Source organism: Ktedonobacter sp. SOSP1-85, assembly GCF_016587415.1.
GTDB lineage: Bacteria > Chloroflexota > Ktedonobacteria > Ktedonobacterales > Ktedonobacteraceae > Ktedonobacter.
Genome location: NZ_BNJI01000003.1, coordinates 800,479 through 915,821, shown reverse-complemented (window position 1 = coordinate 915,821; position 115,343 = coordinate 800,479). Strand labels below are relative to the sequence as shown.

Annotated in this window: 95 protein-coding genes and 5 pseudogenes (1 of these 100 running past the window's edge); 56 read left to right on the top strand and 44 right to left on the bottom strand. The window is 53.0% G+C overall.

The genetic code is table 11. The features are described 5' to 3' along the window. Nucleotides 1-478: 478 nt before the first annotated feature. The gene (locus KTE_RS42150; RefSeq protein WP_201392748.1) at nt 479-1,666 is read right to left on the bottom strand and encodes a class I SAM-dependent methyltransferase; all 1,188 of its coding nucleotides are present in this window, start codon (nt 1,664-1,666) and stop codon (nt 479-481) included. Nucleotides 1,667-2,264: 598 nt separating this feature from the next. Between KTE_RS42150 and KTE_RS42145 the strand changes: the two genes are divergently transcribed. Then, nucleotides 2,265-3,047 carry a HAMP domain-containing histidine kinase gene (locus tag KTE_RS42145; RefSeq protein ID WP_201392746.1) on the top strand — a complete coding sequence of 261 codons (783 nt, stop codon included), beginning with the start codon at nt 2,265-2,267 and terminating at the stop codon, nt 3,045-3,047. 260 nt (nt 3,048-3,307) lie between these two features. Here KTE_RS42145 and KTE_RS42140 read toward each other — a convergent pair whose 3' ends face one another. Further along, on the bottom strand, nt 3,308-6,115 hold the full coding sequence (locus KTE_RS42140) for a helix-turn-helix domain-containing protein (RefSeq protein WP_201392744.1): 2,808 nt from the start codon (nt 6,113-6,115) through the stop codon (nt 3,308-3,310). A 254-nt stretch (nt 6,116-6,369) separates the two neighbouring features. Here KTE_RS42140 and KTE_RS42135 point away from each other — a divergent pair, with 254 nt between their 5' ends. The 3 genes from KTE_RS42135 (at nt 6,370) to KTE_RS50325 (ending at nt 8,040) form a co-directional block, all read left to right on the top strand. Further along, a complete protein-coding gene (locus KTE_RS42135) occupies nt 6,370-7,119 on the top strand; it encodes an SDR family NAD(P)-dependent oxidoreductase (protein WP_201392742.1) in 750 nt (249 codons plus the stop codon). A 129-nt stretch (nt 7,120-7,248) separates the two neighbouring features. Further along, nucleotides 7,249-7,746 carry a cupin domain-containing protein gene (locus tag KTE_RS42130; protein WP_201392740.1) on the top strand — a complete coding sequence of 166 codons (498 nt, stop codon included), beginning with the start codon at nt 7,249-7,251 and terminating at the stop codon, nt 7,744-7,746. A gap of 159 nt (nt 7,747-7,905) precedes the next feature. Continuing rightward, nucleotides 7,906-8,040, top strand: coding sequence for a cupin domain-containing protein (locus KTE_RS50325; RefSeq protein ID WP_201392738.1), 135 nt, complete (start codon nt 7,906-7,908; stop codon nt 8,038-8,040). 315 nt (nt 8,041-8,355) lie between these two features. Here KTE_RS50325 and KTE_RS42120 read toward each other — a convergent pair whose 3' ends face one another. Continuing rightward, nucleotides 8,356-8,523, bottom strand: a complete 168-nt coding sequence (locus KTE_RS42120) for a hypothetical protein (protein ID WP_157506785.1) — start codon at nt 8,521-8,523, stop codon at nt 8,356-8,358. Nucleotides 8,524-8,807: 284 nt separating this feature from the next. On the opposite strand from KTE_RS42120, the gene KTE_RS42115 reads away from it, so the two are divergent. Beyond that, nucleotides 8,808-10,049, top strand: a complete 1,242-nt coding sequence (locus KTE_RS42115) for an MFS transporter (protein ID WP_201392735.1) — start codon at nt 8,808-8,810, stop codon at nt 10,047-10,049. A gap of 151 nt (nt 10,050-10,200) precedes the next feature. On the opposite strand, the gene KTE_RS42110 is transcribed toward KTE_RS42115, so the two are convergent. From KTE_RS42110 to KTE_RS48495, 3 genes and pseudogenes are all read right to left on the bottom strand, one after another. Beyond that, nucleotides 10,201-11,547 carry a TniB family NTP-binding protein gene (locus KTE_RS42110; RefSeq protein WP_201392733.1) on the bottom strand — a complete coding sequence of 449 codons (1,347 nt, stop codon included), beginning with the start codon at nt 11,545-11,547 and terminating at the stop codon, nt 10,201-10,203. A gap of 232 nt (nt 11,548-11,779) precedes the next feature. Further along, complete coding sequence (locus KTE_RS42105; RefSeq protein WP_201392731.1) at nt 11,780-13,348, bottom strand: acyl-CoA synthetase; 1,569 nt, start codon at nt 13,346-13,348, stop codon at nt 11,780-11,782. Between the two features lie 427 nt (nt 13,349-13,775). Then, nucleotides 13,776-14,033, bottom strand: a pseudogene (locus tag KTE_RS48495) (Tn3 family transposase); the annotation flags it as partial. A 456-nt stretch (nt 14,034-14,489) separates the two neighbouring features. On the opposite strand from KTE_RS48495, the gene KTE_RS42095 reads away from it, so the two are divergent. Beyond that, the gene (locus KTE_RS42095; protein ID WP_201392727.1) at nt 14,490-17,678 is read left to right on the top strand and encodes a LuxR C-terminal-related transcriptional regulator; all 3,189 of its coding nucleotides are present in this window, start codon (nt 14,490-14,492) and stop codon (nt 17,676-17,678) included. Nucleotides 17,679-17,715: 37 nt separating this feature from the next. On the opposite strand, the gene KTE_RS50320 is transcribed toward KTE_RS42095, so the two are convergent. The 4 genes and pseudogenes from KTE_RS50320 to KTE_RS42080 all read right to left on the bottom strand — a co-directional run bounded on the left by KTE_RS50320 (nt 17,716) and on the right by KTE_RS42080 (nt 19,679). After that, entirely contained in the window at nt 17,716-18,192 is a 477-nt protein-coding gene (locus tag KTE_RS50320) for a DUF4158 domain-containing protein (protein ID WP_374226874.1), read from the bottom strand. After that, nucleotides 18,159-18,428: pseudogene (locus KTE_RS50315) on the bottom strand (integrase); the annotation flags it as partial. The gene KTE_RS50320 and the pseudogene KTE_RS50315, both read right to left, overlap by 34 nt. Further along, a complete protein-coding gene (locus KTE_RS42085) occupies nt 18,424-18,804 on the bottom strand; it encodes a site-specific integrase (protein ID WP_201392723.1) in 381 nt (126 codons plus the stop codon). The gene KTE_RS42085 and the pseudogene KTE_RS50315, both read right to left, overlap by 5 nt. After that, nucleotides 18,801-19,679 (bottom strand): ABC transporter ATP-binding protein, encoded by an 879-nt coding sequence (locus tag KTE_RS42080; protein WP_201392721.1) that lies wholly within the window; start codon nt 19,677-19,679, stop codon nt 18,801-18,803. Before KTE_RS42080 ends, KTE_RS42085 begins: the two co-directional genes overlap by 4 nt. Before the next feature lie 460 nt (nt 19,680-20,139). On the opposite strand from KTE_RS42080, the gene KTE_RS42075 reads away from it, so the two are divergent. Continuing rightward, complete coding sequence (locus KTE_RS42075; RefSeq protein WP_201392719.1) at nt 20,140-22,263, top strand: protein kinase; 2,124 nt, start codon at nt 20,140-20,142, stop codon at nt 22,261-22,263. A gap of 120 nt (nt 22,264-22,383) precedes the next feature. Here KTE_RS42075 and KTE_RS42070 read toward each other — a convergent pair whose 3' ends face one another. Further along, the gene (locus tag KTE_RS42070; protein ID WP_201392717.1) at nt 22,384-22,626 is read right to left on the bottom strand and encodes an SHOCT domain-containing protein; all 243 of its coding nucleotides are present in this window, start codon (nt 22,624-22,626) and stop codon (nt 22,384-22,386) included. Between the two features lie 368 nt (nt 22,627-22,994). Between KTE_RS42070 and KTE_RS42065 the strand changes: the two genes are divergently transcribed. Then, the gene (locus KTE_RS42065; protein ID WP_201392715.1) at nt 22,995-23,345 is read left to right on the top strand and encodes an ester cyclase; all 351 of its coding nucleotides are present in this window, start codon (nt 22,995-22,997) and stop codon (nt 23,343-23,345) included. A gap of 104 nt (nt 23,346-23,449) precedes the next feature. Further along, a complete protein-coding gene (locus tag KTE_RS42060; protein WP_201392713.1) occupies nt 23,450-24,559 on the top strand; it encodes a Zn-dependent alcohol dehydrogenase in 1,110 nt (369 codons plus the stop codon). A 91-nt stretch (nt 24,560-24,650) separates the two neighbouring features. Here the strand turns inward: KTE_RS42060 and KTE_RS42055 are convergent, their stop codons facing one another. Both KTE_RS42055 and KTE_RS42050 read right to left on the bottom strand, forming a co-directional pair. Next, nucleotides 24,651-25,097 (bottom strand): pyridoxamine 5'-phosphate oxidase family protein, encoded by a 447-nt coding sequence (locus tag KTE_RS42055; RefSeq protein ID WP_201392711.1) that lies wholly within the window; start codon nt 25,095-25,097, stop codon nt 24,651-24,653. Between the two features lie 106 nt (nt 25,098-25,203). After that, on the bottom strand, nt 25,204-25,812 hold the full coding sequence (locus tag KTE_RS42050) for a hypothetical protein (protein ID WP_201392709.1): 609 nt from the start codon (nt 25,810-25,812) through the stop codon (nt 25,204-25,206). A 232-nt stretch (nt 25,813-26,044) separates the two neighbouring features. Between KTE_RS42050 and KTE_RS42045 the strand changes: the two genes are divergently transcribed. Continuing rightward, nucleotides 26,045-26,317, top strand: a complete 273-nt coding sequence (locus KTE_RS42045; RefSeq protein WP_201392707.1) for a hypothetical protein — start codon at nt 26,045-26,047, stop codon at nt 26,315-26,317. Nucleotides 26,318-26,321: 4 nt separating this feature from the next. Here the strand turns inward: KTE_RS42045 and KTE_RS42040 are convergent, their stop codons facing one another. Further along, complete coding sequence (locus tag KTE_RS42040) at nt 26,322-26,774, bottom strand: NADAR family protein (RefSeq protein ID WP_201392705.1); 453 nt, start codon at nt 26,772-26,774, stop codon at nt 26,322-26,324. A 238-nt stretch (nt 26,775-27,012) separates the two neighbouring features. On the opposite strand from KTE_RS42040, the gene KTE_RS42035 reads away from it, so the two are divergent. The 6 genes from KTE_RS42035 to KTE_RS42010 all read left to right on the top strand — a co-directional run bounded on the left by KTE_RS42035 (nt 27,013) and on the right by KTE_RS42010 (nt 33,354). Further along, the gene (locus tag KTE_RS42035; RefSeq protein ID WP_201392703.1) at nt 27,013-28,203 is read left to right on the top strand and encodes a sigma-70 family RNA polymerase sigma factor; all 1,191 of its coding nucleotides are present in this window, start codon (nt 27,013-27,015) and stop codon (nt 28,201-28,203) included. 444 nt (nt 28,204-28,647) lie between these two features. Further along, nucleotides 28,648-29,490: an ABC transporter ATP-binding protein gene (locus tag KTE_RS42030; protein ID WP_201392701.1), complete on the top strand. Its 843-nt coding sequence runs from the start codon at nt 28,648-28,650 to the stop codon at nt 29,488-29,490. Between the two features lies 1 nt (nt 29,491). Next, entirely contained in the window at nt 29,492-30,337 is an 846-nt protein-coding gene (locus KTE_RS42025) for an ABC transporter permease (protein ID WP_236600974.1), read from the top strand. Nucleotides 30,338-30,499: 162 nt separating this feature from the next. Continuing rightward, on the top strand, nt 30,500-31,540 hold the full coding sequence (locus KTE_RS42020; RefSeq protein WP_201392697.1) for an ABC transporter substrate-binding protein: 1,041 nt from the start codon (nt 30,500-30,502) through the stop codon (nt 31,538-31,540). A gap of 271 nt (nt 31,541-31,811) precedes the next feature. After that, nucleotides 31,812-32,099, top strand: coding sequence for a WYL domain-containing protein (locus tag KTE_RS50310; protein WP_374226873.1), 288 nt, complete (start codon nt 31,812-31,814; stop codon nt 32,097-32,099). A 28-nt stretch (nt 32,100-32,127) separates the two neighbouring features. Next, on the top strand, nt 32,128-33,354 hold the full coding sequence (locus KTE_RS42010; RefSeq protein WP_201392694.1) for an FAD-binding oxidoreductase: 1,227 nt from the start codon (nt 32,128-32,130) through the stop codon (nt 33,352-33,354). Between the two features lie 80 nt (nt 33,355-33,434). On the opposite strand, the gene KTE_RS42005 is transcribed toward KTE_RS42010, so the two are convergent. Next, nucleotides 33,435-34,151, bottom strand: coding sequence for a response regulator transcription factor (locus KTE_RS42005; RefSeq protein WP_201392692.1), 717 nt, complete (start codon nt 34,149-34,151; stop codon nt 33,435-33,437). A 46-nt stretch (nt 34,152-34,197) separates the two neighbouring features. Continuing rightward, nucleotides 34,198-36,888 carry an ATP-binding protein gene (locus KTE_RS42000; RefSeq protein ID WP_201392690.1) on the bottom strand — a complete coding sequence of 897 codons (2,691 nt, stop codon included), beginning with the start codon at nt 36,886-36,888 and terminating at the stop codon, nt 34,198-34,200. A 579-nt stretch (nt 36,889-37,467) separates the two neighbouring features. On the opposite strand from KTE_RS42000, the gene KTE_RS41995 reads away from it, so the two are divergent. From KTE_RS41995 to KTE_RS41985, 3 genes are all read left to right on the top strand, one after another. Continuing rightward, nucleotides 37,468-39,225: an ABC transporter substrate-binding protein gene (locus tag KTE_RS41995; protein WP_201392688.1), complete on the top strand. Its 1,758-nt coding sequence runs from the start codon at nt 37,468-37,470 to the stop codon at nt 39,223-39,225. Nucleotides 39,226-39,873: 648 nt separating this feature from the next. Further along, nucleotides 39,874-41,625, top strand: a complete 1,752-nt coding sequence (locus tag KTE_RS41990) for an ABC transporter substrate-binding protein (protein WP_201392686.1) — start codon at nt 39,874-39,876, stop codon at nt 41,623-41,625. A gap of 653 nt (nt 41,626-42,278) precedes the next feature. After that, on the top strand, nt 42,279-44,030 hold the full coding sequence (locus KTE_RS41985; RefSeq protein WP_201392684.1) for an ABC transporter substrate-binding protein: 1,752 nt from the start codon (nt 42,279-42,281) through the stop codon (nt 44,028-44,030). A 267-nt stretch (nt 44,031-44,297) separates the two neighbouring features. Here KTE_RS41985 and KTE_RS41980 read toward each other — a convergent pair whose 3' ends face one another. Then, nucleotides 44,298-44,465: a lmo0937 family membrane protein gene (locus tag KTE_RS41980; RefSeq protein WP_201392682.1), complete on the bottom strand. Its 168-nt coding sequence runs from the start codon at nt 44,463-44,465 to the stop codon at nt 44,298-44,300. Between the two features lie 368 nt (nt 44,466-44,833). Here KTE_RS41980 and KTE_RS50305 point away from each other — a divergent pair. Together KTE_RS50305 and KTE_RS41970 are read left to right on the top strand one after the other, a co-directional pair. Next, nucleotides 44,834-45,061 (top strand): annotated as a pseudogene (locus KTE_RS50305) (metalloregulator ArsR/SmtB family transcription factor); the annotation flags it as partial. Between the two features lie 112 nt (nt 45,062-45,173). After that, the gene (locus KTE_RS41970) at nt 45,174-45,644 is read left to right on the top strand and encodes a DUF1648 domain-containing protein (protein WP_201392678.1); all 471 of its coding nucleotides are present in this window, start codon (nt 45,174-45,176) and stop codon (nt 45,642-45,644) included. 22 nt (nt 45,645-45,666) lie between these two features. On the opposite strand, the pseudogene KTE_RS41965 reads toward KTE_RS41970, so the two are convergent. Then, a pseudogene (locus KTE_RS41965) lies at nt 45,667-46,961 on the bottom strand (RNA-guided endonuclease InsQ/TnpB family protein). Then, a complete protein-coding gene (locus tag KTE_RS41960) occupies nt 46,921-47,550 on the bottom strand; it encodes an IS607 family transposase (protein WP_201378212.1) in 630 nt (209 codons plus the stop codon). Before KTE_RS41960 ends, KTE_RS41965 begins: the two are co-directional and overlap by 41 nt. Before the next feature lie 59 nt (nt 47,551-47,609). Here KTE_RS41960 and KTE_RS41955 point away from each other — a divergent pair, with 59 nt between their 5' ends. The 4 genes from KTE_RS41955 (at nt 47,610) to KTE_RS41940 (ending at nt 52,425) form a co-directional block, all read left to right on the top strand. Then, nucleotides 47,610-48,023, top strand: coding sequence for an SdpI family protein (locus tag KTE_RS41955; protein WP_201392676.1), 414 nt, complete (start codon nt 47,610-47,612; stop codon nt 48,021-48,023). Nucleotides 48,024-48,082: 59 nt separating this feature from the next. Further along, nucleotides 48,083-49,021: a CPBP family intramembrane glutamic endopeptidase gene (locus KTE_RS41950; protein WP_201392674.1), complete on the top strand. Its 939-nt coding sequence runs from the start codon at nt 48,083-48,085 to the stop codon at nt 49,019-49,021. Between the two features lie 226 nt (nt 49,022-49,247). Continuing rightward, nucleotides 49,248-51,344 carry an amino acid permease gene (locus KTE_RS41945; RefSeq protein ID WP_201392673.1) on the top strand — a complete coding sequence of 699 codons (2,097 nt, stop codon included), beginning with the start codon at nt 49,248-49,250 and terminating at the stop codon, nt 51,342-51,344. 250 nt (nt 51,345-51,594) lie between these two features. Continuing rightward, complete coding sequence (locus KTE_RS41940) at nt 51,595-52,425, top strand: sugar phosphate isomerase/epimerase (RefSeq protein WP_201392672.1); 831 nt, start codon at nt 51,595-51,597, stop codon at nt 52,423-52,425. 71 nt (nt 52,426-52,496) lie between these two features. Here KTE_RS41940 and KTE_RS41935 read toward each other — a convergent pair whose 3' ends face one another. Both KTE_RS41935 and KTE_RS41930 read right to left on the bottom strand, forming a co-directional pair. After that, the gene (locus KTE_RS41935) at nt 52,497-53,414 is read right to left on the bottom strand and encodes a cation diffusion facilitator family transporter (protein ID WP_201392671.1); all 918 of its coding nucleotides are present in this window, start codon (nt 53,412-53,414) and stop codon (nt 52,497-52,499) included. A 35-nt stretch (nt 53,415-53,449) separates the two neighbouring features. Continuing rightward, nucleotides 53,450-54,499 carry a sodium:calcium antiporter gene (locus tag KTE_RS41930; protein WP_201394569.1) on the bottom strand — a complete coding sequence of 350 codons (1,050 nt, stop codon included), beginning with the start codon at nt 54,497-54,499 and terminating at the stop codon, nt 53,450-53,452. Nucleotides 54,500-54,776: 277 nt separating this feature from the next. On the opposite strand from KTE_RS41930, the gene KTE_RS41925 reads away from it, so the two are divergent. The 6 genes from KTE_RS41925 to KTE_RS41900 all read left to right on the top strand — a co-directional run bounded on the left by KTE_RS41925 (nt 54,777) and on the right by KTE_RS41900 (nt 60,692). Next, nucleotides 54,777-55,703: a helix-turn-helix domain-containing GNAT family N-acetyltransferase gene (locus KTE_RS41925; RefSeq protein ID WP_201392670.1), complete on the top strand. Its 927-nt coding sequence runs from the start codon at nt 54,777-54,779 to the stop codon at nt 55,701-55,703. Between the two features lie 214 nt (nt 55,704-55,917). Continuing rightward, on the top strand, nt 55,918-57,612 hold the full coding sequence (gene murJ, locus KTE_RS41920) for a murein biosynthesis integral membrane protein MurJ (RefSeq protein WP_201392669.1): 1,695 nt from the start codon (nt 55,918-55,920) through the stop codon (nt 57,610-57,612). Between the two features lie 33 nt (nt 57,613-57,645). Continuing rightward, complete coding sequence (locus KTE_RS41915) at nt 57,646-58,203, top strand: hypothetical protein (protein ID WP_201392668.1); 558 nt, start codon at nt 57,646-57,648, stop codon at nt 58,201-58,203. Nucleotides 58,204-58,426: 223 nt separating this feature from the next. Next, the gene (locus tag KTE_RS41910; protein ID WP_201392666.1) at nt 58,427-58,885 is read left to right on the top strand and encodes a hypothetical protein; all 459 of its coding nucleotides are present in this window, start codon (nt 58,427-58,429) and stop codon (nt 58,883-58,885) included. A gap of 256 nt (nt 58,886-59,141) precedes the next feature. Further along, nucleotides 59,142-60,263 (top strand): hypothetical protein, encoded by a 1,122-nt coding sequence (locus tag KTE_RS41905; RefSeq protein ID WP_201392664.1) that lies wholly within the window; start codon nt 59,142-59,144, stop codon nt 60,261-60,263. A 72-nt stretch (nt 60,264-60,335) separates the two neighbouring features. Further along, the gene (locus KTE_RS41900; RefSeq protein ID WP_007918901.1) at nt 60,336-60,692 is read left to right on the top strand and encodes a peptide chain release factor-like protein; all 357 of its coding nucleotides are present in this window, start codon (nt 60,336-60,338) and stop codon (nt 60,690-60,692) included. 28 nt (nt 60,693-60,720) lie between these two features. Here KTE_RS41900 and KTE_RS41895 read toward each other — a convergent pair whose 3' ends face one another. The 5 genes from KTE_RS41895 to KTE_RS41875 all read right to left on the bottom strand — a co-directional run bounded on the left by KTE_RS41895 (nt 60,721) and on the right by KTE_RS41875 (nt 64,259). Further along, complete coding sequence (locus KTE_RS41895) at nt 60,721-61,164, bottom strand: SRPBCC domain-containing protein (RefSeq protein WP_201392662.1); 444 nt, start codon at nt 61,162-61,164, stop codon at nt 60,721-60,723. After that, complete coding sequence (locus tag KTE_RS41890) at nt 61,157-61,483, bottom strand: helix-turn-helix transcriptional regulator (RefSeq protein ID WP_201375174.1); 327 nt, start codon at nt 61,481-61,483, stop codon at nt 61,157-61,159. The genes KTE_RS41895 and KTE_RS41890 overlap by 8 nt, the downstream gene beginning before the upstream one ends. Nucleotides 61,484-61,581: 98 nt before the next feature. Continuing rightward, nucleotides 61,582-62,472, bottom strand: coding sequence for a DMT family transporter (locus KTE_RS41885; protein WP_201392660.1), 891 nt, complete (start codon nt 62,470-62,472; stop codon nt 61,582-61,584). 270 nt (nt 62,473-62,742) lie between these two features. After that, nucleotides 62,743-62,994, bottom strand: a complete 252-nt coding sequence (locus KTE_RS41880) for a hypothetical protein (protein ID WP_201392658.1) — start codon at nt 62,992-62,994, stop codon at nt 62,743-62,745. Nucleotides 62,995-63,095: 101 nt separating this feature from the next. Then, complete coding sequence (locus KTE_RS41875) at nt 63,096-64,259, bottom strand: CaiB/BaiF CoA-transferase family protein (protein ID WP_201392656.1); 1,164 nt, start codon at nt 64,257-64,259, stop codon at nt 63,096-63,098. Between the two features lie 374 nt (nt 64,260-64,633). Between KTE_RS41875 and KTE_RS41870 the strand changes: the two genes are divergently transcribed. Continuing rightward, nucleotides 64,634-64,783, top strand: coding sequence for a hypothetical protein (locus KTE_RS41870; RefSeq protein WP_201392654.1), 150 nt, complete (start codon nt 64,634-64,636; stop codon nt 64,781-64,783). A gap of 120 nt (nt 64,784-64,903) precedes the next feature. After that, nucleotides 64,904-66,265, top strand: a complete 1,362-nt coding sequence (locus KTE_RS41865) for a GNAT family N-acetyltransferase (protein ID WP_201392653.1) — start codon at nt 64,904-64,906, stop codon at nt 66,263-66,265. An 87-nt stretch (nt 66,266-66,352) separates the two neighbouring features. On the opposite strand, the gene KTE_RS41860 is transcribed toward KTE_RS41865, so the two are convergent. From KTE_RS41860 to KTE_RS41840, 5 genes are all read right to left on the bottom strand, one after another. Continuing rightward, nucleotides 66,353-67,636, bottom strand: coding sequence for a glycoside hydrolase family 125 protein (locus tag KTE_RS41860; protein ID WP_201392651.1), 1,284 nt, complete (start codon nt 67,634-67,636; stop codon nt 66,353-66,355). Nucleotides 67,637-67,810: 174 nt separating this feature from the next. Further along, entirely contained in the window at nt 67,811-69,769 is a 1,959-nt protein-coding gene (locus tag KTE_RS41855; RefSeq protein WP_201392649.1) for a glycoside hydrolase family 76 protein, read from the bottom strand. A gap of 251 nt (nt 69,770-70,020) precedes the next feature. Continuing rightward, nucleotides 70,021-71,328: an ABC transporter substrate-binding protein gene (locus KTE_RS41850; protein ID WP_201392647.1), complete on the bottom strand. Its 1,308-nt coding sequence runs from the start codon at nt 71,326-71,328 to the stop codon at nt 70,021-70,023. Nucleotides 71,329-71,457: 129 nt separating this feature from the next. After that, on the bottom strand, nt 71,458-72,363 hold the full coding sequence (locus KTE_RS41845) for a carbohydrate ABC transporter permease (protein ID WP_201392645.1): 906 nt from the start codon (nt 72,361-72,363) through the stop codon (nt 71,458-71,460). Between the two features lie 200 nt (nt 72,364-72,563). Continuing rightward, nucleotides 72,564-73,568: a carbohydrate ABC transporter permease gene (locus KTE_RS41840; protein ID WP_201392643.1), complete on the bottom strand. Its 1,005-nt coding sequence runs from the start codon at nt 73,566-73,568 to the stop codon at nt 72,564-72,566. A 274-nt stretch (nt 73,569-73,842) separates the two neighbouring features. Here KTE_RS41840 and KTE_RS41835 point away from each other — a divergent pair, with 274 nt between their 5' ends. Further along, complete coding sequence (locus KTE_RS41835; protein ID WP_201392641.1) at nt 73,843-74,955, top strand: LacI family DNA-binding transcriptional regulator; 1,113 nt, start codon at nt 73,843-73,845, stop codon at nt 74,953-74,955. A gap of 10 nt (nt 74,956-74,965) precedes the next feature. On the opposite strand, the gene KTE_RS41830 is transcribed toward KTE_RS41835, so the two are convergent. Next, entirely contained in the window at nt 74,966-75,571 is a 606-nt protein-coding gene (locus KTE_RS41830; protein ID WP_201392639.1) for a TetR/AcrR family transcriptional regulator, read from the bottom strand. A gap of 25 nt (nt 75,572-75,596) precedes the next feature. Then, nucleotides 75,597-76,235, bottom strand: a complete 639-nt coding sequence (locus tag KTE_RS41825; RefSeq protein ID WP_201392637.1) for a GNAT family N-acetyltransferase — start codon at nt 76,233-76,235, stop codon at nt 75,597-75,599. A 234-nt stretch (nt 76,236-76,469) separates the two neighbouring features. On the opposite strand from KTE_RS41825, the gene KTE_RS41820 reads away from it, so the two are divergent. Continuing rightward, on the top strand, nt 76,470-76,967 hold the full coding sequence (locus KTE_RS41820; RefSeq protein ID WP_201392635.1) for a ClbS/DfsB family four-helix bundle protein: 498 nt from the start codon (nt 76,470-76,472) through the stop codon (nt 76,965-76,967). A gap of 116 nt (nt 76,968-77,083) precedes the next feature. Here KTE_RS41820 and KTE_RS41815 read toward each other — a convergent pair whose 3' ends face one another. Further along, complete coding sequence (locus KTE_RS41815) at nt 77,084-77,770, bottom strand: hypothetical protein (RefSeq protein ID WP_201392634.1); 687 nt, start codon at nt 77,768-77,770, stop codon at nt 77,084-77,086. Between the two features lie 305 nt (nt 77,771-78,075). Between KTE_RS41815 and KTE_RS41810 the strand changes: the two genes are divergently transcribed. The 3 genes from KTE_RS41810 (at nt 78,076) to KTE_RS41800 (ending at nt 80,048) form a co-directional block, all read left to right on the top strand. Continuing rightward, the gene (locus tag KTE_RS41810; RefSeq protein ID WP_201392632.1) at nt 78,076-79,014 is read left to right on the top strand and encodes a hypothetical protein; all 939 of its coding nucleotides are present in this window, start codon (nt 78,076-78,078) and stop codon (nt 79,012-79,014) included. Between the two features lie 36 nt (nt 79,015-79,050). Then, a complete protein-coding gene (locus KTE_RS41805; RefSeq protein ID WP_201392630.1) occupies nt 79,051-79,677 on the top strand; it encodes a hypothetical protein in 627 nt (208 codons plus the stop codon). 116 nt (nt 79,678-79,793) lie between these two features. Beyond that, nucleotides 79,794-80,048: a DUF2277 domain-containing protein gene (locus KTE_RS41800; protein ID WP_201392628.1), complete on the top strand. Its 255-nt coding sequence runs from the start codon at nt 79,794-79,796 to the stop codon at nt 80,046-80,048. Between the two features lie 127 nt (nt 80,049-80,175). Here the strand turns inward: KTE_RS41800 and KTE_RS41795 are convergent, their stop codons facing one another. The 4 genes from KTE_RS41795 to KTE_RS41780 form a co-directional block, all read right to left on the bottom strand. Then, entirely contained in the window at nt 80,176-82,131 is a 1,956-nt protein-coding gene (locus tag KTE_RS41795; RefSeq protein WP_201392626.1) for a serine/threonine-protein kinase, read from the bottom strand. 401 nt (nt 82,132-82,532) lie between these two features. Further along, nucleotides 82,533-83,399 (bottom strand): alpha/beta fold hydrolase, encoded by an 867-nt coding sequence (locus KTE_RS41790; protein WP_201392624.1) that lies wholly within the window; start codon nt 83,397-83,399, stop codon nt 82,533-82,535. A gap of 507 nt (nt 83,400-83,906) precedes the next feature. Next, nucleotides 83,907-85,859, bottom strand: coding sequence for a glycoside hydrolase family 30 beta sandwich domain-containing protein (locus KTE_RS41785; protein WP_201392623.1), 1,953 nt, complete (start codon nt 85,857-85,859; stop codon nt 83,907-83,909). Nucleotides 85,860-86,221: 362 nt separating this feature from the next. Next, nucleotides 86,222-87,295 (bottom strand): LLM class flavin-dependent oxidoreductase, encoded by a 1,074-nt coding sequence (locus KTE_RS41780; protein WP_201392621.1) that lies wholly within the window; start codon nt 87,293-87,295, stop codon nt 86,222-86,224. 311 nt (nt 87,296-87,606) lie between these two features. On the opposite strand from KTE_RS41780, the gene KTE_RS41775 reads away from it, so the two are divergent. The 7 genes and pseudogenes from KTE_RS41775 (at nt 87,607) to KTE_RS50300 (ending at nt 96,591) form a co-directional block, all read left to right on the top strand. Next, nucleotides 87,607-88,770, top strand: coding sequence for a glycoside hydrolase family 172 protein (locus KTE_RS41775; RefSeq protein WP_201392619.1), 1,164 nt, complete (start codon nt 87,607-87,609; stop codon nt 88,768-88,770). A gap of 387 nt (nt 88,771-89,157) precedes the next feature. Further along, the gene (locus KTE_RS41770) at nt 89,158-90,279 is read left to right on the top strand and encodes a Rieske 2Fe-2S domain-containing protein (protein WP_201392616.1); all 1,122 of its coding nucleotides are present in this window, start codon (nt 89,158-89,160) and stop codon (nt 90,277-90,279) included. 321 nt (nt 90,280-90,600) lie between these two features. Next, complete coding sequence (locus KTE_RS41765; protein WP_201392607.1) at nt 90,601-91,884, top strand: HAMP domain-containing sensor histidine kinase; 1,284 nt, start codon at nt 90,601-90,603, stop codon at nt 91,882-91,884. Between the two features lie 91 nt (nt 91,885-91,975). Next, nucleotides 91,976-92,296, top strand: a complete 321-nt coding sequence (locus KTE_RS41760) for a MazG nucleotide pyrophosphohydrolase domain-containing protein (protein ID WP_201392605.1) — start codon at nt 91,976-91,978, stop codon at nt 92,294-92,296. 164 nt (nt 92,297-92,460) lie between these two features. Then, complete coding sequence (locus tag KTE_RS48485; RefSeq protein ID WP_236600972.1) at nt 92,461-92,955, top strand: hypothetical protein; 495 nt, start codon at nt 92,461-92,463, stop codon at nt 92,953-92,955. Nucleotides 92,956-92,957: 2 nt separating this feature from the next. Next, nucleotides 92,958-93,776, top strand: a complete 819-nt coding sequence (gene hflX / locus KTE_RS48480) for a GTPase HflX (RefSeq protein ID WP_236600971.1) — start codon at nt 92,958-92,960, stop codon at nt 93,774-93,776. Nucleotides 93,777-94,318: 542 nt separating this feature from the next. After that, nucleotides 94,319-96,591 (top strand): annotated as a pseudogene (locus KTE_RS50300) (ATP-dependent RecD-like DNA helicase). 88 nt (nt 96,592-96,679) lie between these two features. Here the strand turns inward: KTE_RS50300 and KTE_RS41745 are convergent. After that, nucleotides 96,680-97,075 carry a hypothetical protein gene (locus KTE_RS41745; protein WP_201392603.1) on the bottom strand — a complete coding sequence of 132 codons (396 nt, stop codon included), beginning with the start codon at nt 97,073-97,075 and terminating at the stop codon, nt 96,680-96,682. 171 nt (nt 97,076-97,246) lie between these two features. On the opposite strand from KTE_RS41745, the gene KTE_RS49160 reads away from it, so the two are divergent. Then, the gene (locus tag KTE_RS49160; protein ID WP_255553068.1) at nt 97,247-97,372 is read left to right on the top strand and encodes a hypothetical protein; all 126 of its coding nucleotides are present in this window, start codon (nt 97,247-97,249) and stop codon (nt 97,370-97,372) included. 109 nt (nt 97,373-97,481) lie between these two features. Here KTE_RS49160 and KTE_RS41740 read toward each other — a convergent pair whose 3' ends face one another. Next, a complete protein-coding gene (locus KTE_RS41740; protein ID WP_201392601.1) occupies nt 97,482-97,982 on the bottom strand; it encodes a hypothetical protein in 501 nt (166 codons plus the stop codon). A 194-nt stretch (nt 97,983-98,176) separates the two neighbouring features. Between KTE_RS41740 and KTE_RS41735 the strand changes: the two genes are divergently transcribed. Next, nucleotides 98,177-98,812 carry a TetR/AcrR family transcriptional regulator gene (locus tag KTE_RS41735; protein ID WP_201392599.1) on the top strand — a complete coding sequence of 212 codons (636 nt, stop codon included), beginning with the start codon at nt 98,177-98,179 and terminating at the stop codon, nt 98,810-98,812. 102 nt (nt 98,813-98,914) lie between these two features. Continuing rightward, nucleotides 98,915-100,435, top strand: coding sequence for an MDR family MFS transporter (locus KTE_RS41730; protein WP_201392597.1), 1,521 nt, complete (start codon nt 98,915-98,917; stop codon nt 100,433-100,435). A gap of 159 nt (nt 100,436-100,594) precedes the next feature. Here KTE_RS41730 and KTE_RS41725 read toward each other — a convergent pair whose 3' ends face one another. Next, nucleotides 100,595-101,371: a DUF4352 domain-containing protein gene (locus tag KTE_RS41725; protein WP_201392595.1), complete on the bottom strand. Its 777-nt coding sequence runs from the start codon at nt 101,369-101,371 to the stop codon at nt 100,595-100,597. A gap of 85 nt (nt 101,372-101,456) precedes the next feature. On the opposite strand from KTE_RS41725, the gene KTE_RS41720 reads away from it, so the two are divergent. Together KTE_RS41720 and KTE_RS41715 are read left to right on the top strand one after the other, a co-directional pair. After that, on the top strand, nt 101,457-102,167 hold the full coding sequence (locus KTE_RS41720; RefSeq protein ID WP_201392593.1) for an O-methyltransferase: 711 nt from the start codon (nt 101,457-101,459) through the stop codon (nt 102,165-102,167). Nucleotides 102,168-102,278: 111 nt separating this feature from the next. Beyond that, nucleotides 102,279-102,758, top strand: a complete 480-nt coding sequence (locus tag KTE_RS41715) for an aminoacyl-tRNA deacylase (protein ID WP_201392591.1) — start codon at nt 102,279-102,281, stop codon at nt 102,756-102,758. An 87-nt stretch (nt 102,759-102,845) separates the two neighbouring features. Here the strand turns inward: KTE_RS41715 and KTE_RS41710 are convergent, their stop codons facing one another. Beyond that, entirely contained in the window at nt 102,846-104,795 is a 1,950-nt protein-coding gene (locus tag KTE_RS41710; RefSeq protein WP_236600969.1) for a protease pro-enzyme activation domain-containing protein, read from the bottom strand. 360 nt (nt 104,796-105,155) lie between these two features. On the opposite strand from KTE_RS41710, the gene KTE_RS41705 reads away from it, so the two are divergent. Then, nucleotides 105,156-105,431: a hypothetical protein gene (locus KTE_RS41705; protein ID WP_201392589.1), complete on the top strand. Its 276-nt coding sequence runs from the start codon at nt 105,156-105,158 to the stop codon at nt 105,429-105,431. 80 nt (nt 105,432-105,511) lie between these two features. Here the strand turns inward: KTE_RS41705 and KTE_RS41700 are convergent, their stop codons facing one another. Both KTE_RS41700 and uxaC read right to left on the bottom strand, forming a co-directional pair. Then, entirely contained in the window at nt 105,512-105,823 is a 312-nt protein-coding gene (locus KTE_RS41700; protein ID WP_201392587.1) for a YtxH domain-containing protein, read from the bottom strand. 286 nt (nt 105,824-106,109) lie between these two features. Beyond that, nucleotides 106,110-107,531: a glucuronate isomerase gene (uxaC, locus tag KTE_RS41695; protein ID WP_201392585.1), complete on the bottom strand. Its 1,422-nt coding sequence runs from the start codon at nt 107,529-107,531 to the stop codon at nt 106,110-106,112. Nucleotides 107,532-107,756: 225 nt separating this feature from the next. Here uxaC and KTE_RS41690 point away from each other — a divergent pair, with 225 nt between their 5' ends. The 5 genes from KTE_RS41690 to KTE_RS41670 form a co-directional block, all read left to right on the top strand. Next, nucleotides 107,757-109,562: a M3 family oligoendopeptidase gene (locus KTE_RS41690; RefSeq protein WP_201392583.1), complete on the top strand. Its 1,806-nt coding sequence runs from the start codon at nt 107,757-107,759 to the stop codon at nt 109,560-109,562. A gap of 168 nt (nt 109,563-109,730) precedes the next feature. Next, on the top strand, nt 109,731-111,536 hold the full coding sequence (locus tag KTE_RS41685) for a M3 family oligoendopeptidase (protein WP_201392581.1): 1,806 nt from the start codon (nt 109,731-109,733) through the stop codon (nt 111,534-111,536). 210 nt (nt 111,537-111,746) lie between these two features. Next, a complete protein-coding gene (locus tag KTE_RS41680) occupies nt 111,747-113,225 on the top strand; it encodes a PQQ-binding-like beta-propeller repeat protein (protein ID WP_201392579.1) in 1,479 nt (492 codons plus the stop codon). Nucleotides 113,226-113,441: 216 nt separating this feature from the next. Further along, entirely contained in the window at nt 113,442-113,780 is a 339-nt protein-coding gene (locus KTE_RS41675) for a cupin domain-containing protein (RefSeq protein ID WP_236600968.1), read from the top strand. A 201-nt stretch (nt 113,781-113,981) separates the two neighbouring features. After that, a protein-coding gene (locus KTE_RS41670; RefSeq protein WP_201392577.1) for an L-lactate permease crosses the window boundary here: on the top strand, nt 113,982-115,343 show its 5' portion. It continues 435 nt past the right edge of the window; 1,362 of the gene's 1,797 nt are visible here — the first part of the coding sequence; its start codon is at nt 113,982-113,984; its stop codon lies off the right edge, out of view.

Here is a 115,343-nt window from a genome sequence, read left to right as displayed (position 1 = left end):
CAGTACGACTCTCTTGTACGTCAGGCACATATTCTGGAAAGAGAGAGAAGGCGCCAATGGCTACTAAGCGCTTGCTACATCAATGGAGAAGGCGCTTTGGCCAGAGCTAGCGAGGATAAAGTAGAGAACTCATCCATCAGCTTCTCCAGCGAAAACTTTGGGATAGTAACAGATACTACGTCAGCAGCGGCAGAAATATCACACATATGCAAGAAATTGTTTTTCTTACCAGTCGTATTCTGCAAACATAGAGCATCTATTTTTCTTAAAATAAATATAAACATGAAATACAGGTTAAAGTATTACACTCTATTGCAGGGGTTCTATTATGTATTTTTGCCCTCAAGGTGGTGGGTCGGTTGCTATCCGTTAAACTTAAAATTTTGCCACTGCGTGGCTCATGTGTAAAGGAGTGTGGGGTGGCTTCACTAATCCACCCACACTCCTTTACACAGTTTTTTCTTCATGGGCGCCCTGTTTACGGCGTGGCGTTGCGGGCGGTGAGGGTGAAGAGTTTGGGGATGCCGATATCGTCGATTTTGGGATTGGGTTCCTCGTCCAGGGAGGAGATGATGAGACCAGAGGCGGCGACGGCGGTAACGACCTCGCCGAGGGTCCATTGACGCTGGTACACAATGGGAGCACTTTCCTGTCCGCCTGTGGGGAGATGCTTGCTCAGGGCCACGGGTTTGGTGATAAGCGCTTTGTCGAAGTAGTTGCCCTTGACTTTATGTTTAGCGCCTTTGGAGATAATCAGCTTGGCCGAGATGGGGTGGAAGTCCTGGAGCAGGAGCAGACCATCGGGGCGGAGCAGACGCTTGATAATGCTGAAGAGGGGTTCCAGGTCCACGAAGTAGTGGAGCACACCCAGTTCCAGGAGCACCAGGTCATAGCTGGCATCTAACTCGCTCTCTGGCAGGCTTAACACATCGGAGATAATATAACGCAAATCGACTCCAGCGGCCTGGGCCACGTCGAGGGCATAGCGCGCATTCCCCTCGGAGATATCGACGACGGTAGCCCAGGCGCCGAGATGGGCCAGGGCGATGGCCTTGGTTCCATGCGAACCTAGCAGGTTGATAATCTTCTTTCCCTGCACCTCTGGCAGATGGTGTACGAGTGAGCCCAGGCGTCCACGAGGATCTTTCAGAATGCGTTGCGCGGCCTCCTGGGGCGAGCCAAAGCGCGCCAGCCAGGCGTCGTAGGTGTCCTGGTTCCAGGCCTGCATGTTTAACCGATTGTTTTGCTCTTGTAAGCGCTGCCAGTAGGCCTTGATGGCACGTACTAACTCATCCTTGGAGGAAAGGGTGCGCACGTAGTAGTCTGGTGCCTTGACCCAGAAGTGGCGTCCGGCATGTTCGATGTGCAGGCGGTCAGGATCAGTCGCCACGACTGTATTGTACTGGCAGGAGAGCGTCACACGGAAGGGCAGTCTGCGGAAGGAGAAGCGAGCCGTATTCCCTTCGTGGGTTATGGAGCCTGAGGGCAGAAGCTCGTGCGCGAGCGCGAAGAGATCCCATTGGATAGATATTTCTATGGCATGGGGAGCCTCTTCGAGGGCGCCCTGAGCATAGAGGGCGGCGCGGTTCAGGATGGTATAGTCAATATGCTTTTGTTCAAGTGTTGTTACTAGCTCGGTGAGTGTCTCCCACCAGTTCGCGGCCATAAAGTATCGGCATCTCCCTTCGCTATGTTTGTGTGTTCATTACTATAGCAGCCCCGGCCCCAGAAGGCAAACATCATTTGGAGCTCAGGAATACTGCATAAAAGCAGATGTTGTGTACAAAATGAGCAAAGCCCATTTTGTACACAACATCTTACCCATGAGCGCTGTAGGCGCGAAAGATCACACTATGGGAAGCTGAGTTACAAACAGGTGCTTCTGCACCGTTTTACTTTTATTTTCGGCTTGCGATCGCTAGTTATGGCCTTCGCTTCCCTTAACGTGGTTAAAACGCGAGTTTAGTACAATAGAGGAAACAATAGCGCTTCTTTGCGTCTTCGCTTCGTGACCAGCCTTCCCAGTCTAGAGGAATGGAAGAAGTAGCGGGCCATTGCGACTCGAGTATATATTGAAAATGGGTATAGATGCAGCCATGGGAAGGAGAAAAAACGACGCCGGAGCCCGTTCTCTGGATATCTGAGCCTATGTGTTTAAGGTACCATTTGTTCTCTCTCCATTGCTATTCTGAGGAGGAGCTTCCTCCGCTTGCACTATTCTGACCAAGATCGACGAAAATATCAACATAAGATGGAGGAATGCGATGTCGCAGTCTGAGAATAAAGTATGTCCATTAATGAGTGGGCGCCTCATCGACTATTCGCTGCTTGAAATCATCCACCATATTATGGGAAATGGACTTGCTGCCGTTTCGGAGTACACACAACTTTTAGAACGCGCGCTGCTTGCGCAGACGCAAGAAGAGCATCTTCAGTTAGAGAGAGGGAAACAGGAGATAAACAAGTGGTTGCGTTACCTGCAAGCGATGCGCATTCAGGAAACACAACTGGGTGAATTCCTTGCTCAGCTTCGTGAATCACCGATCACGTCTGTCGAGGAAAAATTTAGTAGAGATTTTGTCAAAACCGACCTTCTGTTAGTATTAGCGCAAGTAATTGAACACCTCGTGCCATTCCACAAAGATCGGGTAGTGCAAACCCACTTGCCTGAGCAGCCTCTCTACATTCTGTGCGATCTTGCATGGCTGAAACTTGCCCTAGAACACCTCATGAGTTACATGATTGCTGCTCATACTTCCTCAACTCCAGTAGGTATATGGGGATCTCTGGAGGAAGATCAGGCAGGTACTCTTCATGAAGTAAAAATATGCATTCGTGCTCGTAGAAGCGCTTCTGCACAAAAATCAAGTTTGGAAGGCATGTTTGCCATTGAGCCGCACACGATTCATGGAAGAGAGTGCGAGCTTTGTATAGCCATGTGTAATAAGATTATTAAGGAGCATGGGGGATGTATCTGGTTTGAGCAAGGAGCGGAGCAGGAAGAGATGGCAACTATCGTCTTGCCATTGGTGATACAGCCCACGTGATGTGCAACGCGCTTGTGCAAGCGCAAACCAGAGAGAGTGAGCGAGTGAGCGTATACCGCCCACACGGGACTTTATGCTCAAGCAAGCGATCAGTGAAACAACCAAGTCAGCACGATCTGCCTAGACGTAGCATGAGATAGGGATAGAGAGATCAGCGAATGCTTAGGTCCAGCCCTTGCGGCCTATTCAATATTTCATATATTATCTTCTTCTTTCTACTTCTCTTCCGATTTACTATGATGCCTGACGATGCGTTCACATTAATATGAAGGGTTGGTACAGTCGCGAGTGGCAGAAAATGTCTCCAGGAGTGCCTCTATAGAGGTTTGATGCTCTGGTTGCCGCTGCTTGAGTTTCAGGAGTAGTCCCGCTAGGGGCTGGCCTTCATCCACAAAGACGCGTTTGTAGCCCTGTGCCTGTGCCAGTTCTACTGCTTCAGCTAGGCTTGTACAGCCAGCTTGTTCCTGGTTTGCGGCTTGGTAGGCTAGAGCTTGCAAGACAAGTAGCTCGATAATATGGGCTTTACGTTGCGCAGCTCGCGCCTGTTGCAGGGCTTGCTCAATCTTTTCCAGTGCCCTAGTGTATTGAGCATCAGCGATCAGGACACGGATCGAGGCTATATCCAGGGAGACACGCGCAATCGCCGTAGGCTCCTCTTCCTGGTCATGATAGCGCTGAAGCCAGCGTTTCGCCGCTTCCAGGTCCCCACGCGCTAGCCAGAGACGCACACGTTCCACCGTAATGGAGAAGCCAAGTCGCCTGGGGTTATGCAACGTTTCGTTAAGCTGTTCTCCAGATTGGAGGGCCTGCTCCATGCCTATCAGGTCTCCCTTAGAGAACAGGCAGCGCGCGTAGATGGCATACCAGTGAGGTAACAGGATCAGCTTTTCGGACGCTCTTCCACGTTCGACCGCCTGTTCTGCGAGAGAGGCGGCAGCCTCAAGCTCGTTCCATTCACGCAGGAGCGCAGCCTCGTAGATACAGGAGGCCGAGGCAAACAAGCGAAGTTCTTGGATATTGGATTTACATGCTCTCAGGCTCCATGCTTCCCTGGGTTGACCAAGCAGCGACAATTGCAGCATGAGATGTCCCAGGATCATATTCTTGAGCGCCTGATTGCCTGCTGTGTCGGCTAACTGCATTGCCTCTTGCAACACCTGGACCCCTTGAACGGGCTGATCGCATAGATAATGGGCTTGCCCAAGATAAAAGGCCGTATGAGCCCGCAGGGAGCAATCAGGCGGTTCAAAGTACTGTTCGGCTTGCAGGCCTAGAGCCACAGCCTTTTCTCCCTTCCCACGCATCACGGCAGCAAGGGTACGCAAGCTCAGATATTTACCAAAGAGTTTTTGCTGCCCCTGCGCCGGGATACACAGACCATCGACCTCCGTGGTATGGGCCATCAGTGTCTTCTCAGTCTCAGCCAGCCAGTATTCACACTCACTCAGACGGGCATGCCAGAGCAAGAGAAAAGCGTATCTCAGGCAGAGACAGGGATACTGGCGAAGAAGGTCAGCAGGCAGACTCTCAAGCCATTGCTGAAGCTGTATATGCTGGCTACTCCACACCTGCTCAAAGGGAATACGCTCGATCTCTTTTGCGGCCAGTTCCCATTCTTGGGCGCACAACGCGTGCGCAATCGTTTCATGGGGAGAACCAAATTGAGCAAACCAGATACTCGCACGTTGATGTAAGGCCCGCATTCTATCACGATCATACATACGCTCCAGGCGAGAGCGCAATGCCTGCGCAAAGAGGTGATGGTAGCGGTACCAATGGCGCTGCTTATCGAGTGGAACGACAAAGAGGTTAGCGCGATCCAAAAACTCCAGTATAGCCTGACTTCCCTGCTTTCCCCGTACCGCGTCGCAAGCAGAAGCATTCAGGGAGCCAAGAATCGAGGTATCGAGCAGGAATTCCTGCACCTGAGGCGATTGACATATGATTACCTCTTCCATCAGGTAATCAAAGATTGTCCGCTGATTGCCCTGTACAAGCTCAAGAATCCCAGGCACATCGATACTCTCACGGAGGGAGAGGGCTAGGAGTTGAATACCAGCCATCCAGCCCTCAGTACGCCTTGTTATCTCCTCAATAATGGCAGGAGCAAGCTCTATCTGCATTACCTGGTCGAAAAAGGTCGCGACCTCTTCAGACGTTCCGCTCAGTTGATCCATGTGTATCTCTTGAATTTGCCCCTGCAAACGCAGGCGAGAGAGAGGCCAGGGCGGGTCACTACGGGTCGCCACAATCAGATGAACACGACGGGGAAGATGCTCAAGCAGATATGTCATCGCCTGGTGAATTACCGGGTTGGTCACGGCATGGTAATCGTCCAACACCAGGAATAGAGATTGCTCGCTCTGTAGGAAGGCATTGAGTACATGCTTCAAAAAAGCGGGCCAGGACGAGATCCGTTGCGTACGTAGGGCATGAATCAAGGGGAGACAGAGACCAGGCCGACTAGATTCAATGGCGATGAGAACATACAGCCAGAAGCGTTGGGGATCATTATCCTCTTCATCCAATGAAACCCAGGCAGCAAAGCCAGGGGATGAAAAGGTTCTCAGCCATTCCGCAATCGCAGTTGTCTTGCCCGAGCCAGCGGGAGCCGAAATCAGCGTCAGCGCACACTTCATTCCTGCCATTAGCAGATCAGTCAGGCGTGGACGCGTGATCAATCCGTGCGTCAGCATGGGGACAAGCAACTTGGTAGAAAGCAATGGGTCCTGCTCAAGGGATGCGGTTAGGGCTTGAGCCTGCTCAGGTAAAAGTGTTTTCTCATTTGACGGGGACGAGGCAACCATTGTGTCGGAAAGGAATGCACGCGGCTGAACAGGAAGAGGCTCCTCGAAGAGAACAGATTCCTCCAATGGTGGTTGTAAGCTCAGTTCCAGCGCGTTCTTGCCGAAGAGGGCACAGAGGCGCTCACGATAATATGGTTGCGGAAGGACCTCTCCTTGCTCCCAACGCACGATAGAACGGGTACTTGTGCCTACATCCTCGGCAACCCTTGCCTGCGACCAGCCACGTAGTTCACGTTCCACACGCAATGGATGTCGTCTCACAGGAACCACTTAACCCTTTCTCACATAAAACAATAACCTGGCATCTTTGCATAATTGATAGAAGAGGTATATGTCATAGATAATAACCGGGCACTATTTTCTGTCACCTCTCTGTCAGCTTGCTGTCGTTGTAACACGTCAACAGCTACAGTAATCTAGGTATGCAAGGCCCAAGCCAATATGGCGAGAGCCGTTTTGATACATCTAGAACGAACACTCCTGTCTCAATAATTTATTCCCAAGGAGCAAACCATATGACAAAGCTAGCAGGAAAAGTTGCCCTTATTACTGGCGGGACCAGCGGGATTGGTTTTGCTACGGCCCGGCGCTTCATCGCAGAAGGCGCCTATGTCTATATCACTGGTCGTCGTCAAAACGAACTGGATGCAGCAGTCAGCAAGCTCGGACCGCATGTTACTGGCATTCAAGGTGATGTCGCCAACCTGGCGGACCTGGATAGCCTCTATGAGGTAATTAGACTGCAACACGGACATCTTGATGTCCTGTTTGCCAATGCTGGATTAGGGGAATTTGTCTTCCTGAAAGACATTTCTGAAGAGCACTTCGACAAAACCTTTGATGTCAACGTAAAAGGACTGCTCTTCACCGTACAAAAGGCTCTCCCGCTTCTGCGAAAAGGGGGTTCGCTTATTCTCACTGCCTCCATCAGTAGCGTCAAAGGTATGAAAGGCTTCAGCGTTTACAGTGCATCTAATGCCGCCATACGCTCGTTCGCGCGCAGTTGGATTATAGACCTCCAGGACCGCAAGCTCCGTGTTAACGCCATTAGCCCTGGACCAACCGAGACTGAAGGGTGGAGAGCCTTAACAAAGACCGAAGAAGAGTATAGACGATTTAAGGAGCAATCAGCAGCAGCTGTTCCGCTAGGACGCGTGGCTGATCCTGACGAAATAGCCAAAGCCGTCCTGTTTCTTGCCTCCGATGACAGCAGCTTTGTGAATGGGATCGAGCTCTTTGTCGATGGAGGAATGGCTCAGATTTAAGGGTTCCTCACGGGAGGGAGGCAAAATCTTCTTTCAAAATACTGCTTCAACCAGCCTGAACGAAGCAATCCAGCGCAGAGAAGAGTTACAAAACGCTTGTCAACAGTAGTTAGTAAAGAAGGAGCACATATGAGCATACAGAAGAATCCCACGACCGGCATCATACTTGACATATTAGGACCCACAGTTGAGTTTTTGACCTCCCCAGATGACCCCGAAAGTGACTTCTGTGCTCTGAAGGGTATCATGCCTGCCGGGGTTGTCGTCCCTTTGCACACGCACGTCGATACTGAGGACTTCCTTGTTGTTTCTGGCCAGTTAGAAATACTTAGGAAGGATGAGAATGGTTATGAGTGGTATGTGGGGAAACCTGGTGATTTCCTGCATATACCAAACTACGCCCCTCACGCTTTGCGCAATCCCTTCACTGAACCGGCGACTATCCATATGATCACAACCAAGCAAATGGGTCAATTTTTTCGGGAAATCGGTGCGCCAACCAATGGCACCCATCGGGCAGCGACACCCGAAGTACTGGCCCACTTCCAGGCTGTGTCCGCCAAATACGGATATTGGAACGCCACGCTTGAAGAGAACGCCGCCATTGGACTACATCTGGGCTTCTAGGATCACGATTTAGCGATTACCACTCATCTAGTAAGGAGCACAATATGACACAAGCACACAGGCTATGCACTGACCGACGAGGAGGGACAGGCCATCTGGTTCTTAGGCGCGCTCTCGACCCTGAAGGCAACAAGCGAACAGACACGCGATGCCGATGGAATGAATGTCGAGGTCGTTCCATCGGGCGCTGAGCCACCTCCCCATCTCCATCGCCACCAGGGCGAAGCTTTTTTTGTGCTGGAAGGAAAGGTCAGTGTTCGCTGTGGGGCATGCTACCTCTTCCGTGTTGACTGAACCGTAAATCTTTGTTTTTCAGAACCATATCTTTTCGTCAGATTCAAGTAAATGGGCCTGGGAAGCCAGGATAGAGGATATGAAGAAGAAGAGACTCCGCACCATAAATTTTCCAGTCCCTCAAAAGAAAGGAATACTTTTCTGCCTTGCCACGCCAGAAGAAAAAGCGCAGCATAACCTTTCGTGGGCTCTTGTGGTGAGTGTGCTCTGTAAATCCCAAATTTGGTGAAGCAATTTCAGCACAAGTATCTGAGGCAATAACCTTCAAATTGCCTCAGATACTTGTGCCCATTTCCTTTCACAGAATGCTGGGATTTACAAGTAGAAGGCAGACACACCTCTCGCTTGCCCCCAATCCGCGTTGCCAGAATACCCATGAGCTGTGGCGTTGTCAGCACGCGCACCGAGCCAGCCGAGTCTTCCCATCCCCTTGCGCATGGATGGGAAGAGCGGATGGGTGGGGTGAGCAGTATTCATTGACACCGATGCGGTCTCCATGCTATCATCTGGCTGATGAGTAAAAGATATCTGTTCCCCTCAGGCGGTGTGAAACCGCTTTTGACCGCGTAAGCCCGGCAATTTTGGCTTACGTGGCTGTTTGTGAATAGCGCCCTCCTCACGCGCAGCGCTGATCGCGTTGGTGCGAGGATATGCGTTGTCTTCATCCTGCGATGTATCTCAGCCCCGTGTTGATTGGACCGCGCCTCGGTTGCCGGGCTCCTTTTGCTTCCCTTCTTGCAGAAACAAGTCGAACGAAAGGATGTTTCATGACCAACACGGAAGTCATTCCACCACAGCCCGTTTCCCTTTGGCGCAATCGTGACTATCTTTTGCTTTGGCTCGGCAACGCCGTCTCCTCGCTCGGCACTTCATGCACACAGTTCGCGTTTCCACTGCTCATTGTGGGACTGACGCGTTCGATCGCTGCTGCCTCCCTCGCGTATAGTCTGGGACAGCTTCCCTACGTCCTCCTGAGCCTCCCCGCCGGGTCGCTGGTGGATCGCTGGCCGCGCAAACGCGTGATGCTGCTCTCTACCTTCTGCTTGATGGTGTGCGTGGCGAGCATTCCCCTGGTACTGAGCCTTTCCAGCGGACCGCTGCGGCTGCTTCTCCTCTACGCCATCGCCTTTGGCCTGGGAGCCATTTCGCTTTTTTACGAGCTGGCCCAATTTGCAGCACTGGCATGGATCGTGCCAAAGAGCCAGCTCACCACAGCAGTCGCACAGAACGAGGTGATTGTTGGCTCCAGCGCGCTTGTCGGACCCGCCCTGGGTAGCTGGCTCTTTAGCATCAGCAGGCTGCTCCCGTTCGTCACCGACGCGCTTTCCTCTCTGATCTTGCTCGGCTCACTCTTCTCCATACGCTCGCCCATGCAAGATGAACGGAGGACGCAGCGTCACCACCTGCTCCAAGAAGTGCGCGAGGGGCTCACCTGGCTGCGGGAGCATATGGTCATACGCTCGATCTTCCTAATTTCCAGCTATGTCAACCTCACCATCACAGCCAGTATGCTTCTCGTCCTGGACATTGTGCAACAGCAGCATATCCCGTCGGTGCTCTACGGCCTGATCGGAGCATGTGGCGGCGTCGGGAACCTGCTTGGCGCGGCGCTCTGCCCGCCGTTGCAGCGGCGCATACGCATAGGTCTCGCGTTGGGCTGTGCCCTGATCGTGTTCGTGGTGCTCTTCCCTCTCTATGGCTTCATCACGACGCCACTGCTGTTGGGAGCCGTCTTCGCTGCCATCGCTCTCTCCGACTCGATCCGTGCTATCTTCATGGACAGTTATCGCTTCGCTGTCGTCCCAGGTGCCCTGCAAGGCCGCGTCAATGGCGTCTATCGCCTGATCTTGTTCAGCGTCCAAACCCTCGGCTCCTTTGCACTCGGGCTGAGCCTGGAGCATCTGGGCGTGTTGCCGACCGTGGGCATCGTGTGGAGTGGCCTGCTTCTGATCACCGGATGGTTGTTTCTCTCTCGGCACATGCGGCAAGCGACATTCCCACACGAGTAAATCCCACCATGCTGCTGCTGATACTCATGTATAAATCGCAGCATTCTGTGAAAGGAAATGGGCACAAGTATCTGAGGCAATTTGAAGGCTATTGCCTCAGATACTTGTGCTGAAATTGCTTCACCGAATTTGGGATTTACAGGTGCTCCAATCACTCTTTTCGCCTTGCACCCGAAATAATTTCCCACCTGGTTTCGCCTTGCACCCACCGTCGCTCTGTCTGAAGCGTCTGTGTCTTTCGCCTCTCATGAGCAGGATAACGGGGAATCCCATTGCGGAGTTGAAGTTGACGCAATGCCGCACATTCAGGGCATTCTCCACGCGCCACTCCGCTGTCCTGAAAGCGTCCTGGATCGATATCTAGCACATCAGAAAAGATGCATCTTAGCGTGTTTGCCGACGGTGCCTGATTACCCACTGGATCACGGACAGCCGCTCGCTCGACCGGGTTTCCTTTACGTTCCCGCCCTCCTCCATTTGCGGCAGGATTGACTGTCTGAGCTGACTTCCTCTCGTTGGCATGAGTATCTACTAATTGCTGGAGTTCTTGTTCACTTTGCACTTTGGCTCGTGCCACTCGATGCTCTCCTGTTCGAGCTTCCATCTCTAAACGAGCCCGTTGGTCGGGCTGTAAGGCAGAGCTAGTGAGCGCATCCACCGTCAGAACCGTCTTGTTCTCGCTCCAAAGCGCATCCACGGTCTCGACGATCCAATCGCCTAACACTCCTACACATCCCATACTCCATTCCCCAAACCAACGCCAGTGAGAGAGCAGTGCTGGCACATCGACCGTCAGAGGCACGTTTTCGAGCAAGCTTTGGAGAGTACCGACAAATTCTTCACACTCTTTCTGATTATCCAGATGATAGCGAGGAAAATGATGATCGCGCATTCTCCGTGTTGTTTGGCCGTTGAGATGGCAGTACTCGTACAAATCAAAGTTGCCCACCAGGACGTGCAGCACATTGGTACGATTCGCGAGCGCCTTGAGCCAATCTAACTGCGCCGTCGGCTTGCGCAGAGGATCTGGGGCCAGCAAGTGCTGACCTTCATCCACAAAGACCACTTTTACCTGAAACAACCTCAGAGCATACTCGACCACATTGCGGACCTCCAGCCATTCAGCAGGATCATTGCTCTTTTTTCCTCGATTGATATAGAGCGGCAGATTTTTCGTCCGATCTCGGATGGCCGGATGGTGCTGAAACTGGTCAAGCACTTGCTGGTAATAATCCAGGCGCGCCGCCGATCCCACATCTTCTGGTGATGCCTGCACGATCACCGCCGGGACCACAGCGGGATCTGTTTCCGCATCGCGTAACTGACGCACGATCTGCTCCACAACGGTCGATTTGCCCACTCCCCCTGCTCCATAGAGATCCAGCAGGGTGTAGCTTCGGTGTCCAGAAATAGCTCGGAGCAGGAACCGCTCTACTTCTTCGAGACGCGGGTGTTTCACCTTCAAGGTTCTAAAGCTCTCAATGAAGGGCTTCCTCATGAACTCTTTTCAAGCTGAGTATACCCAAGATTCAGCAAAGAAACAAGCTTCTGCTCCATAACTTTTCGTTTTTGCCGAATATCTTTTCGCAAGAGAGCGTTGCTGAAAGATTTGTTTGCGAGAGGCAAAGGGGACAAGGGGAAAGAAAAGATATGGTGCAGAATGCGAGCGTTTTCTCCCGTTCTCTACTGAAATGCCAAGACCGATTTATGGTTCAGGGAGGAAAAGATATTCAACAATTAACATTCCGCTGCTCGTGTTCATCCAGGTGAGCGACGAGCAGGTGCTTCTGCACCTTGCCCAGGGCGTTGCGTGGGAGCGTATCGACAAATACCACGCGGCGTGGTTTCTTATAGCTGGCGAGACGCTCGCGACAGTAGGCGATAAGCTCAGCAGCCTGGAGTGCCTGCCCCTTCTGTGGAACAACTACCGCGACGACCTGCTCGCCCATGTCACTATCGGGCAGGCCTATCACCGCGACCTCTGCGACGCCTGGGTGGGTCGCTAGGACGTCTTCGACCTCGCGTGGATAGATATTGTAGCCCCCGCTAATAATCAGCTCGCGGGCACGACCGGTAATGGTGAAATAGCCGTCCTCGCTGCGCCAGCCCAGGTCGCCCGTCTTGAACCAGCCATCCTCGGTAAAAGCCTCGGCGGTCGCGTCGGGACGGTTCCAATACCCTGCGAAGACGTGAGGGCCACGCACCTCGATCTCCCCAATCTCGCCCGCAGGAAGCACCTGGCGCGTGTGCGTGTCCACGATGCGCGCCTCCTGGCCTGGAAAGGGCAGGCCAACCGTCCCCGCGCGCCTCTCGCCATCATGGGGGACGGAAAGATTCATTCCCGTTTCCGTCATGCCGTACCGCTCAAGAATGAATTGTCCAAATATACGCGCGAAATCGTTGAAGAGATGTGGGCTGAGCGGTGCGGAACCGGAGACGAAGAGGCGTGGATGGGGCACGGGTCCCTCCTGACGTTCGGCCTCAGCCAGCAGGCGTGAGTACATGGTGGGAACACCGAAGAACAGGCTGATGCTTGGGTCATCGCGCAGGCTCGCCAGCACACTGGAGGCATCGAACTTCCGCCGCAAGGTCACGCGCCCCCCGGTGTAGAGCGTGCCGTGCATGCCTACCATCAGGCCATGGGTATGAAAGAGAGGTAGAACGAGCAGGAGATGGTCTTCGCTGGTCCAGTGCCAGGCCTCAGTGAGCGAGGCGATATTGGCGAGCAGATTGCGCTGAAGCATAAGCGCGCCCTTGGCCCGCCCAGTCGTGCCAGAGGTGTAGCCAATGACTGCGGGAGCATCCGGTGATGGCATGGTCAACTCTCTCGTGCCACCCCGCTCGTCGTCCGCATCCAGAAAATCGTTCAAAGAAAGTGAAGCGCTGTCCCCTTGCGTCCCCTCATGAGCTTCCTCATCGACGATGATCAGCGTTTCGAGGTTCGGCAGATCCAGGCGCGACAACTCTGCCAGCCCGGCTGATCCGGTGACACAAAAGCGCACCCCGGCATCGCTCATGATATGGCTGAGCTCAACTTGTCTGTACTGGGTATTGACCAGGACCACGATCCCCCCAGCGAGGTGCGTTCCCAGGTACGCGACAACAAAGTCCGGACAGTTCTCCAGAAAGAGCGCCACCCGGTCACTGGAGCGCAACCCATGTACCAGCAGCGCTTGGGCGAAGGATTGTACCTGAGAAGCAAGTTGCCCGTAGGAGATGGTTTGCCCTTCAAAGAAAATAACAGGCCGCTCCGCCCCTCTTTCCGCGTGCTGAAATACCGTCTCAACGATCGAATCCATGTCGTACCTCACTTATCATTGACCTTGCTTGCGTGATGATCAACGCCTCGTTCTGACTTCTCACTCCCGATCCTCCCCCTGTTATATCACGTCTCGCGTCAAAACGTCATCATGAAGTGGGCCCATTGTTTCTCATCCGCGGTTTGATGGTATTTTTGGAGAAATAGGAAATATTTCCCCAACCGTTGCGAGTGGAATGGGAGAAAGAGGCGGTTAGGGGCGCCTTTTTCTCTTCTCTAACCCAATATTTCAGAAAGAAAGCGCATATAGCCTTTCAACTACACTGACAAGGCGTCAGGGAGTGAAGTCGTGTGAGCAATGAGTTGCCTTCTTGCATCCTCCCCTAACTTACCCCTGTCGCCCTAACTCCCTGGCGGCAAATTGGCAATCCCGAAGAGTTTCTGGCAGAGCAGAACTGCTTCCCACCATTCGCTAGCACAACCATATTCACAACCAGTCCGAGTACGCCTAACTGATCTTCTTGTCCCTGATGATAGCGCTGACGCAGTTCTCCACGTTGACCATGAAAAACATGACGCGCTACCCCGTGTCGTCCTTCCCCACGATTGAGTTGGATTTGAATGCGCCGACGATAGTGTTGATCGTCAATGTAAGAGAGCACATGCAGTGATTTGGCCACACGCCCGACTTCGGCGATGGCTCGTGCCAGCGTGGTTGGTCGCCCTCCAAATTGAGGACCGCTTCCCCGTCCCGCAGTTCGATCTGCAAAGCGGTGTTGGTCGGAAGATGGGCGGCGACTTGCCGGTAGGCGCTGTCCAGTTGCTGTTTCAGGTGTGCGAGAGCAGCCTGAGGAGAAGAAGCTCGCCCCAAGGTTTGGCAGATCTGCGCACGTATACCCTCCCATTGCTCTGGTTGCAGAAGCCTGGCACGTGGGTCCCCCCAGCGCTCACTTGGCTCGACAAAAATATCGTGATGGCGAAGCGCTTCGTGGAGCTGCTCGACCACACAGACGGTATAGGCTGGGCGATCCACCTCCGTTTCTCGCTGCCTGGAACTGTCTGGACAGATGAAGCTGGAGCGGATGCGCACGCTTGCAGGCTCGTCTCCCCTTTGCTATACTCACCCTGTTGGGGAGTTGAGGAAGACGTTCATTGTGGAGTTGTGGAGAAGAAAGGACGCCATGCCAAAGCCAGCCGCTCATGCCCTACACTGGTCTCCCGAGAACCAGTGCTATTTTTTACATACCCTCAACCAGCCACCACTGCCTCTGTTTCCAGAAGACAAAGGAGCGTGGCGGGCCTGGTTGGCGACGCATGCCTCCTTTTCCTTTCAGGGACAACATGGTCACTTGAATGCCCTCAAAGAGGTTCGTTCTCGTGGGAATGGCTACTGGTATGCCTATCACACCCATTCCGGCCAGACCAGGAAGCGCTATCTGGGAACCGATGCGACCGTGACCCTGGTTCTTTTAGAGGAGATGGCACAGGATCTCCTGGAGGGCCAGCAGAAGCCGTCATTGTTCCCCTCGGGTGTGCTGGAGGCGAGGCCGGTTTCCTTGCATTTCTTCCCTGCTGGCAACGAGACCCCTTCTCGCCTCGTCGAGCCTGGTGACTCCTTCGATGATCCCGGCATGCTGATGGTGCTGACCAGGCTGGTTCCTCCCCCTCTTCCTGCCGCCCTCGTGGGACGGGAGCGTCTGCTCTTGGCACTGGAGACCGCGCTGTCCTGCCCACTGACCTTGCTCTCTGCCTCCGCTGGCTGGGGCAAAACCACCCTGCTCTCCGCGTGGGCGCAGCGGCATCAGGGAGCCGTTGCCTGGCTGTCTCTGGAGCCCCTGGACAATGACCCGACGCGCTTCTGGATCTCGGTGATCGCGGCTCTGCGGACGTGCTGGCCAGAAATGGGAACGCGTGCCCTTGCCCTGTTGCACACCTCTGCGCCGCTTTCGACCAGTTTGACCACCCTGCTCAATGAGTTCGCAGGTCAACACGCAGAGGGCTCCCCTCTGGTGCTGATCCTGGATGACTATCATGTGATCGACGAACCGAGCATTCATGCCTCGCTGACCTTCTGGCTGGAGCATGTGCCCCCGCATGTGCACCTGGTGGTGGGCAGTCGCGTCGACCCGGATCTGCCTCTCTCTCGCTTGCGGGTGCGCGGGCACCTGGTCGAGATCCGCGATACCGATCTGCGCTTTACACGGGAAGAAACGCAGCGCTTTCTCACGCAGCGCATGGGACTTGCCCTTTCGGAGGCCGACGTAACGCTGTTGGAAGCGCGCACCGAGGGCTGGATTGCCAGCCTCCAACTGGCCGCCCTCTTCCTCCAGAAACAGACGGACCCCTCGGCTTCGGTGCACATGCTCAGTGACAGCCAGCGCTTCGTGCTCGATTACCTGCGTGAAGAAATCCTCACCAATCTGCCGGAAGACCTGCAAGACTTCTTGTTGCAGACCAGTTGGCTCAATCCTTTGAGTGCCTCCCTCTGCGATGCCATCAGAGGCAGAGAGGATAGTGCTCACCTGCTCGAACAGGTAGAGCGAGCGAATTTGTTTCTCCAACCCCTCTCCGAGAGTCGGCAGTGGTATCGCTATCATGCCCTGTGGGCACAGGCCATGCAGCATGAAGCACAGCTTCGCCTGGGGACAGCCACGCTCCGTTCCCTCAAGAGCAAAGCCAGTCAGTGGTATGAGCAGCAGCGGATGTTCCCAGAAGCAATTGAAACGGCACTGGCGTGTGAGGAGTTTTCCCGCGCGGCTGTGCTCATTGGACGGTTTCTGGTCCCTCACAGCTTTCACAATGAGTATCATCTGCTCTGCTCCTGGCTCAAACGTATGCCAGAGAAGCCGCTGCAAGCGCAACCGGACCTCTGTCTTCAGTATGTGCTCGCGTTGACATTTACGACTGATCGACGTTCGCCTGGGACCTGGGAACAGGTCGAGCGGCTTCTTCAGTGGGCAAAGCAGGGCTTTGAGGCAACACAACAGTGGGAGCAACTGGGAGAAGCACTGCAACTGCACGCCGAACTGGCCTTTTTTCAAGATGATCAAGCTCGCGCGTTGGCGTTGATTCGTCAAGCCAGATCACTCCTTTCCGAACAGAGTCTGATGTATTTGGACAACGTTGTGATGAGCGGATTCGAAGCTTTCCTGGCAGGCGAGATGGAAGTGGCTTACCAGCACCTCCTTGAAGGGTATTGGGGGTTAAAAAACCTCGGCAATCTTTCCGCTGCCTTCGCGACATCCCTCATGTTAGGAGAAGTCTGCCTGGAAAAAGGCGAGCTGCACAGGGCCTCACACTACTACCATCAGGCTCTTGCCCATATGGATGAAGATCAGGAGATTGCTCGACAGCAATTGCTGCTCTCTACAGGAAGCACAGAACCTTTCTTCGTCTCTTGGGCCTATCATAATCTTGCTCAACTTTCTTATGAGCGCAATGAACTCTCCGACGCTCAGCGCCATCTCTCTGGAGCGCAGACACTGAGAGCAACGCCGGAGAAAGGGATTCATGTTCTGGCATCGGGCGCTCTCGTCCAAGCTCGCCTGCTACACGCTTGTGGGGAAACTGCACGCGCTCAGGAGGTGCTCGTGCGATGGGAGAGAAACGCTCGTTTTTCCTGGCCGCTGAGCGCCATACGTGTCTGGCGGGCGCGACTCCAACTGGCCGATGGAGATCTGTCAGCGGTCGAACAATGGGCGCAGGAAAAGCAACAGGCCGACCAGTCCCAGGCATCCGAACAGGAGGAAGCGCTCCCACTCCTGCTCCAACAGGAAGAAGCCCTGCTCCAGGCGCGCTTGTACATTGCGCAACAGAAGGGGGAGACCGCTTTGAAAGCGCTGGTCCCCTGGAAAGAGAAAGCCCAGGCTCAGGGACGCAGGCGCAGCATGCTGGAAATCCAGATTCTCTGCTCCCTGGCCCACGTTGTCTCTCAAGAACTCGCTCAGGCCAAATCCTCTCTGCGAGAGGCGTTACAACTGGCGCAACCGGGAAACTTTCAACGCCTCTTTCTGGATGAAGGGGCAACGATGGAAGCTCTGCTGAGAATGCTGTTGCCAGAACTACGCGAGGCGCCTTTGATCTCCCATGCGCGAACCCTGCTGAGCGCATTTGCTCAGGAATCAGGCGCTCAGCCCACAGAAGAGGCGGCGCCTCTCAGGAAGGATGCGTTGCTCCTGGGGCCACTCAGCGAGCAGGAGCAACGGGTTCTCCGCCTGCTGGTCGCCGGGCGTTCCAACCCAGAGATAGCCAATGCCCTGGTGATCTCGCTCAATACTGTGAAAACCCACGTCCAAAGCCTCTATCGCAAACTGGACGTCCACAATCGCGTTGAAGCCAGTGAGGTGGCGCGGCGCTTGTCTTTGCTCTAATCCATGCTGTTTTCCTCACCCACTCACAACCATCCGATCAGGTGTCGGAACATCTCTTGTACCCAGATGAGTCGAGGCTGGATAGACCGTTTCGGCGATGAGCCGCACTCAGGAGAACGATGAGTGCCTGAGACGGGGTCCCGACATAAAAACCCCTCAAAATTCCGCTAAGGATCTGATGGACAAGGATGAAATCAGAGTTTTCCGCTAAGCTTGCGATCCTGGTGTTTTCTTGGTCCCCTGTCGAAAGCGCTGGGGCAATGATGCGCCGAGTTCGTAGTTCTTCAATAAGTGCTTCAACCAGCACGATCCCCTCGTCTGTCCCCAGAGCAATGGGCATAAGCCAGTGGGAGAGATCTCGATAAAAGCGCAACGAAAACGAGCGAAAGCCAAAACGCCGTTGCAATTCCCCCAGATGCTCTCTCCGAGCTCGGAGAGATGATTTGGTCGTCCTTGTAGGCGCAGCCAGGCAGCGCGTTGGCTCGTAAAGACATAGATGCTCTCGTGATCCCATTCTTGATCGTGTGGATGTTCTGGGAAGAGATAGTCATACAATGCTCGGCAGGCCATATTGTGCAAATCCAGCGTCCTGGTTTTGCCGCCTTTGGCATCAACCAGGGTGATACTTCCGGCCCGCTGATTGACCTGGCACTGATCTATCCACAAGGTGGCAATTTCGTTGATACGCAATCCTGCCCAGTAGCCAAGCGCAAAGATCGCCGCAAAACGGCGGCTGCCATGCTGTTCAATGAGTTGCTTGGGTACAAAGCGTTGCTTCTCGGAGAGAGCGGCGCGGAGCTACCGCTACAACCGTTGGGCGTTCCATCGCGCATGCTGGATTGCGACGAAGATAGCCCTCATCCATCGCCCACTGGCAAAAACGGCGTCGTCCGGAAAGCGCCTTGCTCCGGGTACGGGGAGCACGGCCTGCTATCTGGACTCGCTCCAGATAACCCCGCACCGCCGTTTCCGTCAGCAGACCCAGATGGAATGGCGTTCCTCCTGGTTGTTCGGCGTGCCAGCTGACAAAGTCACGCATTGTCGCCAGATAGGTTGCGACCGTTTTCGGATCACGCGTCCCCAGCGCATCTCGGAACTCCTCAAAGATGGCCAGGTCATTGCTCACGTCTGGCATCTCTTTTCCCAAAACTTTCTCTCCAAAAGATTCTCCGACAAGATTTTTGGAGCTAACTTTGGCCTTTTCTCTATTGTGTACAATGAAGCGGAGCATCGGTGTTGGAGAACAATTGACCGAGAATAGCCATTCTCGGTCAATTGTTCTCCAACAAGTCGATTGTGGTTGTGAATTGTCAAAAGACCATGCACAGTGGAGATGACACTTTTTCTAGATTGATCTCGCTTTCCTTGCCCAGGCTGACAGGCTGGTTTGCGGGTCAGCCCGCCCAGTGTGATATGGCCCAGGATGGCCTGCAAAGCCACGTAACAATAAATGCCTGTATTAACAATAATGCTAAACCCTGCCCAGAGTAGATTGATGCCATTGCGGCATATGGCCTCCTTCTGCCCCTCGCGGTAAAGCATTTCTGCCAGCTGGCGGTAGCGCTCAACAAAGAATTCACCCAGGCTAAAGAGTTTGAGTTCCTTGTTAAAGAGATCGACGGTCAGGATCTGGTTGTAATAGTTCATCTTGCGCTTCTCTGGCGACTGGCGAATCATGCGCCGGTAATCATACCAGCCATATTTTGCGCTCGCCAGGAAGGAGGGAATGGGTACAACCAGGGCGATGATGGTCAGCCACCAGGCCAGTTGAATCAGCAGGAAGAGCATCGAGATGAGTGTGATCGTTGTGCGTAGCGTCTCAAAGACCAGCGCCACCATCAGTACCGGCTTATAGGAGGACTCGCTGGAGGCGGTGCGTAGCTTATCATAGAACTCTGGCTGCTCAAAGAAGGCCAGGTCGAGGGTATTGGCCTTCTCGAATATAAGCAGTTGAATATGATTGGAGGTGCGATCCTGTAAGAGTTGCTGTCTGTTGCTCATGATTCTTCTTATTCGGCGCACTCCTGGTCTGACGAGGCTTAAATGTGGGTAGTGAGAGACGCATGCAGGCACTTTCCCTTTCCCTGATTTAGGTGAAATAGAAACACGTAGTGCAGCTAATAGTATATCCAATTATTTCAAAGAATTTAATACCCTAATTTGTCTTACCTGTTCGCGCCTGCGGCGCTTATGGTTAAGGTGTGGAGGTGTATGCCGTCGGCATTCGCCGACGGCATACACCTCCACACCTTAACCACGGTGAGTTTGCGAGCCGAAATAGGTCATATGACCCACACACATTTCGTTAATTTTGTTTTAGAATATATAGATATGAATATTTGCTGCGAGGAATGGAAATACTTCTGGTCCGAAGACCCTGAGCGCGCTTGTCCCCGAATGGGGGAAGCGCTAGGCACGCAAGTGACATTGGGTTTCGGAATAAGATCATAGGATTATATGCATGAAAACGGATGTTCTTTACTGTCTTCAATGCGGAGCCGCGAATGATGTAGACCAGGCTGCCTGCTTCGCCTGTGATCAACCTCTGACTGATACTGTGGAGAATGAGCAGCCCTTCTTAATTCAGGGGCGCTATCGCCTGCTTTCTCAACTTGGAACCGGCGGCTTTGGTGCTGTGTATAAAGTTGCTGACACTCATTCTAATGACGCAATTCTAGCCCTGAAACAAATTAATCTACGTGGCCTCTCTTCTCAGCAGGTCATTGAGGCAACGGATGCCTTTAACCGTGAAGTCGCGCTCCTCTCTACTCTCAAGCATTCCAATCTTCCTCGCGTCTACCACCATTTCACCGATCCCGAGCACTGGTATCTCACCATGGATTTTATCGATGGCGAGACGCTGGAAGCCTACCTCGAACGCAAGTCTGCAACGCGCTCACCTACTTCCACTGAGCCTCTTCTGCCGCTGCCTGAGCTGCTCGATATCGCGCTTCAGCTCTGTAAAGTTCTTCGTTATCTGCATACGCGCTCGCCAGCGATTATCTTTCGCGACCTCAAGCCCGCCAATATCATGCTGACGACGCGGCGCAAGCTCTATCTCATCGATTTCGGCATCGCCCGGCATTTTAAGCCCGGCCAGACCAGAGATACCATTCCATTTGGCTCGCCAGGCTATGCCGCCCCTGAGCAGTACGGGAAGGCGCAGACCTCGCCATGCTCAGATGTATACAGTCTGGGCGCGCTCCTGCATTATCTCCTCTCCAGCATAGATCCCGCTGAGAACCCCTTCAACTTCTCCCCTCTGCGTCTCACCGCTCTGCCTGGCGCGACCCAGCTTGAAGACCTGGTCATGTCTATGATCTCGCTTCATACTGAGCGGCGCCCCGCATCGATCACACTTGTCGAAGGCATATTGCGTGAGATCGCCAATCTTCAACCTACAATGCAGTCACCCCGGCAACCTATCTTTACTCCTCCTATGGCTCCTCCGCCGGGTTCGTTTCCAATGCCCGGCATGGGACAGGTGCAGATGCAGGCACCTCAATTACAGCCGCAACCGAAACCAGCTAAGCGTCTTACACGCCGTTCTATCCTTGGTGTTGCCGTCGCAGGTACGGCGGTCGTTGTTCTGGGGGCCAACCTTTCCAGGGGATTACTTCCGCACAAGCCGCAGCCACAGAGTGTTGTGCCTGATATGCCACAACCTGCATCTAAAGATACCCAAGTGCGCTTCGCGAACTTTGCCTCCAATGGAAAAAGCGCGGTTTTTGTCTATAATGATAGCTTTGACGTTCTCGCGATTAACAAAGCTTCCAGTACCATAAATCACTCTTATTCATTGCTGCATCCGCCCTATGACTTCTCTATTTCGCCTGATGGGTCACGTATGCTCGTTTCCGATAGAAGTGGCTATATCAGCGCCTGGAATGTTTCATCAAACACGCAGCTCTTCTCCTTCCAGGACCTGACCGCGAAAGGCTGGGTTATCAACACTCTCCTGGCCTGGTCGCCTGATAACCGGTATTTCGCCAGCGTGGGTAGTGATACTGATGGCGGCTTTGAAAAAGAGATCGATATCAGGGATGCAGATTCATTCAATCGTGGCCAGGTTGTACGCTCTTACTCCGGTGTGCAGAATCAGATAACTTCTCTAACCTGGTCTCCCAATAGAGCATATATCGCTGCGATTGGTGGGGATCAGTTGTATGTCTGGGATGCACAGAAGGCGGGCGCCCCACTGATGAGCACACCAGGGTCTGTGTCTGCATCGGGCTATCTTAAAGCCTGGTCGCCCGATAGCACCAAACTTGCCTGCTATGATTCCGGGGGAAACATACAGATCTGGTCGCTGCAAGATGGCAAGCTACAGCAACAGGGTGGTATGTCGACACAGGGAAGGATTGAGGACCTGGCCTGGTCCCCTGATGGGAAGTATCTTGTCTCCGCTAATCCATCCCTACTTACACTTTGGGATACGGAGAGGGGAGTAATGCTTGACCAGAAAGCAATGGGGCAATTTACTGTCGCCCTCTACTGGCCTAAGGATTCTCAGGAGATTGTCATCCTGAACTCCGCAAAGGTGGCTTCGCCTATTGATATCATTGAAGGGCCGCGTTTTGGTTAAAGCTCTCGCCCATGCATGAAAGATGTCAACATCATCTTTATAGAGAGGATCGACCTCGTCAAAGCGTGACGAGGTCGAGAAATGGGGAATAGGGAAGGCCGTAGAAATTCCTCCCTGAATCTAGTAGCGAGGTTGGGCCGAACTCTCCAGGCGCTCGCGCATCTGGTCGAAGGTAGTGGCATCAATCTCACCACGAGCATAACGCCGGCGCAAGATCTCCATCGCATTTGGCTCCCCAGGCATCTCGAAATGTCTGTGCCTGGTCCTCCAGCCGAACCAGCGGGAAGCTCCCCAACAGAAGAACGCCACGATTCCTATCCACAACAACGGAAACATAGGCCAGAAGCCAGAACCCCAGTGCATATACAATCTCCTTTATCTCTTTCCCAATTTACCAATGCTTATGTGGAAACCAGCGGCGCAGCCATGGCTATAGCTCTCGCGCTCAGTTTCCCCAAAGACAGTAATTTATAGTTCTTGTAGATAGAGAAAGTATAGTGTAGGAAGATGACTGGGATGTGAATTCTGACGCCCTCTTTTGTCATTGATTTGTCATAAAAAGCCTTGCTTCTTTGCTTTAGGTGCAATCATGCTTCTTTCTGATGAGATTCAGCACGAGAATGGACGTAGTATACAACAGATAGCGTAGTGTTTTTTAATAAATAGAGCCTCTCTGAGCATGTGGAGCACATTCATAAGTAAGGGACAAATATTTTTTTAAGGGATGAAAAATGAATACAGACAGAAATAAAGACCTTGTGAGACGCTACCTGGAGATGTGGAATACTGGAAATGTGGAGTTGGCAGACGAAGTGCTTGCCTCTAACTGGGTAGATCATGCACATCCGGAGGTGACTGGCCCTGAAAGCGTCAAGCAATCGTTGTCTCAGGTGCGAGCCGCCTTCCCTGATTTTCGGATTACGATCAAGAGCATAGTGAGCGAGGGTGACATGGTGGCGATTCGTGCCACTATCCAGAGAACCCATCAAGGCAAAGAGAGTACCTCAGATGTGATGTGGTTTGTGCGTATTGCCGATGGCAAGATGACAGAGATGTGGACCGGCTCCGTGACCTCAAGTTAAGCGTTTATGCGGTATAATGCCTGTAAGCCTGGCACGAGGAGATGGACAGGCTTGCTGATTTATGTATGGATACATATTTGCGAGCAGTAACGAAGGAGTGTGCAATGATGCAAACACGAGCGGCTGTCTTGTATGAGGCGGGGAAGCCTGTCGTTATTGAGGAGATTACGCTGGATGCGCCACGCCAGGGCGAGATCCTGGTGCGTATGGAGGCGGCGGGCGTCTGCCATAGCGATCTACATGTGCGCGATGGCAGTCTGCCTGAGCCGATGCCGATTGTATTGGGACATGAGGGTGCGGGCGTCATCGCCGAAGTTGGGCCTGGTGTAACGGGCTTCGAGGTTGGGGATCGCGTAGTCCTGACCTGGGTGCCTTCCTGTGGACAGTGCTATTTTTGCCAGCGTGGTCAGACGCATCTCTGCACGACAGCTGGTGCGATGGGGGTGCAGGGGACCTTGCGCGATGGCACCAGTCGTATGCACCTTGGCGATAAGAACTTGCACCACTTCCTCGCGGTCTCGTGCTTTAGTGAGTATGTGGTTGTTCCCCAGGAGGGCGCGGCAAAGATTCCCGCCGACGTGCCTACGGAGGTCGCGGCAGTCCTGGGTTGCGCCGTGCTGACCGGCGTAGGGGCCGTTGAGCGCACGGCTGGCGTGCGTCCAGGTGAGAGCGTAACCGTGATCGGTTGTGGCGGCGTGGGCTTAAACGTGATCCAGGCGGCCAGCCTCTCGGGCGCCTATCCCATCATCGCCATCGACATCAATCCCGAGAAGTTGAAGTTGGCGCAGAGTTTTGGGGCTTCACACACTATTAACTCGCGTGAGCAGGAAGCCCTGCGCGAGGTCCGGCGCATCACACAGCTTGGCGTGGATTGGGCCTTCGAGGTCCTGGGAAATCCACGCACGATAGAGCAGGCCTGGAGTCTAATTCGCGCGGGTGGTACAGCGGTCGTGGTTGGCCTCGCACCGCGAACGTCAACGATCACACTTCCCGCCTTTGAGTTTATTATTGAGAAGAGCATTCGTGGCTGCTTTTATGGTTCCTCACGCTTCCATGCCGACGTCCCCGTGCTGCTCAAGCGCATCCAGGCTGGACGTATGCGCGTGGAGGGTATGGTCAGCCATACTGTTCCCCTCGATGAGCTGGAGACGGCGTTTGAGCGCATGCGTCGTGGAGATGGCGCACGTACGATTATTCGTTTCCCCAGCGTGTAATCTACGCATTATTCAGAGCGCTACTGGCGTACGGGCCTAGGCAGGGTGCTACATCTGGCCCAGAGGCGTAGGCCCGTACGCCAGTAGCGCTCTAATCATCCTCGATCTCAAAGCGTCCATTTTTTTTGGCCAGGCGGATACGGTAGATTGCGCTGACGAATGAGGTGGCTTGTGAATCGACCTTACGCATCTGGTGAACCGATTGGCCACTGGCTATGAGGGTCATTTCACGTTGCATTAGCAGATTAGCAGCCTGTGCCGCCTCTTCTCCCTCAAGTTCTTCAAAGGTGCCCCAGGCCATGACGCTGCGCCAGTTGGCAAGGTTCTGCACATGGTCTATTTCAAAGCAGACTTCAGGATGGGCTCTCAGCACCTGAAGCTTCACTCCTTCGAGCGAGCAACCATAAATACACTCGCCGTCATAGACATAATTGATGGGGTAGACATAGGTCTTGCCCTCCGCATGACAGCCAAGGCGCCCAATCATCTCCGTGTATAGCATTTCCTCGATTTGCGTGTTACTGAGCTTGCCAAGCATATCTTCGCTCCCCTCCCTCAAGAGAACGCTTACTTTACTTTTAGTGTTGCGCTTCACCACAAACAGAGGAGTAACAATTGGGTATTGAAGGCGATATCTGTATTATTTAATATCTTGTCTGGACCACTGTGACCTGGGCATAACGGCGCTTCAAGGCTCCGTTCAGGAGTACGGCATTCAAGATGACTGCGCCGATAACGAGCGGGATATCGCAGAAGAGGCCAATCCCTAAAGTGAATACGGCGAGGCCGATCAACACAGGCCAGTAAACGACGAAGCTACAGACGAGCAGGACGATGCCGGTAGTGGTTTCGCCCGCCATGAGCCAGCCGACCCCATAGATGCCAAGAAAAAAATTGAGCAGGATCTCTACGATGACGGGCGTATTACTCGTTTGTGCATTATTGACCACGGTAACGTTCGTCATTTGCTGGTAGGGTGGAGGATATTGAGGCTGGCCGTAGGCGTAGCTCTGCTGCTGACCCATGTAGCCTGCTTGCACTGAATTGTAGCCGGGTGCGGCATAGCCTTGCTGGGGCGCGGCATAGCCTTGCTGCGGATATGAATATCCTGTTGCAGGAGGAGCATTATTGGGTTGTTGTGGTGCATAATCAGGAACCTGGGGATATGAGTTTGGCATGGGGAAGGGGGCACCGCAGTTGGGGCATATTGTTGCATTATAGGGGGCAACCACGCCACAGCTTGCACAATTCATCAGAGATTCTCTCTTTCATTATCAGAAGTTATTAAGAATAATTGAGCTTATTAAAGTGGCCTGCGAATTGTAGCATATAAACGCATCTATTGCAATAAATTTGGAACAAATTTATTGTTACTTGCATCCAGAACCTTTTCGAGTCCTCAAAAGAACTTATTAAGGGGAGCGCAACGATTTCATCGCGATGGCGCATAACATGGCGCAGTGTCTCATACCTCAAGGTGAGGAGATGATAGATGAGCTGATCTTCTTTGAGGACAAAGGCCTCTCTCTGGTGGCGCTGGTGAGGAGCGAGAATAGTTGCGGGAAGCACCGAGTAATACTCGTATATGTTGAGGGAAAAGAAAAAGAGCCACAAATTTGTGGCTCTTCGCAAGTGACGTATTATACGTATAACATATTTGTGGCTAAAAGTCAAGATCATTTTTGCCAATTCGCCAATTTGGTAATAGCTGGTTTGCGCAAAAGCCAGCTTTGCTCATCTCCTGAAGCTTATAGTTAATAGCCTATGTTAAGGAGGGTAAGGAGCTTAGCTCCATCCGTACCTGCATCAGAATTTGTCCCAGCTTGTTCTGTCCGCTGCCATCGCTGCCACACCCCCAATAATAATCGCTGGGAGCGTTCTCGATCAATTCTTCTGCCCCAGTTGCGAGGAGAAGTTTGCGCAGATGAGCGTGTAACTCGAACTTGCGACGAACCGCTTTAAGCATAATTTCATCCTTCACCTGTTCCCAATCGGGGCGCAGGGGATGTTGGCGACTGCGCCCCAGGTCGGCGGCCTGCTTGGGTGTAAAGGCGGTGCGAATTTTATTAGCGTAGGGCGTACCTGCGAACTTCTGAGCCTGGAAGTAGTGCTCTACGGTTGGCCACCAGGCACCATCCAGGTCGATGCCGTGCCGAGAGAAATTGGAGAAGCAGCCATGTGGTTCTTCGCGAGCCGTATAAAAATAAATAGGCATAAACGTAGGGCCTCCTGTCCCTGAATCTGCCGCCAGAATAGCAGCCTTTGCCAGGAATAAGATAATTGCCATTTGCGGCTTGAGAGTATTCTCTATAAATATAAATCGCATAGAGCGCCAAAACGTAGCACTGTTTTTTGAAATTGTTCACACTTGCTCGATTAAACGCTCCCAATACTCAGGTGTAACGCTCACCTGTATATCACAATGGAAAACTGAAAGCCTTCAGAAAGGAATTATGGCAAGCGTTATGCAGCCCTCAAACTACGCGCGTCGCCAGGAGTGCTTGAACCGTTTGGCAGAAATTTACCGTTTGTATGCTGCCGATCTGCAACGCTCCATCTACAGTAAAGTCGGCGATCATGCCCTGGCCGAGGACCTGGCTAGCACGGTCTTTCTCAAAGCACTACGCTGGCTCAAGGAGGATCAGAGCCTTGAAAGTGCTCGCGGCTGGCTCTATGCAACGGCCCGAACAACAATTGTTGATTATTGGCAGACGCAGAGTCCATACGAAATGCGTTCTTTGAGTGATCTGGAGGCGCAGTCTCTTTTTCACGAGAACACGAATTTTATCGACCAGCAGACCGAGATGCGCGTGCAGCACCTCCTCAGCTTGTTGTCAGAACGTGATCGCAGTATTTTGACCTTGCACTATCTTCAGGGGTATAGCGCCGCTGAGATCGCCGAGGCACTGGGAACCAACGCGGGCCATATTCGTGTGTTGCAACTGCGAGCGCTGAGGCGTGCGGCACAGGTCGAGACAAGGGAAAGGACCAGGGATACTATGCAAGAACAAGAATCGCCATTTGATGCATTCGCCAGATCCATGACAGCGGAGAGCAAGCGCGTGCTTGATCTCGCCCGCGAAGAGATGCTTACTCTCTCTCACTGGTGGATTGGCACAGAACATCTGCTGTGGGGCCTGGCGAGCGAGGGCAGCCTGGCTTCATTTCTTACACCGCTGGGTATCACACCTCAACGTATTCATGCCGGTATCGTTTTTATTTTTGATCGCCAGGCACAACACGGTCAGCTGGTTCCTGGAGAACCACCCGCTACGAATGTATCCGCGGACGCGCTCACATTGCTGACTCCTCGTGCCAAACAGGTCATTATTCTGGCAGGGGAAGAGATGAAGAGTCAGGGCGAGAAGAGCATCCGCCCGACCCATCTTCTACTGGGCTTGATGAACGAAGGTGAGGGGATTGGTGCCGGCCTGCTTCGCTCGTTAGGCATCAGTCTCTTGCAGGCGCGCACCGCGCTCACATTACCTACCGCTCAGCAGACCTGCTCCTTCTGTGGGCGTAGCGGTTCCCAGATTGCTCATCTCTTCCCATCTGAGATCGGTATTGCTGAAGGCAGTTCGCCCAATACTTTTATCTGCGATCAATGCGTGCAGCGTTTCCACGCCATGCTTGGGACAGTCTAGAAGGGTCATCACCAGGGAAGGCTATTTATAGAACACGTAGAACGCGGTCTCCATCGGCGGCAGTGTGTTTATACATTGTTTATGCCGGTGGGGGTCGCGTTTATGCGTTGTTTATGCCTTCCTGGCTATACTTACCAGCACAGGCGTAGAGGATAGCTTAACGGCAATTGCAGGATCCTCAGACGGATCGAAGAAATGGTCCGATAGCTCAGCAGTTGCTTTCCGCCTCTAGCCTAGTTTAGCAAGAAGAGTATAACAAGGAAAAATCGAATATGTCAGGTGTTTTTGCATAAGGAAGGCAGGCGCGCCTGTACGCTGTGTACACAACCACAACCCATTAGCTCAAAAGCAATTGTGCTCATATAAAAGAACGACTTGAACTGGTAGCACGAGGTGGTGCCAGCAGACCATTCAAGAAAGGGGTTGGGTAAAATTACTCTCTCTATGACAAACACATCAACTACTCTGCAATCTGAGTCGGGCCTGGGGACGCCTGCCATTGAATTGCGCAACGTAACCAAGCGCTTTCAGACGCCAAATGGCCAGGCATATACCGCTTTACGCGACCTCTCCCTCAGTGTAAAGCCCGGCGAGTTCTGTGCCGTTGTTGGTCCCACTGGTTGCGGTAAATCGACGACCCTGGGTCTGATCTCTGGCCTGGAGAAGCCAAGCATTGGCGAGGTCGAGGTGATGGGCAATCCCGTCCAGGGCATCGACCCTCGTATCGGCTATGTCTTCCAGTCGGACGCGGTCTTCCCATGGAAAAACGTGTTGCGCAATGTCGCGACCGGCCCTCTCTTCCGTGGTGTTCCCAAGGCCGAGGCCTTTGAACGTGCGCGCGACTGGATCGCCCGCGTCGGCCTCTCTGGTTTTGAGGACCGCTATCCCCATCAGCTTTCAGGCGGTATGCGTAAACGTGTGGCCCTGGCCCAGACCCTTATTAACGAGCCACAGATTATTTTGATGGACGAGCCATTCAGCGCCCTGGATGTGCAGACGCGCATCCTGATGGAGGATGAGCTACTAAACCTCTGGTCTGCCACCTCGGCCTCTGTCGTTTTTGTTACTCACGACCTGGAAGAGGCCATCTCCCTGGCCGACAAGGTCTGTGTGCTGACCGCCGGCCCTGCAACCGTCAAAGGTATCTATAACATAGACCTGCCGCGCCCGCGCAACCTGACGGAGATCCGTTTTGATCCGCATTTTGTCCATCTGTATCAAGAAATCTGGGAAGCTCTTCGCAACGAGGTGGTCATTAGCTATGAAAGAAATAAGCAGAACGCCTGAGATGGCAGTAAATGAGGCTGAGGCCAGCATTGTGACGAAAGCACGCCAGGCCAGAACTCGTCAGCGCATCATCGTTAACATCCTGCGCATTGGCTTGTTGGTTGTGCTCGTCGGTGGCTGGGAGCTGCTCTCGCGCCTGAATATTATCGACCCCTTCTTCTGGGGACAGCCCTCGGGTATCTGGGTGCAGCTCGTCACCTGGGTAACCCAGGGGACCGCGCAGGGGCCATTGTGGGTCCAGATCGGCGTCACGCTTGAGGAAACCTTCATTGGCTTCGTGATTGGTGTCGTCCTGGGCGTTATCTCCGGTGTCGTCCTGGGGCGCAACCACTTTCTGGCCGATATTCTCAGCCCCTATATTAAGGCCGCCAACGCCATTCCGCGTGTTGTGCTTGGCTCAATCTTTGCCATTGGTCTGGGCCTGGGCATCCAATCCAAGATTGCCCTTGCCGTCGTGCTCGTCTTCTTTATTGTCTTCTTCAATGCCTTCCAGGGCGTTCGTGAGGTAGATCGTAACCTGATCGCCAACGCTCGTCTGCTTGGTGCGAGCAGCCGAAAGGTCTCGACTGAAGTTATCATTCCCTCAGCGCTGACCTGGATTATTGCCAGCTTACATACCAGTTTCAGCTTCGCGTTGGTAGGTGCCGTAGTTGGTGAGTTTATCGGTTCGACCGAGGGCCTGGGCCTGATGATCGAGTCCGCGCAGGCGAACTTTAACGCTAACGGTGTCTTCGCGGCAATGGCGATTCTCGCGGCCGTAGCCCTGATCATGGAGTTCCTGGTGACCGCGCTAGAGAATCGCTTGATTACCTGGCGACCAAACACGGTGAAGGATGTCACCATCTAAGATCTTATTCCGAAACCTAACGTCACTGGCGTGACTAGCGCTTTGCGCTCAGGGTTTTCGGAGAAGAAGTAAGCCGTGATGTATGAGGTGCATACGTTAAGATGCGCAAAGGAGCGCTATCTTTGCACGTATATTTATCAAAGATGAAAGAGGAGAAACCCTATGAAAACATGGAAGCGCAGCGTCTGGGTCAGCTTAATGCTGGGCATGACCCTGGCTCTCGTTCTCAGCGCCTGTGGCGGTGATAGCGGTAGTAGCAGCGGCGGGGGCAAGACGCATATCTCAATCATGGTTGGTGGCCTGAGTAAGCAGATTTATTTGCCAAACATGCTTGCCAAGCGCCTGGGGTATTTTGATCAGGCCGGCTTGGATGTGACCCTGATCGACGAGGCGTCCGGTCAGTCTTCCGAGAACCAGGTGCTCGCGGGCCAGGTAGACGCTGGTTCGGGTTCGTATGATCATACCATTGATCTCCAGGCCGCCGGCAAGGGCATGGAGAGCGTAGTACAGCTCGATGTTGCTCCTGGCGAGGCCGAGGTTGTCTCTGCTAAAGAAGCGGGTCAGATCAAGTCCATCGCCGATCTCAAAGGCAAGAACCTGGGCGTGACCGAGCTAGGTTCGGGTACACAGAACCTGACGATTGCGCTGCTGGCCAAGGCTGGTATCTCGCAGGACCAGGTCCATTTTATTCCTGTGGGCGCTGGCGATACCTTTATCGCGGCGATGCAGCAGGGGCGTATCGATGCTGGTATGACCACCGAGCCGACCATCTCACGCCTGACTACCAAGGGCATTGGTAACGTCCTGGTGGACCTGCGCACACCTGAGTCGACCTCGGCTGCCCTGGGTGGCCCTTACCCCTTCATCTGTGTCTTCATGAAGAATGAGTATGTCAACAGCCACAAGGACACCGTCCAGAAGCTGGTCAACGCATATGTGAAGACCATGAAGTGGATTCATACCCATAGCGCGGAAGAGATTGCTGCGCAGATGCCTGCCGATTACTATGCTGGCGACAAGGACCTCTACATTACGGCACTGAAGAATCAGTACGCGATTTATAGCCCCGATGGCAAAATGCCTCAGGGTGGTCCTGAAGCGGTGCTCAACGTAGCGAATCAGACCAAGCCTGCTGTTAAAAGCAAGACGATTGATCTGAGCAAGACCTACACCAACGAGTTCACCGACAAAGCCAACAGCTAAACGTCATTTCCCCTGTATATGTATCAATATACGTAAACCTTATCCTCCGACGAGCAGGGAGCCAACCGCGTGGTTGGCTCCCTGCTCGTGAATTTTTTTGGATCATACTCCACTGGATGTACGTCTCTTGAATGAAGAAGACAAACCAGCCAAATTGTACTTGACAACCATCGAAGATGATCGGTCCTTGACACTTTTTGTCAGGGATTGTTGCTATACTAAGCGCAGGTTTCACGTTCTGGCAGCAAAGGAGAACCGCTCTGAAATTTGATTGCTTACTTGCTCTTGTTTTTCTGTTGCAACGTTACCTAGCCTTCTCCAGCTTTTTGGGGAAGCTCTCAGCGACCGCCTTTTGCGCTCAGAACCAGATGTCTCTGGATGGAAAACGGTTTCCCTGGTCTTTGAAACGATGGAGACAGCCCGCACGGCTTTACTGGGTCTGGGTCCCATGGCTGAAGTAGTGGAACCGAGAGAACTGCGGGCGAGCGTTATAGAATGGGCATCTGGCCTACTGGCCTGCTACAGAAACAAGGCGCAGAACCAGATTGATCTCAATTGATCTTGTAAAGAGTGAAAGGATATATATAATGGTCCCAGAATCCGTCTCCTATTGGCAACATACTGCTCCACGTTTCTCTCTCCCCACTGATCTGCCGCCAGTGGCAGATGTCGCCATCGTTGGTGGAGGACTCTTAGGCGCTGCAACCTGTTATTGGTTAGCACGAGCGGGTGTTCATGCTGTCTTGCTCGAACGCACAGCACTTGCGGATGGCGCGACAGGGCGCAATGGTGGGTTTGTTCGAGCAGGTACCGCCGGGTCTTATCCTGAAGCCATTGCTCGCCTTGGACATCAAACCGCTCGTGCCGTGATGGACATCACGTATGAAAATCGCGTCTTGCTTCGCCAGGTGCTACAGGAGGAAGAGATCGCGTGTGACTACCGGGAGCCGGGTGCGCTCCAGTTGGCTCTAACTGAAGCCCAGAGTGAGGAACAACGCCAGGAAGTGGACCTATTACGAGCAGAAGGATTTTCCGCAGAGTGGCTTGAGCGAGCACAGGTGCAAGCGATGATCAACACACTACTTGCTCCCGAGATCCTTGGTGGGCGTTTTCTGCCAGAACAGGGCCTCCTCCACTCTGCGCGGCTCGTGCAGGGCCTGGTCCAGGCAGCGTTGCGCCATGGCGCAAAAACCTATCAGGCAGAAGTTCATAAGATCGAACAGGATGGAGCACATATCCGCCTGCGAACTTCGCAGGGGAGCCTGGTTGTACAAAGGGTTATTGTTGCAATCAATGCCTGGACGAGTGCCTTATTGCCAGAACTAGCGAATGTTATTGTCCCGGTTCTGGAGCAGATGCAAGCCTATGAGGCGCTTGATCCCATTTTTCCGATGGCACTCAGTGTCCACATGAACACGGGCGAATATATGCAGCAAACTCCTTCTGGCAATATTCTGATTGGAGGCTGCGGGTCTGTTGCCCCAAACGCAGGGGTTGGTATTTGGGAAAGTGTGCCAACAATCCCGGTACAAAAGGCGATTGAGCAGGTGTTGCCACGGATCTTCCCATTGCTTGCCCCTCAACTGCGCGTGGTACAGCGTTGGGCAGGAATCCTGGGATGTACGCAGGATATGCATCCGATTGTTGATGTCGCGCCAACATTTCCACAGATCTTCTTTGTTGGCGGTTTTACTGGTCATGGGATGCCGTTCGGTCTCCGCTTCGGGCAACTCTTAGCCACAGCGGCAATGGACGGGTTCCTTCCCTCTGCTCTTCAGCCATTTCGGCTGGATCGTCCTTCGCTGGGCAGGTGAGTCATGCAAACATGGCCCCTACAAATTATTGGTGCTCGCCAGGTTGTAGGGGCCATGCTTGCTGGCGGTCACCGCGCTCTTTATTTGCTGGTAGAAGTGACGAAGCGATAGCCGACGCCAGGCTCGGTGAGGAGATAGCGCGGATTGGCTGAGTCAGCCTCCAGCTTGTGGCGTAAGCGGTTGATATAGACACGAAGATATTCGGCCTCATCGCCATATTCTGGCCCCCAGATACTCTGGAGGAGCATGCGATGCGTAAGTACTTTGCCCGCGTTGGTGATCAGTTGCTTCAGCAGCGCGAACTCGGTTGGCGAGAGGCGAACCTCTTCACCCCGCAAGCGTACGACATGTCCCGCCAGGTCGACCTCGAGCTCACCAAAGTGTTTGGCGCTGCTGACGGCTGGCAGTGATCCTGTCTCTTCCCAATTTGTGCGGCGCAAGGCAGCACGTACGCGGGCTAGAAGCTCCTCCACTCCAAAGGGCTTGGTCAGGTAGTCGTCCGCGCCCAGGTCGAGCGTCGCCACTTTGTCGCGCTCTGAATCAAGCGCAGTGAGAATAATGATAGGTACGGTAGAGCTTTGGCGCACGCGCTGGCAGACCTCGAGTCCATCCATACGCGGCATCATGACATCCAGAATAAGCAGGTGGGGAGCTTCCTGTTGCCACAAGGCCATAGCTTCAAGACCATTGCTGGCTTCCAGGACCTCAAAGCCACGCGCGCGCAGATTGCGGCTCACAAAGTCTCGTAGCGCCTCCTCATCCTCGGCAAGCAGAATACGTTTTAGGGTTGCTGGCATAGGTTTTCCCCTTTGTTTAGATACGTTAATAATTGTAGATCCCGTGCTACTTATGTGGGCCTTCTCCCGCCGGAAGGGGGAGTGGAAGGGTGAACGAGATCGTTGTTCCCTGTTCAGCGCTTTCGGCCCAGATAGATGTTCCATGAGCTTCGATAAAGGCTTTGCAGATAGCCAGGCCGAGCCCGGTACCTCCTGAATGGCGTTGCCGACCATGTTGGGCGCGGTAGAAACGTTCAAATACATGTGGTAACTCGGTCGGCGCGATGCCTGGGCCGTTGTCTGTGACTGCAACAATGACCGCCTTTTCCTGTAGCTTTGCTGAGATATGTATCTCGCCCTCACCATAGGCCAGGGCATTCATGACGAGGTTGCGCAACACAACCTCTATGCGTCCACTATCGATATCTACGAGAGGCAGGTCGTCAGGGATACGCGTGGTTACCGTCACACCCGGATGCTCGGCTTCCGCGATAGTGTGCGTGACTATTTCCTGTAGCCTTGCCGGGGCGCGATTGAGTAGTAGGAGTCCTGCCTCCTGACGGGAGAGGTCCAGCAGGTTGCTGACAAGTTGTGCCATGTAGTCGGCCCTGGTACTGATGGTTTGCAGGAAGTGGCGCTGGTCTTCAATGGGCCAGATAACGTCTTCCTGTAGGAGGGTAGAGGCGTAGCCTTTGATGGCTGCCAGAGGCGTGCGCAATTCATGCCCTACCGCGCCCAGGAGTGTTGTCTTAAACTCATCTATCTCACGCTCGCGAGTTACATCACGTAACAGCAGGCCCCGTCCGATAGTTCGCCCCGCCTCGTCACCCACATCAAAGAAACGCAGGTGGATGACCTGGCGTTGTGCGTGTCGCTCAAGCTCAATGAGGAGTTCAGGCTTTTCGGCGGAAGTGGCCTGGAGCATCTTTCGCGCACACTCCTCTGGCTCCATAGTCGATCGGGAAAGCGCCTCGTAGAGGACCTGTATAGGATGACGTTCAAGTTCTGTAATGGGCAGGCTGGTGATAGAGCTGGCGCCCGGGTTGGCGTAGAGCACGGTTCCATCGATACCTGTCAACACCAGGCCATCGCTCATGCTCTCCATAATTGCCTCTAGCTTCTGTTTCTCCTCCGAAGCCTGCTGATAGAGCTGGGCGTTCTCACGCGCTACCTCACGTAGCCGTTCGTCACTGCGCTCATAGAGAACGGCGTGCTCCCAGGCCAGGGTGGCGTAGTTGGCGAATGTCAGGAGGAGATCGATCTCATTCTGGTTAAAGGGCTGGGGTTGAGTGCGATGGACCAGCAGGACCACGCCACCTGCATGGTGGCTGATAATGGGGACCGCCAGCACCGAGCGGAAGCCCTCGTCATATGAGAGCGAAGGCGCTGGCTCTGCGCTGAGCAACTTTTGCACAGGTCGGCCAGAGTGGAGGGCCAGGACGGCTGAGGAGCTCACATTTTCGGGTGCCAGGGAGAGGATATCATTATAGCGCCGGTTATGCCCATCGCTTACCAGTACATGTAAGACTCCTTGCTCGTCTGGCAGCAGTACCGCAGCGGCCTGTACATCTACCAGGCGGCGAACCTCGCGAATAATTTTCCCTACCACCGCCTGCGGTTCTAAGGAGCCCACGACGACGCTTGAGGTCTCAAGCAGTGTCTGGAGTTCGCCCAGCTTGGCCAGGCCATCGCGCTCCAGGCGGATGAGTGAGCGTGCCAGGTAGCCAACTTCGTCCGCGCGCCTGGCGAGTTGGGTGGCATGGGACGGGATAGATTGTTCCGAGGAGGGTAGAGCCTGGTGTTGTATCGCCAGGGTATGTAGAGGACGAATAACGCGCCCATGTAACAGGAGCCAGAAGAGCAGGCCGCCGATAGTGAAGATGAGCGCGACTGTAAGAAGCCAGAGATGCAGTTGAGTCACGACATAGAGCGCTTCAGAGGCTGGACGCTGAACGACCACTGCCCAGCCAATATCAGAAACTGGAACCGAGCTAAAGAGCCAGCTCTGTCCATCAAGCCCGGTTCCAAGTTGTGAGTTCCCTTGATGCTGTAGGGCCAGGTCCGCACCTGGCAGTTCATCAAGGACAGTTTGCAGGAGACGCGGGTGATCGGGAGTCCCCACCAATTCACCACGGGCGTCAATAATGCTAATCTGGAGTTGATGTTGCTGGAGCTGTTGCGCTTTAACGACAGCTTGCAAAGGTTCGCTCAACTCGAAGAGTGAGAGGCTGGCGGCAATGATGCCTACAAGCGTGCCATGGTTATCGTGTATGGGGGCAGCAATGATGACGCCCGCGTTAAAGGTTGTTTCGACGGCGATGCCTACCTCTATGACAGGATTGGCTGTATTACGTACGCGTGGAACTACATCTGGTGGCGAAAATTCGACCGCCATACTGGATTTCAATTGTGGATAGGAAGTTTGAATGAGGCCAAGTGGATCAAGCCAGTATACATGGTCTACATCGTTACGCGCCGTCTGGTAAGTCTGAAAGAGTTGCATAATAGCCTGGGATGTTCTGGCCTGCATAGCCAGGTGTCCAAGCGTGCTCAGTGAAACTTCAGAATCGCGTAAATGAAGATTTGTCTCAAGCGCAATCTCTTGAGCCAGGGCCTGGTCAGAAGCCTGAACGGCTTCACGCTGTTGTTGCTCAATAACAGTGTTTATTCCTGCTCCCCCGACGAGAACTACAATGACAAAAAGTAAATAGACGCTTACTAATTGGTAGAGCAGCGAATGACGTAAAAGTGGAGGCATACCTGGCACTCCTCACCGAGTTTTGGCTGAAACCCCGCATAGTAGCGAGTCATCAGTGTACAACACACCACTACTTTGAGACATTTAAATGTATTATAGCCTACAAATGGGAAAAGCTAACAAGCAATGCATAGAAATAGTAGCAAATATGTCTGTTTGCTTATATCGCTACTAGATAATAGAGCATCTTTCTGGTGCTTATTGTAGACAATATAATGAAAAAATGCGATAGGATATTCTATTAAAGTGTATGGGTTTTATTTTTTATATTTTTTATGTGAGAGATTATGCAAACCCATGGCGTATATATACTATACTATGTTACTAGAGTATCCCCTTTTTAAGGATATGAAAAAGGTGTGGACTAGAACGCTTGGTTTTCCCCGCCTTTCTTGGTCTAATATCGAAACAGTTGCATTTGCAAACAAGCAAACAAAGAAATAGAGAGAGGTACCAGGTTTTTCCTGGTATATGGCTGACGTAAGGTCGTAAAAGCTAATTTAAGCGATGATATGCAGCAATCTTTGCTATTTCAACACAAAATGGTCATTGCATACTGTCTCAAGGAGAATGTACTCAATGCGATCTGGCAAAAAACGTGTGACACTCTTTTTGCCATTGCTCCTGACCCTGCTCGCCGTGCTTGTCGCGGCATGTGGTGGCAATTCAGGAGGCAGTGGCTCAACTGGTAGCAAGCTATCCGATGACAAGCAGGTCTATGTGAATGCTTCACAGACGGCAGGTCTATCAGATCTCGCGACGCTTGATCCCGCGCTCTCGACCGACGCCCCCTCGATTAGCGCGATTGACATGATGTTTACAGGCCTCGTCCAGCTCGATGACAACCTGAAGGTGTATGGAGAACTGGCTCAGTCCTGGACCACCTCCAAGGATGGCCGGACCTGGACCTTCAAACTGCGTCCTGGTATTAAATTCAGTGATGGCAACCCCATCACCGCTGATGACGTGATCTTCAGCATTGATCGCGCCCTCAAGCCTGAGTTGAAGTCAACGGTGGCCCCCTCCTACCTGGGCCTGGTGAAAGACTCGGATAAGCGCTTTGCGGGCAAGGTTCCCACGCTGATCAACGATAGCCTCTTCGCCCCCGATCCCTCGACGGTCAAGATCATTACCAACCAGAATGCGCAGTATTTCCTTGATGCGCTCACCTACTCGACCTCGTATGTCGTAGAGAAGAGCTTTGTCCAGAAATATGGCGACACCGCTTTCCTGAAACACCTGGGTGAGGGTGGTTGCTCTGGCCCCTTCAAACTGGACCAGTATAACTCTGGCAAATATGCCAGCTTTGTACCCAACTCCAACTACTGGGGTAGCAAACCACAGCTAAAGAAAGTTGTCCTCCCGTTCTACAAAGATCCACAGACGGCCTACAAAGCCTTCCAGACCAACCAGCTGGATCTGGCCAACGTACCACCCGCCAACCTGGATCAGGCGCGTGCTCTGCCTAGCAAGCAGTACCGCCAGGTTCCTCAGCTAACCATCGACTACTTCGCGATGAATTACCTGGCCAAGCCCTTCAACAATATTAAGATCCGCCAGGCCTTTGCTCTCGCCGTTGATAAGAGCGCTATCGAAAAGAGCATCTACAAGGGTGCGCGCCTGGCGACCAACCATATCGTACCTCAGGGTATGCCTGGCTACAACCCCGACCTGAAGGGTCCGGCAGGCGTGACCAGTGTCAAGGGCGACAAGACCCTGGCTAAGCAGCTCTTCCAGGAGGGTATGCAGGAGGCGGGCTACACCACCTCTAACTTCCCCGCTGTCACGCTGACGCTTGCCACCAGTGGCTCATCCGCTGGTAAGAACCTCGCCGAGTTCGTGCAGCAGCAGTGGAAAGATGCCCTGGGTATCACGGTCACCATCAACGATGAGGACTTCAACAAGCGCCTGGATGATGTCTCCAATACCGTAGGCAATGGCAAACTGCAGATGTGGTTTGCGGCCTGGGGTGCGGACTATCCCGATCCCGAGGACTGGACGACCCTGCTCTTTGGTGCTGGTTCGGCTAGTAACTCACCCAACTACGGTCTGGGGACTTCCAAGACCGTCGCGATTCAGAAGCAGATGCAGGACCTGATGCTGAAAGCTGACGTTAACCAGAATGCCACTCAGCGTATTGCTCAGTATAATCAGGTTGAGCAGCAGATGGTTGATGATGTCGCCTGGATGCCTGTCGATCAGCGTACCCTGAGCTATGTCCTGAAGCCCTGTGTTCAGGGTGTCGTGGACAACGCGCAGGACCTGATTCCTCCTGGTGACTGGGCCAACATCTACAAGACCAGCGATTCCTCCTGCGCCAACACGAGCGCTTACTAATCTCGTGTAGCGAAGAAGGTATGTGACAACTAGTCACGTGCGCACGACAAAAGAGAAGAGGAGAGGATGCAACTTGCATCCTCTCCTCTTCTCTTTTGTCGTGAAATAGTGCTCTGTAAAATGAGCCTGTGATGCAGATTTATACGAGCTTTCTGGATGAGAACATCGCTCGCGTTTAAAGTATTTAAGCATGAAATTGTTAAAAAATGGAAGCGCAGATCTGATAACACATTAATAATTGTTAATGAGATGGTTTGATTGCATAGGTACTTGATATTATATTACCTTTATATTTTCTATTCTAGATAACTTGATGGAAGACAAAGCTAGATACGTTATTAAAGAGAATGAAATTTGATTTTTGGGGATTTGTGCGAGAGATTATACAAACTCGTGGCGTATATATATTACGCTGTGTTAGCGTAGTATCCATTTCTAAGGATATGGAAAGGTGGGGGCAAGAAAGACGGATTTTCTTGTCTTTGTTTGTCTCGCATACGGCAGCAGTATTTACTTGTTTGTAGTAGAGAAGAGGTCCAGTGGTGAGCTGGTTTATAGCCGGGAAAAGATGGTTTAAGCGGCGATAATACTCTTCACTATCTCAACAAATCATGGTCCTTGTATGCGTTTCTAAGGAGAATGTACTTAATGCAGTCTGGCAAAAAACGTAGGATACTCTTTTTGCCATTGCTCCTGACCCTGCTCGCCGTGCTTGTCGCGGCATGTGGTGGCAATTCAGGAGGCAGTGGCTCATCTGGTAGCAAACTATCTGATGACAAGCAGGTCTATGTCATCCCCGAGAGCGGCCTGTCGGATCTCGCGACGCTTGATCCCGCGCTCTCGACCGACGCCCCCTCGATCGGCGCGATTGACCTGATGTTTACTGGCCTGGTCCAGCTCGACGATAATCTGAAGGTGTATGGCGAACTGGCTCAGTCCTGGACCACCTCCAGTGATGGCCTGACCTGGACCTTCAAACTGCGTCCGGGAATCAAATTCAACGATGGCAACCCCATCACTGCTGATGACGTGATCTTCAGCATCGACCGTGCCCTCAAACCTGAGTTGAAGTCGACTGTGGCTCCAGCCTACTTGAGCCTGGTGAAAGACTCGGACAAGCGTTTCGCGGGCAAGGTTCCGACGCTGATCAATGATAGCCTCTTTGCCCCCGATCCCTCGACCGTCAAGATTGTGACCAGTCAGAATGCGCAATACTTCCTCGACGCGTTGACCTACCCGACCTCTTATGTTGTGGAGAAGAGCTTCGTCCAGAAGTATGGCGACACCGATTTTCTGAAGCACCTGAGCGAGGGTAGCTGTTCTGGTCCCTACCAGCTGGAAAAGTACACGTCCGGCAAACAGGTCAGCTTTGTTCCCAATAATAGCTACTGGGCTGGTAAGGCTCAGCTGAAGAAGGTCGTCTACGCCTTCTACAAAGACCCGCAGACGGCCTACAAAGCTTACAAGACCAATCAGCTGGACAATGCTGGCGTGCCAACTGCTAACCTGGATGAGGCGCGTGCTCTGCCCAATAAGCAGTTTCGCCAGGTTCCTCAGCTGACCATCGACTACTTTGCGATGAACTATCTGGCCAAGCCCTTCAACAATATCAAGATCCGCCAGGCCTTTGCTCTCGCCGTTGACAAGAGCGCGATTGAGAAGAGCATCAACAAGGGTGCGCGCTTGGCGACCAACCATATCATACCTCAGGGTATGCCTGGCTACAACCCCGACCTGAAGGGCCCGGCAGGCGTGACTAGCACCAAGGGCGATAAGACCCTGGCCAAGCAACTCTTCCAGCAGGGCATGCAGGAAGAGGGTTATACCCTCTCGAACTTCCCCGCTATCTCAGTGACGGTTGCTAGCAGTGGCTCACAGTCTGCAAAGAACCTCTTCGAGTTCGCGCAGCAGCAGTGGAAAGATACTCTGGGCGTTACGGTCACCATCAACGATGAAGACTTCAACAAGCGCCTGGATGATGTCTCCAATACCGTAGGCAATGGTAAACTGCAGATGTGGTTCGCGGCCTGGGGTGCGGACTATCCTGATCCCGAGGACTGGACGACCCTGCTCTTCGGCGCTGGTTCATCCAATAACTCACTCAACTATGGTATGGGGACTTCCAAGACCGTTGCGACACAGAAGCAGATCCAGGACCTGATGCTGAAAGCTGATGTTAACCAGAATGCCACCGAGCGCATTTCTCAGTACAATCAGATCGAGCAGCAGATGGTCGATGATGTCGCCTGGATGCCTGTCGATCAGCGTACCCTGAGCTATGTCCTGAAGCCCTGTGTCCAGGGTATCGTGGACAACGCGCAGGACCAGATTCCTCCTAAGGACTGGTTGAAGATTTACAAGACCAGCGATTCCCCCTGCGCCAACACGAGCGCTTACTAAGCTCGTATCGCAAAGAGGGTATGTGACGATTTCAATTACATGCGCTTGACAAAAGAGAAGAGGAGAGGGTGCAGATTGCACCCTCTCCTCTTCTCTTTATTGTGGAATAGTGCTCTGTAAAATGCGCTTGTGATGCAGGTTTGTACAAGGCTTCTGGATGTAAATATATCTCAAATTTAAAGTATTTAAGCATGAAATTGTTAAAAAATGGAAGCGCAGATCTGATAACACATTAATAATTGTTAATGAGATGGTTTGATTGCATAGGTACTTGATATTATATTACCTTTATATTTTATATTATAGATAACTTGATGGAAGACAAAGCTAGATACGTTATTAGAGAGAATGAAATTTGATTTTTGGGGATTTGTGCGAGAGATTATACAAACTCGTGGCGTATATATATTACGCTGTGTAAATGTAGTATCCCTTTCTAAGGATATGAAAATGGTGAGGGGCAAGAAAGACGGATTTTCTTGTCTATGTTTGTCTCGCATAGTGGCAGCGATATTTACATGTTTGTAGATAGAGAAGAGTTTTAGCGATGAATTGGTTTATCACCGGGAAAAGATAATTTAAGCGGCGATAATACTCTTCACTATCTCAGCAAAACATGGTCCTTGTATGCTTTTCTAAGGAGAATGTACTTGATGCAGTCTGGCAAGAAACGTGTGACACTCTTTTTGCCGTTGCTCCTGACTCTGCTCGCCGTGCTCGTTGCAGCATGCGGTGGCAGCTCGGGTGGTAACACAACTGGTGGCAAACTATCTGATGACAAGCAAATTTATGTCATCCCTTTGAGTGGTCTATCGGATGTCGCGACGCTTGATCCCGCGCTTTCGACCGACTCGGCTTCTATCACTGCTCTTGACATGATGTTCACGGGCTTGGTCCAGCTCGACGACAACCTGAAGGTCTATGGCGAACTGGCTCAGTCCTGGAAACAGTCTAGTGATGGTTTGACCTGGACCTTTACTCTGCGTCCTAATCTCAAGTTCAGCGATGGCAACCCCATTACCGCTGATGACGTGGTCTATAGCATTGACCGCGCGCTCAAGCCTTCGCTGAAGTCGACGGTTGCGCCCTCCTATCTGGGGCTTATTAAAGACTCGGACAAGCGTTTTGCGGGCAAGGTCCCCACACTGATTGGCGATAGCATCTTTGCTGTCGATCCCACAACAGTTAAGATTGTGGCCAATAGCAATGCCCAGTACTTCTTGCAGGCGCTGACCTACTCGACCTCCTATGTCGTAGAGAAAAGCTTTGTAGAGAAGTATGGCGATACCGATTTCCTGAAGCATCTGAGCGAGGGTGGTTGCTCTGGCCCCTTCAAACTGGACCAGCACAACTCTGGCAAGTATGTCAGCTTTGTACCCAATTCTAACTACTGGGGTAGCAAGCCACAGCTGAAGAAGGTCGTGTACGCGTTCTACAAAGACCCGCAGACAGCTTACAAAGCTTACAAGACCAATCAGCTGGACCAGGCTGGCGTGCCAACCCCCAACCTGGATGAGGCGCGTGCTCTGGCCAACAAGCAGTTCCGCCAGGCTCCTCAGCTGGCTATCGACTACTTTACCATGAACTGGCTGACCAAGCCTTTCAATAACGTCAAGATCCGCCAGGCCTTTGCGCTCTCCGTCGACAAGAGTGCGATTGAGAAGAGCATTACCAAGGGCGTGCGTTTGGCGACTAACCATATCGTGCCCCAGGGTATGCCTGGCTACAATCCCAACCTGAAGGCTCCCGGTGGTGTAACCAGCACTAAGGGCGATAAGACCCTGGCCAAGCAGCTCTTCCAGGAAGGCATGCAAGAGGAAGGCTACACGACTGCCAACTTCCCCGCCATTACCATGACGGTGGCAACTGGAGGTTCTCAGACCTCTAAGAACCTCTTCGAGTTCGCGCAGCAGCAGTGGAAAGACACTCTGGGCGTTAACGTAACCATCAACGACGAGGACTTCAACAAGCGCCTCGCCGATGAATCGGGTACCGTAGGTAATGACAAATTGCAGATGTGGGCCGCTGCCTGGATCGCGGACTATCCCGATCCTCAGGACTGGCTGACCCTGCTCTTTGGTAAGGGCTCGACCAACAACGAGAACAACTACGGTATGGGTAAAGCGAAGGATCTCAGTGTCCAGCAGCAGACTCAGGAGCTCATGTTGAAAGCTGATGTCAATCAGAATGCCACAGAGCGTATCGCCCAGTATAACCAGATTGAGCAGCAACTTGTCGATGATGCAGCCTGGATTCCCTTCGATCAGCGTACCACGGTCTATGTCCTTAAGACATGTGTTCAAGGTGTTGTGGATAACGCTCAGGATCTGACTCCTCCTGGAGACTGGGCTAAGATCTACAAGTCCAGCGATCCTGCCTGCGCCAACACAAACGCGTACAAATAAGCTCGTGTAGTGTAGAGGGTGCGTGATAACCATTCACGTGTGCTCGATAAAAGGGGAGGAGAGGGTGCAATTTGCATCCTCTCCTCCCCTTTGTTGCATGAAGTAGTTCTATGCGAAAAGAATTTGAGGAGCGTGCCGAAATTTTGCGTGTGAGAATTTATATATGCAGCAAAGAGAACCCATCGAGCATAAGATGCGTGCGATGGGTTCTCTCTGCAAGCCTATATCACCAGAAAGGCTTTTCCTGCTCTGCTGAGTAGTTGCAGGCTAAATGGTGCGGCGTGAACGGCCAGCCACGAAGAGATTGTACAGGGCCACGATGACGGCAATCACCAGTAGCAGGTGAATCAAGCCACCTGCGATGTGCAAGACGAAACCAAGCAGCCACAGAACAAAGAGAATGACCACGGCGGCCCAGAGAATGCTACCAATCATGATGTTACCCCTTTCGACTTATCCGAGGAATTCGCGAGAAGGCGAATATATGCTGGCCTCTCAAATATTTCTCGGGTTACAAATGTAATCATAGATGATACCTTGTAATAGATGATGCAACTTTTTCTACTATGGACACGAGTTAACTATCCGATAAGATGCACGAATGCCTGAGTACCTGTTTAGAAAAGGATAAGTTTTGGCTTAAAAGTAGGACTGGGTGAGGGTAAAGAGATTCCAGTCAGGGCGCGTCTTCAGCATGACGGCGCGTAAGTCTTGCCTCTTGACCTTCTCACCCTGACCTGCTAGTATTTCAATATATATTGAAATACTAGCAGGCCTCTCAATGAGAAAAGGAATGCATGGAGATGCAAGAAGCATACAAGGCGATCGCTGACCCCACACGTCGGAGAATTTTAAAGTGTCTGCGGGAGGGAGCACATACAGTGGGAGATCTCGCAGAGCAGGCTGGCGTTACCCGATCACTTCTCTCGCATCATTTGACCATCCTTAAATTGGCAAACCTGGTGCGTGTTGAACGCCGCGGGCAATTTCAGGTCTACTCGTTGAATACCACCGTTTTTCAAGATCTCATGATGGAGGTTCTTGGCTGGTTTGGGAACATGCACGTTCCCGCCGATTTACAGGATGAAACACTCTTCACCACCGAAGAGGAACCTTGTTCTGACCAACCTCTGGAGAAAACGCATGAATAATCCCAGTCGCACCAGTGACAAAATCCTACCACGCCCCAATCCCGGGTGGCGCAACTCGACCAATATGTTGATCTGGGCAATTATCGTTCTTCAACTGCTGATCGCGCTTTTCGCGTACCCGTTCTTACCCGCAACAGTGCCTATTCATTGGAGCGGCGGACATGCCAATAGCTATGGGCCGAAATGGATGGCGACGTTTCTTTTCCCAGGTATCAGCCTGCTGGTCTGGTTCCTGCGAGTACGTCAGGCTACCGGTCCCCATCTGGGCAGTCGTATTGACGAGGCCACCAATGTCCAGTGGCGTAGCCTGCTACCTTTCTCATACTCGAAAGTGCGCGAACTCACCCTCAAGCGGTCAGTTCTTCCTGCTTCATCGTCGATAGCCAGCGCACGGGAACCTTTGGATCGGCCCTCCCGTTTCGGTCTCACATCAACTCCCCAGGCATTTTACGTCCGGCGGTAGCCACTCTCCAGGACGGCCAGCATTACGCGTGAAGCTGGCGAAGCTGTTGTGTTGCGAACCACAGCAAATTTAAGGCGGCATTGAGATCCCGATCGATGACCAGTTCACAGGCCAGGCACTCATAGGTGCGGTGTTTGAGCGGCATGCGCTTTTTGACCTGCCCACAGCACGAACAGCGTTTGGTCGAAGCAAACCAGCGCGAGGCGATGAAGAGATCGCCCCCGGCGTTGGCCACTTTGGTCTTCAAAAACTGCAACAGTTGCCCCATCGCGGCATCGGCCACGGCACGCGAGAGCTTCCGGTTGGCCATCATCCCCAGGATGTTGAGGTCTTCGATGCCGATGGCCCCACAGGTTCGCGCCAGTTCGGTCGTGAACTTGTGCTGGACATCCCGCCGGATGTTGGCGATCTGCTGATGCTTGCGCGCGACCTTGAGTCGTTGCTTCTCATACTGCTTGCTAAATACGGTTCGCTTGGTTTGAAGGTCTTTCGTCTTCTGTTTCTTTGACAGCTTGCGTTGCAGCTTGCCGAGTTTCTTGAGATGGAGCGCTAATGGCCTTTGGTTCTCAAGCCTGCGTCCATCGCTCACCACAGCAGCTTGCTTCAAGCCCACATCCACCCCCACCACTGGTTCGGGAGCTTTGGGACGCTCCCGTGTGATGTCTACTTGAATGGAGACGTACCAGTGGCCTGCTTCACAGCTGACGGTCCCCCCAGAATCTTGACTCGTTCGCACACGACCTGCTTGCGCTGGTTGCGTTTCTTCGTGGGAACGCTTGCCTTCCCCTTTTCGACAAAGCGCAGCTTTTCTGCCAGATTGACCGTTCCAAGCTTGCGCAGCAGCTTGCCTCGGTCCTTCTTCGTTTGGCGTTGATCGAGGATGAAGCGACCAAGCCCGGGGATCGAGATCCAATGGCTCCCCAAGGTGAATTTATCGTTGGAGAGATAGAACGACTCGTGCGACTTCCCCTTTTTCTCGTACTGCGGGTAGTTCGCTCGGCCTGCAAAGAAGTTGTCATACGCTTTCTTGAGGTCGTCGAAGGCTCCCTCTACGACACATTTGGTGACCTGGTAGGTCCAAGGATAGTCTTGTTCCCGAATCTGGTGGAACTGTTTTTTGAGCGCGAACGCATTGGGAGGCGTGAGCACGCGCTGCTCTTCGGGAACGCTTTCCTGCTCAGCTTTATACGCCTGATACTGCTTCTCCCATTGTTCCCGTCCCCAGTTGTAGATAAAACGTCTGGTGCCACAGGCTCGTTTGAGATACTCCACCTGTTCAGGGGTGGGATTCATCCGGATCTTGTGCGCGGTTTTCATCCTTGAGCGCTTCCTCTAAGGCTTTGCGGTACGTCCTGAGGCCATACAAGCGTGAGCTAAAACCGTGGACAATACTCATCAAGTCCTGCACTACCTCTTGTTCGGGCGAGAGCGTCTCGGTGTTCATCACGACCAATTCCGTGTGGTGAGTCTCGCACAGATGCTTGAGCAGAGCAAAGCCAAAGCGAGCCAGCCGATCCTCATGGGCGATGAGCAGGCACGAAACCTCTCCCTCGACAATGGCGTCTACAAGCCTGAGAAACTGTTTGCGCTCAAAATTGAGGCCGCCCCCGATTTCCATGATCCACTCATCCACCACCAGTGGCTTGGAAACGGCGTAACGCTCTAAGGCGGCCCGTTGGTTCTGTAAATCCGGCCGTTGAGCAGGGCTCGACACCCGGCAATAGGCCACCGTTCGGCGGATGGCTGGCCGTTGAGGAAGGTTGAGCGCCGTAGCCAGATCGGCCTCATCATAGTAGCGCCGCCCAGAAAGGGTTCGTTTCGCTTTGAGACGGCCTTCCCGATCCCAGCGCTGCAAGGTTTTCACGCTGACGCCCACCTGCTTGGCAAACTGTGCTACTGAGTACATGTAATGATTTTAGCTCACTTTCGTACACGTTGTCAATACCTAGTACAGGTCTCCTTTTCATGGGCAGTATCGTGGTGCTGCTCCTGGTCCAGGCCATTGCAACGGCGAACAACCTGGGAATGAACCTCGACATAAGCTTTTTCATCTCGTTGGGACTTGGCGGGCTGTTCATCTTCACAGGCAACTATCTTGGCAAACTGCGTCGGAATTTCTGGATGGGCATTCGCACGCCTTGGACGCTCAGCAGTGATGCTTCGTGGGAACGCACTCATCGTGTCGGGGGCAGGTTCTTTGTTGCTTGCGGCCTGCTTTGCATTCCGCTAAGCTTCATGCCGGCATTCCGTCCCTGGTTTCTCCTTTCTCTGGTCTTGTTGATGGCTGCCTTTCTCTATCTATATTCATATATCAGTTACCGACGCGAACAACCAGAGTACGCACCGGGATCTTTCGACGATCCCCCAGCCGAGAACTGATGAGACCGAGAAACACATAGTCATAGCCGTACTCACACATCTATTCATTCAAAGGAAAGATGATGGAAACCTCCTTACGGTCAGGCGACCCGATTGCGCCTGCATCCTCTCAGCCAGCCAGGGTAGATTGGCAAGGTATCGGCCTCTTTTTACTCCTCACGTTTGGCATCAGTTGGAGTCTCTGGCTTGGATTGCGTGCCGTGGGCATCTCTTTCTCCATCCGGGCCGCGATTGGGATGTTTGGCCCGGCACTGGGAGCGCTGCTGACCCGCCTGATCCGCCACGAGGGGTTCGCCGACGCGGGACTTGGATTGCGCTCCAAAGGGCAGCGTGGCGCGAGTTGGATGTATCTGGCAGCCTACATCGTTCCGCCGATACTGATCGCGGCCAGTATCGGCTTTGTGTTGCTGGTGGGTTATGAACATTGGGATCTTAACCAACATCTGCACACACTCGCCAACGCTCTTCAAACGCGTCTGGGGACGCGCGTGCTGCAGCTTGGGATGTCCACAACGCAGTTGGCAACAATCAGCCTGATCTCGCAGATAGTGTTGGCGTTTACCCTGGGCCTCCCTTTCAACATGATCTTTACTTTTGGGGAAGAATTTGGCTGGCGCGGTTACCTGCTCCCACGCCTGGCTCCACTTGGCGGTCTCCCAGCAGCCATCCTTGTCGGCCTGGTCTGGGGTTTCTGGCATGCTCCATTGATTGTGCTGGATGGGTACAATTATCCCGGTCATCCCTGGCTTGGTATCTTGATGATGATGCTTTTCACTGTCCTGCTCAGTATCATTTTTGCCTGGTTGCGTTTCCGTTCTGGCAGTGTCTGGCCCTCGACCCTGGCCCATGCTGCGTTCAACGCGCAAGCAAATTTTGGAGTACTGGCTCTCTCGAGGGGTAACTCGCTTTTAAGCGCGCCCATTGGCCTGTTCGGCCTTGTCCCCATGTTCTGCTTTGCACTCGTGCTGGTCGTCACCGGACGAGTAAACTGGAAGTGATCTCTGAAAAATGACTACATCGTACGTCAAGTAGCTGTCTGCGGTCGCGACAACTCATGTCACATCAGGAGTAGAGCAAGCCGATGCCTGGTGTGACTTGTTTTTTTTATTGATACTACTATGAATAATAGAGAGCAGGTATGCCGCGCGCGCTGGCCTTCTTCTCTTTTTATAGCCAAACGCTTCCCTCTTGCTCATTGTCCTCTAGCCAGGGAGAGAAGTAGTAATGAAGACGCTCTCAGCATCTCAACCTAACAAACCCTTGCCAGGCTCCAGACCTGAGATTCCCCTACTCCCTGCTGTGCTGAGCAGGAGGGACCTTGTTGTTCTTCTCGTCCTGGCTGTCATGGCCTTTTCTAATATTGCTTATATCCACCCCGCCGGTCCATCCGCGATTTCCTACTGGCTATTGGGAGGAGCAAGCTTCTTGCTTCCCTGTACCATCATCACCCGGTGGCTTGCGCTGCGCTTACCTGGGCAGGGTAGCCTCTATGCCTGGGTCAGCAGTGTCTTTGGCTCGACTCCAGGCTTTATCGTGACCTTTGGCACCTGGGTTGCTGGTCTTTTACTGACGGCTACCTATATTGAAGAGGCGGCTGACTATCTGCACCTCTCATACCCGGCGTATCTCAGTACACCCACTCAATATACCTTCGCCATGTTTCTTCTTTTCTGCCTGGCGGTGGGTATCAGTTGTCTCCCGCTCGCACGCTTAAAGCACGTCTTATTCGTAAGCTGCTTGCTCTATTGCCTGCTCTATCTCTTACTCGGCGCGGGGGCGCTCGTATGGCTCCTACAAGGGCACCAGAGCGCTGCCTCCTTTATACGCCCCGTAAACTGGTATGCCGTCTTCCCGAACAATGCGTCCTATTTTAGTACCATCATTTTCGCCTTACTCGGCGTCAATTATCCTTTTTTCCTGGGGAGGGAACTGTGTGAAGGACAGGCTGGTTTGCGACACGCGTCAACCTATGTCTGGTGGGGAGCGGGCTTCATACTGCTGTTCTACCTTCTTGGTACCTGGAGCCTTGTGGTAGTGCTACCAGCCGCGCCCAAAACAGAAACATTGATCGCATTTCGTGCAAGCACCATGCTCTTTGGCTCGTTTGGTGGTTCCCTCTTTACCCTCGCCCTGGCCTGCTCAGATGTGATACTGCTGGTTGTCTATCTACTCCTCTTTTCGCGTTTATTGGTGACGCTGGCTCAACACCATCACCTTCCCGCTTCTTTTGCGCGTCCTAATCGTTGGGGTGTTCCTCTCGTCTCTCTGCTTATAGATGCATTGGCTGTTGCGGTGATTTCCGCCGTCCTCTTTGTCCTCTTCCCTTTGCTGCATGTATACGAGCAAAATCCAGCAGTGACGAGGTATAATAACTATGAGCTTTCCCTGGCAGTAGGTGTTATCCTGCTCCTCACCTCGATGATCATTCTGTTTGTCCTGCCCTTCTTTATCCGCTCTTATGGATCTCAACAGGGCGCTTCTCCTGGGCTACGGTGGCGAAAACATTTTACCTTTTTCTTTATCGCACTCACTGGAATAAGTACGTCGGTAATCGCTATCTGGGCGACGCTCTCAATATCCTTGGTTGCATCAATGTCCAACAGGAATTGGGAAAATACGCTCCTCATGAGTGTTGCGGTAACACTTGCTGTGGGTTGGCTTGGAGGAGAATATCCCCGGCTACGGGCCTTGCTGAGTGATCAACAATTTGAGACGGAAAAAGAAAGAATGTTGCGCAAGCAACTTCAGGAAGCGTATCAGCAACAAGAGGTCTTGCTCATGGAAGTAGACCGTTTGTATCGAGAACAAGCCCGTGCCGCGACAACTGATCCGGTCACAGAGCTCCCGAATCATAGAGCAATCATGAGCGCACTCAATGTTGTGTTTACTGACTGTTGTCAGAGAACATGTGCGATCCTCTTTGTCGACGTGGATTGCTTTAAACGGATCAATGATCGCTGGGGACACCAGGTTGGCGACTGTATCCTGCATGAAGTGGGGCAGCGCCTGCGAGCCTCCCTTCGGGCAGATGATGTGGTCGGACGCTACGGAGGAGAGGAGTTTGCGGTTATTTTACGGGACATCAACCTGGATCTGGCAATGAGTGTCGCAGAAAGGCTTCGTCGTGCTCTGGAAGCGCGGCCATGTTGCTGGCAGACCGAGGGAGAGAGGCATGAGACGCATGTCACTATCAGCGTGGGGGTCGCCCTCTATCCCGATCATGCCTCGACTCCAGATCAGCTCATGAAACGCGCGGACCTGGCTATGTATCGAGCCAAGCAGGCTGGTCGAAATTGTGTCTGTATCGCAACTGCTGTTTGACAATACGCACCATGCCAGGGCTGTCCATGCTTGTTCATATGCCTCATTGCAAAGGCCTCACCTCCTACCATACGCTTGACTGCTTACCCCTCACCTCTCTTATAAGGCGCGAAGGGTGAGGCTTCTTTCCCTGGATGCAGTTGGCAATAAAATAGACGGCTGCCTGCTTTGAGAGATATACTTCACTATAAAAGTTTTTGCCTATGTATAGGAGCGTTTCGCTCTTTGCAAGAGAGAGGGAGGATGTATTTTGCAGACGAATAATCAAGCTGCTCGTGTCTCAGTATCTACGTGGAGCCTGGATCGTACTCTTGGCAGTCCAGATTTTTATGGTGTTGGCGATCCGCTGCCAGCCGATACTCACAACAAGGGGGCGTATTCGCTGTTAGCATTGCCTGAGCGCCTGGTGGAGGCGGGCATCTCTACTATGGAGATTTGTCATTTTCACTTGCCCACTCTTGATTCAGGGTATCTCGGAGAACTGCGAGCGGCATTGGAGGCTGCACAGGTAGAACTCTTCTCGCTACTGGTAGATGATGGCGATATTACACATCCCACGAATGGGGAGCGTGACCTGGCATGGATACGTCAGTGGTTGGACGTGGCTCAAGCACTGGGGGCACGCTGTATACGTGCGATCGCTGGAAAATCCGACCCCTCGCCTCAAGCGCTAGAACGAAGCTACCAGGCCTTGAGCGTATTGGCGGCTGAGGCCAGGGAAAGGAATGTACGTTTGATGACTGAGAACTGGTTCGCGCTCCTTTCAACTCCCCAGTCGGTTCAGGCCCTGTTCGAGCGCCTGAATGGCGAGGTCGGACTTTGCCTCGATTTTGGTAACTGGAAGGGTCATGGGAAATATGCAGCCCTTGAAGAGATTGCTCCCCTGGCTGAGTCTTGCCATGCGAAGGCTTCTTTTGACTCACCCTACGTCCTGGACCAGGAAGACTATCTACGTTGTCTAGACATTACGCGCCTGGCCAACTTCTCTGGCCCCTATACCTTGATCTATGATGGTCCAGATCAAGACGAGTGGGAGGGGCTTGCCAACGAACTGGCTGTTGTGCAACAGTACGTGCAATAAGCACAAAAAAACTAATAGAGGGGGAGGTACAGGAGGAAGACTCCCCTCTATTAGCAACCTTATAAGTTCGCTTACTCTATTTGCTGCTCTACGCGGTCGAGCGTGGTATCTTCCCAGGAGGTGGGGTCTTCCTTAGGCTCAAGATGGGTAAAGACAGTACTACCGGGAAGAGTTTTACGTATAGCCAGCTCAATCTCTTCACAGAGCGTATGCCCCTTGAGCACCGTCCAGTTGCCGGGTACGAGTACGTGGAAGGAGATAAAGCGCCGGTGACCCGCCGAGCGGCTGCGAATGGCATGGAAGGCGATACCCTGCTCCTCGTAATGCTTCATGACTGCGCGTATCTGGTCCTGGTCTTCACGTGGGAGGGCCGTGTCGAGGAAACCCAGCCCTGTTTCGCGTAGCAGCTTGATGCCTGTCCAGACGATATTGATGGCGACGGCGATGGCGATCAGCGGATCAAGAATGTACCAACCCGTCAGGGCGACCAGGACTATGCCTACCAGGACGCCAACGGTCGTTATGACATCTGCGAAAAGGTGGTGTGCGTCGGCCTCAAGCGTAATGGAACGCTGCTGCTTTCCTGCGCGAAACATAAACCAGGCTAGCACAGCATTGACGATGGCGCCTGAAACAGAGAAGGCCAGGCCCAGCCAGGCTTGCTCGATTGGTTCTGGATGAAGGAGGCGTGGGATGGCTTCCCAGATGATGAACAGGGCCGCGACGAGGATCAGCGCCCCCTCGACACCACTGGCGAAATATTCGGACTTGGTGTGTCCATAGGCGTGGTCTTCGTCGGCGGGCCTCGCGGCAAGCGTCAGGGCCCAGAGACCTACCAGGGCCGCGACCAAATTCACGATGGACTCGGCGGCATCAGAAAAGAGGCCGACCGAACCTGTAAGAAAGTAGCCAATAAACTTGACCGCCATCGTGAACAGAGCCGCTCCAACAGAGAGCAGGATATAAAAGCGTGGTGAGTACTGCCTCATGAAATACCCTTCGTTTAAATAGTCCATTGAAATGTTTAACGCGCGAAGGTAACAAGTCCCAGGATACCCAGCACGTAGCAGATGAGCACCAGGAGCGAATCGATGCCCATATGTAGTATCTGACGCTTAGGCCGGAAAATCAACCCATGGATATAGATAATGGTAAGTACGCCACCGAGCGCGGCCAGGTAGAGATCGGCCTTCTGTGCCTTCGGCAGCACGGCTTCGCCTGAGAGCAGGGTCGCGAGCAGGAAGAGGACCGGGAGGAAGGCATTGCCACCAAAGATATCGCTAAAAGCCAGGTTATAGGATTTCAATCTGATTGAAGCCAGACCCGTTGAGATCTCTGGCAAGGCTGTTGCCAACGCCAGAATTGTGCTACCAAAGACGACCCCACTCATACCGATCTGATTGGCGATCTCATTGCCGCTTCCCTCAAGTGCCACACCTGCAACCAGTGTAAAGAGAGCCGCAACCAGAAAGACAATGACGACGCGTACTGTGCTCCAGTGTTGTATCTTCTCCTTTTTTCTATCGCTACGCTTCCCATGCAGCACCTCCTCGGGAACTCCCTTCTCCTGCCAGGGGAGAGCCTTGCGGGCCTTCCCGATTAGCCAGACGCCGACAACCCAGGTAATAGTAATGAGGAGTGTCGCCGGAGTAACGCGTAGGAAGACGAGCGACGGTGGGAGCTGTGTACCCATTATCGTCAGGAAGAGTACGGCAACGACCAGGCTACCCTCTAGGATCAATTGCAGGGAGGCGGCATAATAGCTCAGCGCATCCTTCCGCCACAGGCCCACCACATCAAATAAGACCAGCACCACTGTCTGAATGGCGATTCCGCCCAGGATGTTACCAACCGCGATCTCCAGATTATGTGAAAGGGCCGCGCTGGCCGTAATCGCGATCTCTGGCAGGTTTGTCGTAATGGCCAGGAAGAGCATGCCTCCCAGGGCTTGCCCCAGCTTAAAGCGATCATCCATCTCATCGGTCATGCTCGAGAGATAGACACCAGCCAGCCAGACGACGGCGGCTGCGGCCACAAAAATTAGTATTAATATGAGAAGTGGCAATGAATGCAGCGTGGCTCCCTCCTCTTGGTAGAGCGATATATTGTGTGTCTGTCTGTAACTGAACACGTATCGCTTGAGCAAAAGGAGGCAGGCGCATCGAGATAAAGGGGAGACATAGTTTTGCGAGCAGTTGCCTAACACCTTCAGTGGCAAACAAAGGGGAACAGAGACAGAAAAAAGAGGAAGAGATCGCCTTCTGTCCTCTTCCTTGCATTTTTATTGTTTTTAGCTTATATTTGACTGAAGCAAGTAATTAATTGCCATAAGCAAGGAAAGGAAAAAAGTGATGGTGGATAATTTGGAGACCAGGATTCGCGAGGTACGACGTTTTAACCGCTTCTTCACTCGGCAGATCGGGGTATTACGCGAGGGCTTGTTGCATAGCCCCTACTCCTTGGCCGAGTCACGTGTGATCTTTGACCTGGCTCAAGGCCATGCTCTGACGGCATCTGACCTGTGCCGCGAGTTGGGACTGGACGCGGGTTATTTGAGCCGTATCCTCAATCGCCTGGAGCAGCAAGGACTGCTGGAGAAGGTGCGCTCCGAAACCGATGGTCGCCAGCGCCTCCTGCGCCTGACCACTGAGGGAAGGCAAGCCTTTGCGGTGCTGGATCAGCGTTCACGTGACGAAGTCAGTGAAATGCTCGGTGAGTTAAGCGAGGGCGAGCAGCAACGCCTGCTTCAGGCTATGGAGAGCATTGAGCATATTTTTAACAAGAGCCTGAAATACTCTGAACCCTTCTTTTTACGTTCACATGAGCCGGGCGATATGGGCTGGGTGACGCACAGGCATGGCGTGCTCTATACCCAGGAGTATGGCTGGGATGAGCGCTTCGAGGCCCTGGTGGCCCAGATTGTCGCAGATTTTATCAACAACTATCAGCCAGAATGGGAGCGTTGCTGGATTGCCGAGATGCAAGGCGAGATTGTGGGTTCAGTATTTGTTGTGCGGGCCAACGAGGACGTGGCCAAGCTCCGCCTGCTGCTAGTCGAGCCGAAGGCCCGTGGCCTGGGACTCGGCACTCGTCTCGTCGAGGAGTGTATCCGCTTCGCGCGTCGTAGGGGCTATAAAAAGCTCAAGCTCTGGACGAATAGCATTCTTGTGGAGGCGCGCCACATTTACACCAAAACAGGTTTCACGCTCGTGGAGCAAGAGCCTCACCACAGCTATGGCCATGACCTCGTGGGCGAAACGTGGGAACTACCTCTATAAGCAAGCGCTCATTTTAAGTGATAGATGATGTGGTGGCCCTGGCAGCCGCAGGCTGCCAGGGCCACCACATCATCTACTCCTGCGAGCGCCGCAGGCGCGAAGAGTGAGAAAGAATAGGAATTATTTCTACCTTTGCTGGGTTTGTTACCCCTGGAGTGATACACTATGAAAATAAACTCACATATAACGCAAGAGATAAAGAGGTAGTTCATTCATGGAAGAGCAAGCGAGCATAGCCCATGTTCCAGCTCCGGAGCCGGTCCAGCAGGAGATTGCTGACCAGGAGATAATTGAGGTAGTTGAGGTAAACGAGACCGCCCCAACACCAAGTAAACGAGGCCAGCTCGTCAAGTCGGCGACGGTTGTTATGCTGGGAAACCTGGGGAGCAGCGTGCTGGGTCAGCTACGCCAGAGTGTTCTGGCGGGCCTGGGCACAGCCGTTACAGGCCCCTTCGCTACCGCCTTGACGCCCCTTCAAACCTTTCTTGACCTCCTGGCCAATGGCACTGTCAGTGGCGCGCTCATTCCCACTTTTACGGACTACGCCGATGAGGAGAGTCACCAGGAGCTGAGGCGCGTGGTCTATAGCCTGGTGAACCTGTTGATTCTTATTTCCCTATTTGTCAATGCGCTCTTTATCTTTGTCGCGCCCTGGTTTGTGGGATCTATTCTGGCAGGCGATTTCACAGCGGGCGAGAAGACGCTTACGATTACCTTCTCCCAGGTTATTATCTGTGCTCTGACCATTATGGGACCCTTCGCTGTCTTGCAGGCTGTGCTCTATGCGCGCAAGGAGTTTGGTTTCGCGGCCTTTGCCTCTGGCGCGCTGCACCTGGGAATCATTGCTGGCGCCATCGTGACTGGTTGGCTTGGTGCTACCCACTTTGGCCAACTGGGCCTGGCCTTTGGCGTTATCCTCGGTGGCCTGGCCCAGGTCGTGTTGCTGGTACCTGGACTGAAACGCCAGCGCCTGCCATATATGTTCGTGCTGGATGTAAAGCATCCAGCGATCCGGCGTATCTTCAAGCTGTATGCCCCCCTGGCCGTGAGCTATATCGTCAGTATGTTCTTCGTCTTCCTCGATCTCAGCCTGATGACGCGTACCCCTGGTGACCATGCGGCTAATCTGACAGCTGCTAAATTCGCTACGGCCTTAATTCAATTCCCTGGTGGCCTTGTGGCGGCAGCGCTCTCCTTCGCCATTCTGCCTACGCTCTCGCGTTACGCCACCGAGAATGAGGATAATCAGTTCAAAGAGACGCTAACCATGGGGTTGCGCCTGGGCCTGCTTTTGATGATCCCGGCCATGGCGGGCCTGATCATCCTGCGCTATCCAATAGTCTCTCTGCTCTTCCATCATGGACTCTTTAAGCCCAGCGATGCCGACCTGGCGGCGGTCGCCCTGCAAAATTACGCCTATCAGCTTCCCTTCCTGGTCGTGGACCAGTTGATTATGTTCGCCTTCTATGCACGCAAGAACACCATTGTCCCCGTCATTGTGGGCTTTGTCTGCTATGGCCTCTACGCTCTGGTCGCGCTGCCCTTCTATCGCACGATTGGTATGCCCGCGTTGGTCTTCGCCAACACTGTGCAGAACTCGATGCATGGCATTCTCCTCTTCGCCCTGTTCTACAAATTCTTTGGCTCGCTACATTTCCGTTCCTCGCTCCCGGCGCTCCTCAAGATTATTATCGCGACCGTGGTGATGGGGGTGGTTGCCTGGGCCTTGCAGTACTGGATGGGCCACTATGACTTCTTCTCCCTGCATACGCTGCGCGGTCAGCTCTTAACGACGCTCATTGCAGGTGGAGCCGCCGTGATCGTCTTCTTTGGTGGTATTCTATTGATGAAGGTGGAGGAGATTTCCCTGCTGAAGCAGGCGGTACTGGCGAAGCTGGGTAAGAAATAGCAATCAGAGTGAAAACAAGGATTGAGCTAAGGCATGGAGCGTCAAGAAGTCGAGCTCTATCTCCAGGAGTTGGGAGATGAGCTAGAGCGGCGCGGCTTTCAGGAGCCGGTGCGTATTATGATCGTGGGCGGCGTCTATATGCTTATGATGGTCGGCAACCGCGAGTCGACCCAGGATATCGACGTCGTCTTGATGGACCTGCCCGATACCACGAATCGGGATACGGCCACCAAAGAGACCAGGCTCTTTCAAACGGCGGTGCGCGCGGTCGCCCGCCGTTTGAAGATCAAGCAGCACTGGCTCAACGATGACGCGGCCCTCTTTGTGCGCGGTTTCGCCCCTGAACCTCAGGCCCGCCACTGGAAAACCTTTGGCAAGCTCTCGGTCTATCTCCCCTCCAAAGCCTGCATCCTCGCCCTGAAGCTGATCTCTTTCCGCGAGAAGGACCGCAGCGACGTCGAAGCGCTCTCCCAACAACTCGGTGTCCGCACGCGCGATGAAGCTCAGACTCTCGTAGATACCTTCATCGCCAAGCGCTGGCAAGAAGAATACTTCCTCGAAGACACCCTCGACGAGTTATTTTTTGAGTAAGTGTGTGATGTGTATTTTTTGAACGCATACGCGTTCAAAAAATACACATCACACACTTATCAATCCCCGAGCACCGCAGGTGCGAAAGCGCAAACAAGAAGAGGTAGGAGGAGAATCTTAGCAATTTGCTGAGATTCTCCTCCTACCTCTTCTTGTTTCTTCCTTCTTCATGTTATAATTTGGTTGACAGCGAAAAAGGCTGAAAGCAGAAGAGGATAGTATCATGCAAACATGCACACAGCTACAGACCATGGCTGTCGCCTTTCGGCAGATCTGTGAGGATACCGACAAAACACCGTGGGTCCCGCTAGGCGACTTTATGAACGACTTCTTTGATAATTTCGCGGACCGCCGCGAGGAGCTGGTCAAAGATTCTATCGAGGTATCGGCTAGCCTGGCGCCCGAGTTGCAGCGCTGGGCGGTCTTTTGTGCGGCCTCGGTGGAGTATCTGTGCGCGAAATATGAGCTTCCCTGTCCCGCCTGGGTGCATGATGCCGCCTATGCTCCTCTCGCAGACGCCTGGTTCTTCTCCCCAGCCGCCGAGCGCAACCCACGCGTGCGCGAGCGCTATGAGCGTGAAACTCCTCAGGAGTTCAAGCAGCGCAACATCTACTGTGGCAATAAGGTCTATGTGAGCAAGCGCGAGGCCGCTGCTGAGCTACGGCTGAAGCTATCAGCCTAGTGTTACAATAACAAAAGCAGTTCTATCAATAAAGCGGAGAGATGAGGAGCATACCTCATCTCTCCGCTTTTATATATGCTCATAATTTTCTCAGTGTTTTCTAGCACCTGCGCCCTCTACACCTCCACACCAGGGGAACTGCCCGTCCTTCCTTGAGGTTGAATAGACTTTTCTCTAACTCTGGTGTATAGTTCGTCGTATAAATGAAGGTATCATACCTAGATGCATGGGAACATCACAAGGAAGGAATCCTACCATGGCGAGCAAATCTGATAGCCTAGGGTTTTCTCAGGAAGCAAGCGGGATAGTAGTGCGAACTGCGAGCTCCCTCCGTTTTGATTGGATTATGGTCATTGTCTCCGTCTGGTGGCTGGGTGGTCTCTTTATCGATGGGTGGGCGCACAGCAATATTCCACAGCTAGAGACCTTCTTTACCCCCTGGCATGCTGTTTTCTATTCGGGATACCTGGCGGTGGCTTTTACTCTGCTCGCTCAGGTATTTCTCAACGTACGCCAGTCAGCCCTTACAAGCGGCCAGAGCACATCCTTCGGATCGCTGCTGAGTACTGCCCTGAAAGATCAGAACTGGCTGCGCGCCATTCCAAAGGGGTATGATCTTACGCTGCTGGGCCTGGTGGTTTTTGGCATTTGCGGTATTGGCGATATGACCTGGCACATTTTTCTGGGGATTGAGCGCAGCACCGAGGCTCTGCTTAGCCCAACACACCTGGGCCTGGCGCTGGGCATTGCTCTCGCCTTGACAGGTCCATTGCGTGCCGCCTGGCGTCGCTCTGGGGCTGCCCCTTCCTGGCGCCAACTGGGACCCGTCATTTTCTCCCTGACCTTTACCTTCTCGCTTTTAACCTTTTTTACTTCTTATGCCTCACCATTGATCTCACCCTGGCCACTGCTTACTGTTACGCGTTCAGCCACAGATGGCATTACCGCTATCCTGCTGAATACTGCTATTATGATGGGCTGTGTGCTCTTGATTATGCGCCGCTGGCGGCTGCCCTTTGGCACCTTCGCCTTCATGCTCGGCTTAAACGGCGTGCTGATGCTGGCTTTTCATCCTCGTGCGGCACTGATCGCTGTTCCCACGGCGCTTCTGGGTGGACTCGCGGCAGATCTTGTCTATCGCTTCTTGCAGCTATCATCGGACCAGCCGGAGCGCGTGCGTTTGTTTGCTTTCCTGGTGCCATTGATGCTCTATATCCTGTACTTCATTGACCTCTCTATTGTGGGACCAATCACGTACGAGAGCGGCATTCAGTGGTCCGCGCCCTTCTGGGCAGGAGCGCCTGTGATCGCAGGCTTCGTTGGCCTCCTGCTAAGCTTTGTCCTGCTGCCACCTCAGGGTGCTCCCGAGGAGGAGTAGGCGCGTACGTCAGTAGTGCATGCCCCATCCTCTTGCGTCTATGTGGTAAGCTAGAGCAAGCGCAAGGGGGTGATGACTACGCAATGGTATCCAATTGATCGTGACTCGCTGGAGCGCGATTGTACGATCGAGTTTTTTATTGCTGGTGGACCTGGGGGGCAGCATCGCAACAAGGTTGAGAGCGGTGTACGTCTGATCCATCGTCCCAGTGGCCAGGTGGTGACCGCGACCGAGCGGCGCTCGCAATACGCCAACCGCGAAATGGCTTTTGAACGGATGGCGGCACGTCTGGAACGACTCCAGCATGTCGATGCTCCACGTGTACCAACAAGGCCTGGCATGGCAAGCCGTGAACGACGGCTCCAGTCCAAACGCCATACCTCGCTGACTAAACGACGCAGAACGACGGCTATTCATCGCGATGAATAGCCGCAATTTTTTAACCAAGTAATTTCGTTTACTTTTCTTCTTCAGCCAGTATATCGGCAATGCGCTGGGGGAGGCGGCTCCAGCCTTTGCTCATCATCTGGTAGCCCAAATGCTGGAGTGGATGGTTGGGATCAAATCCAGCGTGTTCCAGATAAAGATGTGTCCCCTCGCCTTCTGGTTCGAGGCGCCAGGTTACGATTGAGTTTAGCCCATTCTCCTCACCTCGATCAATCCAGCTGAAGCTTAGCCAATGCTCAGGCTCGAACCCTAGAACCTCACAGTATACCGTGCCACCGAACTTCACGTTAGGAATGGGTACGTTTTGAAAAGTAAAATGGTGGCCTATCTGCAACTGGAAGTCGTTAGGCATCAGCCAGCGTGCAATTAGTTCTGGCGTGGTGAGCGCCTTCCAGACCTGGGCTGGTGTGTAGGAGAGAAATTGGTCGCAATAAATAGTAAGAGTCTCAGTCATGGTTTTCCTCCGCAAGTAGTTGCTCTAAACTGGCGATGCGCTCTTTCCAGAACCGCTCATAGGGCAACAGCCACTCCTGAATTTCTTGAAGTGGCGCCCCCTGTAGAGAGTAGTAGCGCTGCCGCCCCTGTTTATGCTCGCTAACCAGTCCTACATCTCGTAATACTTTTAAATGCTCCGAGATGCTTGGCCGCTGCATAGCAAAGTGGTCCGCCAGTTGCTGAACGGGTTGGGGTCCCTCATCACGCAGCAGGCGCAGCAGCTCCCGCCGCGTCTGGTTGGCTAGAGCAGCGAAGACCATGTCGATAGAATCAAGCATGCATTGTATCCTTCTTTGTGCCCTGGATGATGCGTAGGATATTTCCTACGCATATGACCCAGTCATATTATATGTAGGATATTTCCTACCTGTCAAGACTATTTTCGATAGATAAGAATAAGCATCGAGCCAACGAGCAGCAACGCGCCCAGGATACCAAAGACGCCTAACTCTTCGCGAAAGATGAGCCAGGCCAGAAGCGCGGCGGTCAGTGCCTCGCAGAGCGTAATGATGCTCGCCATCGTCGCGGAGATCGAGCGCATGCCAGCCTGGAAGAGAGCATAAGCCAGGGCGGTAGGGACGCATCCCAGGTAGAGCAGCAGGAGCCAGTCATTGAGCGGATAGGTAGTCACCAGCGGCGTCGAGGTGGTAAAGAGTAGCAGCAGAAGCGCGCCGGTCCCGAAGGCCACAAAGTTAATCTGGACCGAGTGATAACCAGTGCTAAAGAGGCGTCCCAGCAGGATAAAGAAAGCGTAACCAGCGGCAGCCAGCAAGGCCAACCCGATCCCCAATAAAGACACGCTTGCCTGCTGTGGATGGGAGCGTGCCGCCACTAGAAGCACTGTTCCGCCAAGGGCCAGGCCCAACGCCAGCAGCGTGGAGCGCGTCAGGTGTTCGCGCATCAAGAAGGTCGAGCAGAGGGCAACGATGACTGGGGCCACACAGAGCGCGATCAATGTAGAAATGGTCACGCCTGTATAGGCGATAGCCGCGCTATAGCTCACCTGGTACAGCGCCTGCGTACCTCCCATCAGGATCATGATCAGCAGGTCACGCGGTTTAATCTGCCAGAGGCGCCGCCCTAGTAGCTTGCTACAGGCAACGAGAAAGAGTGGCGTAGCGATAGCCAGGCGAAAAAAAGCGAGTGAAAGTGCATTAGTGACTGTATGAGCATAGATCGCCTGATTGGCGACTCCGACCGTCCCCCAGGCAATAGAAGCGCTGAGAATAAACCAGAAGTCGCGGCGAAAAGAATTGCGCGAAAGCATAGAGCATCCCTTCCTCAAAAACAAATTGGGAGTTGAAAAATGGCGTGTGAGGGCAGGATGAAGGCGTGTAGAGAGAGGCGCAAGGCCTTATGAGAAGGATGCGCTTATCAAGAAGGTTTTATAGAGCGACGCCGCGTTACCTGCCCTGGTGGGAAGGGACCACGGGTGGGGGCAAAATAGAGTAAGAGCTATAAAAAACGCGATCAACCACGGTGAGAGTATCCTTCTCTGTATAGATCAATAACACGTAATGCAACTATATTGTATCATCTATGAGTCAGCTTTGCGTACGTAGACGAAGTCATGCGCGAAATAGAGTTGCTCCCCTTTGTCGTTTGTACGAAGATTGGTGTAGGTGACAAGCCAGCTCATATTGGCTTCATCGTGTTTGATAGTGTTGACCTTGTTTTCCTCGTCAGCGATAACGAGGATGTCCTTGAGCTTGAGTTGATGAATGCTCTTCCACTCATAGTGATAGGTAGAAAAAAGCGCAGGCTGTTGCTCATCCCTCTTGCGTGGCATATGGTTTCTCTCCTCTGTGTAGAGTCTCATATGTGCTAGACGCTTTTTACGTATCAGAGTAACTTACCAGGGAAAAAAGGGATATATGCACATGGCATTGTTTAATTGTCGCCAGGCTGTGAAGGATCACAGTAGGATTGAATAATCTCCTGGGTGTGCTCACCCAGCAGCGGTGGTGGGCTGGTGATTTCAGCAGGTGTGAGGCTATAGTTGACTGCAGGCCCTACCAGGCGTACATCGCCAGCGGTGGGGTGAGCCAGGCTCACGACCTGCTGCGAGTGCATAACCTGGGGATCTTGAAAGACCTGGTCCATGCGGTTGACTGGCCCAACAGCGATGCCCGCCTGAGCTAAAAGTGGTTCCCAGGTAGCGACGCTCTCCGCCTGGAGCGCATCCTCGACTAAGGATATCAGGACCTCGCGATTTTTTACGCGCTCAGCATTGGTGCGAAAGCGCTCGTCAGCGGCCCATTCAGGGTGTGCCAGGGCCAGGCAGAGCTTCTGGAAGAGCTTATCATTGGCCGCGCCAATCACGATATAGCCATCGGCGGCGCGAAAAGCCTGGTAGGGCACAATGGAGCCATGCGCGCTGCCCTGGGGCTGTGGCACTTCGCCCGCGATAAGATAACTGCTTGCCGCGTTGATCAGTGCCGCCAGCTCCGCACTTAGCAGCGAAACATCGAGGCGCTGCCCCTGCCCACTGCGCTCCCGGTGGTAGAGTGCTGTCTGAATCGCGGAGAAGGCGTTAAGCCCAGTGATCACATCCGTGAGTGCCACACCCGTCTTGACGGGTTCACCCTCCGGCGTTCCAGTAATCCCCATCAATCCACCCATTGCCGAGACAATTACATCATAGCCCGCGCGGTCTTTATAGGGACCGTTGCGCCCATAACCAGAGATGGAGCAGTAGATCAGGCGTGGATGGCGCTCGTGCCAGTCCTCATAGCCCAGACCAAAGCGCTCCATAACGCCTGAGCGAAAGTTCTCAATCACCACATCGCTCTCTGCCACCAGCCGGTGTACCACTTTCAGGTCATCTTCATTGTTCAGGTCGAGGCAGACGCTCTTCTTATTGCGGTTGACACTCAAAAAGTAGGCGCTCTCACCCCCGACAAAAGGAGGTCCCCAGCTTCGTGTATCATCGCCCTTCCCCGGCTGCTCAATTTTAATGATCTCGGCCCCCAGATCTCCTAACAGCATTGTGCAGTAGGGTCCAGCAACGACCCGCGTAAAATCAACGACCCGAATTCCTGAAAGCACACCCATTGTGTTCTCCTCCATCTGGCATAGTGTACTTTGCATTATATGCCAGGGGAAGCTCGTGAAACCAGGCGGATGGGTGGCAGCTTGCGAGGCGTATTTTGTCGTTAACGTTCAGTCATTCTTTTATATGGGTTGATCGTGGTACTAACGAAATCAGGAAGCGCTCGCTAGCTAGCATATCCAAGCAGGTTGACAAGCGCCTGCTCTCCGATATGCGCTAGAAGTAGTAGTACAAGCAGCGGGATGAAACGCCATCCCGCTGTTTCCGAATCGTCTCCTTGACAATCGCCGTTATTAGCCTGTATAGTTGATGTGTGCCAGAAAAAGATTGATCCTCAATGGCACACGTATGCACGATCAAGAAAAGGAGAGGATGTATGCGCTTTCCACATTACCTTGCGCGGTACCTCTACCTGGTCGTGTCCTTCATCCCCTCACTTCGTCATAAACCCACTCACTCCCGGCCCAAGGGATCATTGCGCTCTTTTGCAGGCCAGGTGTCTCCGCTGCTGAGCAATAGCCGTTAGCTTTTTTCATCTCTGCACACTGTAGATTCCTGACATTGATCCTCACGGGCTTCCTGCCGGGCTTTTTTTGCCTGGTTGTATCATGCTGTCCCCATGTTGCATATTACAGAGGAGAATTTCATGCAAGAAGCTATTCATCACTCATATCATCGCGATTTAGGCGCCGGGCTAGTACTTCGCTGGTCCACGGTTGAGGATACTGAGCGTATCGCGATGCTGTATGGGATGGTTCATCGCGATAAAGCTGATGCTCCACTCAATACAGGTGCTATGAGGAGTATTCGCACGTACATGAGTGGTCATTATCCCCTGATGGGACCCACTGATTTTGGTATTGTCGAGGATACGAGTAAGGATGGAAATCCCGTTGTTGCCATGACCTGTCTGTGGAAGCATACCTGGACGTATGAAGGGATTCCCTTTAGCGTTGGACGTCCTGAGTGCGTGGCAACCGATCCCACCTATCGCCATCGCGGGCTTGTGCGTGCGCTCTTTGAGATGTTTCATGCGCGCAGCGAGGCTGAAGGAGACCTGCTCCAGGCCATTACTGGTATCGCTTATTTCTATCGCCAGTTTGGCTATGAATATGCGCTTGAATTAGAGGATAGGCGCGCCACTCCAATCGTGTTAATACCAGAGGCCAGGGAGGGTGAGCCTGAACCATTCACCTTGCGCGCCGCCGCAGTCGAGGATATTCCCCTGATCGAGGCGCTCTATAACCAGCGTCAGGCCAGTAGCATGGTCTCGGATAGCACACGCACATTGTGGCACTATGAGATTGAAACCTGGAAAAAGCATCCCCAACTGAGGCATACCTTTAACTTCCAGGTCATAGTGGATACCTCTGGAGAGGCAGTGGGTTTTGTGGCCTGTGATGCCTCTCGCCGGGGCAAGGTGCTGGGGGTCTGGCTGCTGGAGTTTGCCCCTGGGATAAATATGCAGAGTGCTATGCCCCCTCTGCTGCGAGCACTACGTAGCTATGGCCTCGCCATGGAAACGAGCCGGCCTGATACTCCCGCTCTCCAGGAGATCAGCTTCTCTCTTGGCACGACCCACCCGGTTCATGACGTGCTGGGCGAGGTATTGGACCATCCCACTGAGCCTCCCTATGCCTGGTATGTTCGGGTGAAGGATCTGCCAGCCTTTCTCATGCATATCGCGCCCGCGCTTGAGAAGCGCCTGGCGGCTTCACCCGTCGCAGGTTATACAGGCGATCTCAAGCTTGATTTCTACCGTGATGGCCTGTGCATGCGCTTTGAGCAGGGGCGCCTCGTTGCCGTGGAGCCCTGGCGCACACCAATCTATGGCGCCGACCCGAGCGCCAGTTTCCCGCCGCTGGTCTTCTTACAGGTCCTCTTTGGTCACCGCAGCATTGAGAAACTTCGCCACGTGTTTCCCGATATCTGGGTAAGTAATGAGGCCAGGCTCTTGCTTAAGGCGCTCTTTCCTACGCGACCATCCTTTGTCTTCGGCTGGAATTAAAAATTGTAGAGATACAGCCGGGGTGAGCCCTGGGCTCACCCCGGCTGTATCTCTACAATTTGGATATAGGTTGGGCATGTTCAACGCCTATACTCTCAGGGCGTTTTTCACATAGGCGAGGACGAACTCGCCGAAGAGGCTGTTGGCCCAGGCAAACCAGGAGCGGGTATAGCGCTGGGGCTTGTCCGGGTGGAAGCTCTCGTGCATATAGTTGGTCTCGGCGGTGGTGTTAACTAACATGCGGATGATCTCTTCTTGCTCGGCTGGATCGTTACTGGTGAGGCCCTGGATACTGAGGGCGATGTGCCAGATATAGCCCCCAGGTGTGTGGGGGCTGCCAACGCCACTGGCATGTTTGCCTGTAAAGTAGTATGGATTATCGGGGCTGAGCACGAAGCGGCGTGTGTTCTGGTAGAGCATATCATCGACAGGCCGATAGCCGAGGTAGGGAATAGCGAGCAGGCTGGGAACATTGGCGTCATCCATCAGGTTGTAATTGCCGTAACCATCAGTCTCATAGGCATAGATGCGCCCGTGGCGTGGATGCTCAACGATGCCATACGTCTGAATGCCGAAGTCAATCTCCTGGCACAACGCCTCGGCTGCCTGGGCCAGTTCCTCGTCCTGGTAGACCTCGCGTGCGATCTCGCAGGTATACCCCAGGACGACTACGGCAAACATATTGGCGGGAATCAAATACCCAAACCTACAGGCATCATCGCTAGGTCTGAAGCCCGACCAGACCATGCCGGTAAAATTGGTGCGTGTACCGTGTCCCTGGAAGGGTAGGGTATCGGATGGCAGTAACGGATCTGGGCGCTCAAAGGAATAGGTTGAGTGTGTATCATGTTGTTGCTCAATGCGCATAATTTCAATAATCTTGCGCAACATGGCATTGATGGTCTCATTAAAAGTGCTGGTATCGCCTGTATGGCGCCAGTAACTATAGCAGAGTTTAATGGGGTAGCAGAGCGAGTCAAGCTCGTACTTGCGCTCCCAGACCCAGGGGCCTGCGGGCGGAGTATCGCCTTTATGGCCCTGGCCGTTTGCTTCGCGGTTAAAGGCATTGGCATAGGGGTCGCGTAAAATATATTGTGCCTGGCGCTGTATAAGTCCACGCAACATGCGTTGTAGAGCCGCGTCCTCTCTTGCCAGGGGGATATAAGGGTTGACCTGGGCTGAGGAGTCGCGCAACCACATCGCGGGAATATCGCCCGTCATCACAAAGGTCGTGTCATCGTCGAGTAACTCAACAGTGGTCTCCAGAGTGTTTGGATAGCACTGTGTGAACATATCGCGCAATTGGGGATAACTGACAAGCTGCTGTTTTACATCTTCGATCAGGGCTGCGATTGCTGGATAATGGTACACGTTTCGTGGATTTCCTTCCTGATAGAATGCATGTGGACGCGAAAGGGAGTACAGGAGCCGCAAGCACGTCCCTGTACTCCCGAGAGTTAATTATTAAAAATTTCCCAAACCTTTCCACGCTAAGAATTGTCTAGCCGCGCGTGGTGCAGCAATTGATGATCTTCAGGTCTCTTATTAGCTCCCATATACCTCCAGTTCATAGATACGAGCCGCGACGGTATTGGGATCTGTCTGTGGATTGGTAATGTTCAACTTTACGTAGCGCGCAGTCGTGGTGCTGATAGGGTGAGTGGTAATGCTGGAAGTGTTACCACTCACGTTGACGACCGTGCTCCAGTTGGAGCCATCCGTACTAAGCTGAATGTTAAAGTCGCGCGTGTTCCAGGCGGTATTCTCTCCACCTGCCCCGGCGTGCTTCACGGTGAAACTGCTAATGGCATAGTTGGCTCCTAGATCAACGCGTAGCCAGTACTGACCGCTAGTTGCTCCGGCGCACCACTTGCTATCATTGGTTACACTACCATCGACCGCTTTATTGGGCGTCTCTGATGAGGTGCAGGAGTTATTAGCGGTAGCCGTTTTATTGAGCGCGACATTGCTGGTGACGCTTGTAGCATATACCTCTAGCTCGTAGATGCGAGCCGCGATATAGTTAGGATCGCTCTGTGGATTGGTAATGTTCAGCTTCACATAGCGCGCGGTTGTTGTGCTGATGGAATGCGTCGTGATGCTGGCCGTATTCCCGGTTACATTGACAACTGTGCTCCAGTTGGAGCCATCGTTGCTCAGTTGAATGTTGAAGTCGCGTGTGTTCCAGGCGGTATTCTCGCCGCCCGCTCCCGCGTGCTTCACAGTAAAACTGCTGATGGCGTAGCTGGCTCCCAGGTCAAGGCGCAGCCAGTACTGACCACCAGTTCCACCCGAGCACCACTTGCTGTCATTAGTCACACTGCCATCAACGGCCTTGTTAGGCGTCTCCGATGAGCTACAAGAGCTGTCAGCGGTGGCGGTTTTATTGAGCGCGACATTGCTGGTACCGCTACTGGTACTGAATGGGATAGCGGCGTTGAGTGCATCCTGTGCCGAGCTCTGGCGCGCGGCATCGGCGCTATCAAAAGGTCCGTACCACATCAGGCCCAACTGGTTGGAACCATTGTGATCATTATTCCAGATCGAGTCCACGTTTTGCGTAATAAAGTTCTTGTACGCCTGCTTGTTGTCATTGCTGTAGAGATAGCCCAAGTTGCGCATAAAGACGCCCTTGAACTGTGGACCATCGCCACCACAACTTGAAGGCTCACAAGACTCCTTAAGTATACCATTATTCACCAACGTCCCTGTTGCCGCATCGGCGATGGCTTCAGCCTTGCTAAGATAGGACGAGTCATTGGTGATTTTATACATATCGGTTAAGCCACCCAGGATCACGCCTTGATTATAGGTCCAGGTCGTCTGACCATTATTGTAGCATGAGCTATCCAGGCCGTCATTGACCAGATTGGAACCGTTAATCATGCCACTGCTGTTGAACCAGCTCCACTCGCGATTGGCCCAGTCGATGTAGCTGCCGCTGCCACTATCGCCAGAGGTGCGCTGGTGTAGTTTTGTGGCGAGCGCGAGAAAAAGTTCATTGGGAATAGCGTTCTTGTAGGTGCGATCCTTGCTCCACCACACACCGCCTCCGCAGGTGCTATCCCAGCCGCCAGCCATGTCGGAAAAGATGGTTTTGGCCATGCTTAGATAGCTGCTATTGCTGGTAAGGTCATAGGCCTTGACCCAGGTTAAGCCCCACCAGCCCTCATCATCATAGTAGTTGTTGAGGAAGTTACCGCTCGAGTTTTTACTATAAGTCGTCGCGATATCGCCCGTATAGGCCGTTGAACCTGTGTTTGATGAGTAGTCGATGATAGCTCCCAGCGCGTTGGCCGAGTTCCACCAGCCAGTGCTATTGAAGAGGCCATTTGAACTGTTATACCAGCTCTGAAGCGTAGCCGCACTGCTATTGGCATATGAGCGGTAGTCACCAGCCGCCCTGGCCTGGTGTGTGTCGAGAGCTACTCCCAGACTCGCGCTAAGAAGACAGAAGAGCACTATTATACCTATGACCTGGCCGCGAAAGCGTTGCGTGAACATACCAACCTCCTTGTTGTTATCCAAAGAACACCAATCGTCCTGGGCGCTCATATTACAACCAGTAGCCGCGTACACCCGCTACTTGCGTACGCGGCTACTAAATGGTGAATTCATAACATCTGTAGGGTCCATGCTGGCGTGGACTCCGAGCGAAGCGATCTGCTTGCGCTCGGGTATCGGCCTGCGGGCCTCGGCAGTCCATGCCAGCATGGACCCTACATCGACGAACTACGTGAATTTACCACTCAAACTTACTGGTTTGATTTAATTACATCGTTGAGCTGTTGCACCATCTGCTGGGTGCCGCTCTCAAGAGGCTTTTTGCCAAGCAGGATGTCGTTCCAGTTGGCGGTAATGACATCGGTGGCTTTGGAGGACCAAGGCGCGACAAAGCGGATGCCCACTTTATCAGGTGTGTTCAGGATATAGTTTACCGAGTCGGAGACCGAGCTCAGGTCATCTTTCTTCAGCGTATCGAAGTAAGGTGTCGAAGAAGGGACATAGGCCGCGGGCGCGACAGGCGAGCCAGGCAGGACCGTCTCCCAGGCTTTGGAGGCCAGGAACTGCATGACTTTCCAGGTCGCGTCGGGATTCTTCACATATGTGGGCGAGGCGATGCCAACCGCGTCGTAGAGTTGCACATTCTTCTTCACCTGGGGCAGGGGTGCGAAGCCATACTTGAAGCCGGGCTTGGACTGCAAGAAACCAGCCGCCAGCCACTGACCATTGTAGAGCATCGGAATCTTGCCAGCCACAAAGCTATCCTGTGCGCTATCGACATTGTATCCAGGAGGTGTGACAGAACCATTCTGAACGGCGGTAGCGAACATTTTGGCGCAATTAAGAAACTCGGGGCTGGCGTTTACGCTGCTGGGGCTGAGAAGCTTATCCTCGAAGGAGGTACCACCAGCGGAGACAGCGCAGTTATTGGTTTGGAAGGGATCATCGGGTGTGTTCCACAGACCATAGCGCGAGACCTTGCCGCCGTCCTTCTGCGTCAAGACCTGGGCGTCGTGCAACATCTCGTCATAGGTCCAGCCAGATTTTGGCAGGGGGAGACCAGCCTGCTTGAACAGGTCCTCGTTATACCAGATGCCGTAGGTGTTCATCAGGGTGGGCAGACCGTAGAGCTTATCGCTGGTCTTCCAGTTAGTCAGCGAGTTAGGCGCGAACTTGTTGATATCGAAGTCGCTGGAACTCTGCTGGGCCTGGCTGCTCCAATCATAGAGGAGACCCTGTGCGCCATACTGCTGCTCGGTGTCGTTGCCAGCCCAGAAGATGTCGGGGAGCTTCTTGGCTAACACCAGTGAGCTAAGCTTCTGACCATAATCGCTGTTAGGCGAGGGGACACGCTCAACCTTGATATCCGGGTTCTGCTTCATGAACTCTGCTAGCGCCTGGTCGATCAGCTTGTTGGTGTCAACCGTCTCCCAGGTCATGACGGTTACCGTTTTGGGACCACTGCCGGTATCGCTACCGCCACATGCCGCAATGCTCAGTGATGTGAGCAGCAATAGGAGCAAGACGATCGATGTCTTGAAGATCCTTTTCTTCGTCATTGTAATGCAAACTCCTTTGAATTAAGAAAAATAGAAAAATATCCAGAAGGTCTATCACTCGTAATGACAACGTTGTCTTCGTCTCGACGCGAAAGAGCCGGGTACGCTGAATGCTTTCAGTGAAGCAGCTTACTTATCGCGGGCAGAGCCTCCCAGAGCCCCCAGACCTTGCATGAAGTAGCGCTGGGCGAAGAAGAAGATGATCAATGGCGGCAACATGTAGAGCAAGTTAGACGCCATATACAGATTCCACTTTGTCGTTGCTACGCCCGCGAAGGCCCCGGATAGGGTTGCCATACCCAGCGACAATGTCCATTTGTCATCGGAGTAGAGATAGACCAGGGGATTGAGATAGTCGTTCCACGAAAGCGTGAAGGCCATAATGATCATAGTGATCCAGACCGGGCGCGTGAGTGGGATCATGATTTGGGTAAAGATGGTCCAGTGGTTCGCGCCATCCAGGCGTGCGGCCTCGTCGAGCGAGGTAGGAATGCTCATATAATACTGGCGTGCCAGGAAGATAAAGAGCGGATTACCCAGGAAAGATGGCACGATGAGCGGTAGCCAGGTATCGTACCAACCCAGGTCGGAATACATGTGGAAGAGCGGGATCAGGCCCACAATGCCAGGCAACATCATACTTCCCACAAATAGGTAGAACCAGAGTTTGCGTCCGGGGAAGCGAATACGTGAGAGCCCATAGCCCACGAGCATGGAACTGATGACCGAGCCGGAGGTGCTCAAGACACTCACGATAACAGTGTTCGAGAAGAGGCGAGCGAAGTTAATGCTCGCAGGCCCCAGGATAAAGTTCTCAAAGTGGAACTCTTTGGGCCAGAATTCGGGTGGTATGTGATAGATATCGCTATTGCTCTTCAAAGCGACAGTAATCATCCATAGCAATGGAAGAAGCATTGCCGCTGAGAGGCCAATGACAAAGATGTACCAGATGATGTTGCCGGTGATCTTGTCATACCTGACCGCCCGTTTGGCCTTGGGGGTCACCTTACTGTTCCTATTGATGCTCAAGCTCATACATTCAACCCCTTTTTGAGCGCAAAAATCCTCTTATACGATGTGTGATGCATGTATATGTGTTACTAAGATCTTATTCCGAAACCCAACGTCACTGACGTGACTAGCGCTTCCCCCATTCGGGGCAAGCGTGCTCAGGGTTTTCGCAGAAGAAGTAAATGTGTGCTTAATCCCTGGCTCTGCGCTTGCAGAGAGCGCCTTTAATCTACGCTATTTTCTTCATACACCCACATCGATGAAAAGCGGAAAGTGAAGATCGTCACAAGCATGATCAGAAAGAACAGTATCCAGACCTCTGCCGTGGCATAGCCAATCTGCGGGAACTGGCTGATACTACCGAAGCCAGTGTGATAGATATGGACCATCAGCACTTCAGTGGAGAAGCCGGGACCGGGAAGGATGTTGAACTGGTTAAACGCTTGTAACGCGCCAAAGATTTGCAGGATAAGCTGTAAGAAGATGATTGGACTGATCATAGGAAGGGTTGTATGCCAGAAGAGCCTGAGAGAACCCGCGCCATCGATCTTTGCTGCCTCATAAATCTCCTTGGGAACCGCCTGTAGGCCCGAAAGGAAGATAATCATTGTGCTACCAATGCCCCAGAGGCCAGTGATGACGATGGCAGGAAGTGCCATGGTGTAGCTGGAGAGCCAGGTACTTGTGGGCAGGTGTAAGAAGCTCAAAACCTGGTTTGCCAGGCCGATCTGCGGATTGTAGATAAACTTCCACAGCGTCAGGGTCGCGATGGCGGGAAGAATCGCTGGTAGGTACAAGGCCGTGCGAAATAACTTGATGCCTGGTAGGTTGCGATTGAGAAGAACCGCCAGTAACAAGCCTAGAATCAGCGACGAGGGAACGCTCAGCAGGGCAAAGAGGCCCGTGGCTTTGAGCGTGGGAATGAACGATGGGTCTTTGGTAAAGATGTAAATATAGTTTTTCAGGCCGACGAAAACCGGGGTTGTGACGCCATCCCACTTTGTCAATGAATAGTACACTGAGGTCACGAGTGGGTACAGGACAAAGACCATGAAGCCAATGATAGAGGGGAGAATAAAGAGATAACCCGCCAGGGTCTCTCTCCCACTCCAGCGCCTACGACGTAGAGCGCTTTGTCTGCCTCCTTGCTTCTGTGGAGCTTTCTTTGCCTGTTGCTGCGTTGCAATAGCATCGTCTCGCACGCCTGCTGTTTCCTGGTGAACGCTCATATCCAAGTTGATCACCTCTTTGAATCAGCGCAGTAACAATTCTAAAAATAACAATTCTACAGGTGCATCATTCATTGATCACCTGGCACTTTACAAGTGTATGCCATTCTGGTTTAATAGTAATGACAACGATGTCATCAAGCGCTTATGCGCTCTGCTACATGTTTGACAACGATGTCATTACTGTACCATGCAAATGACATCGTTGTCAAGAGGTTGAAGAAGAAATTTTAGGTTATACTTATAGATAAAAAGCGGATCCGGAGGATTTGCAGTGAGTAACGAGCAGATGGAGTTCTCTCTGTCAGAGAAACAACTGGCGAGGCAGGAAGGTACTAACCTCCCTCTCACCTCTTTAGAGCCTCTGCATACTGAGGGAAATAAGTTGCGACCAACTATGCAGGATGTGGCGGAGATGGCGGGTGTCAGCCTCAAGACTGTTTCGCGTGTGGTGAATAAGGAGGCGAGTGTGACCCAGGCCACCAGGGAGCGGGTCGAGGCCGTTATCAAGTCGCTTGGTTTCAGGCGCAACGACCTGGCACGCAATCTGCGTCAGGGCCAGACCTCCTCTACCATTGGCCTGGTCATCGAAGACATCGCCAACCCCTTCTATTCGCAGCTTGCGCAAGGTGTCGAGTATGTCGCGAGACGTTATAATCATATGCTTATCCTCAGCAACTCGGAGGAGAACCCGCAGCGTGAGCGTGAGCAGGTGAGTGCGCTCTCTCATCGCCGGGTTGCAGGCTTGCTGATCGTTCCTGCTGGCTCCGACCACTCCTACCTGAAGAGCGAAATGGAGCGAGGGACACCGGTGATTTTTGTGGACCGTCCGCCGGCGAATCTGGACGTGGATATGATCTTGCTGGACAGCTATGGAGGCTCCTATACGGCTGTGAAGCACCTCTTGTGCCAGGGGCACCGGCGTATTGGCCTGATCTGTGGTGATCCATCCGTCTATACAGGCTCAGGGCGCGTTGCGGCCTATCGTACTGCGCTGGCCGACTGGGGAATTATCCTTGAAGACGATCTGCTCTGCTTTGGTTGCGATGATGCTGAGAAGGCAGCGGCGGCGACACACCGTCTGCTGAATCTTCCGCATCCTCCGACCGCGGTCTTTACTACAAGTAACCGTATCAGCGTCGCGGTGTTGCGTGCCTTGCGTGGTGTCACGCGTCGCCTGGCGTTTGTTGGCTTCGACGATTTCGAGCTAGCGGATATGTTGCCAACGCCAGTCACGGTGATCGCACATGATGCCGCCGAGATGGGACGCCAGGCGGCCGAACTGCTCTTCGCGCGTATCCAGGGCGATGAGCGCCCGCCCCAGCGCGTGATCATTCCCACCCGGCTTATCATGCGCGGCTCCGGCGAAATTCCTCCTGAAGGCTAGCTTCTGAACGCTAGGAAGGCGAAGGCAGGGCGAGAGTATACTTGATACTTGCTTCCATGGAGGAGGCGGCGCGGCGGATATAGACAGGATCCTGGTAGAGCTTGCTGAGCATGATCGCACCTTCCATGGTGGCGATACAGGTTGTGATCCAGGTCTCTATATCGATGTCTGCGCGTAACTCCTGGCGCTCGATCCCTCGTATAATGATGCGCCGTAGCGTCTCCTGGAGCTTGTCCATGGCCTGGCGCGCCTGCGTACGTAAGATGGGGTTGGTATCATCCACCTCTACAGCCAGGTTTAGAATGGGGCAGCCTCCCTCCACTGGTGGATCTTCGATGATACCCTGGAAATACTTCAACAGGGCAAGCAGGCGATCAAGGGCGTGCTTTTTTCCCTGAAGTGCCTGCCGCATGCTTTGTTCCAGCAGGGATAGGGAGTACTCGAAGGCTTCGAGTGCCAGTTGTTCTTTGTTGGAGAAGTGGTTGTAGATGCCGCCCTTTTCGAGGCCGGTTGCGCGCATCAGGTCTGTAAGCGAGGAGCCGACGTAGCCCTGTTGATTAAAAACGGGGGCCGCGCGGGCGAGGATCATTTTGCGCGTCTCGCTCCCTTTACTCATTGTTTGCTCCTTCTGGGCATATTCCTTATAGCCCTGGCAGTGTATTTGAGCGTAGCAGGCAAGCAAAGAATTGCTTGACTAATGCTTGCTCGGCATTCTTGCCCAGGCGGGCGAGGAAGATATTGGCCGGGTGCATGCGAATATTTGGTTCAGAGGTCAGGTATTCCGTGAAGCCATAGGCCGCGCAGAAGCGTTCCAGCATCTCGCGGTACCTGAAAGCGTTCAGCCCCAAGCCAGCCATATCCCAGTGCCAGTAGAGTCCCATACCCAGCACAATGATCTCCTCATAGGCTGTCTCCGCAAAGACCAGTTGCATTAGCTGATGTGCGATGCCAAGCTGCCTCCAGTTGGAGCTGACCTCCAGGCCGATCTCATAGGCTGCCTCCAGATTTTGCCACCAGGCATCAACCGGGCAGAGGGCAATGTGTCCAACAATGGTGCCAGCCGGTGTATAGGCGATGGTGAGCATTGTATCCTCCCGCTCCGCGATCTGCAAGAGGAGCGCATGTTCATGCTCCGGCAGGCGCGTAAAGGCACGCATGCCACTATCTGGCTCAAGCTCTTGGATAAAGAGGGGCGAGCAGTGGGAGAGCAGGTAAACTGGCCCGGCAGCCGTCATGATTGTTTTTTGATGGGGCGAGGGAGATAGAACAGTGTTGCGCACGATTTTCTCCTTTGTCGTGACTCCGTAGCCAGGAGATGACTAGCAATAATCAGACCGATCGGTTTGTTTTTGCGCCGAATTTTTGAGACCGATTGGTCTCAAATCAAGTATACCTTGCGTATTTTTCTTCTGTCAAGAGTCTCCTGAAACTGCAATCAGGAATGACCTTATCCGCTTTTGACAGTATCATTAGAGGGTAATGACCATTACTATAAAGTGAAAGGATGCTTTTCTATGTCAGAGCATATGCAAAAGAAGGATCTGCAAGAGCATATTCAGCAGGGCTATGGGCAGTTGATGGAGCTTGTAAGCTCTTTGAGTGAGGAGCAAGCGACCACGCCGGGAGTCAACGGGGCCTGGTCCGTCAAGGATAACCTGGCTCATCTTGCGGTCTGGCAAAACTATCTGCTAGCTTCCCTGCGAGCGATACCTACTGGTCAGAAACCGGACGCGTTCGCCCCTGGTTTGGAGACGGAGGATGAGATCAATGAACATTTCTATCAGCAGAACAAAGATCGCTCTCTAAAGGAGGTGCTCGCCAATCTACAGGAGGGATACCAGGGCGTACTCGACGTGCTTGAGGGCTTGAGTGAGCAGTCCTTGAACGAGCCTTTCCCCTGGCGCGAGCAAGGGAATGTAGTCTGGGAGTCCATCGCTGGCGATACCTATGAGCACTATAAAGAGCATCGTGCCAACGTCTTACACTGGCTGGCCAGCGCCTCAACTAATTAAATAGCCCCGTATGCAAGTTACTTCGGGTAGTAGATGTGGTGCGTGCTGGCAGCCAGTGGCTGCCAGCACGCACCACATCTACTACTCAGGCGAGCGCCGCAGGCGCGAGTTGCAGATTACAGACCCTGCCAGTTGTACGTGGTATCGGGAGTGATGCCTGGTGAGTTGTAGGCCAGGGTAATCAAAGCGTGAGCGTTCAGAGGGACTGAGTTGATATCGCCGTTATATTGCTTGCCGTTTACGTAGACGGTCCAGCCGCTGGTCTGGCTGAGCTGGGCGGGATACTGCAATTCGGGGAAGCGCCCATGCCAGATCTGGAAGAAGTCGCCCAACGCATACGTCTTGGTCTTTGGCGACTCAATATGAAGGATGCCCGAAGTATCGTGGGTATGGAGCCAGTAAATACAGGAGTTATCGCTGGCAATGCCAATAGATTGAGGAACTTGAACCTGCTGCCCATTAATATAGATGGATAGATGCGCATGAATATGGTAGTCGAGCTGTTCGTTGCCCTGGCAAGCGATCCCATTAACGGAGGGATACAAGGGGTTGTCGCTGGTATTCGTATTGCTGGCAGCGGTTGCTGTTGCGGAGGTGCTGGAAGAGTTGGCGGCCTGAGCAGGCTTCCATAATGTCCAGGTGACGCCACCAATTGCCAGGAGGGCCACAACAATAACAGCGGCAATGATAATGTTACGGTTGCGCCTGGCGCGTAGCTGCTTCTCTCTCTCGAGGCGCTGTCTCTCACGGCGCTCTTGCTGACGCTGGCTCTTTGTAGGGAGGTGGGTGGTTTGTTTCGGCATGTACTTCTCTCGTCCTCATGCAATACTTGTGAGTATTTCCTGTCTAAATATCTTCATACTTACAAGCTACGACGTTATCTACTTCCGATAGTATATAGCATATGTAAACCCATGTTTACGTCTACTTCTGCTGGGAAAACCCCGGGCGCGAACGCGCCCGGGGTTTTCCCAGCAGAAGTAATTAGCTTTCCGATAAAAAAGAACAACCGTGGCGTTTACTTTTCATACAACAATCCCTGTAGAAAATCACAGACGCTGGATTTTTCCGTGGCTGGTATCATTCACGCCTGTATAGAAAGGCATCTATGCAAGATAAGCATCATGTACCTGACCCATCTCAATCAATGGGAGAGAGAAAGCAGCCGATTTCTCTCGTGGCTCAGCTTTTGCAAGCAACGATTACCATGCATCACGTAGATGAAGTGTTGCTCTGGTTGTCGGACAAGATTGGACAATATTTGGGCATACCTGTTGTCCAGTTCTGGACAATGCAATTGGATCGTAGTGGAGAGTTGCATGCTGAGGCGCGTGCGAGCGCGAGCCAGCTCCCATCTTTACCGCAACAGGCGACAATAAATCAGTATATAGTATCTGTGGTGGATCGTCTCTTGCTGGAGCAACATGGTATAGCATCTCTCCCTGTTGCAGATGTTTTCTCTCCTGTACTGGCCTCCTTCTTGACCCGCTATGGCTTACAATATTGGGCTGGATATTTTTTGCAGCATGAGATGCTGCTCCCTCCCGCGAGGAGAGAGCCGGAGGGAAAGCAAAGTCCCACGCCTCTGACCATAATTGTCTCATTCTTCTCACAAGCTCCCCTCTCAAAAGAGCAGGAGCGCGCCATCGCCTTTATTTTAGAGCAGGCCTTGCGTATTTTGATCAATCGCCGCTTTCTTGCCGCTCCTGATGCTCTCTTGTCGCCAACTCTCGATAAGCAGTCAAGGAAGTTTTTTTCAGGCCTGACGCTCGCAGATATTGTGCCACGACGCGCGCAAGACCTGGAGGCGTTTCAGGCGGATAACCCATTCGCGAATGCAGCGATCCTTGAGGACAAGAACGCCAGGCGTCTCTATGCGGCAATTGATGGGCGCAAGACCATGGCCGACCTCATGAAAGGCCTCGCTTTTGGACCACAAGAGGGCGCTGAGGCATTTCGCTATTTACTCAATCAGCAGAAAATTCAGCTCTCAACGCTGGACGAAAAACCTCTCGAGAATTTTTCTATTATCGATTCACTGTTCTAGAAACGCGAGAAACATGTTAGTCAGGGGAAATAGTATATGATCAGTCAAATTGCAAATTTGATGTCTATTCCAATTGGCACTGTCTGCCTCATTATTTCTCTGAGAGCTTTTTACGTCTACCGGCTCTCTCGTAGTGATATGCTCTTTGTGCTTGGGCTTGCGATGGCCTCTATTTCTTTAGGTACGTTTGTCGGTACCATTGGCGATGCACATATTGGGGGCAACACGTTTGCGACGGATTGGACAAGGTCGTTTGGCGCGTGTGGAGGGGGCCTCTTTATCTTTCTAAGTTCTCTGGTGAAGTCCCATGACCAGATGCAGCAGCTCAAACGTTGGCAGGTAGTTGAGATGGCGCTCTTCCTTATTGTGATACTTTTAACGCCATTCTACCCGCCGGTTCCCGGACCCCAGGTATCCCTGGCGCTCAATGCCTGCCGCATGATTATCTATACTTGCGCCTTCGTCCGGTATGCCACGCTTTATATATCAAAATCTACCCGTTTTAGCTTGATCATGAGCCTTGGTTTTCTGGTGTTGGTGATTGGCTATGCATTCAACATACCGGGCATACTTCAATCAAAGCTCGCCTTCATGACAATTATCGCGGCATCGGTGCGTATCATTGCGTATGTGACTCTCTTAACAGCCTATTCTATAGGATGAGTGAAAAGAAAGAAAAAGGGGCTGGGGAAACCCCCTGGACCCCTTTTCCGATTTGGCTGCTGTTGGTGAGAATACCTATGTAGTAGAGAATTGATCTAGGAAATGAGGGGAGACATATGTGTAGAAATATCAAGGCGCTCTTTAACTTTGAGCCGCCGGCGACTGAAGAAGAAATTCGCCAGGCGGCTTTACAATTTGTGCGCAAGGTTAGCGGTTATAATAAGCCATCGCAGGTCAATGAAGTCGCCTTCAATGCCGCCGTGGCTGAGATAGCAGCCATCACCAGTACGCTCCTTAATTCATTGGAGACGCCGGCTTCACCAAAGAATCGCGAGGAAGAGGCCGCCAAAGCGCGTGCGCGCCGTGCATAACCAATATTGGCGAGCGGAGGAAGTCCAAGCTTGCTTGGACTCTACAATTTGCTATCTTCCCCAGAGAATTGGAGTGGTAGGGAGAATGTTACGGTGATTCCTGCGTTATGTATCTAGAGCCGCGCCATCAGGGTGCAACCCATACCTGGATGATGCCATCACCTCCACCAGAGGCGATATGCTTGCCACTGGGAGACCAGGCCAGGACCTGGGTGGGGGCCGCGTGGGAAAAGGTAAAGAGCCTGAGGTTTGTCCTGGTATCCCACACCTCAACCTTTGCATCCTTACCGCCATAGGCGAAACGTGTCCCATTGGGCGACCAGGCGACGACGGAGATGGGAGCGGCATAGCGATAGCTGAGCACCTCCCGGTTGGTCGCCGTGTCCCACATCTGTACCATCCCATCGTCTCTGCCGCAGCCAACACGTGAGCTATTGAGGATGCTTGCTGAAAAGCTTGATCCAAGAGACAAAGATGAATAGACCCTTGGCGACCAGTCAACGCTTGTAACCCTTGCTGGATATCCTTGATGGCGTGTAATGTTTGTTCCCGTGAAGGCGTCCCAGATCTGTACCGAACGATCATCGCCACCGGAGACGATGCGGTAATCGCGTCCAGGGGCCGGAGAAGCCTCATCGGGGAGCCAGGCCAGCATGTTGACACTGCCAGCATGCCCTTGATAGATGGTAATGAGTCGACCCGTCATCGCATCCCACACATGTACTCTGCCGTCACTTGCGGCGGACGCGAGAAAGAATTGCCCAGGCGACCAGGCAATGGCATTGACGGTGTTCCCCAGATGTCCACGGTAGGAGGCGACCAGGCGATTAGTGGCGAAATCCCAGACCTGGATGTGTGCATTAGCCCCAACCATGGCAATACGCGTACCATCAGGCGACCAGGCCACGAGATCGATAATATTGGATTGATCATTGTAAATATTAATCGCGGAACCTGTCATGGCATTCCAGATGTGGACTGTCTTCTCATGGCTGGCGGAAACAATGCGTGTACCATCGGGTGACCACGAGAGAGAGCGTATGCCCTGGAGATGCCCGCGATAATTGCAGAGAACCGTTCCTATAGGCTCGCCTGGTCTGGCAGGTCTCAGAGGAGGCAGGATGGAAGGAGGCGGGGGCGTCGTATTTTTTACCACGGCGGGAACGGGTTCCTCGAAAAAAGAGGGTGCCGCAACTGCCTGGCTCGTGCCGCCCTCCAGACTTCCCTGCTCAGGAGCGAATGCCCCATACTGGCTGCTAGGAGTGAGTGCCTGGTAGCGACTGGCTTGTTCCAGGGCGAGTGCAAACTCTCGCACACTGCGGAAGCGCTTCTCCGGGGTCTTCTCCAGCACCTTCATGACGACCTGCTCGACGGCAGGGGCAATGGTAGGTACCTTTTTGCGCAATGGGGGTGGCAGGGCAATAAGGTGCTGTGAGAGCACTTCTGTTGGCGAACCATTGAATGGGCGTTCGCCGGTGATCCACTCGTACGTGATGATGCCCAAAGCATATTGATCACTGGCTGTTTGTGGCTTCCCTTGTAGCTGTTCCGGCGCCATGTATACCAGGGTTCCTGCCACATCCTCTACATTTCCGTCTTTAAATGTCTTTATCATCATCGCGATACCAAAGTCGCTCAGAAGGACTTCATTGCGTCTCCCCAACAGCATATTCTCTGGTTTTACATCGCGGTGAATCAACTTTTCATCATGCGCATATTGTAAGGCTTCGGCTATCTGTTTCACATAGGAAACCACGTTTGGTAGTGGGAGGGGGCTGCCGCTGGCGTGACGTTGACGAAGTGTGCCATTGGGCGCGTATTCCATGACGAGAAAGGGCGTATTGCCTTCTATACCAAAGTCCAGGACGCGCACGATATTTGGATGCACCAGGCGCGCGATGATGCGAGCCTCGGTGCGGAACCACTCGACCGGGTCGCTTGTCAGTTGCGTATCGAGCACTTTGATTGCGGCCTGTGTGCCGAGATAGATGTGCTCTCCTAGATAAACCTGGGCAAAGGCTCCATCTCCTACAAGGCGTGTAAGTCGGTAATTGCCGAGCTGCTGCCCAATATAATCAGTCATGCTACATGCGCTCCCTGGAAATACCTATAGCCCCCATTGCTCTTTACTACCAACGGTAGCATGCAAGCCATTTTAAGCTTATCTCAACTCTTTGACAAGCCGGTCTTTTCCTCTTTTCGAGGTGGAAAAATTGCCCAGGTGTGTTGATCAGATATAGAATACACTTGTTAGAAGTGTACCTCAATTAAAGGAACGTTGGCAACAATCCTCGATCAAATAAAATAGTACTTTTAAGCGCTCTCAGCGAAGGAACGAGTATGTGCGAAGAGGTGAAAACTCCAGTTCGCTACAAACCACCTCGGACACTTCGCGCTGGCGCTTGATCTGCATGATGCTCTAGCCGTTGCGGGTAACGCACCGCCTTTTCATTGGTAAGTACAGGACAATCCCTCATTCGAGGCTTATTTTGGTTCCCTTGTCGTGAGAAAGCGAATGATATGTTGAGCGATCACATCTCCATCTTCCTCGAGCGCAAAGTGACCAGTATCCAATAGATACACCTCACTTTGTGGTAGATCTTGTTTGAATGCCTCTGCGCCATCAGGTCCAAAGATGGGATCATTCTTACCCCACACGGCCAACAGCGGTGGTTGGTAGTGCCGGAAGTACTCATGCCATTGTGGATAGAGCGGCGGATTGTTGCGATAGTCCTCAAAGAGCGCCAGTTGTATTTCTGCATTGCCTGGGCGATTGAGTCCCCACTGGTCAAACGTCCAGGCATCGGGGCTGATATGGTCTTTCTGACGCACTCCATGGGTATATTGCCAGATGGTTGACTCCTGTGTCAACAAGTTTCGTATAGGTTTCTCTGTTTCAGCGTTGCGATTGGACCAGAACGGTCGCGCCGCGTCCCAAAAGGAGGTTAACCCCTCTTGATAGGCATTGCCGTTCTGACTGATAATGGCCTCAATCATCTCTGGATGCTTCACTGCCAGGCGAAATCCCACGGGAGCGCCATAATCCTGGACATAGATACTGAAGAAGGGAAGCTTGAGCGCACTTACAACCTTTTCTATCATCTCTTCCAGGTGATCGAACGTGTAGGTGAATTGCTCAACACTTGGACACTCGCTATACCCATACCCTGGATAATCTGGTGCCACGACATGGAAATGCTCGGCGAGTGTTGGAAGAAGGTTGCGAAACATGTGGGAGGAAGAAGGAAATCCATGCAGCAAAATAAGTGTTTGCACATGTTGTGTTCCTGCTTCACGATAAAATACATTGACACCATCAATTGGTATATTTCGATAAGAGATGGTTGCCATTGATGTATCCCTTTCATAGATGGTGTGCAGAAAAAGAGTGTTACCTCCAGTATCCTTTTGTCCAGTTGGAGGCTGTCGTACCTCGCCTTCCCAGGGCTGACTGGATCGACCATGACCTCGACGGTCATGAGCAATTACGCGATAGCCGTTGGAAGCGATAAAGAGCAGTTGGTCGTCCCAGGCGTTCTCACTATGAAAGCGTCTCCTGAAGAGACTTTTTTGCCGCTTTTTCTCCTCGCCATGACTGCATCTGCATCCTTTTTTCAATATATACTTGAGTTGCAATGGTGTTTGTGCCTGGAGTGAACTAAACGACCAGACCAAGGGTTGAGGAAGGGCGTGGACAGTTACCAAAATCTTGAATATGGACGAGGGCATGCGTTTACATATGATGATCATCATATGTAAGCGCATGCCCTATGCCCTGTATGGGAATTTAGCAGCGTGGAATCACGCCGTTTTGTGTCTCTACTCTCTCAAGAGAGTTGGATAGAGCGAGTGCATATTTTATTCCTCTTCCTCATGCCACGTAAAGGTGACAGCCGCACCAGCGGGCAGTGTATACGAAAAGACTTTGTGACCTACTTGTACCTGGAAGGTTGTTGCTCCAGCACTACTCGTGTTATGGTTGTAGACAACCAGCACGCGCGTTCCATCCCGGTTAAGAAACGCTACGTTCTCAAGGTTACTACTACTGGCGGTTGAGGCGATACGCCAGGCGCCAGGAGCGACAAATTTGCTGAAATGTCCCAGGCCATAATAGTCAGAGTTCTTAGTCACGCTTCCATCCGCGGCAATTGAGATGACGCCCCGGCATGTACCACATGATCCGGCCGTATCCAGGTGCGGATTACCGTTGGGATCAAGTGCCAGGCCCCAGCGTACAACCGTTTTCGCACCATGGGTCGTTGAGCCAATTCCCAGTTCCATGACATCCTGAAGGGTCGCGGCGAAGGTGGGATTACTGTTATTCTCCCACTGTCCTCCCGAACACTCGGTTTCGTAGATATCCTTCTGGCCGTAGAACTGGTCTTGCGCGCTCGGATCTCCACCATAGCAGTGGAATGCGATCCCATCCACGTACTTGCCAGCGGGGCTATTCAGGATGGCGCTGGGATACTCTGGCGTGTCCCAGTTGTGGTCAAAGGCCAGAATTTTGGTCTGAACATGACTCTGCTGGAAGGCACTTGCCAGGTTCGTGATGAAGTCCGCTTCATTGCCAATGGTCGTGTCGTTGGCAGTCTGGCTGGTCGCGGGCAGGAGCATGGTTGGCATATAGTTGCCATTCTGTGGCTCGTTCTGTGGCGTGATCGCGTAGATTGGAATGCCCTCGCGCTCATAGGCCTTGATGAAGGCAACGAAGTACTGCGCATAGGCCTGGTAATACTTCGGGTTTAGATAGCCCTGGTTGATACTGGCGACGCCAGAGCCGCCATAGGAGAACTGGTTGAGCCCCGAACCCTGTACATTGTCATCGATGGTAGTAACGCCGCTCGCTGAGATAATATCGACGCGATCAGGGTTAATACCGTTCCAGTGGGCGCTGCTGTTCTGTTGACCAGTGACCCGAACCTTCAGTGTATGCTGGCCCGCGTTCAGGACCGGGCTGGTGTAGACCGGTGTATTGCCAGCATTGGTGGGCGCGTAGAAGTCAACCATCGTCTCGGAACCCCCATCGATGGAGAAGGCGCCGATGCCATGGTCTGTGCCGACAACGCCATAGAACTTGATCTGTGTGCCGTTAAAGGTAATGGATACATAGTCATTGGGCGTATTATCCCAGCTATTGCTCCCATCATAGAAGCCCTGATTTCCCCCATCGCAGTTGGTGCAATGGCCCCAACTATTTCCGGGTAGTTTCATCCATGCGGGCGGCGACCAGGGGGTTGCCATAATTTTGAGCTGGGGATTAATGCGCAGGGCCTCTTTCAAGAGTGAGGTAATGTGATAGCGATCATCCTGCGCAATCGAGAAATGGCTGAGCGTGGGATCTGTCTGTCCCGCGGGCATATCATCGTAGGTGTACTCTCCCACCCAATTCTTGCTTGCATCCAGGGGTGGTGCCAGGTCAGATGATCCCATAGGCTGGCGTAAATAACTTAATCCAATACCCTGGTGGGGATCGAAGAGTGTGCGCATCACCTGCTTCTGGTCAATATTGGATTGTGAGAGAACGACTGCCGACGATGCAGTCAGGGATGCGCCGAAACCAGTCATACTCTGGTATTTTTGCTCTGTGTTGACGGTAATCGTAGGGGTATTGGGGTCGGCGTGATTAGAGAAAGAAAGAGCTGGTTGCTCTTTGAGCAGATTGCCCTGATCAGGTGTTGTTAGCCAGGCACGCACATCCTGACTATCGGCGTATGCTCGCGAGGGATAACTCGCCGCGAGCGAAGCCACACTCAAAATAAACAGGACGATGATGAGTGGGGAAGCAATTTTCTGTGTCAAGCGAGACATAGCATCCTCCTTGAAGAACGTCTCCTGGAGAGTGAGAGAGAGCATCCGCGCACCTCTCGGTCATCTCTTTACTACAAAATAACATGGTTTTACTGCTATTTTGTTCTGGCGCACTACCTCCATAAAAAGAGTAATGTGTTTCGTATATAGAAAGAAAACACATCCATTTTGCTATTGCGTTTATGGGAGAGTAACCGAATAAATGTATTTTATCACCACGAATAGTATATTTCCATTTATGAATAAAGAAGGTTGGTCTGTTGCTTAACGTTTCGCGTCTGCGGCGCTCAAATACATAGGGAGTGTGGGCGCGTATGGTGGATGCTCGCCATACGCGCCCACACTCCCTATGTATTGATAGCTTATGGACGGGTATCGACCAGGGGCAAGGTCGGGGTGGAGGGAGAGCCAGTCTCGCGCCGGATGACAGGGGCGACTTTGGTGCCGAAGAGCTCGATGGCATGCAGGATCTGGCGATGGGGCATCGCGCCAACGCTCGCCTGCATAAGGAAGCGATGGTGTCCAAAGATCGCATGCTGTGCGAGGATCTTGTCGATGACTTCCTCTGGGCTGCCAACTACCAGAGCGCCTCGCGGCGAGCAGGCCGAGTCGTATTCCCTCCGACCCATCCTGGGCCAGCGGCGCTCCACTGCCAGCTTGTTCATCATGGCGATATAGTATTGGGAGTGCTCATCTCTCGCCGCCTGCGAAGTATCGGCGATATAGCCATGCGAGTTGATGCCTACAGGTAAGGTGCTTGCGTCGTGTCCAGCGCGCTGGGCTGCATCACGGTAGAGCTTGATGAGTGGTGCGAAACGTGCTGGTTCTCCTCCGATGATTGCCAGCGCCAGAGGCAGACCAAGAGTTCCCGCGCGTACCACTGAGGCAGGAGTGCCGCCAACGGCGACCCAGATCGGCAGAGGCTCTTGCAGAGGGCGTGGGTAGACGCCGAGTCCATCCAGGGCGGGACGATGCTTTCCAGACCAGGTGACATACTCTTCCTGGCGGAGGCGGAGCAGGAGATCAAGCTTCTCAGCAAAGAGCTCCTCGTAGTCATCGAGGTCATAGCCGAAGAGCGGGAACGATTCAATGAAAGAGCCGCGACCAGCCATGATCTCCGCGCGCCCACCTGAGAGCAGATCGAGCGTCGCAAAGCTCTGGAATACGCGAACGGGGTCATCTGAACTCAAGACCGTGACTGCGCTCGTCAGGCGAATCTTCTTTGTGCGCTCAGCGGCGGCAGCCAGCACGACCGCGGGCGTCGAGACAGCGTATTCAGGGCGGTGGTGCTCGCCAACTCCGAATACGTCGAGTCCGACCTGGTCGGCCAGCTCAATCTCCTCAATAAGGTTGCGTAAGCGTTGTGCCGGGCTTATCTTCTCCTCTGTTTGGGAGGTCGACGCAATATCGGCGAATGTATAGAAACCTAGTTCCATCAGAGCTCCTTATGGGGCGATGCGTAGCGGAAACGCGCATAGTCCAGAATCTGTTAGCAGCATGCAGCCAGGTGAGTAGCATTTCCTTCTTCTGCTAACTATTTGTTTGTTACTTACTAATAATATTGTACACCCGAAGGATCGTTGCGTCAAGCCTGTTTGGCTGTAGCATCTGCGGTGCTCAGGGTAGTGAGCCGAGACATTAAAAGGACTCTGGCCTTGTATATGTTAGTGTCTATGGTTTATTTGTATCGTTGTATGTGAGCATGCGATACTTGTCTGTAGACACATCAAAGGAAGGAAGTAGAGATATGACAGATCATATTCAGTTTAATGGGCTTGGTATGGGGCTAGGCAATCTTTCCCGGCTCTCCAAAGCCAAAACGCGCTCAATCAGCGCTGAGAACTTCACTGGAGAGAAGGGCAAGGGGGGAATGGCGACCGAGGGAACGGGAGCTGCCAGCGCGCGTGATCTGGGTCAGGGATGGAAGGTCTCACCCTCAATTGCTATCCCGCCACGGAGCAGCGTAACGCTGGCTGAGATTGAGGGGCCAGGAGCCATCCAGCATATGTGGATGACAACCTTTCCGGGGAACTGGCGTAGCCTGGTCTTGCGCGCTTATTGGGATGGCGAGGAGAATCCCTCTATCGAGACTCCTTATGGCGACTTCTTTGCCAGTGGTTGGTGTGAACCTTGCCAGATTAACTCGCTACCTCTCGCGGTAAACTCTTCGGGGGGTATGAACTCCTACTGGGAGATGCCTTTCCGTGCGTCAGCGCGGATTACGCTTGAGAACCTGAGTGAAAGGGAGGTCGTCCTCTACTACCAGATCACTTATACCCTGACTGAGGTTCCCGAGGATGCAGCCTATTTTCATGCGCAATGGCGGAGAAGCAATCCTCTACCCTATAAGGAAGTGCATACGTTGCTGGACAACGTTCGGGGAATGGGTCACTATGTTGGTACCTATATTGCCTGGCAGAGCAATAATGCTGGCTGGTGGGGTGAAGGAGAGATGAAATTCTACCTGGATGGCGATAAGGATTTTCCTACTATCTGTGGAACAGGAACGGAAGACTACTTTGGTGGGGCCTGGTGTTTCCTGCGCCCCAGAAATGACTATGTGGTCTTCGATGGAGAGACACTGGGGCGCAGCTTTTTGGAATCGAAAGTAGACGCGCGCTCAACGGAGTATGGCACGTATTCTACGCCTTTTCAGGGCCTGCCCCAGGTCATACAGCCAGATGGTGTCTATCGTAGTCAGCAGCGCTTTGGCATGTACCGCTGGCATATTATGGACCCCATTCGCTTTGAAGAGGATCTGCGTGTAACTATTCAGGGCTTAAGCTGGCGTCGTGGCGGGCGTTACTTGCCGCTACAGGATGATATTGCCTCAGTGGCCTACTGGTATCAAACGGAGCCGCATGTGCCTCATCCCACTCTACCTGAAAGCGACGCTCTAGAAGTCATTTAACCCGATGTGTAACTTCTGTACTTGACTCCTCGCGCTTGTGGCGCTCGTCCTGGTATGAGGGGTGGTGTGTGCTGGCAGCCGCAGGCTGCCAGCACACACCACCCCTCATACTATACCCCTGCGAAGCATTGTAGTGGCGAGAAGGCCTGAAAGGAAGCAATCAAAGAGGGCTATATGGCTTCCCTATGAGGATATTCTCATAGTATTCTCATTTTTGGCTCATATAGTTAGGGATAATTGTAGTCCCTTTTAAACAGGGCAAAAAAGCTCAGCTTGCGGAACTGTTGTTTACTCTCTCATAAGATCCTCATGTCTTAACTGATCGGAGTCTGTTTGATGAAATCGCCACATACATCATCATCTATAGCTGATAAATCTACGCTTCATATGTCTACCAGCCGGTCCGATTCCCCTGCGCCGTCAGGTGATAAGCCTTCACCCATTCGTGGGTGGATGCTTTTCCCTCAACGTTTGTTTCTGGGGGCGACCTTTGTGTATGCTGGTGTGCAAAAGCTCACGGATCCCCAGTTTTTTCACAAGGGGACGCCGGGTTATATTGGTAATCAAATTATCGGTTTTGCGCAGGGCTCGCCGTTGCATTTTCTCCTGGTCAAAGTGGCGGTTTCGCATGCCGTATTATTTGGCTGGGCGGTCGCTTTAGGCGAGCTGGCCATTGGCCTGGGTACGCTGGTGGGATTATTCTTCCGTCCTGCGTCTTTCTTCGGAATAGTCTTGAGTATTCTGTTCTTATTAACGGCAAGCTGGCATGTCTATCCCTACTTTTATGGGGCGGACATCGTCTTTGCCTGGAGCTGGCTGACACTTTTTCTTGTGGGACCTGTTGGCACTGGACTCCCCACTCTCGACGGTTGGCTGCAGCGTGTGTTTTTCCCTCAAGGCGCAATCAGGCGAGGTCTGATTGTGCGTACCCTGGGTGTCCTGATCCTTGGCATGAATACCTGGCGTGTGGCAGAGCCAGAGGCATTTAGCAGAGGATCACAGCGGCGTTTTTCGGCATCGCAGCAGCAGCGTGAGAAGCGGCGAACCTTTCTGCAGGGCCTGGCTGTGGGGGGCGTAAGTATGGTTGGCCTGGCGTTTCTGGGTTCGGTGCTGCATGTTTTTGGTAGACCAGACACAACGACCGCGAGTGGTGCTACGAGTAGCGGTGGAACTGCTAGCGCGGGAAAAGCTGCTTCTGGTACGTCCATAGCCCAGGTCAAGGCGGTGTCTGTCAATAGCGCCGTGAATTTTACGATCCCAAGCACTGGTGATCCTGGTGTGCTCATTCACCTGTCAGAGGAGCAATTTGTGGCCTTCGATGCGACCTGTACGCATGCAGGTTGTGAGGTAAGTTACGATCCGGGCAGCAAACTGCTGGTTTGTCCATGTCATGGGGCGCAGTTTGATCCAGCTCACCAGGCCGCAGCCATACAGGGACCTGCCCAGCTGCCGCTAACAGCCGTCAAGATCCATGTTGATGCGGTAAGCGGCGCTATTATTCTCGATTAGACGGTGCCAGCAGATAAAATCGCCCAGAAGTAAGAACCACCAAATTGGGGGAAGCTTACAGCAGTGGATATCTCAACTGCAAAGAGGAAGAGAGGACGTGTTCCTGCAACTGTTGTCGATGAAGGAACGTGCTTTAAAAGGAACGAGCTTTAAGGAGAACAAGGGACGAATATGGATGCCCATACACGTGTAGGCTTGGGCTCCCTTCGCGTGCTTCTCTTTTCATTTGCCGCTCACGTTCTCTGCACTCGGTTGTCTGCGAAAGTTGTCGCATGGAGAGAATGAACATTACCCTGTAGAGGAGGAGAAAGGGATACAGAAGTGAAATCTTCTTTTGACAAAGAAGAGACAAATCAGCGTCAGGAACAGCAGTTGGCCGCTCTTGAAGGACTGCTGGAACTGCCAGCGACCAACGTCAAAGTGACCCTCAATCAAGCAACATCCCTCATTGCAGAAGTCCTCTCTGCTGATAAGGTGGATATTTTCTTCCATGATCCGACCAACGAGACGCTTGTAGCTTTTGGGACCAGCGATACCCCGATGGGGAGGAAACAGCGGTCCATCGGAATGGACCGCTTGCCCTTGGCCAATGGGGGACGCACCGTCGAGGTCTTTCTTACTGGCACCCCTTTTATCGCCCATCATACCGACCAGGACCCTGAGGAACTCGTGGGGTTGAAGACCGGGCTCGGCGTGAAGTCGCAGATGGCGACGGTCTTTGAGGTGGAGACGCTTCGCCGGGGTGTGTTGTTAGTGGTATCCAGTCGTCCCGAGTTCTTCTCAGAGCAGGACCTGCGCTTTCTGGAAGCCATCGCCCGCTGGATCGGCATTGTGATCCATCGAGCCGAACTCACCGAACGGTTGAAACATGAGGCTGTGGAGCAAGGCCGACGCCTGGCGGCTGAGGAGTTGCTCACGATCATGGCTCACGACTTACGCAATTATCTCACGCCCCTCAAAGGGCGCATTGAGCTACTGCAACGACGGGCGCAGCGAGAGGAGCGCGAGCAGGATCTTCGTGACGTCAGTGCCGTGAACCACACCCTGGGCCTCCTTGAGCGGGTGATTTCCGATCTGCTCGATGTAGCACGGCTCAATCAAGGGATATTTGCCATCACTGCATGCTCGATGGATCTCGTGGCTCTGATAAAGGAAGTGGTTCGTGCTTTCGACTCGCCAGAAACACCGATCCATATCCACGCGCCTGCGAAGGTCATCCTTCCTGCCGACTCGGATCGACTGCGTCAACTGCTTGAGAATGTGCTCGCCAATGCGGTGAAATACGCGCCGAAACAGACCCCAATCACCGTGGAGATGCACATCGAGCGACGGATGGGTGGACCGTGGGTAGTCTTGACGGTCTGCAACCAAGGACCAGGTCTCCCTGCTGATTTGCAGGCGACGCTTTTTCATCCCTTCGTGGCAGGCTCGCAGTCGGCCGGATTGGGTTTGGGACTCTACCTGGCAAGCAAGATTGCCGCCGCCCATGATGGGACGCTCACCATTGGCTCCCCAACAGGCCAGGAGGTGCAAGTCACCCTGGCCTTACCAGCGGAGGAGGATGAGCTCATCGTGGACAATCAGGAGGGATCTGATCCGCTATAATACGAGGAGAAAGAGAGAAGCGCGACACCAGGAAATGATATTGGTACGTTTCCATACAGCGATGTAAACTATTTTTACGGAGAGTGATTTTATGGCACAATTGCCCGAAAAGCCTACATTGAGTGATCTGCAAAACTACGTTGCCGCTGTCTGCCAGGAGCGTGGCTGGACAAAGGATAGTCCATCGGAGAAGTTTGTGTTGTTTATCGAGGAAGTTGGTGAACTTGCTAAGGCCATGCGCAAGGTGGCGGGGTTGTACGAAGAGAAGGCAAAGCAGCGCGATATCGAACTGGAAGAGGAGTTCGCCGATGTCCTGAGCTATATATTGGATCTGGCAAATACCTTTAATATTGACCTGGAGAAAGCTTTCCGGGCGAAGGAGCAGGTCAACGAGACCAGAGTCTGGGAGTAGCGCCTGCTCATAGAGAGTATAGATGCGCCCTGGTAGCCACAGACTACCAGGGCGCATCTATACTCTCTACCAGGCTCTTCACGGAACTCCTCTCTTCTCCTCGGCGTGATATTTCTATGATTTGTGTTGTCATAGAACTTTGATGGCAGAGAGGGAAAGAAGAGATGTCGCAACGAGAAGATAAGCAAACTACAGGCGGAGGAAATGAGCGTGCGTTTCTTATAGCTGTTGATACAGGCAATGAAGAGCAGCTCTTGAGTGTTGAAGATTCTTTGCAAGAGCTGGCAACGCTGGCGCAAACGGCTGGTGCCGAACCTGTGGGTATGATGATGCAGAAATTGGAGCATCCTGATTCGGCGACCTATATAGGAAAGGGCAAGCTTGAGGAACTCAAGGCCTTAGAGGGGCAGTTGGTATTCGATGTTGTTGTGGTTGACGATGAGCTTCGTCCAGCTCAGCAGCATAACCTGGAGGATCAATTGCATGCCCGTGTGATTGATCGAACAGAGCTTATCCTGGATATCTTCGCGCAGCATGCGCGCACACGAGAGGGTCTACTCCAGGTTGAGCTGGCACAACTGGCCTATCGCTTACCGCGCCTGAGTGAGCATGCTATCAACTTCTCTCGTGTAGGTGGCGGAACGTTGGGGGCGCGATAGGTGTGCGTGGTCCAGGTGAAACAAAGCTGGAGATAGATCGGCGTCGTATTCGACGCCGTATGAGTGAGATCAAACGTGAAATAGAAGTGGTCCGCCAGCATCGCCAGGTGAGCCGCCAGCATCGCGCTTCACATGCGCTTCCAGTAGTGGCCGTGATCGGTTATACCAACGCGGGGAAATCAACCCTTTTTAATGCTCTGACCGCCGCGAATGTGCTCGTCGAGGATAAGCTCTTCGCGACGCTCGATCCGACGACGCGCCAGTTGACGTTGCCAAATAACCAGGAGGCCTTGCTTACTGATACCGTTGGTTTCATCCAGAAATTGCCTACAGACCTGGTCGCGGCTTTCCGCGCCACGCTCGAAGAGGTGACGGATGCCGATCTCTTGCTAGAAGTCGTTGATTTCAGCCATCCTAATATGCATGAGCAGCATGAGGAGGTGCTGCGTACACTCAAAGATTTGCATGCCGAGCATTTACCACGTATCACAGCTTTGAATAAAGTAGACTTGCTAGGTAAAACACCGCAGGTTGATACGTCATTTTTCCCTGATGCGGTAGTTACCTCGGCTTTACATCGACAAGGATTGGATACGTTATGCGAGAAGATGTCCCTGGTGCTGGCGGTAAATATGGTGCCTATATGCGCAACTGTGCCATATAGTAAAGGTGAACTGGTAGATCTCTTCCATCGTAAGGGGCATATTGAGCATGAGCAGCATGAGGAAGAAGGGACGCTGATTGTGGGGCGCCTTCCATACAGCCTGCGCGAACAATATCTGCCCTACCTTTGCGCGGTTCCTGCTCATGTCCATGTGTAGTGGTGCGGTCGCTCAATGCAATTGTAGGGGCCATGCTTGCATGGCCTTGTCTTCGTGACAGCGAGAGGAGTCCAAGCCAGCTTGGACCCTACAATTTAGAGGAGAAAAGTTTGGGGTAATAGAGAGATACTCTCGCTCCTTTCGGGAGAGCGACAAATTTTACATGGGAGAAAAACTTTTTGTGTGCATGTAGCGTCATACGATGGGCATTCAGCCAATATTCCAAATATTCCTTAAAAGCCTGTTCACGCTCAAGATAGCACAGAGTTTAAGGTGCTTATCTGTCCAAATTGTATTGAATTTGGTGGTAAACAAGGCAAATGGTTTCTATTGAATGCTGATGATGAACTGGTACGTGTTGCAGATTGGATGTTTACCGGTTGGTAAATCACTGTCTTGCCGGAAGAGCATTAAGCAAAAAACACGATAAGGTGTCGGAAACCCCTCATATTAACTTAAGGCAGGACCAGGACTGAACGTATAAATGCGTTCATGGTATACTGTTTGTATCACTCTTTGGTGCAAAAGAAAGCAAAAGTGGCATGCCATCCTTCAATTCCGAACAGCTAGAATCGCATAACAACCAATCCCCCCAACCCAAACGCGAGTACATCCAGGGAACTGTCGAGCGTGTGACGTACCACGCGGAAGACTCAGGCTATACCGTCGCGCGCTTTCAGGTCCCTGGACGGCGTGACCTGGTGACGGTCGTTGGCCGCTTTCCCGCGATAGCCGCCGGGCAGAGCCTGCGCCTCACCGGCTTCTGGCGCGAGCACCCCAAGTATGGCGAGCAATTTCAGGCGCTCTCCGCCCAGGAGACGAAGCCCGCCACCCTGACCGGCATTGAAAAATACCTGGGGAGCGGACTCATCAAAGGGATTGGACCCGTGACGGCGAAACGCATTGTGGCCTACTTTCAGCTTGATACATTGGAGATTATTGAGCAAACGCCAGCGCGCCTGGTGGAGGTGCCTGGGATTGGGACCTCGCGCGCGCAGAAGATCGCCAGCGCCTGGGCGGCACAAAAAGCCATTAAAGAGGTCATGATCTTCCTCCAGGGACACGGCGTCTCCCCTACCTATGCCGTGAAAATCTATAAGCAGTATGGCGATGAGGCCATCGAGATCGTTTCCAGGAATCCCTATCAACTCGCCACCGATATTTATGGCATTGGTTTTATTACTGCCGATACCATCGCGCGCAACCTGGGGATCGCGCCTGACGCGGATTTTCGTTACCAGGCGGGAATCCTGCATATTCTCGGCCAGGCCTCGGACGAGGGGCATTGTTTTCTGCCAGAAACAGTCCTTGTCGAGCGTAGTGTAGAACAACTGGCTCTGCCCGAGTTTCCCGTTGTCGCCGAGCGCATCCTCGCCCTGCTTGGACAGATGGTGGAGGCGCAGGAGCTTATCGCCCAGGCGGGCTATGAGGACCTGGCGCAGGAGCGTATCTACTACTCACCAGCCTTTTACCATACTGAGGCGGCATTGGCGCGGCGTCTCTCCACGTTTGTGCGTCATCCAGTGGAGGTGGACCAGGCACGTGTCCAGCGCTGGATCGAGGGGTATACACAGAAGAAAGGCATCGAGCTTTCAGAGGAGCAGCGTCATGCGGTGGAACTGGCCGCCTCCTCACGCCTGCTCGTCCTGACTGGCGGACCTGGCTGTGGCAAGACGTTTACCACGCGCACCATTGTGGCCCTGTGGAAGGCTATGGGCAAGTCGCTGCTGCTGGCAGCCCCACGGGACGCGCGGCCCAGCGTCTCGCGGAGGTCAGTGGGCATGAGGCCAAGACTGTGCATCGCCTGCTCGCGTTTGATCCTAAGACGATGGGCTTTCGCCATAATGAGGAGAATCCCCTGGTGGTAGATGTCCTGGTCGTGGACGAGGTTTCGATGCTGGACCTCTTCCTCGCGCACTCGCTTTTCAAGGCCCTGCCGCCTCATGCTCAGATTTTGTTGGTAGGGGACAGTGACCAGTTACCAAGCGTGGGGCCAGGTATGGTGCTCTTCGATATGATTGCCTCGCGCCAGGTGCCAGTGGTGCGTCTGACCTCGGTCTTCCGCCAGGCGGCGGAGAGCCATATTATTATGAACGCGCATCGTATCAACGCAGGACAGTTTCCTCAACTCACTCCCACAACCAGGTTTAGCGCTTCGGACTGCTTATGGCTGGAGGCGGCGGAGCCTGAATTGGGAGCGGAAGGCATTGCGCACCTGGTGCAGCAGTACCTGCCCGCGCACGGAATTGACCCAGTACGCGAGGTCCAGATCCTCTCACCCTCTACACGGGGCGATGTCGGTACCCGCCAGCTCAACGCCCTTTTGCAGGAACTACTCAACCCGCGTCGGCACGGAGTTGCGGAGCTGGCGCGTGGTAGTGGTTGTTTGCGCGTGGGAGATCGCGTCATCCAGCAGGTCAATGACTACCAGCGCGAGGTCTTTAATGGCGACCTGGGCACGATTAAGGCCATTGATGTGGAGGAGCAAGAACTGGTTGTGCAGTTTGCCGAGCGTGAGGTGCATTATGACTATGCCGACCTGGGTGAGCTCTCCCTGGCCTGGGCCATAACCATTCATAAATCGCAGGGCAGCGAATATCCTGTCGTTATCCTGCCCCTCTTTACGCAGCACTATATGCTCTTAAGTCGTAACCTGCTCTACACCGGCCTGACACGCGCACAGAGGCGTGCTATTCTCGTTGGCCCTACAAAGGCGATTGGCATGGCCGTCAACCGTATTCTGGACCGTAAGCGCTATACTGCTCTCGCGGATCGCCTCAAAGGAATGCCAGAGACCACGTTCGAGGCATCGTGAAACAGGGCTGTGCTCAAGCATATGGTAGTTTTGGAGGCTTTGATGTAATGTCTCAAGGTAGGAGGTACAAGGTGGCAGAAGCGATCTTCTAGCCCAGAGGGAGTTCACGACAGATTAAGAGCACAGAGCGAATCGTGTCATCATCATGGTAGAGGGGAGTCCCCAGCACATGCACAAAATGAGTTTTTTTATCAAAAGTGCGGATAAACACATCCATTGCTTTGGGTCCCGTCAACACTTCGCCACGAAAGACATGGCTTTGCGGCCAGCGTGTATCAGGTAAGAGACGTCCTCGCTCGTCATAGATTTCAAAGAGCGGGCCCATTTGCCATGCTTGCTCAAGGGGAAGGCCTTCTGGCAGGGAGAGTAAATGATAAGCCTCTCGGTTCATATGACACAGCCCATTATCCTCTACGATAAATATGGCATCTTTCAGTGTGTTCAGGAGCGCATCCCGTTGTTGATCGGTGGTGGGTTCTCTCACACTTTGCTCCCTTCTACTACACACGCGCACAACTATGTCTCGCTTAGAGCACGAAGTCTGGAGGCCAAAAAGTTTCGCTATGACCATGTTTAGGTACAACGTAACATGTAGTACGCCTACACATATGTTACATATACAATAATCGACAGTTACTAAGCATAAGAGAGGGTATTGGATGCTATTTTTCGGGATGGATATATCGTGGTCCCCTCTGGTCCTGGCCTGGGCATATCTATCGATAAAGATGCAGTCAGGAAGGCTGCGACCCGTGGTCATACCTGGCATAACTCCGTCTAGCATACTGTAGATGGCGCTATAGCAGAGTGGTAGAAAGGTGGTATCAAGGGAGAAATAAAATGGGCGAGGGAGGTATGCAACACCTCCCTCGCCCACAAACAGCATTCCTTTAGAGTAAGCCGCCATGATTGTTATTGTTATTGTTATTGTTGCCACCGAATGCGCCACCCAGCGGATTGCCCTGTCCGCCCAGGAAGCGATTGGCCGCATAGGCCGCCACGCCTGCTACGGCGATCTTTGCGAGGGGGCTACTGAGCGCGCCACCGGGACCAAAGATTTGCTTCAGCAGGTCGGGATCTTTCTGCTGAGTATAACTGGTCACGCGCGCGGCCTCTGCAGGCGACATCGAATAGGGATCTGTATTTTGTACTCCCGCCTGCTGAGGGGAGAATCCCCGTTGTGTCAATCCACCAAGCAAATTCTGCAAGAGTCCACCGCGCTGATCAGGTGGCATCTGCGCATAGACCTGCTCATGGGCCTGCTCTAGCTCCTGTGGCGAGGCCTGCTGGGCAAACTGATTATAGTTCTGCCAGGCTTCCTGGTGGGGGATCTGGTTATAGTTTCCTTGCTGCCAGGCGTTCGCATATTGTTGCTGATTCGTAAAATTCATAGACATTACACTCCTTTATCATGCAGCTTTTCTTTTTATTTGCTTAAAGCATCGGCCTCGCATTTAAGAATGTCTCCCTTTCCACGCTTTAAGGCAAATAGAAGTTACAGATTTGACACGAACGTCTTTTACCAGGTATACTTACTTTTGTAAGTTAGCGTGCGATAACTAAATTATGCGAGGAAAGCAATCGTATGTCGAGTGAGCAGCAACCGCAACCAGCCAAACGTACGCGATTACGAGGCGAGGAACGACGCGCATTGATTTTGCAGTGTGCGAAGCATGTCTTTGCCCGTTCCACCTATGCTGAGGCAAGTACAGGAGAGCTGGCGCGGGAGAGCGAAGTAACGGAGCCAATGCTCTACAAGCATTTTGGGAGTAAGAAGGGCCTCTTCATGGCTGTGCTCAGTGAGTATGCTGCTCAATTCCTTGTCTTGTTACAAGAGCGCTTCTCACGTAGAGCAGAGAAAAATATTCTAGATGCGCTTGAGCATATTATCGATGATTATTATGCAGCTCTTAAAGCCGATCCCGAGATTCAACGCATCCTTTTTCAGGCGGTTATTGAAGCTCATGATCCTGATATCGCTCGTTGTGTTAGCACGCACAACCAGAAGGTCTTCAGACTTATTCGCCAACTTATTGAGCAAGCTCGCGCTGAAGGTCATTTGGATCCTACGATTAGCCTGGATGCCGCAACTGGGGGGTATATGAGCATCATTCTCTCGCTCCGGTATAGCTTGATGCTCAATCTCCCGCGCGAGGTTTCCCATGTCCAGGAAGAGATGGGCCGTATCTGGCTGCGTGGTCTGCAAAGTCGTGAACGCTAGCTTTTTTTAGCCACTTAAATTAGTTAGTACTAACTAATTTAAGTGGCGATTTGCCATTTTATATATGCGTGTTGATGGATTTTATCCTTACAAGGAGATATTATGCAGTTTATCACTGGTACAAACCGTAGAGAAGGTGGAATACCTTATAAATGGCTCGTTGTTATAGTTGTGATCTTTGGTTCATTTATGAGTATTCTTGACCAGACCGTGGTGAACAATGCCTTGCCTCGCTTACAGACTGCCTTTGGCGTCGATTTTAATAGCTTGCAGTGGGTGATTACGGCCTATACACTTACGCAAGGAGTCGTCACACCGACAACTGCCTTCTTTGCGAATCGGCTGGGAACAAAGCGCTTCTATGTGATTGCGCTGGCCTTTTTCACGCTGGGGTCCGCGCTCTGCGGTATTGCATGGAATTTGCCATCGCTCATTCTCTTTCGCGTCGTCCAGGCCATTGGTGGTGCGACCCTCTTTCCCCTGGCGATTACTTTGTTGTTCACTGAATTCCCGCCTCAGCAACGTGGCCTGGCAACTGGCATCCTGAGTGTCTCTGCTTTGATGGCTCCCGCTATTGGCCCGACCTTTGGTGGTTATATCGTGACCTATGCTGATTGGCCGTTGATCTTTTACATCAATGTGCCAGTTGGCATTATCGCGATCGTTATGGCGCTTCTCCTGTTACGTGAGCATACATCTGCCAGCCGTGTGTACTTTGATCTGCCAGGATTCGTGTTCGCAGCCATAGGCCTCACGGCTATACTCTATGCGATTTCTAACGCGACCATTTCTGGCTGGAGCTCACCATACATCATCCTGACGCTTATAGGAGGCCTCTGCGCATTGCTGCTCTTTGTATTCATTGAACTGAATACAAGCAGGCGAGGAAAGCAGCCACTTGTCGATGTGCGCCTCTTTGCTAATGGGCCATTTCTGAGCAGCAATATTGCTAATGCGCTGATCTCCTTTGGTTTTTTCGGCAGCTTAATTCTTTTTCCCATCTATACTCAGGAACTCCGAGGCCTCGATGCCTTTCAATCGGGTCTATTAACGCTTCCCCTGCCTTTTACTGCCGTGCTAGCGGCAATTATTGGTGGACGCATTGTTGATCGTTTTGGTCCTCGCGTAGTGCTCTTTCCAGGGCTGGTATTCATGGGCCTCTCTACCTGGCAACTGGCACTGATCACACCCACGACCTCGTATACCTGGTTCCTCCTGATCCTTGCTCTGCGGGGGCTTGGATTGGGTTGCTTGCTTCAACCTCTGACGGTCTCAGCCCTTGCAAAGGTGCCTCAGTCGCAATACGCACAGGCTTCGTCGCTCAATACAGTTATCCGCTTTGTCTTTACCTCTCTGGGTATCGCTATACTAGCAACGGTCGTTCAGAGCCGCGCTACTGTCTATACCAGTGACCTGGCTCACCAGGTAGGGTTAACATCACATGCCACGCTGGCACTCATCAAGCAACAAGGTTTGAATCTTGCCTTACATGACGCCTTCTGGCTAGCACTCGTGGCTTTTCTCGTGGCCTTTCTCGCAGTCGGTTTTATTCGGGTCCAGAAGCAGAGGCCACAAGTAAAGGATGCAGCACTGGAACCAGCGGCTCAGATAGTATCTGAATAACGCTGAAAGGACAATAACAAATGTAGGGTCCATGCTGGCATGGACTCCGAGCGAAGCAGCATTTCCCGTAGCAGGGTGTCGGTCTGCGAACCTCGGAGTCCATGCCAGCATGGACCCTACCAGTTTTGTTTTGGCGAACAAGTCTGTTAGATCATGGGATTATACGTTGATATCCCAGATGGTTTGTCCGCTTTGTATGATGTCGTTCTGGAACGAGAGGGTGAATTGTTTCTTGCTGACAGACACCTGATAGACAAGATCGCCTTTGGCTTTATCTCCAGTAGCTACCTTGCCGTCAGGTGGTTGCGAAGTGCCGGTGCCAAGAAAAGCGACTTTGCCTTCAGTGCCATCAGAGTCTTTCAGTTTAAAGTTGAGCAGGCTACTGACGATCTGCTCTTTACTACTGATATTATGGGTTGTGACATTGATGATGAGAAAGATATTGCCGGCATCAGGTTTTTCATAGTCATCGCCAGTGGAGGTCTTGGCTGAGTTGACCGTTACCTCCCAGGTGTCTCCAGTTTTGACCGTTTCACCAACTTTGAAATGTTTACCGCTATCTTGTGACTGGTCTGTCCCTGGTGTAGTAGAGGAACTTGTTGTGCTCGTTGTCGTTGTTGTGTTGACTCCATGGAAAGCAAACGCTCCGATAACGCCACATACTACCAGAACGAGCACCAGGACACCACATCCAATGGCGATTCCTTTGCCAACGCCACTTTTCTTAGGCTGCTGTGGTGGATAGGGTGGATATGGCGTCTGCATACCTGGCTGTGGTGGATAGGGTGGATATGGCGCCTGTATATTTGGCTGTGGGGGATAGGTTGGTTGCGAGCCTGGATAAGGTTGTTGATAGGGTTCCTGCGGATACTGTGGATTTTGTGGGTATTGTGGATTTTGTGGGTATTGTGAATATTCATTTGGATATTCGTTCAAAGTAATCGCCCTCCATACTGTGATATATATATAAACGAGGTCATCTGCCATTTTTAAAACATACGTTTAGCGAGAAAGGAACTATATGTCTTCTGTATTGCCTGATAATGAGCAGCTTCGCCGCGAGGCCGAGACTCGCGCTTTTGTTGATCACGAATTGCAGCAGCGCTTCGCGCCTGAAGATGATGCTTTGCGTAATTCACTCCTGCGTGCGCAGGGCGCAGGGGTTCCCGCGGGACAGATTTCGCCCCTGCAAGGGAAGCTGTTACAGGTCCTGGCGCTGACCTGTGGCGCGCGTCGCATCCTCGAAATTGGATCGATGGCGGGATATTCAGGGATCTGGTTGGCGCGTGCGCTTCCCGCGGGAGGAAAGCTGATCTCGTTGGAGGTCAATGACAAGCATGCTGAGCTGGCGCGTGCCAACCTGGCAGAAGCGGGTCTGGCAGAACGGGCAGAGGTACGCGTAGGGTCGGCCCTTGAGCTTTTGCCGGCGCTGGTCTCTGAGGCACCCTTCGACCTGATATTTATCGACGCAGATAAGCGCAATAATCCCCAGTACCTGGAATGGGCGCTCAAATTGAGCCGCCATGGGTCATTGATTGTGGCAGACAATATTGTGCGCAATGGGCAGGCTTTTCAGGCATCGCCACCTGATGAGAGCGCCGCTGGTGCCGCGGCCTACAATCGCATGATTCTTGAACATCCGCAGCTAGTGAGCGTGGCCTTCCCCCATGATGATGTCAATAACGGTATTGACGGTTTCTCTATCTCTGTAGTGCAAAGCAAGGACGCTTGAGGCCATACTAAGGTACAGCTACGCCTCCATTTTATACTGATATTGCCCGCCTCAGATAGACAGTAAATATGTGCAAGTGCTTTTCAGTAGCTGAGAAATGGAGGTGTTTCAATGCAGTGTAAAGAGCGACTGGAGACCTACCTTCAGGAACAGCATGTGCCTTTTCATGAGCAGCAGCATGAGCGGGCCTTGAGCGCTCAACAGGTTGCGGAGTGCGAGCACATTTCGAGCAAGAAGTTTGCCAAGGAGGTCATCGCCTTTGCCGATGGCAAGATGATCGAGCTGTCGCTTCCTGCCTCAAGTTATGTGGATCTTGAAAAAATTCGCACCGCGCTGGGGGCTAAAGAGGTGCTTCTGGCACAGGAGAAGGAACTGGCCGATGCCTTCCCAGATTGTGAAGTTGGCGCTATGCCTCCCTTTGGGAATCTCTACGGTTTACCCGTCTATGTCGAGAAGAGCCTGACAACACAGGAGGAGATTACCTTTCCCGTTGGGACGCATACAGAAACCATGAGCGTGCGCTATGCTGACTTTGCGAACCTGGTGCACCCTCATGTCATGGAGTTTGCGCGCTCTAGCTCAGCAGTTTAGTAGTTAGTAGTAGAGAACGTGGTAGTGGGCTGGTTATGCCAGCCCACTACCACGTTCATGCTTTTTAATGCCAGTATAGAGGGTGTGCTACCAGTTAGGGCCATAGCCGGGGTAGCCGCTATTGCCACCGGGGTAAGGATAGTTGCCACCGGGGTAGCCGTTATTCCCACCAGGATAAGGGTAACCGCCACCGGGGTAGCCCGGGTAGCCAGTGTTGCCACCATTCGTAGAGCCGCTGGTATTGGGGTTACAGTTGTTATGGCGATATCCACGATGATAGCAAGGAGTATTGGTATCTCCGCCAGTGTTCCCACCGGTATTGGTGCTACCACTGCCACTGGTGTCGCCACCAGTAGTCGTGCCAGTGCTACCGCCGCTGGTTGTGCTATCGCTCTTAGCCGCGAGGTCGCGAGCGATATTCCAGGCGTCGGGAGTACCCATGCCAGTGGCCATGTCGTAGCCCTGCGCGGCCTTGTAGTATAGGTTATTGCCGCTGGTGACGTCGTGGTAGGGGGCATACTGCTGCTGGTTCTTATACAGGCTATACAGCGCCTCGTGTCCACTGCCTAGAGTTGGCTTGTTCTGAGCTTGCAGGTACTGGTTGACGTTGGTAGCGATACCGGCCCAGAGAGGAGCCGCAGCACTGGTGCCACCAACGATGTCCCAGTGACCTTGAATGTAGAGTGAGTAGCCGCTATTAATATCGGCGTCTGCCGATATATCGGGCACAGCACGTTTAGCATTCGACTGTACGCCATCCTGGTAGGCTGGACGGCTGAAGTGCTGGCTGATGCCGCCACCGCCGCCACCAACGCGCTGACCGCTTGGAGAGCTCCACGCCGACTCGCTGGCATAGGTGTTATCGCTATTGATGCTTAGTTTCGTACCACCTACACCCACTACATGGGGATCGCCGGCAGGATAATCGACGTTGAGCTGTTTGTCGTCACAGCCATAGGCCCCGGAGTCGCCTGAAGCAGCGAAGAAGGCCTGTCCCTGGGCCACGCCCTGTTTGAAGACGTTGTCCATGGCGTCGACAAGGGCTGTGCCGGTATCGCGCTCACACTGACCCCAGCTAATGCTAATCACCTTAGCGCTATTGTCGCTGACAATGCGGTTATAGATGTCCAGGGCACCATTCGCGCTGTTGGGACCAATGTAGACCTTCTGCGTCGCCTGGGGCGCGATAGCCGAGAGGACCTCCATATCCAGCTCAACCTCGGGTGCGCCGCTGCCCGCCGTATTTCTGGCGCCATCAATCAGCACATTTGAATATTTGGTTGAACCAAGGTTGTAATGCTGAAGGTATGTATTCACATTGCTGGGAGTGTAGCCATCCAGCTCGAAGAGCGCCACTGTCTGGCCTTTCCCATTGTAACCCGCGTTCAAGAGTGGGTTGATATTATATGCCGCACGCAGCTCGGTTGGCGTATAGCCACCAACGGGACCACTGCCAGGGACTGCGCTGGCACGAGGCGCGAACTGGGCGAAGTGACGATAGTGGGCAATAGAGTCCAGGCCCGAGACATGCAAGACCACGTCACCCAGGTCAGCAGGTACTGATGGCTCATCTGTAGGTGCATAGACTACCTGCCCATCGATCTGGTAATCCGAGATCGAGACAGCGAAGGCCTTCTCTGCATTCTCCATGCTTCCACTCATGCTGATCAGCTGATGATTGGAAGAAACGTTGTCTATGCTTAAGCCATTAGCCCGCAAATAATCGCTTACGCGCTCAATAGTCTGTTCATCGGGTGCGAAATGTTCCGTAAAGTATTCTGGCGTAATATAACGGTGATACAAGGACGAATGGGGATCATTCTGTGCGGCTATCAGTGCATCCAACTGTGCCTCATTACGCAGGCGTAGTGAGACTGCAAGGTGCATGCTTTGATGACTATCCGCGGCGTGCATTGGCTTATACTGCTTCAGCACTGGAGCAATATGTCCCCGCATCGTATAACGGGGCGCAGACTTGGCGTGAGCCGCTGTTCTCTGGGCCGCAATCATGGCGGTAACCAGTAGGAGCAGCATCATAAATGTAGCTGGGAAAGTCCATTTCCATGAAGTCGACTTCGTGTTCCTCCTCCGCATAGTGCCTCGCTTCCTAACCATAAACAGACTTCAAGAGGTCGCAACACAGCGTTTCTACACACACCGGCCAGCCAGAAGGGCTGGCTCAAGAGCATATGCTTCTTATAGCTGTGCCTTGTCTACAGGATACATTGATATTTCTTGATACACAATGAACTAAAAAAATAACAGCACAAAAGTACTAATAGAAATTTTTGTATGCCTGAGAGTGTGAATGTAAATCTTGCTTATGGCCAGAATATAAGTTATACTTATCTTGTTACTTTGGTACATTGGTAAAAAGATAGCAAAAAGGAGAAATGTATGGAGCAGGCAGACAAGAGGCATGGTAATCAGGATATCGTGGTAGAGCGTGTGCAAACAGGTATGCGCATGGAGAAGCGTATGGTGAAGGTTCTTAAAGGGCTTGCGGAGTATCTGGATATGTCACTTGGTGATCTTATGGAGGGCATTGTCCTGCATGCCTTTGCTGGTGAGGCACCCTTTGGCCCACAAACGCAGGTGCAGATTCAGCGCTTGAAGGAGGTTTACGGCATGGATTATGGAGCCGATGCCAGCCACCACCTGCGCGAGGAGTAATACCAGGCACAAAGTGAAATTCACAAAGTAGGTAGGGTCCGTGCATGCACGGACCCTACCTACTTTGTGAATTTCACTTTTTAGCGCTCAAAGCGCTTATCGGGCCGTCTCTTAATATCAGGTTCAGGTGGGGTGATGACAGTATGGGGAGTGGGTTCCTCTTTCGGGATGAGCGATGGACCCTGTCCCATTGTCGAAGTCTGTTCTGTTGGCCCTGGTCCACGTTCCATAAGTGGTTCCTGGGAGAGCGAGACCCGGCTTTCACCCTCCAGACTCTTTGGCTGGTTCAGGAAGCGCTCGCTTAGCATACGGCGCATCTCTTCGCCTTTCTTTGGGGCGACGAGCAGACCTACACCAACGCCAACGAGAACGCCATTCATGAACTTACCCACAATAATGCCCCTTTCTCTAAGTATTACCTGCCAGTGCTCTATGCCAGCTCTTTCTAGAAAGACCTCCTTCTCATGGAGCCCTCACTTCAGGTGACACGTAGAGAAAGCGGGAAAAGTTCTATGACTTCTCGCCACTACGTGGCTCGCAGGGTTAGAGTATGTGGGTGGAAATGCCGCAGCATTTCCACCCACATACTCTAACCCTGCAAAGCGCCGCAGATGCTGAGATCGTCTTTTGAAGAGCGGAGCGGCATAGTTATGCTCAGATTGAGAGACAAAGGCCCCTTTATATCTTCAGTTTATAGGCCTTTTTGGCCAAGTCATAGGCTAGGTCGACTATCATTTCAGCGGCGTCCTCTTCATCAATGATGCCTCGTTCAACCAGACCAGCCAGCCAATCCGCGCTGGCGCGCCGCCACAAGTCATGGCGTGCTGGAATAGAGGGATAGGCACGGGTATCGTCATTGAAGCCCACCGTATTGTAGATACCAGCCGTCTCTACAACATTATCGAAGAAGCGACGGATACCATTCAGGCTATCAAAAAACCACCAGGGAGGCCCCAGGCGCAGAGCTGGATAGTGTCCTGCCAGCGGCGCGAGTTCCCGGCTATACGTGCTCTCATCGAGATTGAAGACAATCAAGGTCAGGTCGCGCTCGCGTCCAAAGGCATCGAGCAGGGGCTTAAAATTATGCGTAAACTCGCTCGCCGTCGGAATGTCAGCGCCCATATCGGCTCCAAAGCGCTCGTGAAGCAGAGCGTTATGGTTACGATAGCTGCCGAGGTGTAGTTGCATGACGAGACCATCTTCGACACTCATGCGAGCCATTTCAATGAGCATATGGCCCGTAAAGCGGCGTGCGTCATCAACCGAGGCCTCACCCCGCAAGGCGCGCTGGAAGATGTGCTCGGCCTCGGCCTCACTCAGGTGCTCGGTATAGGTAGAGGTCGCACCGTGGTCTGTGGCGGTAGCCCCCATCTCCTTAAAGAAGCGCCGCCGCTGCTCAAGCGCGGCGATATAGGAGCGATAGCTGCTAATCTCGCTAGCCGAGACCTCGCTCAGGCGTTCTATATTGGCCGCGAAGTGCTGATTATCGATATTGACCACCGCATCAGGGCGGAAGGTAGGGATGACGCGTCCCTTCCAGCCAGACTGGCGAATGGCTCGGTGATGATCCAGAGTATCCGTAGCGGCGTCGGTGGTCGCGAGCACTTCAATGTGAAAGCGCTCAAACATCTGGCGCGGCTGAAAGACTGGACTACGCAGCTTCTCTTCAAGGAGATCATAGATTTTTTGCGCATTGGCGGAGTTCATTTTCTCCTCAATGCCAAAGATATTGCTTAGCTCGTCGCGCAGCCAGAGGCTGGAGGGCGTGCCACGGAAGAGATGCCAGTGGTCGCAGACGGTCTGCCAGATCTGGCGATGATCGGGCGGGGTAAAGTGGCTCTCCTGTGCCTTGGGAGTTATACCCAGCTCCTCTAGCGAAATACCCTGGGAGTAGAGCATACGGAAAATATAGTGATCGGGGATGATCAGGAGATCGACAGGACTCCCCCAGCCATAGTTGCTTGCGGCAAGCATCGCCGGATTGACATGACCATGAACGCAGACAAGTGGCAGATCCTTGACCTGTGTATATAAATTCAAAGCAACCCGGCGTTGCGCAGGATCAGGAGAGAAGAAGCGTTCTTCCTGGAGTTGCATCATTGTTTCTCCTTCTTTACGACATTTTCTAGAAATTTGGACTCACCATTTTACAATTCTACAGTTTCCAGGAAAACACATATTTTGCCAATGTGCAAGCAGCCACTGCATTGCGAAGTGGCCTGTGTACTACATACAGAAGCGAAAGAACTTGTAGGGTCCATGCAGATCGCGAGGCTCCATGCTACAATAGCAGTATTGAGGATGGAAAAGGAGATATGACCGTACGTGACTACTACACAGAAGCTTCCCAATTGGGATATGACCGTGATCTATCCTGGCCTGCAAGCGCCTGAGTTTGAGCAGGGCTTTGTCGCCGGGATACGCGAGATCGATGAGCTGGCCGCGCTCTTCGATCAGTACCAGGTGGCCGAACGCCCGGCGCTGGTGATAGATGATGCCCTGGCGCAGGCCTTTGAGGCCGTGCTGGCGCGCTACAACGAGGTGCTGGAGCGCAGCGAGACCCTATTTACCTACATCAATTGTTTTGTAGATACCAATTCGGAGGATACGCTGGCTCAGGCGAAGCTGAGTGAGCTGATGAACGCCTATGTGCGCCTCTCGCAGTTGGGGACGCGCTTCACGGCCTGGATTGGCTCGCTGGATGTGGAGGCGCTACTCGCTAAATCCGAGCAGGCGCGTCAACACGCGCATCTCTTGCGCCGCGCCCAGATTCAGGCGCGCCACCTGATGTCACCCGCCGAGGAGATGCTGGCCTCTGAGCTGAATGTGAGTAGTGGCCTGGCCTGGAGTCGCCTGCATGGCAACCTGACCTCGCAGCTCAAGGTAACGCTGGAGCTAGAGGGCGAGACGAAAGAGTATCCCATGAGTACCGTGCGTAACATGTCATACTCTCCAGATCGCGAGGTGCGCAGACACGCCCACGAGGCCGAGCTGGCCGCCTGGAAGAGCGTGTCTGTTCCCCTGGCGGCCTCGCTGAATAGCATCAAGAACGAGACAAATGTGCTGGCGGATAAACGTGGCTGGTCCTCCGCGCTGGAGGCGACGCTCTTCCTGAATAGCATCGATCAGCAGACGCTGGACGCCATGCTGGAGGCGGCTCGCGAGTCCTTTCCAGATATGCGGCGCTACCTGAAGGCCAAGGCGCGTGCCCTGGGCCTGGAGAAGCTGAGCTGGTACGATCTAAACGCGCCAATCAGTAAGAGCGAGAAGAACTGGTCGTACGAGGCGGCGAGCCGCTTCATTATCGAGCAGTTTGGCAGCTTTTCGGAGCGCCTGGCGGACCTGGCGCGAAGCGCGTTCAATGAGAACTGGATCGATGCTGGACCGCGTCCAGGCAAGGTCGATGGTGCCTACTGTGCCGGGCTGCGGCGTGGGGAGTCGCGTATCCTGGCGAACTACTCGCCCTCCTACGAGAGCATGAGCACGCTGGCACACGAGCTGGGCCATGCCTATCATAACCTGAATATGCGCGAGCGCACGGCTCTACAGAGCGGCTCGCCCATGACTCTGGCGGAGACAGCCAGTATCTTCTGCGAGACCATTATCCGCAACGCCGCGCTCAAGGATGCCAATAAGCAGGAGCAGATAGCTATCCTCTCCTCGTCGCTCCAAAGCTCGTTCATGGTCGTAGTAGACATCACCAGCCGCTTCCTCTTTGAGCAGGGCGTCTTTGAGAAGCGTAAGCAGCGTGAACTCTCGGTGGATGAGCTGAACAACTTGATGCTGGATTCCCAGCGCCAGACCTATGGTGATGGCCTGGATGAGGCCGAGCTACATCCCTACATGTGGGCGGTCAAGGGGCACTATTATAGCAGTGATTTTCCCTACTATAACTATCCCTACATGTTTGGCCTGCTCTTCGGCCTGGGTCTCTACGCACGCTACCAGCAAGACCCCGAAGCCTTCAAGCAGGGCTATGACGAGTTGCTCTCCTCAACCGGCATGGCGAACGCAACCGAACTGGCGGCTCGCTTTGGCATTGATATCCGCTCCAAAGACTTCTGGCGCTCCAGCCTGGCCATCGTACGCCAGGATATCGAGCGCCTCGAAGAGCTAGTTGATACCCTCTAGTATAGAGTAAGGGGGTGTGGTGGATTGGCTCCGTCAATCCACCACACCCCCTTACTCTATGCGAAGCACAGTAGGTGGAGGAGAGGAAGGTGGATGGGCAGGGGCCGTGGACAGGTGCTACAATACTCTCATCCCCACTGTTCCGTTTTTAGAAGGAGAGAGAGTTTCGTGTCAACAACAACAGCATTGCCGCATTGGGACATGACGGTGGTCTATCCCGGGTTGGACTCGCCGGAGTTCGCTCAGGGGCTGAGCCAGGTCTTACAACATATTGATGAGCTAGCGAGCTTCTTTGCTGAGAAGCAAGTGCAGGCCTTACCGGCAACTCCAGTGCTTGATGAAGCTTTTGTGCATGACTTTGAGCAGGTCGTAGCGCGTTACAATGCCATGAGCGACGAGGTACGTACCATCTCTGTCTATATCAGCAGCTTCGTCAATACCAACTCGCAAGACAACCTGGCTCAGGCGAAGTATAGCGAGCTGCAGCGCGGCCTGACGTTGTTGGCGCAACAGGCTACCCGTTTCACGGCCTGGATTGGCTCGCTCGACGTTGAGGCGCTAATTGAGCGCTCGCAGGTAGCCCGAGATCACGCCTTCCCGCTGCGTAAAGCATATAAGCAGGCGCGCCACCTGATGTCGCCCGTCGAGGAGGAGCTGGCCTCCGAACTAAATGTCAGTAGCGGCTCGGCCTGGACCAAATTGCATGGCAATATTTCTTCCCAACTTAATGTGCTGCTAGAGATCGATAGCGAGACGAAGAGCTATCCCATGAGCGCCATTCGCAACATGGCCTTTAGCGAGGACCGTGACCTGCGCAGGCGTGCCTATGAGGCTGAACTAGCTGCCTGGAAGAGCAGCGCGGTCCCCCTGGCTGCGGCGCTTAACAGTATCAAGAACGAGGTCAACGTGATCTCGCGTCGTCGCCAGTGGGAGTCACCGCTGGAGGCCTCGCTCTTTGATAGCAGCATTGATCGTGAGACGCTTGATGCCATGCTCTCGGCGGCGCGTGCCTCTTTTCCCGATTGGCGACGCTATCTGCGTACCAAGGCACGTCTGCTGGGCCTGGAGAAACTGGCCTGGTACGATCTCTTCGCGCCCGTGGCCCGTGAGAGCAAGGTATGGGAGTTCTCAGAGGCCAGCAACTTTATCATTGAGCAGTTTGGGAGCTACTCGCAGCGCCTCTCGGACTACGCGGCGCGTGCCTTCCGCGAGCGCTGGATCGATGCCGAGCCACGCCCTGGCAAGCGCGATGGGGCATATTGTGCCTCGCTACGCGCCGACGAGTCACGCATCCTGGCCAACTTCAAACCAGCCTTTGCTGGCATGAGCACGTTAGCGCATGAGCTAGGACATGGCTACCACAATCTGAACATGCTTAAGCGTACGGCCTTGCAGCGCCGGCATCCCATGACCCTGGCGGAGACGGCCAGCATCTTCTGCGAGACCATCATTCGCCATGCGGCCCTGCACCAGGTCGAGCCCTCCGAGCAGATCGCCATCCTGGAGGCCTCGCTTCAGGGTTCATGCCAGGTTGTCGTAGATATTAGCAGCCGCTTCCTCTTCGAGCAGAACGTCTTCGAGAAGCGCCAGCGCCGCGAACTCTCAGTCGATGAGCTAAACGAACTGATGCTCGATTCCCAGCGCCAGACCTATGGCGATGGCCTGGACGAAGCCGTGCTGCACCCCTACATGTGGGCGGTTAAGGGCCATTACTACAACACGGGTCGCTCCTACTATAACTACCCCTACATGTTTGGTCTGCTCTTCGGCCTGGGCCTCTATGCTCGCTATCAGCAGCAGCCCGAGGAGTTTAAACAGAGCTATGATGACCTGCTCTCCTCAACCGGCATGGCCAGCGCCGCCGAGCTAGCCCAGCGTTTCGGCATCGACATCCGCAGTGAGTCCTTCTGGCGCTCCAGCCTCGACATCACCCGCCAGGATATCGACCTCTTCGAGCAATTGGCAGAGAAGTAGTAAGATCTAATACAAGTTGGTGGCGCTGGCACGCAGTCAGCGCCACCAACTTGTATTAGACATAATCCGCAATTCCAGATCACCTCATCAATTATGATTTTTCTAGACCGCTATGTGTAGAAAGCTTTTGTGATATCACAGCAATTTTTGCAGAAACCTTAACGTTACTATAGGTAAATGTGAGGGCTTCGCTAAAAAGCTTGTACCTGTATGCAAAAGAAGAATAGGAGAGGTGAGTTGTATTTAAGTTATGGAGTATCCAGGCGTAAATGGTCAATACACTCTCGCTTCGTACTCCTGGGTGCGCTTGTGCTGTTGATTGTGTCCGGGTTAGCCTGTGGCATGAGCTCCAGAGGTACTGCTACTGGTCCAGAAGCTCCAGTAACGGCATGTCGTACCCAGGGTGAGGTGAAGCCGGGCGAATATGTTGCGGGAGAGAAGGCCCTGGTTGCGGCTTTTCGCTCAGGGAGTGGCTCTGACGCAAGATTAGTTTTGTGTTTCCTGAGCGCACGGGATGGGACCTTACTCAAGCATTATGATATAGCATCTACTATGGTGGTAGACAGAGTAGATGATCAGGTGTATGTGGTGGCCAATAACGGCGCGTTATGTGCAATTAATTTGCATGATGGACGGCAGCAGTGGTGTCAGGAACAGGTAGTTGGTAGTAGCTTCTCGCATATTTTAAGTCAGAATGGCATCATTTATTTAAAAGTAAGTCAGACTCTGCCTGGTAACGTAGTGGGAGGTGATGCTGTATTTGCTTTGAATACAGCTAATGGACAAGTTCTATGGTATTATGATATTGATAGGTATGGTGAGGACTCTTTAGGTAACTTTGCGCTTGCTAATGGTATTATCTATACAACGACATATAGTGATGATAACGAACGAAGTAATCCCGGAACGTCGGATCCGAAAAGCGCCAGGCGTAGCGTTTGTGCTCTTGAGGCCAACAATGGCAAACAAATCTGGTGTTCACGCCTGGCCGAAACGGGGAATGTTGGCATCGCCGTTGATGGGAAAGTCTATGTGTGGACCGCGACATATGAAGATAGTTGGGCAACTGTTCCTCATGTAGCATTTTATACCCTGGACCCTCTTACAGGTGCGCTGGATAAAAGGCAGCCTTTAGGCCCGTTGGAGGTACGCAAGCAGCAGCCTCTATTTACCGTCTCCCAAGGTGTGATCTTTTTTACGGTTGGCTCGGCCCAACAGAACGACTATACCGAACAAGTGCTGGCCCTGAACGCGAATACTGGCAACCTGTATTGGAAGGCGACTTTTCCTGTGTGGGTCTGGATGGTATGGGATCAAAACGAGGTGCTATATGCTGGCTATGGAGCTGGTATCAATGTGAGGGCTTTGCGATCAGGTGATGGGTCACAGGTCTGGCAATATGCAACACCATCTCAGTATGAACCATCAGCCCTTCAAAAGCCTGTTTTTGCGCAGGACGAACGCTCAATCTATGTCATGGCCTCTTTTGATTCCAATTCTTCAATTCTAGCAATTGATAGATATACTGGTCAGCCACTCTGGCAGGATAGTAGTTGTTTTAACCCTCCTGGTATGTCCGTGACAGCAACACCTCTCCCTAATTATAAACCTTTGCTGCCTGGCCGTTGTTATTGGGGTGATCATGCATCAACACAGCCCATGCAGTTGCTAGGCTTTACGGTGCTCTAGCTTCTTCATTTGCCTGGTTACTACTTATCCGAAAACCTGAGCGCGAAGCGCTAGTCACGAGAGTGACGTTGGGTTTCGGAATAAGATCTTATTGTCTGACTGAGGAAGTGGTATGCCCTGTTTTGAGAAAAGTGGCACTTTCTTTGGAGCCACATAGCGCGCGATAATACTGAGTAAGACTACAGTGAACTGCAATATGAAGAACAGGAGTGAGCAATGTCAGAGAAGCAGGCTTTTACCTTAGCAGATATATTTGCCGCGCGTGAGCAGGCGGGAAAGCTCTATCACGAGTTTTTGCGTGTACCCTCGATGAGCGTGGGCCTCTACCAGTTGGGGATGGGCGCGAGTGATCCCCAGCAGCCGCACACTGAGGACGAACTATATTATATCGTTCAGGGGCGTGGTCAGCTTCAGGTAGCGCAGGAGCATATCGCGGTCGAGCCAGGCTCGCTGGTTTTTGTCCCCGCCAACATGGAGCACCGTTTTCATTCGATCACGGAGGCTCTGAGCGTGCTTGTCTTCTTCGCACCCGCGGAATATTCGCAGCGTGGGTGAGGTGTGCTACTTACAACCCTAAAGGGCACAAGGTACGTGTCTAAGCTGAGGGCTTGCATGCTGCTAGGGAGACCCAGGTGCGTACGTAAGTAGCGCATATTCCATGTTATACTACGCTTAATACTCTTGTTTTCCCTGGAGGTGAGCGCGCACAATGATGTCGCGCGCTATGGTCATACGATGTCGCAAGGAGGTCAGTGTATGACATGGACTCAATCCTACACGCCTGTCCTGGGTAATCTCTTCCTCTCCGCGCTTATCGCGGCCCTACCTGTTATCGTCCTGCTTGGTCTACTAGGTTTCTTTCATGTGCGAGCACACTGGGCCGCCCTGGCGGGCCTGGCTACAGCCTTGCTTGCCGCGCTCCTCGTCTTTGGTATGCCCGCACAAAAAGCTCTTGCCGCTACGCTGAATGGCGCGGCCTACGGCCTCTTTCCCATTGGCTGGATTATTATTGGCGCTATCTTTGTCTATGATATTACTGTGCGCACAGGCAACTTTGAGATTGTCAAGCAGACAGTGGCGAACCTGGCGGATGACCGTCGTCTGCAATTACTTTTGATTGCCTTTAGCTTCGGGGCCTTCGTTGAAGGAGCGGCCGGCTTTGGTACGCCAGTCGCGGTGACGGCGGCTATGCTGATTGGCTTGGGCTTTCGTCCCCTGCCTGCGGCGGGCCTGGCTTTGATTGGGAATACCGCACCTGTGGCCTTTGGCGCGCTCGGAGCGCCCATCAACGGTTTGTCGACAGTCACAGGAATTCCAGTAGATGTGTTGAGCGCGATGATCGGGCGCCAGCTCCCCTTCTTCTCGCTTATCGTTCCTTTCTGGCTCATCTTCGCCATGTCGGGCTGGAGAAGTATGCTTGAGGTCTGGCCCGCCTGCCTGGTTACAGGTCTGAGCTTCGCGTTGACGCAGTTTGTGATTAGTAACTACTTTACCTATACACTGGTGGATATTATTGGTGCCCTGGTCTCGATTCTCTGCCTGGTCGTTTTTCTGCGTATCTGGAAGCCTAAGACAACCTGGCGTTTTGCTGAGGAGCGCGAGGCGCTTGCCGCCTCTGCGAATACGCCAGAGGAGACTTCAGCGACCGAGGGGGGAGTGGTAGCTGGAGGGCAACCTATTCCAGCCTCGGCGAGCGCTGTTTCACTGGATGAGAGCGATGTTGAGTCGGCGCGTGCTACGACCAGTGCTTCTGGCGCGGGCGCGGTCAGCCTTGCTCCTGACGCTGGGGAGATTTCTTTTCAGCGCGCCTTTATAGCCTGGCTGCCCTGGATTATTCTCGCCGTGATTCTTTTCATCTGGGGCCTGGCGGGCGTTAAAGCCTGGTTCAACGCTCTCTCCGATCCCAAGATTCCCGTGCCCTTCCTGCACAACCTTGTTCTGCGCGCTCCACCAGTCGTTGCTACGCCGACGAAGGAGGCCGCGCTCTTTGATTTCAACTGGCTCTCCGCCACGGGTACGGCCCTGCTGCTTACGGGTGTCATCTCGGGTTTTGTCCTGGGCTTGAAGCCTTTGGAGCTCTTGAAAACCTTCTGGGGCACGCTGATGCGCCTGCGCTTC

Coding starts and splice junctions, on each gene's coding strand:
- KTE_RS42150 (WP_201392748.1), bottom strand. CDS start 1,666: ATGGCCGCGAACTGGTGGGAGACACTCACCGAGCTAGTAACAACACTT.
- KTE_RS42145 (WP_201392746.1), top strand. CDS start 2,265: ATGTCGCAGTCTGAGAATAAAGTATGTCCATTAATGAGTGGGCGCCTC.
- KTE_RS42135 (WP_201392742.1), top strand. CDS start 6,370: ATGACAAAGCTAGCAGGAAAAGTTGCCCTTATTACTGGCGGGACCAGC.
- KTE_RS42130 (WP_201392740.1), top strand. CDS start 7,249: ATGAGCATACAGAAGAATCCCACGACCGGCATCATACTTGACATATTA.
- KTE_RS50325 (WP_201392738.1), top strand. CDS start 7,906: ATGAATGTCGAGGTCGTTCCATCGGGCGCTGAGCCACCTCCCCATCTC.
- KTE_RS42115 (WP_201392735.1), top strand. CDS start 8,808: ATGACCAACACGGAAGTCATTCCACCACAGCCCGTTTCCCTTTGGCGC.
- KTE_RS42110 (WP_201392733.1), bottom strand. CDS start 11,547: ATGAGGAAGCCCTTCATTGAGAGCTTTAGAACCTTGAAGGTGAAACAC.
- KTE_RS42105 (WP_201392731.1), bottom strand. CDS start 13,348: ATGGATTCGATCGTTGAGACGGTATTTCAGCACGCGGAAAGAGGGGCG.
- KTE_RS42095 (WP_201392727.1), top strand. CDS start 14,490: ATGCCAAAGCCAGCCGCTCATGCCCTACACTGGTCTCCCGAGAACCAG.
- KTE_RS50320 (WP_374226874.1), bottom strand. CDS start 18,192: ATGGGATCACGAGAGCATCTATGTCTTTACGAGCCAACGCGCTGCCTG.
- KTE_RS42080 (WP_201392721.1), bottom strand. CDS start 19,679: ATGAGCAACAGACAGCAACTCTTACAGGATCGCACCTCCAATCATATT.
- KTE_RS42075 (WP_201392719.1), top strand. CDS start 20,140: ATGAAAACGGATGTTCTTTACTGTCTTCAATGCGGAGCCGCGAATGAT.
- KTE_RS42070 (WP_201392717.1), bottom strand. CDS start 22,626: ATGCACTGGGGTTCTGGCTTCTGGCCTATGTTTCCGTTGTTGTGGATA.
- KTE_RS42065 (WP_201392715.1), top strand. CDS start 22,995: ATGAATACAGACAGAAATAAAGACCTTGTGAGACGCTACCTGGAGATG.
- KTE_RS42060 (WP_201392713.1), top strand. CDS start 23,450: ATGATGCAAACACGAGCGGCTGTCTTGTATGAGGCGGGGAAGCCTGTC.
- KTE_RS42055 (WP_201392711.1), bottom strand. CDS start 25,097: ATGCTTGGCAAGCTCAGTAACACGCAAATCGAGGAAATGCTATACACG.
- KTE_RS42050 (WP_201392709.1), bottom strand. CDS start 25,812: ATGAATTGTGCAAGCTGTGGCGTGGTTGCCCCCTATAATGCAACAATA.
- KTE_RS42045 (WP_201392707.1), top strand. CDS start 26,045: ATGATAGATGAGCTGATCTTCTTTGAGGACAAAGGCCTCTCTCTGGTG.
- KTE_RS42040 (WP_201392705.1), bottom strand. CDS start 26,774: ATGCCTATTTATTTTTATACGGCTCGCGAAGAACCACATGGCTGCTTC.
- KTE_RS42035 (WP_201392703.1), top strand. CDS start 27,013: ATGGCAAGCGTTATGCAGCCCTCAAACTACGCGCGTCGCCAGGAGTGC.
- KTE_RS42030 (WP_201392701.1), top strand. CDS start 28,648: ATGACAAACACATCAACTACTCTGCAATCTGAGTCGGGCCTGGGGACG.
- KTE_RS42025 (WP_236600974.1), top strand. CDS start 29,492: ATGGCAGTAAATGAGGCTGAGGCCAGCATTGTGACGAAAGCACGCCAG.
- KTE_RS42020 (WP_201392697.1), top strand. CDS start 30,500: ATGAAAACATGGAAGCGCAGCGTCTGGGTCAGCTTAATGCTGGGCATG.
- KTE_RS42010 (WP_201392694.1), top strand. CDS start 32,128: ATGGTCCCAGAATCCGTCTCCTATTGGCAACATACTGCTCCACGTTTC.
- KTE_RS42005 (WP_201392692.1), bottom strand. CDS start 34,151: ATGCCAGCAACCCTAAAACGTATTCTGCTTGCCGAGGATGAGGAGGCG.
- KTE_RS42000 (WP_201392690.1), bottom strand. CDS start 36,888: ATGCCTCCACTTTTACGTCATTCGCTGCTCTACCAATTAGTAAGCGTC.
- KTE_RS41995 (WP_201392688.1), top strand. CDS start 37,468: ATGCGATCTGGCAAAAAACGTGTGACACTCTTTTTGCCATTGCTCCTG.
- KTE_RS41990 (WP_201392686.1), top strand. CDS start 39,874: ATGCAGTCTGGCAAAAAACGTAGGATACTCTTTTTGCCATTGCTCCTG.
- KTE_RS41985 (WP_201392684.1), top strand. CDS start 42,279: ATGCAGTCTGGCAAGAAACGTGTGACACTCTTTTTGCCGTTGCTCCTG.
- KTE_RS41980 (WP_201392682.1), bottom strand. CDS start 44,465: ATGATTGGTAGCATTCTCTGGGCCGCCGTGGTCATTCTCTTTGTTCTG.
- KTE_RS41970 (WP_201392678.1), top strand. CDS start 45,174: ATGAATAATCCCAGTCGCACCAGTGACAAAATCCTACCACGCCCCAAT.
- KTE_RS41960 (WP_201378212.1), bottom strand. CDS start 47,550: ATGTACTCAGTAGCACAGTTTGCCAAGCAGGTGGGCGTCAGCGTGAAA.
- KTE_RS41955 (WP_201392676.1), top strand. CDS start 47,610: ATGGGCAGTATCGTGGTGCTGCTCCTGGTCCAGGCCATTGCAACGGCG.
- KTE_RS41950 (WP_201392674.1), top strand. CDS start 48,083: ATGATGGAAACCTCCTTACGGTCAGGCGACCCGATTGCGCCTGCATCC.
- KTE_RS41945 (WP_201392673.1), top strand. CDS start 49,248: ATGAAGACGCTCTCAGCATCTCAACCTAACAAACCCTTGCCAGGCTCC.
- KTE_RS41935 (WP_201392671.1), bottom strand. CDS start 53,414: ATGAGGCAGTACTCACCACGCTTTTATATCCTGCTCTCTGTTGGAGCG.
- KTE_RS41925 (WP_201392670.1), top strand. CDS start 54,777: ATGGTGGATAATTTGGAGACCAGGATTCGCGAGGTACGACGTTTTAAC.
- murJ (WP_201392669.1), top strand. CDS start 55,918: ATGGAAGAGCAAGCGAGCATAGCCCATGTTCCAGCTCCGGAGCCGGTC.
- KTE_RS41915 (WP_201392668.1), top strand. CDS start 57,646: ATGGAGCGTCAAGAAGTCGAGCTCTATCTCCAGGAGTTGGGAGATGAG.
- KTE_RS41910 (WP_201392666.1), top strand. CDS start 58,427: ATGCAAACATGCACACAGCTACAGACCATGGCTGTCGCCTTTCGGCAG.
- KTE_RS41905 (WP_201392664.1), top strand. CDS start 59,142: ATGGCGAGCAAATCTGATAGCCTAGGGTTTTCTCAGGAAGCAAGCGGG.
- KTE_RS41900 (WP_007918901.1), top strand. CDS start 60,336: ATGACTACGCAATGGTATCCAATTGATCGTGACTCGCTGGAGCGCGAT.
- KTE_RS41895 (WP_201392662.1), bottom strand. CDS start 61,164: ATGACTGAGACTCTTACTATTTATTGCGACCAATTTCTCTCCTACACA.
- KTE_RS41890 (WP_201375174.1), bottom strand. CDS start 61,483: ATGCTTGATTCTATCGACATGGTCTTCGCTGCTCTAGCCAACCAGACG.
- KTE_RS41885 (WP_201392660.1), bottom strand. CDS start 62,472: ATGCTTTCGCGCAATTCTTTTCGCCGCGACTTCTGGTTTATTCTCAGC.
- KTE_RS41880 (WP_201392658.1), bottom strand. CDS start 62,994: ATGCCACGCAAGAGGGATGAGCAACAGCCTGCGCTTTTTTCTACCTAT.
- KTE_RS41875 (WP_201392656.1), bottom strand. CDS start 64,259: ATGGGTGTGCTTTCAGGAATTCGGGTCGTTGATTTTACGCGGGTCGTT.
- KTE_RS41870 (WP_201392654.1), top strand. CDS start 64,634: ATGCGCTTTCCACATTACCTTGCGCGGTACCTCTACCTGGTCGTGTCC.
- KTE_RS41865 (WP_201392653.1), top strand. CDS start 64,904: ATGCAAGAAGCTATTCATCACTCATATCATCGCGATTTAGGCGCCGGG.
- KTE_RS41855 (WP_201392649.1), bottom strand. CDS start 69,769: ATGTTCACGCAACGCTTTCGCGGCCAGGTCATAGGTATAATAGTGCTC.
- KTE_RS41850 (WP_201392647.1), bottom strand. CDS start 71,328: ATGACGAAGAAAAGGATCTTCAAGACATCGATCGTCTTGCTCCTATTG.
- KTE_RS41845 (WP_201392645.1), bottom strand. CDS start 72,363: ATGAGCTTGAGCATCAATAGGAACAGTAAGGTGACCCCCAAGGCCAAA.
- KTE_RS41840 (WP_201392643.1), bottom strand. CDS start 73,568: ATGAGCGTTCACCAGGAAACAGCAGGCGTGCGAGACGATGCTATTGCA.
- KTE_RS41830 (WP_201392639.1), bottom strand. CDS start 75,571: ATGAGTAAAGGGAGCGAGACGCGCAAAATGATCCTCGCCCGCGCGGCC.
- KTE_RS41820 (WP_201392635.1), top strand. CDS start 76,470: ATGTCAGAGCATATGCAAAAGAAGGATCTGCAAGAGCATATTCAGCAG.
- KTE_RS41815 (WP_201392634.1), bottom strand. CDS start 77,770: ATGCCGAAACAAACCACCCACCTCCCTACAAAGAGCCAGCGTCAGCAA.
- KTE_RS41810 (WP_201392632.1), top strand. CDS start 78,076: ATGCAAGATAAGCATCATGTACCTGACCCATCTCAATCAATGGGAGAG.
- KTE_RS41805 (WP_201392630.1), top strand. CDS start 79,051: ATGATCAGTCAAATTGCAAATTTGATGTCTATTCCAATTGGCACTGTC.
- KTE_RS41800 (WP_201392628.1), top strand. CDS start 79,794: ATGTGTAGAAATATCAAGGCGCTCTTTAACTTTGAGCCGCCGGCGACT.
- KTE_RS41795 (WP_201392626.1), bottom strand. CDS start 82,131: ATGACTGATTATATTGGGCAGCAGCTCGGCAATTACCGACTTACACGC.
- KTE_RS41790 (WP_201392624.1), bottom strand. CDS start 83,399: ATGGCAACCATCTCTTATCGAAATATACCAATTGATGGTGTCAATGTA.
- KTE_RS41785 (WP_201392623.1), bottom strand. CDS start 85,859: ATGTCTCGCTTGACACAGAAAATTGCTTCCCCACTCATCATCGTCCTG.
- KTE_RS41780 (WP_201392621.1), bottom strand. CDS start 87,295: ATGGAACTAGGTTTCTATACATTCGCCGATATTGCGTCGACCTCCCAA.
- KTE_RS41775 (WP_201392619.1), top strand. CDS start 87,607: ATGACAGATCATATTCAGTTTAATGGGCTTGGTATGGGGCTAGGCAAT.
- KTE_RS41770 (WP_201392616.1), top strand. CDS start 89,158: ATGTCTACCAGCCGGTCCGATTCCCCTGCGCCGTCAGGTGATAAGCCT.
- KTE_RS41760 (WP_201392605.1), top strand. CDS start 91,976: ATGGCACAATTGCCCGAAAAGCCTACATTGAGTGATCTGCAAAACTAC.
- KTE_RS48485 (WP_236600972.1), top strand. CDS start 92,461: ATGTCGCAACGAGAAGATAAGCAAACTACAGGCGGAGGAAATGAGCGT.
- KTE_RS41740 (WP_201392601.1), bottom strand. CDS start 97,982: ATGAATTTTACGAATCAGCAACAATATGCGAACGCCTGGCAGCAAGGA.
- KTE_RS41735 (WP_201392599.1), top strand. CDS start 98,177: ATGTCGAGTGAGCAGCAACCGCAACCAGCCAAACGTACGCGATTACGA.
- KTE_RS41730 (WP_201392597.1), top strand. CDS start 98,915: ATGCAGTTTATCACTGGTACAAACCGTAGAGAAGGTGGAATACCTTAT.
- KTE_RS41720 (WP_201392593.1), top strand. CDS start 101,457: ATGTCTTCTGTATTGCCTGATAATGAGCAGCTTCGCCGCGAGGCCGAG.
- KTE_RS41715 (WP_201392591.1), top strand. CDS start 102,279: ATGCAGTGTAAAGAGCGACTGGAGACCTACCTTCAGGAACAGCATGTG.
- KTE_RS41710 (WP_236600969.1), bottom strand. CDS start 104,795: ATGATGCTGCTCCTACTGGTTACCGCCATGATTGCGGCCCAGAGAACA.
- KTE_RS41705 (WP_201392589.1), top strand. CDS start 105,156: ATGGAGCAGGCAGACAAGAGGCATGGTAATCAGGATATCGTGGTAGAG.
- uxaC (WP_201392585.1), bottom strand. CDS start 107,531: ATGATGCAACTCCAGGAAGAACGCTTCTTCTCTCCTGATCCTGCGCAA.
- KTE_RS41680 (WP_201392579.1), top strand. CDS start 111,747: ATGCAAAAGAAGAATAGGAGAGGTGAGTTGTATTTAAGTTATGGAGTA.
- KTE_RS41675 (WP_236600968.1), top strand. CDS start 113,442: ATGTCAGAGAAGCAGGCTTTTACCTTAGCAGATATATTTGCCGCGCGT.